Annotated in this window: 124 protein-coding genes and 7 tRNA genes (1 of these 131 cut by a window edge); 81 read left to right on the top strand and 50 right to left on the bottom strand. The window is 38.6% G+C overall.

Features of this window, described 5'->3' with window-relative positions; translation table 11 throughout:
• Positions 1-40 precede the first annotated feature (40 nt).
• The 4 genes from CCAL_RS00270 to CCAL_RS00285 are packed head-to-tail and all read right to left on the bottom strand — an operon-like array spanning position 41 to position 3418.
• Complete coding sequence (locus CCAL_RS00270; RefSeq protein ID WP_169938907.1) at positions 41-697, bottom strand: response regulator transcription factor; 657 nt, start codon at positions 695-697, stop codon at positions 41-43.
• Positions 698-702: 5 nt separating this feature from the next.
• A complete protein-coding gene (locus tag CCAL_RS00275) occupies positions 703-1389 on the bottom strand; it encodes a cytochrome c3 family protein (protein ID WP_172285158.1) in 687 nt (228 codons plus the stop codon).
• The gene (locus tag CCAL_RS00280) at positions 1386-1826 is read right to left on the bottom strand and encodes a cytochrome c3 family protein (RefSeq protein WP_172285014.1); all 441 of its coding nucleotides are present in this window, start codon (positions 1824-1826) and stop codon (positions 1386-1388) included. The genes CCAL_RS00275 and CCAL_RS00280 overlap by 4 nt, the downstream gene beginning before the upstream one ends.
• A gap of 50 nt (positions 1827-1876) precedes the next feature.
• Complete coding sequence (locus CCAL_RS00285; RefSeq protein ID WP_172285015.1) at positions 1877-3418, bottom strand: flavocytochrome c; 1542 nt, start codon at positions 3416-3418, stop codon at positions 1877-1879.
• Positions 3419-3711: 293 nt separating this feature from the next.
• Between CCAL_RS00285 and CCAL_RS00290 the strand changes: the two genes are divergently transcribed.
• The 3 genes from CCAL_RS00290 to infC all read left to right on the top strand — a co-directional run bounded on the left by CCAL_RS00290 (position 3712) and on the right by infC (position 6471).
• A tRNA-Val gene (locus tag CCAL_RS00290) sits at positions 3712-3787 on the top strand.
• Between the two features lie 348 nt (positions 3788-4135).
• The gene (thrS, locus tag CCAL_RS00295) at positions 4136-5956 is read left to right on the top strand and encodes a threonine--tRNA ligase (protein ID WP_169972319.1); all 1821 of its coding nucleotides are present in this window, start codon (positions 4136-4138) and stop codon (positions 5954-5956) included.
• Positions 5953-6471: a translation initiation factor IF-3 gene (infC, locus tag CCAL_RS00300; RefSeq protein ID WP_170015371.1), complete on the top strand. Its 519-nt coding sequence runs from the start codon at positions 5953-5955 to the stop codon at positions 6469-6471. Before thrS ends, infC begins: the two co-directional genes overlap by 4 nt.
• Positions 6472-6508: 37 nt before the next feature.
• On the opposite strand, the gene nhaA is transcribed toward infC, so the two are convergent.
• Positions 6509-7684 (bottom strand): Na+/H+ antiporter NhaA, encoded by a 1176-nt coding sequence (nhaA, locus tag CCAL_RS00305; RefSeq protein ID WP_172285016.1) that lies wholly within the window; start codon positions 7682-7684, stop codon positions 6509-6511.
• 95 nt (positions 7685-7779) lie between these two features.
• Between nhaA and proB the strand changes: the two genes are divergently transcribed.
• From proB to CCAL_RS00325, 4 genes are read left to right on the top strand one after another with little or no spacing between them, the layout of a single operon-like run.
• The gene (proB, locus tag CCAL_RS00310; RefSeq protein ID WP_170015367.1) at positions 7780-8904 is read left to right on the top strand and encodes a glutamate 5-kinase; all 1125 of its coding nucleotides are present in this window, start codon (positions 7780-7782) and stop codon (positions 8902-8904) included.
• Positions 8905-8914: 10 nt separating this feature from the next.
• Complete coding sequence (locus tag CCAL_RS00315) at positions 8915-10165, top strand: glutamate-5-semialdehyde dehydrogenase (RefSeq protein ID WP_170015365.1); 1251 nt, start codon at positions 8915-8917, stop codon at positions 10163-10165.
• A 2-nt stretch (positions 10166-10167) separates the two neighbouring features.
• Positions 10168-10953, top strand: coding sequence for a pyrroline-5-carboxylate reductase (proC, locus tag CCAL_RS00320; RefSeq protein WP_216656470.1), 786 nt, complete (start codon positions 10168-10170; stop codon positions 10951-10953).
• Positions 10953-11186: a helix-turn-helix domain-containing protein gene (locus CCAL_RS00325; RefSeq protein ID WP_169937870.1), complete on the top strand. Its 234-nt coding sequence runs from the start codon at positions 10953-10955 to the stop codon at positions 11184-11186. The genes proC and CCAL_RS00325 overlap by 1 nt, the downstream gene beginning before the upstream one ends.
• Here CCAL_RS00325 and CCAL_RS00330 read toward each other — a convergent pair.
• Genes CCAL_RS00330 through rpsT form a run of 3 tightly spaced genes read right to left on the bottom strand, consistent with a single transcriptional unit; the run spans position 11183 to position 12955 of the window.
• On the bottom strand, positions 11183-11605 hold the full coding sequence (locus CCAL_RS00330) for a TOBE domain-containing protein (protein ID WP_170015361.1): 423 nt from the start codon (positions 11603-11605) through the stop codon (positions 11183-11185). The two genes, CCAL_RS00325 and CCAL_RS00330, sit on opposite strands and share 4 nt — an antisense overlap.
• A 2-nt stretch (positions 11606-11607) precedes the next feature.
• Entirely contained in the window at positions 11608-12675 is a 1068-nt protein-coding gene (prfA, locus tag CCAL_RS00335; protein ID WP_170015359.1) for a peptide chain release factor 1, read from the bottom strand.
• A 10-nt stretch (positions 12676-12685) separates the two neighbouring features.
• Positions 12686-12955: a 30S ribosomal protein S20 gene (gene rpsT, locus CCAL_RS00340; protein ID WP_169972313.1), complete on the bottom strand. Its 270-nt coding sequence runs from the start codon at positions 12953-12955 to the stop codon at positions 12686-12688.
• Between the two features lie 266 nt (positions 12956-13221).
• Here rpsT and glmM point away from each other — a divergent pair, with 266 nt between their 5' ends.
• The 8 genes from glmM (at position 13222) to CCAL_RS00380 (ending at position 18829) form a co-directional block, all read left to right on the top strand.
• On the top strand, positions 13222-14562 hold the full coding sequence (gene glmM / locus CCAL_RS00345) for a phosphoglucosamine mutase (RefSeq protein WP_170000507.1): 1341 nt from the start codon (positions 13222-13224) through the stop codon (positions 14560-14562).
• Positions 14555-15007, top strand: a complete 453-nt coding sequence (lspA, locus tag CCAL_RS00350) for a signal peptidase II (RefSeq protein ID WP_170015357.1) — start codon at positions 14555-14557, stop codon at positions 15005-15007. The genes glmM and lspA overlap by 8 nt, the downstream gene beginning before the upstream one ends.
• A gap of 55 nt (positions 15008-15062) precedes the next feature.
• Positions 15063-15422, top strand: a complete 360-nt coding sequence (locus CCAL_RS00355; RefSeq protein WP_169937881.1) for an NINE protein — start codon at positions 15063-15065, stop codon at positions 15420-15422.
• 35 nt (positions 15423-15457) lie between these two features.
• Entirely contained in the window at positions 15458-15892 is a 435-nt protein-coding gene (gene hemJ / locus CCAL_RS00360) for a protoporphyrinogen oxidase HemJ (RefSeq protein ID WP_169938037.1), read from the top strand.
• A 128-nt stretch (positions 15893-16020) separates the two neighbouring features.
• Complete coding sequence (locus CCAL_RS00365; RefSeq protein WP_170015355.1) at positions 16021-17058, top strand: LLM class flavin-dependent oxidoreductase; 1038 nt, start codon at positions 16021-16023, stop codon at positions 17056-17058.
• Positions 17059-17127: 69 nt separating this feature from the next.
• Positions 17128-17802: a CsgG/HfaB family protein gene (locus CCAL_RS00370; RefSeq protein ID WP_169937885.1), complete on the top strand. Its 675-nt coding sequence runs from the start codon at positions 17128-17130 to the stop codon at positions 17800-17802.
• 2 nt (positions 17803-17804) lie between these two features.
• Entirely contained in the window at positions 17805-18170 is a 366-nt protein-coding gene (locus CCAL_RS00375; RefSeq protein WP_169937887.1) for a DUF4810 domain-containing protein, read from the top strand.
• Entirely contained in the window at positions 18167-18829 is a 663-nt protein-coding gene (locus CCAL_RS00380) for a DUF799 domain-containing protein (protein ID WP_169937889.1), read from the top strand. Before CCAL_RS00375 ends, CCAL_RS00380 begins: the two co-directional genes overlap by 4 nt.
• A 24-nt stretch (positions 18830-18853) precedes the next feature.
• Here CCAL_RS00380 and CCAL_RS00385 read toward each other — a convergent pair whose 3' ends face one another.
• Positions 18854-19213 (bottom strand): diacylglycerol kinase, encoded by a 360-nt coding sequence (locus CCAL_RS00385; RefSeq protein WP_170015353.1) that lies wholly within the window; start codon positions 19211-19213, stop codon positions 18854-18856.
• 123 nt (positions 19214-19336) lie between these two features.
• Between CCAL_RS00385 and CCAL_RS00390 the strand changes: the two genes are divergently transcribed.
• Positions 19337-20095: an exodeoxyribonuclease III gene (locus CCAL_RS00390; RefSeq protein WP_170015351.1), complete on the top strand. Its 759-nt coding sequence runs from the start codon at positions 19337-19339 to the stop codon at positions 20093-20095.
• Positions 20096-20120: 25 nt separating this feature from the next.
• On the opposite strand, the gene CCAL_RS00395 is transcribed toward CCAL_RS00390, so the two are convergent.
• Positions 20121-20678, bottom strand: coding sequence for a manganese efflux pump MntP (locus tag CCAL_RS00395; RefSeq protein WP_169937895.1), 558 nt, complete (start codon positions 20676-20678; stop codon positions 20121-20123).
• 80 nt (positions 20679-20758) lie between these two features.
• Between CCAL_RS00395 and CCAL_RS00400 the strand changes: the two genes are divergently transcribed.
• The 4 genes from CCAL_RS00400 to CCAL_RS09480 all read left to right on the top strand — a co-directional run bounded on the left by CCAL_RS00400 (position 20759) and on the right by CCAL_RS09480 (position 24107).
• On the top strand, positions 20759-21499 hold the full coding sequence (locus CCAL_RS00400; protein WP_170000506.1) for a DUF4197 domain-containing protein: 741 nt from the start codon (positions 20759-20761) through the stop codon (positions 21497-21499).
• A 32-nt stretch (positions 21500-21531) separates the two neighbouring features.
• Positions 21532-22434, top strand: coding sequence for a DMT family transporter (locus CCAL_RS00405; protein WP_169972322.1), 903 nt, complete (start codon positions 21532-21534; stop codon positions 22432-22434).
• Positions 22435-22567: 133 nt separating this feature from the next.
• Positions 22568-23476, top strand: coding sequence for a DMT family transporter (locus CCAL_RS00410; protein ID WP_169972307.1), 909 nt, complete (start codon positions 22568-22570; stop codon positions 23474-23476).
• A gap of 76 nt (positions 23477-23552) precedes the next feature.
• Positions 23553-24107, top strand: a complete 555-nt coding sequence (locus tag CCAL_RS09480) for a type II secretion system protein (protein ID WP_261341907.1) — start codon at positions 23553-23555, stop codon at positions 24105-24107.
• A gap of 36 nt (positions 24108-24143) precedes the next feature.
• Here CCAL_RS09480 and CCAL_RS00420 read toward each other — a convergent pair whose 3' ends face one another.
• The 4 genes from CCAL_RS00420 to CCAL_RS00435 are packed head-to-tail and all read right to left on the bottom strand — an operon-like array spanning position 24144 to position 28082.
• Positions 24144-24950 carry a metal ABC transporter permease gene (locus CCAL_RS00420; protein WP_172285017.1) on the bottom strand — a complete coding sequence of 269 codons (807 nt, stop codon included), beginning with the start codon at positions 24948-24950 and terminating at the stop codon, positions 24144-24146.
• Positions 24943-25767 (bottom strand): metal ABC transporter ATP-binding protein, encoded by an 825-nt coding sequence (locus CCAL_RS00425; RefSeq protein WP_170015347.1) that lies wholly within the window; start codon positions 25765-25767, stop codon positions 24943-24945. Before CCAL_RS00425 ends, CCAL_RS00420 begins: the two co-directional genes overlap by 8 nt.
• Positions 25764-27221 carry a HoxN/HupN/NixA family nickel/cobalt transporter gene (locus CCAL_RS00430; RefSeq protein ID WP_170015345.1) on the bottom strand — a complete coding sequence of 486 codons (1458 nt, stop codon included), beginning with the start codon at positions 27219-27221 and terminating at the stop codon, positions 25764-25766. Before CCAL_RS00430 ends, CCAL_RS00425 begins: the two co-directional genes overlap by 4 nt.
• Complete coding sequence (locus CCAL_RS00435; RefSeq protein WP_170015343.1) at positions 27222-28082, bottom strand: metal ABC transporter solute-binding protein, Zn/Mn family; 861 nt, start codon at positions 28080-28082, stop codon at positions 27222-27224.
• A 155-nt stretch (positions 28083-28237) separates the two neighbouring features.
• On the opposite strand from CCAL_RS00435, the gene CCAL_RS00440 reads away from it, so the two are divergent.
• Positions 28238-28594, top strand: a complete 357-nt coding sequence (locus CCAL_RS00440; protein ID WP_170015381.1) for a Fur family transcriptional regulator — start codon at positions 28238-28240, stop codon at positions 28592-28594.
• Here CCAL_RS00440 and CCAL_RS00445 read toward each other — a convergent pair whose 3' ends face one another.
• On the bottom strand, positions 28595-28987 hold the full coding sequence (locus CCAL_RS00445; RefSeq protein ID WP_169937909.1) for an acyl-CoA thioesterase: 393 nt from the start codon (positions 28985-28987) through the stop codon (positions 28595-28597).
• Positions 28988-29035: 48 nt separating this feature from the next.
• On the opposite strand from CCAL_RS00445, the gene CCAL_RS00450 reads away from it, so the two are divergent.
• The 3 genes from CCAL_RS00450 to CCAL_RS00460 are packed head-to-tail and all read left to right on the top strand — an operon-like array spanning position 29036 to position 33095.
• Positions 29036-29758 (top strand): class I SAM-dependent methyltransferase, encoded by a 723-nt coding sequence (locus CCAL_RS00450; protein WP_170015341.1) that lies wholly within the window; start codon positions 29036-29038, stop codon positions 29756-29758.
• 33 nt (positions 29759-29791) lie between these two features.
• Complete coding sequence (locus CCAL_RS00455) at positions 29792-30694, top strand: cytochrome-c peroxidase (protein ID WP_170015339.1); 903 nt, start codon at positions 29792-29794, stop codon at positions 30692-30694.
• Positions 30675-33095 (top strand): bifunctional diguanylate cyclase/phosphodiesterase, encoded by a 2421-nt coding sequence (locus tag CCAL_RS00460; protein WP_172285018.1) that lies wholly within the window; start codon positions 30675-30677, stop codon positions 33093-33095. The genes CCAL_RS00455 and CCAL_RS00460 overlap by 20 nt, the downstream gene beginning before the upstream one ends.
• Before the next feature lie 52 nt (positions 33096-33147).
• On the opposite strand, the gene CCAL_RS00465 is transcribed toward CCAL_RS00460, so the two are convergent.
• Positions 33148-33222: transfer RNA gene (locus CCAL_RS00465), tRNA-Glu, on the bottom strand.
• A 64-nt stretch (positions 33223-33286) separates the two neighbouring features.
• Between CCAL_RS00465 and CCAL_RS00470 the strand changes: the two genes are divergently transcribed.
• From CCAL_RS00470 to CCAL_RS00490, 5 genes are read left to right on the top strand one after another with little or no spacing between them, the layout of a single operon-like run.
• Positions 33287-33766: a hypothetical protein gene (locus CCAL_RS00470; protein ID WP_228026721.1), complete on the top strand. Its 480-nt coding sequence runs from the start codon at positions 33287-33289 to the stop codon at positions 33764-33766.
• Positions 33763-34617, top strand: a complete 855-nt coding sequence (gene nfo / locus CCAL_RS00475; RefSeq protein WP_169972302.1) for a deoxyribonuclease IV — start codon at positions 33763-33765, stop codon at positions 34615-34617. The genes CCAL_RS00470 and nfo overlap by 4 nt, the downstream gene beginning before the upstream one ends.
• A complete protein-coding gene (locus tag CCAL_RS00480) occupies positions 34610-35836 on the top strand; it encodes an OmpP1/FadL family transporter (protein ID WP_170015335.1) in 1227 nt (408 codons plus the stop codon). Before nfo ends, CCAL_RS00480 begins: the two co-directional genes overlap by 8 nt.
• 8 nt (positions 35837-35844) lie before the next feature.
• Positions 35845-37494, top strand: coding sequence for a fatty acid--CoA ligase (locus CCAL_RS00485; RefSeq protein WP_170015333.1), 1650 nt, complete (start codon positions 35845-35847; stop codon positions 37492-37494).
• Positions 37494-39224: an ATP-binding protein gene (locus CCAL_RS00490; RefSeq protein ID WP_172285019.1), complete on the top strand. Its 1731-nt coding sequence runs from the start codon at positions 37494-37496 to the stop codon at positions 39222-39224. The genes CCAL_RS00485 and CCAL_RS00490 overlap by 1 nt, the downstream gene beginning before the upstream one ends.
• A gap of 8 nt (positions 39225-39232) precedes the next feature.
• Here the strand turns inward: CCAL_RS00490 and CCAL_RS00495 are convergent, their stop codons facing one another.
• The 3 genes from CCAL_RS00495 to folE form a co-directional block, all read right to left on the bottom strand.
• Positions 39233-39718 (bottom strand): GNAT family N-acetyltransferase, encoded by a 486-nt coding sequence (locus tag CCAL_RS00495; RefSeq protein WP_169937924.1) that lies wholly within the window; start codon positions 39716-39718, stop codon positions 39233-39235.
• Positions 39719-39787: 69 nt separating this feature from the next.
• Positions 39788-41098, bottom strand: coding sequence for a flagellar protein export ATPase FliI (gene fliI, locus CCAL_RS00500; RefSeq protein ID WP_169972298.1), 1311 nt, complete (start codon positions 41096-41098; stop codon positions 39788-39790).
• Positions 41095-41667 carry a GTP cyclohydrolase I FolE gene (gene folE / locus CCAL_RS00505; RefSeq protein WP_169937928.1) on the bottom strand — a complete coding sequence of 191 codons (573 nt, stop codon included), beginning with the start codon at positions 41665-41667 and terminating at the stop codon, positions 41095-41097. Before folE ends, fliI begins: the two co-directional genes overlap by 4 nt.
• 136 nt (positions 41668-41803) lie before the next feature.
• Here folE and tig point away from each other — a divergent pair, with 136 nt between their 5' ends.
• The 16 genes from tig (at position 41804) to CCAL_RS00585 (ending at position 52738) form a co-directional block, all read left to right on the top strand.
• Positions 41804-43126, top strand: coding sequence for a trigger factor (tig, locus tag CCAL_RS00510; protein ID WP_169937930.1), 1323 nt, complete (start codon positions 41804-41806; stop codon positions 43124-43126).
• The gene (gene clpP, locus CCAL_RS00515) at positions 43126-43716 is read left to right on the top strand and encodes an ATP-dependent Clp endopeptidase proteolytic subunit ClpP (protein ID WP_169937932.1); all 591 of its coding nucleotides are present in this window, start codon (positions 43126-43128) and stop codon (positions 43714-43716) included. The genes tig and clpP overlap by 1 nt, the downstream gene beginning before the upstream one ends.
• Positions 43717-43725: 9 nt before the next feature.
• Positions 43726-44757 (top strand): GGDEF domain-containing protein, encoded by a 1032-nt coding sequence (locus CCAL_RS00520; protein WP_169937934.1) that lies wholly within the window; start codon positions 43726-43728, stop codon positions 44755-44757.
• Positions 44758-44759: 2 nt separating this feature from the next.
• Positions 44760-45320: a peptide deformylase gene (def, locus tag CCAL_RS00525; RefSeq protein ID WP_170000499.1), complete on the top strand. Its 561-nt coding sequence runs from the start codon at positions 44760-44762 to the stop codon at positions 45318-45320.
• Between the two features lie 69 nt (positions 45321-45389).
• Complete coding sequence (locus CCAL_RS00530) at positions 45390-46901, top strand: YifB family Mg chelatase-like AAA ATPase (protein ID WP_170015329.1); 1512 nt, start codon at positions 45390-45392, stop codon at positions 46899-46901.
• Between the two features lies 1 nt (position 46902).
• Entirely contained in the window at positions 46903-48363 is a 1461-nt protein-coding gene (locus tag CCAL_RS00535; protein ID WP_170015327.1) for an NAD(P)H-hydrate dehydratase, read from the top strand.
• Entirely contained in the window at positions 48345-48929 is a 585-nt protein-coding gene (purN, locus tag CCAL_RS00540; RefSeq protein WP_169972295.1) for a phosphoribosylglycinamide formyltransferase, read from the top strand. The genes CCAL_RS00535 and purN overlap by 19 nt, the downstream gene beginning before the upstream one ends.
• Positions 48930-48938: 9 nt before the next feature.
• A complete protein-coding gene (locus tag CCAL_RS00545) occupies positions 48939-49973 on the top strand; it encodes a threonine aldolase family protein (RefSeq protein WP_169937944.1) in 1035 nt (344 codons plus the stop codon).
• A gap of 54 nt (positions 49974-50027) precedes the next feature.
• Entirely contained in the window at positions 50028-50750 is a 723-nt protein-coding gene (locus CCAL_RS00550) for a TerC family protein (RefSeq protein WP_169937946.1), read from the top strand.
• Between the two features lie 43 nt (positions 50751-50793).
• Positions 50794-52128: an MATE family efflux transporter gene (locus tag CCAL_RS00555; protein ID WP_170015325.1), complete on the top strand. Its 1335-nt coding sequence runs from the start codon at positions 50794-50796 to the stop codon at positions 52126-52128.
• Positions 52129-52131: 3 nt separating this feature from the next.
• Positions 52132-52278, top strand: coding sequence for a hypothetical protein (locus tag CCAL_RS00560; RefSeq protein ID WP_169937950.1), 147 nt, complete (start codon positions 52132-52134; stop codon positions 52276-52278).
• Positions 52269-52346, top strand: a tRNA-Pro gene (locus CCAL_RS00565). The genes CCAL_RS00560 and CCAL_RS00565 overlap by 10 nt, the downstream gene beginning before the upstream one ends.
• A 10-nt stretch (positions 52347-52356) precedes the next feature.
• Positions 52357-52433: transfer RNA gene (locus CCAL_RS00570), tRNA-His, on the top strand.
• A 6-nt stretch (positions 52434-52439) separates the two neighbouring features.
• A tRNA-Arg gene (locus CCAL_RS00575) sits at positions 52440-52516 on the top strand.
• Positions 52517-52528: 12 nt separating this feature from the next.
• Positions 52529-52605 (top strand) — tRNA-Arg (locus tag CCAL_RS00580).
• A gap of 48 nt (positions 52606-52653) precedes the next feature.
• Positions 52654-52738 (top strand) — tRNA-Leu (locus CCAL_RS00585).
• A gap of 120 nt (positions 52739-52858) precedes the next feature.
• Here the strand turns inward: CCAL_RS00585 and CCAL_RS00590 are convergent.
• The 9 genes from CCAL_RS00590 to mqnP form a co-directional block, all read right to left on the bottom strand.
• Complete coding sequence (locus CCAL_RS00590; protein WP_170015323.1) at positions 52859-53512, bottom strand: 16S rRNA (uracil(1498)-N(3))-methyltransferase; 654 nt, start codon at positions 53510-53512, stop codon at positions 52859-52861.
• Positions 53513-53914, bottom strand: a complete 402-nt coding sequence (locus tag CCAL_RS00595; RefSeq protein ID WP_170015321.1) for a hypothetical protein — start codon at positions 53912-53914, stop codon at positions 53513-53515.
• Between the two features lie 10 nt (positions 53915-53924).
• On the bottom strand, positions 53925-54134 hold the full coding sequence (locus CCAL_RS00600; protein ID WP_169937956.1) for a hypothetical protein: 210 nt from the start codon (positions 54132-54134) through the stop codon (positions 53925-53927).
• Complete coding sequence (locus CCAL_RS00605) at positions 54134-54715, bottom strand: 6-pyruvoyl trahydropterin synthase family protein (protein WP_169999926.1); 582 nt, start codon at positions 54713-54715, stop codon at positions 54134-54136. Before CCAL_RS00605 ends, CCAL_RS00600 begins: the two co-directional genes overlap by 1 nt.
• Positions 54715-55476: a 7-carboxy-7-deazaguanine synthase QueE gene (locus tag CCAL_RS00610; protein ID WP_169972293.1), complete on the bottom strand. Its 762-nt coding sequence runs from the start codon at positions 55474-55476 to the stop codon at positions 54715-54717. The genes CCAL_RS00605 and CCAL_RS00610 overlap by 1 nt, the downstream gene beginning before the upstream one ends.
• The gene (gene moaA, locus CCAL_RS00615; protein WP_170015319.1) at positions 55476-56444 is read right to left on the bottom strand and encodes a GTP 3',8-cyclase MoaA; all 969 of its coding nucleotides are present in this window, start codon (positions 56442-56444) and stop codon (positions 55476-55478) included. Before moaA ends, CCAL_RS00610 begins: the two co-directional genes overlap by 1 nt.
• A gap of 150 nt (positions 56445-56594) precedes the next feature.
• Positions 56595-57101, bottom strand: a complete 507-nt coding sequence (locus CCAL_RS00620; RefSeq protein ID WP_169937964.1) for a DUF6115 domain-containing protein — start codon at positions 57099-57101, stop codon at positions 56595-56597.
• A 9-nt stretch (positions 57102-57110) separates the two neighbouring features.
• Entirely contained in the window at positions 57111-57632 is a 522-nt protein-coding gene (locus CCAL_RS00625) for a hypothetical protein (protein ID WP_169937966.1), read from the bottom strand.
• The gene (mqnP, locus tag CCAL_RS00630; RefSeq protein WP_169937968.1) at positions 57629-58498 is read right to left on the bottom strand and encodes a menaquinone biosynthesis prenyltransferase MqnP; all 870 of its coding nucleotides are present in this window, start codon (positions 58496-58498) and stop codon (positions 57629-57631) included. Before mqnP ends, CCAL_RS00625 begins: the two co-directional genes overlap by 4 nt.
• Positions 58499-58597: 99 nt before the next feature.
• On the opposite strand from mqnP, the gene miaA reads away from it, so the two are divergent.
• Positions 58598-59479, top strand: coding sequence for a tRNA (adenosine(37)-N6)-dimethylallyltransferase MiaA (gene miaA, locus CCAL_RS00635; protein WP_170015317.1), 882 nt, complete (start codon positions 58598-58600; stop codon positions 59477-59479).
• Here the strand turns inward: miaA and CCAL_RS00640 are convergent.
• From CCAL_RS00640 to CCAL_RS00650, 3 genes are read right to left on the bottom strand one after another with little or no spacing between them, the layout of a single operon-like run.
• Complete coding sequence (locus CCAL_RS00640; RefSeq protein WP_170015315.1) at positions 59471-61843, bottom strand: tetratricopeptide repeat protein; 2373 nt, start codon at positions 61841-61843, stop codon at positions 59471-59473. The two genes, miaA and CCAL_RS00640, sit on opposite strands and share 9 nt — an antisense overlap.
• Before the next feature lie 24 nt (positions 61844-61867).
• Complete coding sequence (locus CCAL_RS00645; protein WP_170015313.1) at positions 61868-62584, bottom strand: hypothetical protein; 717 nt, start codon at positions 62582-62584, stop codon at positions 61868-61870.
• A gap of 59 nt (positions 62585-62643) precedes the next feature.
• Complete coding sequence (locus CCAL_RS00650; protein ID WP_170015311.1) at positions 62644-64290, bottom strand: multidrug ABC transporter permease/ATP-binding protein; 1647 nt, start codon at positions 64288-64290, stop codon at positions 62644-62646.
• Positions 64291-64416: 126 nt separating this feature from the next.
• On the opposite strand from CCAL_RS00650, the gene CCAL_RS00655 reads away from it, so the two are divergent.
• Positions 64417-65418 (top strand): AI-2E family transporter, encoded by a 1002-nt coding sequence (locus CCAL_RS00655; protein ID WP_194239085.1) that lies wholly within the window; start codon positions 64417-64419, stop codon positions 65416-65418.
• On the opposite strand, the gene CCAL_RS00660 is transcribed toward CCAL_RS00655, so the two are convergent.
• From CCAL_RS00660 to rpsU, 7 genes are all read right to left on the bottom strand, one after another.
• On the bottom strand, positions 65419-66789 hold the full coding sequence (locus tag CCAL_RS00660; protein ID WP_170015309.1) for a coproporphyrinogen III oxidase family protein: 1371 nt from the start codon (positions 66787-66789) through the stop codon (positions 65419-65421).
• A gap of 209 nt (positions 66790-66998) precedes the next feature.
• Complete coding sequence (locus tag CCAL_RS00665) at positions 66999-67496, bottom strand: YajQ family cyclic di-GMP-binding protein (protein ID WP_170015307.1); 498 nt, start codon at positions 67494-67496, stop codon at positions 66999-67001.
• Complete coding sequence (locus tag CCAL_RS00670) at positions 67486-68427, bottom strand: D-2-hydroxyacid dehydrogenase (protein ID WP_170015305.1); 942 nt, start codon at positions 68425-68427, stop codon at positions 67486-67488. The genes CCAL_RS00665 and CCAL_RS00670 overlap by 11 nt, the downstream gene beginning before the upstream one ends.
• Before the next feature lie 2 nt (positions 68428-68429).
• Positions 68430-69611, bottom strand: coding sequence for a glutathionylspermidine synthase family protein (locus tag CCAL_RS00675; protein ID WP_172285159.1), 1182 nt, complete (start codon positions 69609-69611; stop codon positions 68430-68432).
• Between the two features lies 1 nt (position 69612).
• A complete protein-coding gene (locus CCAL_RS00680; RefSeq protein WP_169937985.1) occupies positions 69613-70230 on the bottom strand; it encodes a UPF0323 family lipoprotein in 618 nt (205 codons plus the stop codon).
• The gene (locus CCAL_RS00685; protein WP_169937987.1) at positions 70227-70865 is read right to left on the bottom strand and encodes a DNA-binding protein; all 639 of its coding nucleotides are present in this window, start codon (positions 70863-70865) and stop codon (positions 70227-70229) included. The genes CCAL_RS00680 and CCAL_RS00685 overlap by 4 nt, the downstream gene beginning before the upstream one ends.
• Before the next feature lie 105 nt (positions 70866-70970).
• Entirely contained in the window at positions 70971-71183 is a 213-nt protein-coding gene (gene rpsU / locus CCAL_RS00690; RefSeq protein WP_169937989.1) for a 30S ribosomal protein S21, read from the bottom strand.
• 151 nt (positions 71184-71334) lie between these two features.
• Between rpsU and ccoG the strand changes: the two genes are divergently transcribed.
• The 10 genes from ccoG to rplT all read left to right on the top strand — a co-directional run bounded on the left by ccoG (position 71335) and on the right by rplT (position 83823).
• Entirely contained in the window at positions 71335-72675 is a 1341-nt protein-coding gene (ccoG, locus tag CCAL_RS00695) for a cytochrome c oxidase accessory protein CcoG (protein WP_170015301.1), read from the top strand.
• A 9-nt stretch (positions 72676-72684) separates the two neighbouring features.
• Positions 72685-73305: a TetR/AcrR family transcriptional regulator gene (locus CCAL_RS00700; RefSeq protein ID WP_169937993.1), complete on the top strand. Its 621-nt coding sequence runs from the start codon at positions 72685-72687 to the stop codon at positions 73303-73305.
• A gap of 106 nt (positions 73306-73411) precedes the next feature.
• A complete protein-coding gene (locus CCAL_RS00705) occupies positions 73412-74557 on the top strand; it encodes an efflux RND transporter periplasmic adaptor subunit (RefSeq protein WP_172285020.1) in 1146 nt (381 codons plus the stop codon).
• Entirely contained in the window at positions 74557-77712 is a 3156-nt protein-coding gene (locus CCAL_RS00710; RefSeq protein ID WP_170015297.1) for an efflux RND transporter permease subunit, read from the top strand. The genes CCAL_RS00705 and CCAL_RS00710 overlap by 1 nt, the downstream gene beginning before the upstream one ends.
• Entirely contained in the window at positions 77705-79090 is a 1386-nt protein-coding gene (locus tag CCAL_RS00715) for an efflux transporter outer membrane subunit (protein ID WP_170015295.1), read from the top strand. The genes CCAL_RS00710 and CCAL_RS00715 overlap by 8 nt, the downstream gene beginning before the upstream one ends.
• A 93-nt stretch (positions 79091-79183) precedes the next feature.
• The gene (locus tag CCAL_RS00720) at positions 79184-79417 is read left to right on the top strand and encodes a hypothetical protein (RefSeq protein WP_170015293.1); all 234 of its coding nucleotides are present in this window, start codon (positions 79184-79186) and stop codon (positions 79415-79417) included.
• 255 nt (positions 79418-79672) lie between these two features.
• Positions 79673-81688, top strand: coding sequence for a TonB-dependent receptor domain-containing protein (locus tag CCAL_RS00725; protein ID WP_170015291.1), 2016 nt, complete (start codon positions 79673-79675; stop codon positions 81686-81688).
• 160 nt (positions 81689-81848) lie between these two features.
• Positions 81849-82991: a trans-sulfuration enzyme family protein gene (locus CCAL_RS00730; RefSeq protein WP_170015289.1), complete on the top strand. Its 1143-nt coding sequence runs from the start codon at positions 81849-81851 to the stop codon at positions 82989-82991.
• A 177-nt stretch (positions 82992-83168) separates the two neighbouring features.
• Positions 83169-83360: a 50S ribosomal protein L35 gene (gene rpmI, locus CCAL_RS00735; protein WP_169938007.1), complete on the top strand. Its 192-nt coding sequence runs from the start codon at positions 83169-83171 to the stop codon at positions 83358-83360.
• A gap of 106 nt (positions 83361-83466) precedes the next feature.
• On the top strand, positions 83467-83823 hold the full coding sequence (rplT, locus tag CCAL_RS00740) for a 50S ribosomal protein L20 (RefSeq protein ID WP_169938009.1): 357 nt from the start codon (positions 83467-83469) through the stop codon (positions 83821-83823).
• Positions 83824-83847: 24 nt separating this feature from the next.
• On the opposite strand, the gene dapF is transcribed toward rplT, so the two are convergent.
• Both dapF and coaE read right to left on the bottom strand, forming a co-directional pair.
• Positions 83848-84591 (bottom strand): diaminopimelate epimerase, encoded by a 744-nt coding sequence (gene dapF / locus CCAL_RS00745; protein WP_170015287.1) that lies wholly within the window; start codon positions 84589-84591, stop codon positions 83848-83850.
• Complete coding sequence (gene coaE, locus CCAL_RS00750; protein WP_170015285.1) at positions 84581-85186, bottom strand: dephospho-CoA kinase; 606 nt, start codon at positions 85184-85186, stop codon at positions 84581-84583. The genes dapF and coaE overlap by 11 nt, the downstream gene beginning before the upstream one ends.
• Before the next feature lie 70 nt (positions 85187-85256).
• Between coaE and purM the strand changes: the two genes are divergently transcribed.
• Positions 85257-86240, top strand: coding sequence for a phosphoribosylformylglycinamidine cyclo-ligase (gene purM, locus CCAL_RS00755; RefSeq protein ID WP_169938016.1), 984 nt, complete (start codon positions 85257-85259; stop codon positions 86238-86240).
• A 45-nt stretch (positions 86241-86285) separates the two neighbouring features.
• Here the strand turns inward: purM and CCAL_RS00760 are convergent, their stop codons facing one another.
• The 5 genes from CCAL_RS00760 to CCAL_RS00780 form a co-directional block, all read right to left on the bottom strand.
• Entirely contained in the window at positions 86286-87695 is a 1410-nt protein-coding gene (locus CCAL_RS00760) for an alanine/glycine:cation symporter family protein (protein WP_170015283.1), read from the bottom strand.
• A gap of 212 nt (positions 87696-87907) precedes the next feature.
• A complete protein-coding gene (locus tag CCAL_RS00765; RefSeq protein WP_170015281.1) occupies positions 87908-89083 on the bottom strand; it encodes a replication-associated recombination protein A in 1176 nt (391 codons plus the stop codon).
• A gap of 5 nt (positions 89084-89088) precedes the next feature.
• Positions 89089-91461: a ribonucleoside-diphosphate reductase subunit alpha gene (locus CCAL_RS00770; RefSeq protein WP_170015279.1), complete on the bottom strand. Its 2373-nt coding sequence runs from the start codon at positions 91459-91461 to the stop codon at positions 89089-89091.
• Between the two features lie 186 nt (positions 91462-91647).
• Positions 91648-92634 carry an iron-sulfur cluster assembly scaffold protein gene (locus CCAL_RS00775; protein ID WP_169972273.1) on the bottom strand — a complete coding sequence of 329 codons (987 nt, stop codon included), beginning with the start codon at positions 92632-92634 and terminating at the stop codon, positions 91648-91650.
• A 51-nt stretch (positions 92635-92685) separates the two neighbouring features.
• Positions 92686-93876, bottom strand: coding sequence for a NifS family cysteine desulfurase (locus tag CCAL_RS00780; protein ID WP_170015277.1), 1191 nt, complete (start codon positions 93874-93876; stop codon positions 92686-92688).
• A gap of 402 nt (positions 93877-94278) precedes the next feature.
• Here CCAL_RS00780 and rpmE point away from each other — a divergent pair, with 402 nt between their 5' ends.
• The 23 genes from rpmE to CCAL_RS00890 all read left to right on the top strand — a co-directional run bounded on the left by rpmE (position 94279) and on the right by CCAL_RS00890 (position 112032).
• Positions 94279-94479, top strand: a complete 201-nt coding sequence (gene rpmE, locus CCAL_RS00785; RefSeq protein WP_169938026.1) for a 50S ribosomal protein L31 — start codon at positions 94279-94281, stop codon at positions 94477-94479.
• Positions 94480-94482: 3 nt separating this feature from the next.
• Complete coding sequence (rsmI, locus tag CCAL_RS00790; protein WP_170015275.1) at positions 94483-95295, top strand: 16S rRNA (cytidine(1402)-2'-O)-methyltransferase; 813 nt, start codon at positions 94483-94485, stop codon at positions 95293-95295.
• A gap of 36 nt (positions 95296-95331) precedes the next feature.
• Positions 95332-96012, top strand: a complete 681-nt coding sequence (rlmB, locus tag CCAL_RS00795) for a 23S rRNA (guanosine(2251)-2'-O)-methyltransferase RlmB (protein ID WP_169972270.1) — start codon at positions 95332-95334, stop codon at positions 96010-96012.
• Positions 96005-96988, top strand: coding sequence for a phosphatidylglycerophosphate synthase (locus CCAL_RS00800; protein ID WP_169938032.1), 984 nt, complete (start codon positions 96005-96007; stop codon positions 96986-96988). Before rlmB ends, CCAL_RS00800 begins: the two co-directional genes overlap by 8 nt.
• Entirely contained in the window at positions 96985-97776 is a 792-nt protein-coding gene (locus CCAL_RS00805) for a hypothetical protein (RefSeq protein WP_170015273.1), read from the top strand. Before CCAL_RS00800 ends, CCAL_RS00805 begins: the two co-directional genes overlap by 4 nt.
• Before the next feature lie 9 nt (positions 97777-97785).
• On the top strand, positions 97786-98994 hold the full coding sequence (locus CCAL_RS00810; protein ID WP_170015271.1) for an LL-diaminopimelate aminotransferase: 1209 nt from the start codon (positions 97786-97788) through the stop codon (positions 98992-98994).
• 19 nt (positions 98995-99013) lie between these two features.
• A complete protein-coding gene (locus tag CCAL_RS00815; RefSeq protein WP_170015269.1) occupies positions 99014-100282 on the top strand; it encodes a homoserine dehydrogenase in 1269 nt (422 codons plus the stop codon).
• A gap of 132 nt (positions 100283-100414) precedes the next feature.
• Positions 100415-100564 (top strand): hypothetical protein, encoded by a 150-nt coding sequence (locus tag CCAL_RS00820; protein WP_170015267.1) that lies wholly within the window; start codon positions 100415-100417, stop codon positions 100562-100564.
• Positions 100565-100671: 107 nt separating this feature from the next.
• Complete coding sequence (locus tag CCAL_RS00825) at positions 100672-101487, top strand: substrate-binding domain-containing protein (RefSeq protein WP_236860486.1); 816 nt, start codon at positions 100672-100674, stop codon at positions 101485-101487.
• A 57-nt stretch (positions 101488-101544) separates the two neighbouring features.
• Positions 101545-102255 carry a 4Fe-4S binding protein gene (locus CCAL_RS00830; RefSeq protein ID WP_236860487.1) on the top strand — a complete coding sequence of 237 codons (711 nt, stop codon included), beginning with the start codon at positions 101545-101547 and terminating at the stop codon, positions 102253-102255.
• Entirely contained in the window at positions 102255-103025 is a 771-nt protein-coding gene (locus CCAL_RS00835) for a radical SAM protein (RefSeq protein WP_170015265.1), read from the top strand. The genes CCAL_RS00830 and CCAL_RS00835 overlap by 1 nt, the downstream gene beginning before the upstream one ends.
• Positions 103026-103361: 336 nt before the next feature.
• Positions 103362-104267: a methionine ABC transporter ATP-binding protein gene (locus CCAL_RS00840; RefSeq protein WP_257792165.1), complete on the top strand. Its 906-nt coding sequence runs from the start codon at positions 103362-103364 to the stop codon at positions 104265-104267.
• 127 nt (positions 104268-104394) lie between these two features.
• Positions 104395-104820 carry an ABC transporter permease subunit gene (locus tag CCAL_RS00845; protein ID WP_216656475.1) on the top strand — a complete coding sequence of 142 codons (426 nt, stop codon included), beginning with the start codon at positions 104395-104397 and terminating at the stop codon, positions 104818-104820.
• A gap of 103 nt (positions 104821-104923) precedes the next feature.
• Positions 104924-105742 carry a MetQ/NlpA family ABC transporter substrate-binding protein gene (locus CCAL_RS00850; RefSeq protein WP_170015263.1) on the top strand — a complete coding sequence of 273 codons (819 nt, stop codon included), beginning with the start codon at positions 104924-104926 and terminating at the stop codon, positions 105740-105742.
• Entirely contained in the window at positions 105739-106275 is a 537-nt protein-coding gene (locus CCAL_RS09250; RefSeq protein ID WP_216656477.1) for an enolase-like domain-containing protein, read from the top strand. The genes CCAL_RS00850 and CCAL_RS09250 overlap by 4 nt, the downstream gene beginning before the upstream one ends.
• 100 nt (positions 106276-106375) lie before the next feature.
• Positions 106376-106918, top strand: coding sequence for an enolase C-terminal domain-like protein (locus CCAL_RS09255; protein ID WP_394346907.1), 543 nt, complete (start codon positions 106376-106378; stop codon positions 106916-106918).
• A gap of 35 nt (positions 106919-106953) precedes the next feature.
• Positions 106954-107310: a YraN family protein gene (locus CCAL_RS00860; RefSeq protein WP_170015261.1), complete on the top strand. Its 357-nt coding sequence runs from the start codon at positions 106954-106956 to the stop codon at positions 107308-107310.
• A 70-nt stretch (positions 107311-107380) separates the two neighbouring features.
• Positions 107381-107695 carry a thioredoxin gene (gene trxA / locus CCAL_RS00865; RefSeq protein ID WP_169938830.1) on the top strand — a complete coding sequence of 105 codons (315 nt, stop codon included), beginning with the start codon at positions 107381-107383 and terminating at the stop codon, positions 107693-107695.
• The gene (locus CCAL_RS00870) at positions 107695-108147 is read left to right on the top strand and encodes a hypothetical protein (protein WP_169972551.1); all 453 of its coding nucleotides are present in this window, start codon (positions 107695-107697) and stop codon (positions 108145-108147) included. The genes trxA and CCAL_RS00870 overlap by 1 nt, the downstream gene beginning before the upstream one ends.
• Before the next feature lie 10 nt (positions 108148-108157).
• Positions 108158-109096 (top strand): NAD(P)/FAD-dependent oxidoreductase, encoded by a 939-nt coding sequence (locus CCAL_RS00875; protein WP_170015259.1) that lies wholly within the window; start codon positions 108158-108160, stop codon positions 109094-109096.
• Positions 109097-109224: 128 nt separating this feature from the next.
• Complete coding sequence (gene dapB / locus CCAL_RS00880; protein ID WP_169972549.1) at positions 109225-109992, top strand: 4-hydroxy-tetrahydrodipicolinate reductase; 768 nt, start codon at positions 109225-109227, stop codon at positions 109990-109992.
• A gap of 9 nt (positions 109993-110001) precedes the next feature.
• Entirely contained in the window at positions 110002-111339 is a 1338-nt protein-coding gene (gene purF / locus CCAL_RS00885) for an amidophosphoribosyltransferase (protein WP_170015256.1), read from the top strand.
• The gene (locus CCAL_RS00890; protein WP_170015254.1) at positions 111340-112032 is read left to right on the top strand and encodes a hypothetical protein; all 693 of its coding nucleotides are present in this window, start codon (positions 111340-111342) and stop codon (positions 112030-112032) included. It begins immediately after the preceding gene.
• A gap of 3 nt (positions 112033-112035) precedes the next feature.
• Here CCAL_RS00890 and CCAL_RS00895 read toward each other — a convergent pair whose 3' ends face one another.
• The 5 genes in view from CCAL_RS00895 to CCAL_RS00915 are tightly spaced (at most 9 nt apart) and all read right to left on the bottom strand, a layout consistent with a single transcriptional unit that may run on beyond the window.
• Positions 112036-112482, bottom strand: a complete 447-nt coding sequence (locus CCAL_RS00895; protein WP_170015252.1) for a type II secretion system GspH family protein — start codon at positions 112480-112482, stop codon at positions 112036-112038.
• A 9-nt stretch (positions 112483-112491) separates the two neighbouring features.
• Positions 112492-113043, bottom strand: coding sequence for a DUF2393 family protein (locus tag CCAL_RS00900; RefSeq protein ID WP_169938816.1), 552 nt, complete (start codon positions 113041-113043; stop codon positions 112492-112494).
• Positions 113043-113573 carry a DUF2393 family protein gene (locus tag CCAL_RS00905; protein WP_170015250.1) on the bottom strand — a complete coding sequence of 177 codons (531 nt, stop codon included), beginning with the start codon at positions 113571-113573 and terminating at the stop codon, positions 113043-113045. Before CCAL_RS00905 ends, CCAL_RS00900 begins: the two co-directional genes overlap by 1 nt.
• Entirely contained in the window at positions 113563-114282 is a 720-nt protein-coding gene (gene hisIE, locus CCAL_RS00910; RefSeq protein ID WP_172285021.1) for a bifunctional phosphoribosyl-AMP cyclohydrolase/phosphoribosyl-ATP diphosphatase HisIE, read from the bottom strand. Before hisIE ends, CCAL_RS00905 begins: the two co-directional genes overlap by 11 nt.
• Before the next feature lie 9 nt (positions 114283-114291).
• Positions 114292-114972 carry the 3' portion of a prohibitin family protein gene (locus tag CCAL_RS00915; protein WP_170015246.1) on the bottom strand. The gene runs 423 nt beyond the window's last position, so only the last 681 of its 1104 coding nucleotides appear in the window; its start codon lies beyond the right edge, outside the window — the gene reads right to left on this strand; it ends in the stop codon at positions 114292-114294.

Genomic DNA, 114972 nt, shown 5'->3' on the forward strand with positions numbered 1-114972 from the left:
CTCTAAAATTTACTTTAGATTTTGGAGATAAATTGACTATTCATAGCACAACGTCTATCTTATATCCAATACCTCTAACCGTCTTTATCTCTAAATTTGGTATCTTTTGTCTTATCTCTCTAAGAAGCGACCTTAGTCTATCTTGAGATGAACTCTCACCTTTGTATATTAGGTGGTCAAGCTCTTGATAGGTCACGACATGAGGTGCATTTTTGGCTAGAGTTTCTAGCAAAAGAGCTTCTTTTTTGCCAAGCTCGATCCTCTTGTCTTTGTCTGTTACATAAAGGGACTCTTTGTCAAAAACAAGTCCGTTAGCAAACTCAAATTTAGATCCAAGTAGCACTTTGCAGAGCTTAAATACATGAAATATAAACTCATCCGGAGGAAATGGTCTGATTATAAAGTCATCAACCCTAGCGTAATAAATTTTCTTAAATAGCGTCGGGATAGACTCATCAAGTATAAGTAGGATAGGAGTTGTGTTTTTGTTGTCACGTATAAATTTGACAAGGCTAAGATCGCCCTGTTTTGCTTTTATGTCAAAAACATATAGGTCGTATCTGTTGCCGTTGTCAAAATCATCCATCACATCTTGTTCGCTCTCAAAACGAATGATCCTAAAGTTAAACCTATAAAGAGCCGCGCTCAGACTTACGTTTAGATCAAAATCTTTTGAGAGCAAAAGTATGTGCTTCATGGATTTTATCCGTGTGAAGGGGTAGCTTTGGCGGATTTTTTCTCCAAAAACTCCCTCTCTTGTTTGGTTGGCTCATATTCATCTTTAAAGAACTCTTGCTTTGATTTTATCTTTTGTTCTAGCATTTTGTTCTCGTAAATTTTATACGAAGGCTTCCAGTATTCAAGCTGGTTTCTCATATCGTGAGCATGTCCTACTCCTACGTGGCAACTTACACATTTAAGCTCTTTGTCGCTTCCTTGAAGTTTAACGTAGTGAGCGTGCATCTTTTGAGCTTGCTGTGATGAAGCTGTTGTGTCTAAGATGTTAGTATGACAGCTCATACAGCCGTTGTCAAACACATAGTGCTCTTTATTTTTTAGATTAGCCACCCAGTTTATACTATCAGGATCGCCAAAGAAGTGGATATAGCCCTCTACTATGCCATTAACTGCTTTTTGATATACGTATTTGGCTAGGTTGTCGTGAGGTAAATGGCAATCAACACATTTAGCCTTTACGCCTATTGCCCCACTGCCTGCATGGATATCTTTTTGATATGATATAACCATAGGATCCATCTCGTGGCAGACTCCACAAAATCTATCCGTGCTGGTCTCTTCAAGCACATAATGAACCGGTAAAACAACGAAAAATCCAACAATGCCACTTATCACCACAATAAGAGCTAATAATTTCTTTGAAATTTTCATGGTGTTACTCCCATCCATTGTGGAACCTCATGCTCGTGGCATTCGCTACACATATTTATAGACGGCTTGTGCTCGAAGTGGCACTCGTCACAGTATAATGTAGGACCGTCGTGAACCGAGTTGTGTGGATTAGCTTTTAGCGTATCCATAAATTTAAGTCTTTGCGCTAGTAGCTTTTTAGTGCCGTGGCAGCTTAGACAGCCTTCATCTTTTATGTTTTTAAATTTACTAGGATCGTCACCTTGATTTGCATGACAATCTATACAGTCAAACGCCAAATGTTCATGATGAGGCTTTAGAGTGTGTTTTGCTCGTAGCTCGTCAGAAACGGTTATCTTTTGAATGTTAAGGTCTGATTTTTTCCCATTATCATTCGCAAAGATAGGCGTGAAAAAACAGCATAATAATAGTAATGCTGTTAAAGTTAGACGTTTCATTTAAGACCTTTGGATTTAAATAAGAAGAGGGCGAAGAGCCCCCTTTTGTATTACATTGCTTCGCCGGCAATCATACCAAATACGATACAATCGGTAATAGCAACTGTACCTAGACGGCTAGCACCATGTGTTCCGCCTGTAACTTCTCCTGCAGCATAAAGACCAGGGATCGGTTTGTTTGTTTTAGAAGAGATAACTTCTGCTTTCTCATTAATTTTTAGACCGCCCATTGTATGGTGTGGTTTTGGAGAAAGGCGAACTACATAGAATGGACCAGCTTCGTTGATCTCGCTTAGTGCGTTTTCTTGTTTGCCAAATTCATCTTTTTTGGCTTTTACGCCCTCGTTGTATTTTTTAACGGTTTCTTTTAAAGCTGCCGCAGGAACGCCGTATTTGCTAGCTATTTCATCTAGGCTTTTGCAAACACCAACTAGCTTGCCGCCAGCCATACCTTTTTGTATGATCTCTTCGCTAAGATCTCTAAAGCATTTGTCATCGCCAAATGTTATAGGGTATGCGCCCGGAGTTTCTCTTAAAATTTTGAACTCTGCATCAGCTCTTGTTTTTCTGTCTGCTAGTTCGTTCATGAAGCGTTTGCCGTTACGAATATCAACAGCGATACCGTATTTAAATGTTCCTTGTTGAGTAAGGATAGGGCCTGTGCCAAAGCCTTTTTCATCAGGGCTTGCCCATGGACCAAATTGGATCCAGTCGATTTGAACAGGATATGCACCGATCTCAAATGCTTTTAGTAAAGCACCAGCCGTTGCACCTGCGTGGTTTGTGCTATCAACATCATCAGGAATTCTTGGGTCTTGAAGTTTTCTAAATGCTCTATCGCGTCCAAAACCGCCAGATGCTAGAACAACACCTTTTTTAGCCTTGATAGTTTTTTTAGTTCCGCTTGTGTTTTCTAGGTCGTCGCTGTATAGGTTAGCGTCAAATTTATACTCTTCGCGGATAGTTACACCAACAACTCTATCGCCTTCCATTACGAAGTCGTCAAATTTAGCTCTTCTTCTTAGTTCGCAACCTTGATCTTTTAATGCTTCAAATTTTTCAAGCATAGGTTGGATATAGCCTGAGCCAGAGTCGTTTGTAGTTAGCATTGAGCGAGGAACCGAGTGTCCGCCGAAGTGTGCGCAGTGATCTTTAAACTGAACACCATTGTCTACTAGGAATTTGTAAGCGTCTGTTCCGCGATCAGCTAGCGTTTGAAGTAGTTCAGGGTGGTTAATACCAAGACCCGCTTTTAAGCAGTCAGCCATAAATAGCTCTTTACTATCTTTGATACCGTCTTTTGCTTGAACAGGATTCACAGGAACACTCATGCCGCCGCCGTTAATAACTGAGTTACCGCCGATACGACCCATTTTTTCAAGGATTAGAACTTTGTTTCCTTTTTTGGCTGCCACAAGACCAGCTGCTAGTCCTGAAAAGCCTGAGCCGATAATTACAACGTCCCACTCTTCATCAAATTTAACATCTTTTGCATCAACTGCAGAAGCGCTAGCATTTACGCTGCTAAGTGCAAGAGCACCAGCACCAACCATACTCATCTTAACGAAATTTCGTCTTGACATGTTTTCCATATTGTCTCCTTTTAGAAATTGGTTTTTGGTTAGTGAAATTATATATTATTTACTATGAGAAAAACATGAGAAATAATGAAAAATTAAAAATACCGTATTTTGGGCATATACAAGTATATTTTGACATAATAAATAGGTATTATGAGATTTTTTTTAAATATAAGCTTGATTTTTTTAAGAAATTATTAAATATAAGAGAAGTGACATTTTTTGATAAACTAGTGTAAATTTATAAAAAATAAATTTTTAAGCAAAGAAAAATGAAATTTTTAATATAATCCCAAAATATTTTTGGTCCCGTAGCTCAGTTGGTAGAGCACTACCTTGACATGGTAGTGGTCGATGGTTCGAGTCCATTCGGGGCCACCATTTATGCTTTATCTCCCCATAATTTTGATTTATATTTTAAATTTAAATATCTGTGCATGTTTGTATTATTGTTTGATAATAAAATGTGCGAGGTAGTCTCCCCGCACGATCCTTGGAGAAGGAGAAAATGTTTTTGAGTAATGCAAAGACAAAACATTTGTGAAAATACTAACGCCTTTTCTCTTAAAATATAATTAATTATATAGATAAAATATATTTAAATATACTATTAAAAGCTATTTAAATTTTATTAAAATATTAAGTTTAGCTTAAAGTCCATTTGGATACAATCAAAACCTAGTTCTTTTAATGTAAAAAAGACAATCCAGTAAAACAAAGGAAATCAAAATGAGCGATATAATCGCATACAAACTAAACGGCGAGATAGTCGACACTCAAAGCATCGCAGGACGTGAAAGCGAAGCTTCTCCTATATATTTCGACAACTCACCGGAAGCATTAAATGTCATTCGTCACTCCTGTGCTCACCTCATGGCACAAGCCATAAAAGAGATCTACCCTGGGGCTAAATTTTTTGTCGGACCAAATGTAGATGATGGTTTTTACTACGACTTTAAAGTAGATGAGGCAAATACCAAACTTACTGAAGATGATCTAGCGGCAATAGAAAAAAAGATGAAAGATCTTGCGGAAAAAAAGCAAGATATAGTCAAAACAAGCTCTACAAAAGCTTTTATGAGCGATAAATTTAAAAATGACGAGCTAAAACAAGAGGTGCTAAAACGCATACCAGATGGTGAAGTTAGTAGCTATACACAAGGAGAATTTGAAGACTTGTGTCGCGGACCACACCTTCCAAATACAAAATTTCTAAAATTCTTTAAGCTAACTCGCGTAGCCGGAGCTTATCTGGCAGGCGATGAAAATCGCGAGATGATAAATAGAATTTATGGCACAGCCTATGCCGATAAAGAGAGCTTAAAAGAGCATATTCGTGTTATCGAAGAGGCAAAAAAGCGCGACCATAGAAAACTTGGCGTAGAGATGAAACTCTTTAGCTTTGATGAAGAGGTTGGCGGCGGTCTTGCTCTGTGGCTACCAAACGGCGGACGCTTAAGAAGTAAGCTAGAGCAATTGCTTTATAAAGCTCACCGCGTGCGCGGATATGAGCCTGTTAGAGGTCCGGAGCTTTTAAAAGCAGATGTTTGGAAGAAGTCGGGACACTACGCAAATTATAAAGAAAATATGTATTTTACGACCATAGACGAGCAAGAGTATGGTATAAAGCCGATGAACTGCGTTGGTCACATTAAGGTATATCAAACAGATATTAGAAGCTACCGTGACCTACCACTTAAATTTTTTGAGTATGGTGTAGTGCATCGCCATGAAAAAAGCGGTGTTCTTCATGGACTTTTTAGGGTTCGCGAATTTGCTCAAGATGACTCGCATATATTTTGTATGCCAAGCCAAATAAAGGAAAACATACTTGAAATTTTAAGTTTTGCCGGCGCTATCATGAAAAGTTTTGGTTTTGAATACGAAATGGAAATTTCTACAAAACCGGCTAAAGCTATCGGTGATGATGAAATTTGGGAAACAGCGACAAAAGCACTAAAAGAGGCTCTTGACGAAAATGGTTTTAAATACGGCATAGACGAGGGTGGCGGAGCGTTTTACGGACCAAAGATCGACATAAAAATCACTGACGCATTAAGAAGAAAGTGGCAGTGTGGCACTATCCAAGTAGACTTTAACTTACCTGAGAGATTTGATCTTGGATATATAGATAGCAACAACGAACGCCAACGTCCGGTTATGTTACACCGTGCATTACTTGGAAGTTTTGAGAGATTTATAGGAATTTTACTCGAACACACAGCAGGTGAGCTACCGTTCTTTATCGCTCCAACGCAAGTTGTTGTCGTGCCGATAAATGACGCTCATCTTGAATACGCAAAACATGTTTCAAAAGAGCTTATGAAGGTAGGTGTTGATGTTGAAATTTCAAGTAAAAATGAGAGCTTAAATAAAAGAATAAGAACGGCTGAGAAACAAAGAGTGCCTATGATACTTGTGTTGGGTGATAGCGAGGTAGAAAACCAAACTGTAGCTCTACGCGATAGACAGGCTAGAACGCAAAGCGAAATGAGCTTAGCGGAATTTGTAAATTTAACAAAGGAGAAACTTAGTGAGGTGCATTTTTGAGTAAAGAACAAGAAGTATTGCTCAATGAAGATATTAGGGCGCGCGAAGTAAGATGTGTCGGAGATGACGGCACTGCTTACGGTGTTATTTCAAGAGACGAGGCTTTAAAGATAGCTGAAAAACAAGGGCTTGATTTGGTGCTTATAGCACCTGATGCAAAACCGCCTGTTTGTAAGATAATGGACTATGGAAAATTCCGTTATCAACAAGAAAAAAGGCAAAAAGAGGCTAAAAAGAAGCAAAAAGTCATTGAGGTAAAAGAGATAAAACTCTCTGTTAAAATCGCACAAAACGACATAAACTACAAAGTAAAACATGCTTTGGAGTTTTTAGAAGACGGAAAACATGTTAAATTTCGTGTATTTTTAAAAGGTCGCGAGATGAGCACGCCGGAAGCCGGCGTTATCATGTTAAATAAAGTCTGGGAGTTGGTTAAAGATGTTGCAGACCGTGACAAAGAACCACTCTTGGAAGGTCGCTATGTCAATATGCTAGTAACCCCTAAAAAAGGCTAAGAAGACTCAAAGAGTGGAGCTATCCACTCTTTTATTATTAATTCAAATTTTCTTTTCTTTCGCTACTAAATACTCTTAATATAACAAAACCTATAACCCCTGATATAACAGAGCCTATCAAGATAGCTAGCTTATCAGTGTAGGCAAAGGCATCTGTGTCGTTATAGGCTAAACCGTTTACAAAAAGACTCATTGTAAAACCAACTCCGCAAAGTATCGCTACTCCGTAAAGTTGCGCCCAATTTACGCCGTCTGGAAGTTTTGCCATCTTAAATTTTATAGCCACAAAGCTAAATCCAAATACACCAAGTTGTTTGCCTATAAAAAGACCAAGAGCGGTTCCAAGAGCAACAGGAGATAAAATTTCATTTAGTCCAACACCTTTTAAGGCAATACCCGCATTTACGAAAGCAAATATCGGAAGTATCGCAAAAGCAACCCAAGAGTGCAGGTCGTGCTCTATCTCTTTTAGCATTGATTTTGGATTATTTTTAAAGCTTAAAGGTATAAAAAATGCCGCCACAACGCCTGCAAGAGTAGCATGGACACCTGATTTTAGTACTGCAACCCACATGATAGCACCCACTAGTAGATATGCTGCCTTACTTTTTACTCCGTAGCGATTTAGTGCAAAAAGAGCTATAAGGCAAAGAGACGATATGCCAAGTGATAAGACGCTAAGCTCGCTTGTATAAAATAGTGCGATGATTATAATGGCACATAAGTCATCGATGATCGCTAACGTCATAAGAAAAATTTTAAGACTAGTTGGCACGCGTGAGCCAAGCAGGCTAAGTATGCCTAGGGCAAATGCTATGTCGGTAGCCGTTGGTATAGCCCAGCCCTTAAGTGCAAAACTATCATCTGCGGTAAAGATGTAAAAGATCAGCGCAGGAACTATAACGCCACCGGCAGCCGCGATCGCAGGAAGAGCTATTTGCGATGGGTTTCTAAGCTCACCTTCTAAGACCTCACGTTTTAGTTCAAGACCGACTAAAAAGAAAAAAACCGCCATCAAGCCATCATTTACCCATAATATAAGAGCCTTGCTGAGTCCGATATCTCCGAAGCTTATAGTGAATTTCGTCTTTAAAAATTCATTATAAAATTCGCTTAAAAATGTATTTTGGCAAACTAAAGCCAAAATAGTTGCTATCATCAACAAGACACCACCGCTAGCCTCGTGCTTTAAGAACTCTTTGATATTTGACATTTTTTTCCTTTAAAATTTTTTCTATCTTAGCAAAAAATTAAAAATATACCAAATTTTAGTTATAATCTTACGTAAAATTTTTAAGGCTACATACAATGCATCGTAATTTTAAAAACATCAAGAAAATCGTAATAAAAGTCGGCACTTCAACTCTTACAAATTCCGATGGCTCTCTTAATGAAACGCTTATAAAATCCCTAGTAGCTCAAATTTGCGATCTTAAAAATCGCGGCTTTGAAGTGATTTTAGTGAGTTCCGGTGCTGTAGGTGCAGGCATGGGGCTGCTTGGGCTTGATAAAAAACCGAGTAATATAAATGAAAAACAAGCTCTAGCGGCGGTAGGTCAAGTGGCCTTGATGCATCTTTATGAGCGAATTTTTTGGGCACATTCTAAAAATATCGCCCAACTTTTACTTACAAGAGGCGACTTTGGTGATCGCAAAAGATATTTGAGTGTTAGAAATGTTTGCTTAAAGCTTTTAAGTTTGGGTATCGTGCCTATCATAAATGAAAATGACCCGGTGGTTGCTGATGAGATCAAGGTGGGCGACAACGATACTCTAAGTGCGCTTGTAGCAGGCTTAGTTGATGCTGATTTGCTTATTATACTAAGCGATATCGATGGGCTTTATGATAAAAATCCAAATACAAATTTGGACGCAAAACTAATAAACACCGTTGAAGAAATCGACGAAAATATAGAAAAAATGGCTGACGGTGACGGGGGTAAATTTGGCACAGGGGGTATGACTACTAAGATCAGCGCAGCCAAAATGGCAAATAAGATCGGCACAAATTTAATCATTGCAAATGGCAAAATGCCAAATGTTTTGTTTAAAATTTTAAATAAAGAGAAGATAGGAACTCTCTTTTTGGCAAACCAAAAGAAGCTAAGCTCAAGGAAGTATTGGCTTGCTTACGGCGCTACGCAAAAGGGTGAGATTGTGGTTGATGATGGAGCGATAAAGGCTTTAGCGCAAGGCAAAAGCTTGCTTAGTGTCGGAATTTTAGATGTTATATCGGAGTTTGAGAGGGGTGATATGATAAACGTAAAAAGTCGTGACGGCAAGGTCGTCGCCAAAGGCATAAGCAATTACTCAAGTAGTGAAATTTCTCTTATAAAAGGTCATAAAAGTGATGAGATAGAGCAAATTTTAGGTCATAAAAGCGATAATGACGTTATACATGCAGATAATTTAGCCTCTAAAGATCAAAACTAAAAGGTATGAAATGAATGAAATTTTAGATATTGCAAAACTGGCAAAAGAGGCAACTGGCGAGCTTGTAGCATTAAAAAGTGAGACGAAAAATAAAATTTTACGAGCCGTATCTGCTGAAATTTTAGCAAAAAAAGAGCAAATAAAAGCCGCAAACGAGATAGATATAAAAAACGGAGAAGCATCAGGTCTTAGTGTTGCTTTGCTTGATCGTTTGAGACTAAGTGACGCCAGGATAGAGGCGATGGCTAACGGATTGCTTGAAGTGGCTGACTTTGCCGATCCTATTGGTGAAATTTTAGATGGATGGCGGCATAAAAATGGCATGCAAATAACAAAAACACGTGTTCCTCTGGGCGTTATAGGCATGATATATGAGTCAAGACCAAACGTTAGCATAGATGCGGCGGCACTTGCATTAAAAAGCTCGAACGCTATCATTCTTAGGGGGTCGGCAAGTGCGATAAATTCCAACAAATTTCTTGTAAATTTATTTAACGAGGCAGGATCTAAAGCAGGGCTTGTAAAAAATGCCGTGCAACTAGTGCAAAGCACGGATCGAAGTGTGGTAGAGCAGATGATAAAAATGCATGAATTTATCGACGTTTTAATCCCTCGCGGTGGTAAAAATTTAAAAGAATTTATAATCAAAAACGCAACTATCCCTGTGGTTGAGACAGGTTCTGGTGTTTGTCAAATTTTTATCGATGAAAGTACCAATATAAATGAAGCCGTAAATATCGTAAAAAACGCAAAAACACAGCGACCAAGCGTATGTAATGCGGTTGAATGTGTGCTTGTGCATGAAAATATCACGGATAAATTTATACCTGCTCTTATCAAAGAGTTAAGTGAAGTAGAGTTAAGACTAGATGATGAAATTTATACTAAATTTATGAATGAAAAAAATGTTGTAAAAGCTAAAGATACGGACTTTGGAGCAGAATTTTTAGATCTTATCTTGGTTGTTAAAAGAGTTAAAAATACAACCGATGCTATAAGATATATAAACGAACATTCAAGTGGACACTCAGACGCGATACTAAGCCAAAACTACGCCAATATAGAGCTGTTTTTAAACTCGGTAAATAGTGCCGTCGTGTATGCAAACGCTTCAACTAGATTTAGCGACGGTGGGGAATTTGGCTTTGGCGGAGAGATAGGAATTTCGACACAAAAACTTCATGCAAGAGGTCCGATGGGTGTTAGAGAGCTTACGACTTACAAATATGTCGTAAGAGGAAACGGGCAGATTAGGGGATAATGATGAAGGTTGGATTTATAGGTGTTGGAAATATGGGCGAGGCGATACTTGGCGCGGCTATAAAACAGGAATTTGTAAAAGAGCAAGAAATTTTTGCCTTTGCAAGAAGTAAAAACAGCGCGTTAAAAGATAAATTTGGCATAAATGTATGTGACAATGAGCACGAAGTGGCTAAAAATGCCGACTTGTTAATTATCGCTATTAAGCCTGCAGGATTTGAAGAGTTGCTAAAAGCAATAAAAGACGACACTAAAGACGGTGCGATAATCTTAAGCGTTGCAAGCGGGATTAGCATAAATTTCATGAGCGAAAGGCTAAATAAAAATGTCAAAATAGTTCGCAGTATGCCAAATGTCGCAGCCGCTATCTCTCAAAGTGTAACCGCCATATGTTTTGGTGAAAATTTTACACATGAGGATCGTAAAATTGTGATGAAATTTATAGAGAGTTTTGGCTCTGCTCATGAGATAGAAGAGAAGCTGTTTGCCGCCTTTGTAGCGATAGCCGGAAGTCTTCCTGCTTATGTTTTTGTTTTTATCGAGGCTTTGGCGGATGGAGCGGTTTTAGAGGGTATGCCACGCCTTAAGGCTTATGAGATCGCATCTCGCGCGGTTGCCAGCTCTGCAAATTTAATCTCACAAACCGGCAAACATCCAGCGCAACTAAAAGATGCCGTCTGCTCGCCCATGGGGACCACCATAGAAGCGATCGCGGCACTTGAGAAAAATGGTTTTAGAAATGCCGTGATAGAGGCGGTAAAGGCTTGCAGCAAGAAAGCAAAGTTGTAATGGACGCTTTTGAGCGATCTGTTTTTGCTGCGATCGTTGGCGAGAAGAAGATGGTGGTGATAAGCGAGCTTTGCAGGCTGCGTGATGAGAGAGGATTTGCTTTTGCAAGTATCGAAAAACTTTGTGAGTTGGCAAATGCAAGCAAGCCTACTGTTATAAATACGCTAAATTTATTAAAAGAAAAAGGCGTAATAGAGCGCGTAAAAAACGGTGTTTATAAATTTTGTATTTAAACTTTTACGCCTACTATTATTTGAGAAGTTTTAATTATAGCCGTTACTTTATCGCCCGTCTTTAAGGCTAGCTTCTTGCAAGAACTCTTTGTTATAAGGGCTGAAATTTGATCGTCTTTTATATCGATGATGATCTTGGAATTTGTTGCGGTGTCTATGATTTTGCTGATTGTTCCTGAAATTTGATTTGTCGCACTTAGCTTTAAATTTCCGTCTTTTGCAACGACAACATTTGAAGCTTCAAATAAAAATATCGCTTTTTTGCCGCTTTTTAACTCTAAATTTTTCTCGCTACTAACACTAATGGTTGCTTTTAAAATTTCACCACTTTTTAGTTTAGCGGTTATTAATGAATTTATAGCACCTGTTTTAACGTTTGAAATTTCAACATCAAGTCGGTTTCTAACACTAATCGACATTTTTATAAGCCGGCAGCTGTTAATGCCTCGGTTTGATAGTGGGCGATAAGCGGTTCTATGATCTCGTCAAACAACCCAGCCATCATGATAGCGTCCAAACGGTAAAGGGTCAGGTTTATGCGATGATCGCTTATACGGTTTTGCGGGAAGTTGTAAGTGCGTATACGACCGCTTCTGTCGCCGGTTCCTACTTGTGATTTACGTTCACTCATCTCTTTTTCAAGACGCTCAGCCTCTTGCATTTCGTAAAGGCGTGCTTTTAGTACTTTCATCGCAGCTTCTTTGTTTTTGTGTTGCGATTTGCCGTCTTGGTTGGTTACGACTAGACCTGTTGGGATGTGTGTGATACGGACGGCCGAGTCGGTTGTGTTTACGCTTTGTCCGCCATGTCCGGAGCTACGCATAACATCTATACGAAGGTCGTTGGGGTTTATCTGCACTTGGCTGTCTTCAACTTCCGGCATGATGGCTACAGTAACGGCTGATGTGTGCACGCGACCTTGGCTTTCGGTTTCTGGCACACGTTGAACACGGTGTGTTCCACCTTCAAATTTGAGCCTTGAGTATGCACCAGCGCCTTTGATAAGCACGATGATCTCTTTAAAACCACCCGCACTTCCCTCACTTTGACTTACTATCTCAAATTTCCATCCGTGAAGTTCGGCGTATCTTATGTATGCATTAAAAAGATCGCCGACAAACAGAGCTGCCTCATCGCCGCCTGTTCCGGCACGGATCTCTAAAAAGATATTTCTATCGTCATTAGGATCTTTCGGTAAGAGTAGAATTTTTATATCGTCCTCAAGCTTAACGATACGAGATTGAGCGTTTTTTAACTCCTCTTTGGCTAGTTCGCCAAGTTCTGGATCGTCAAGAAGGGATTTGTTTTCTTCTATATCGTTAAGTGTTTGCAGATACTCACTTGCCGCATTTTTGATATCTTCTAAAGATGACTGCTCTTTTGAGAGCTTAGTCATCTTTTCTATATCGTTGATTATGCTTGGATCGCTTAGAAGTAGAGAAATTTCATTATAGCGATCCAAAAACGGTTGGAGTTTATCGGCAAACATTAAGGGTTAATTACGCAGCTTTTAATGTATTTACAAGTTTTGCAAGACGACTAACACGGCGTGCAGCTGTCTCTTTTTTGATTACGCCCTTGCTCACAAAGCTATGAATACTTTTGTTTGCAACTTTTAAAGCCTCGTTAGCAGCGTTTAGATCTTTAGCTTCAACAGCTACGCGCACAGCTTTTGTTATGTTTTTAAGTCTTGTGCGGTAAAATCTATTTCTCTCAGTTCTTTTTATAGTTTGTCTTGCTCTTTTTTCAGCAGATTTGTGATTTGCCATAATTTACCTTTTTGATAATTTTAGTCCGTGATTATATGTAATTTTTATTTAAATATTGCTTAATTTAAGTAAAATTTAAAATTTTTTAGATCGCTGTAAATTTTATCGGCCATAAAAGCGATAACTGCCATCTTTATTATAATATTTTAGTGTTTTTGGTTTTTATATAAATTTATATTTTTTTGATAAAATAGCAAAATTTGCGTATGAATTATTTTATATGCATAAATTTACTAGGAAGTAAAGTCTTAGAATAAGGAACAATTATGAAACTATTTGGTACCGACGGAGTTCGTGGCAAAGCGGGAGAAAAACTATCCGCACAAACGGCTATGCGCCTAGCAATGGCAGCGGGAATTTATTTTAGAAAGTATTCGGTTACAAATACGATTTTGCTTGGAAAAGATACAAGAAAAAGCGGTTATATGATAGAAACGGCCATTGTTGCGGGTCTTACGGCTGTTGGCTATAATGTCTTGCAAATAGGACCTATGCCAACTCCTGCGGTAGCGTTTTTGACTGAAAATATGCGATGTGACGCTGGTATCATGATAAGTGCCTCACATAATCCTTTTTATGATAACGGCATTAAATTTTTCGACGGAAAGGGCGATAAACTTGAAGAGGATATCGAAGCCGAGATAGAAAAAATTTATTTTAACGATGAGTTGATAGCAAATGCGCAAAAGACAATGACTGAAATTGGTGCAAACAAACGTATAGATGACGTTATTGGAAGATATATCGTGCAGATAAAAAATTCTTTCCCAAAAGAGTTAACTCTTAAAAATTTACGAGTTGTTCTTGATGTGGCAAACGGTGCTGCATATAAAGTCGCTCCGACTGTTTTTAGCGAACTTGGAGCCGATGTTATCGTTATAAACGATGAGCCAAACGGCAGTAACATCAACCAAGGGTGTGGCGCGCTTCATCCTGAGGAGCTAGCAAGCGAGGTTAAGAGACTTCGTGCGGATATAGGATTTGCCTTTGACGGCGATGCAGATAGGATAGTGGTTGTTGATGAGCGTGGCGAAGTGGTGCACGGCGACGCGCTAATTGGCGTTTTAGCCACGTTTTTAAACGAGCAAAATATGCTAAAAGGCGGCGGCGTAGTTGCTACTGTTATGAGCAATGCGGCTCTTGAGGATCATTTAGCTTCACACGACTTAAAGCTCATTAGGGCTAATGTCGGTGATAAATACGTTCTTGAGCTTATGAAAAAACATGGTATAAATTTTGGCGGAGAGCAAAGCGGACATGTGATATTTAACGACTTTGCAAAGACGGGCGATGGGCTTGTAACATCCATGCAAATAGTTGCGATGATACTTAAAAAAGGTAAAAAAGTAAGTGAAATTTTTAGCGCGATAAAACCTTACCCGCAAATTTTATTAAATTTAAAGATAAGCGAGAAAAAACCTCTTGACAAGATAGATGGGCTTAAAGAGCTTGAGGCAAGTCTTAAAAAAGACGGCATAAGGGCGTTATTTCGTTACTCCGGGACAGAAAATCTCATCCGCCTTTTGCTCGAAGGTAAAAATCAAGCCTTGGTTGAAAAGCGTATGGCAGAGGTTGAAAAATTCTTCATAAAAGCCTTAAATGCATAAAATTTTATTTAAATTTTTAGTTGTTTTTGTTTTTGTATTTTTACTTGACCAGGCGATAAAACTAGCCTATGTCTCAGGATACGGTAGATATGAGGGGGAGTTTTTCTCTCTCATACTTACTTATAATTTTGGCGTGGCATTTTCTATGTTTTCTTTTTTGGGGGAGAATTTAAAATTTATTCAGCTAGCGCTTCTTGTGGCTGCTTTTATGTATCTTTTAAAAGAGAGGGAAATTTTAAGCTCAAACACAACCGCGGTCGGTCTGATCTTTGGTGCAGGATGCTCAAATATCCTTGATAGATTTGTTCATGGCGGTGTAGTGGATTATGTATTTTGGCATAAGTGGTTTGAGTTTGCGGTGTTTAATCTTGCCGACGTGATGATAGATCTTGGCGTTGTTTTAATACTTTGGCATAGTTTTTTTGCTAAAAAGAGTAAAATTTAAAATAATTTAATAATTTTTAATTTAGAATTAATATTTAAGATCAAAAGGAAGAGCAATGAATAACATATATGTAGCTTACGCGCTTTGGTTTTTCTTGGGCTGGCTTGGTGCACATAGGCTCTATCTTGGTAAATTTATAACAGGCTTTTTAATGATGGGGCTGTTTTTTATGGGGACCATGCTTCAAGTTGTGCTTGTGGGATATGTTTTTCTCTTGATCTGGGGCATTTGGTGGATAGCGGATGTATTTTTAACAGGTAAGTATGTCGATGAAAATATCCTAAAAGAGGGGCTTAAGCGAGATCTTAAAAATCAAGATATCGCAAATGACCTAAAACGTCTTTACGAGCTTTATGAAAAAGGTGAGATCAGTAAAGCCGAATTTGAAGCCAGAAAAGAAATTTTATTTAGATAACAAAACAATTCAAAGGAGATAATATGTCAGATATTTTGGCGGAGTATTATAATTACTTCAGATTTGCACACTATATATTTTTCGTATCGTGGATGGCGGTATTGTTCTATCAGCCACGACTTTATGTCTATCATGCGGAAAATATGGATAAACCAGACTATGTAAAAGTAGTTGAGGTTATGGAATACAAAATGTATCATTATATCGGCTGGATCGCGTTAATAGGCTCATTCGCAACGGGAATTTTGATCATCCTTTCGATGCCTGACTTGCTAAGATCAGGTTATATACATGTAAAGCTGACCGTGGTTGTGCTAATGGCGATATACCATCTTGATCTTGGCAGATACATGAAGTTGCTTCGCGAAAAGCGCTGTAATAAATCAGGCATGTTCTTCCGTGCTTATAACGAAGTACCGACTGTGGCTATGCTAATTATCATCTGGATGATAGTATTTAAACCGTTTTAATAACCCTCTAAAGGCGTCAAATTTTATCTAAATTTAGACGCCAAATACACTTTGTTATTATTTTTACCTTGAAATTTTGTTAATTGTTAATGGATAGAATTTATAAAATTTAAATTACAAGGATAAAAATGAAACTTTCCATACTAAATTTAGTTCCGATCCGCGAGGGACAAACTTACAAAGAAGCCGTAAATTCTATGCTAAATTTAGCCAAATTTGCTGAAAATTTAGGCATAGAGCGCTACTGGATAGCAGAGCACCACAACATGCCGCATATCGCAAGTTCGGCTACTACCTTGCTTATAGAGCATACACTTTCGCATACAAATACATTGCGAGTTGGATCCGGGGGAGTGATGCTGCCAAACCATAGCCCATATGTTGTAGCTGAACAATACGCTACCTTAGAAAGGCTTTATCCTGGTCGTGTCGAGTTAGGGCTTGGTAGAGCTCCCGGCACTGATACTCCGACGGCAAGAGCTCTAAGAAGGGGGCGTAGCGAGGTTGACTTTAGAGACGATCTTGCAGAGCTTAGAGGGTATTTTGAGGGAACAAATAACGTGCAAGCATATCCTGCAAAGGGCTTAAATTTACCATTTTATATACTCGGCTCAAGCCTGCATAGTGCGTATTTAGCGGCAGAGCTAGGGCTTACTTATGCGTTTGCGTCTCATTTTGCTCCAAGGGATTTATATGATGCGGTAGAAATTTATAGAAGAAATTTCAAGCCATCTAAATTTTTGGATAAGCCCTATGTTATCATTGGTGTGAATGCTTATGTTGGTGACAGCGATGAAGAGGCGATGAGTCTTGCTACCTCTCAAACCATGTTTTTCATAAATGTCGTAAGCGGCGGCAATCAAAATTTAATGCCTCCTGTAAAAGACGATGAGGCTGTATGGCGAAATTACCAAAAGGCAACGCAGGCTCCACATTTTGGTCCGGTTGATTTTAAAAATACAAATTTGATAAATCAAGAGCGAGCGGTAGTTAGACAAATGACCGCATGCTCTTTAATCGGCAGTAAAGAGAGTGTTAAATTTCAACTTCAAAGCTTGGCTCAAGAGGTCAAGGCAGACGAGATAATGGCTGTTAGTTATATATTTGACGAGCAAAAACAGCAACGATCTTATGCTTTATTAAAAGAGATCGTTGATGAAATTTAGCGAAAATTTTTAACACTGTTTTAGTTGTTCTTTGGTATTATTGAGATCAAATTTCATTAAGGAGAGAAGATGGACTTAAAACACATCGTTAAAATCGCAACTGTTGCAGCACTGGGCATGCTACTTGCCGGTTGTGCAAGCGAAAGTTCAAGAACGCTTGAAACGCCAAAAGTAAGGGCTGCTAGCACTGTTTATCACGGTGAAAAACATACCGTATCGGTAGGTAGATTTAACAACCAATCCTCATACCAAAACGGAATTTTTAGCGACGGCGAGGATAGACTAGGCAATCAAGCCGCAACTATACTTGTGACCAATTTACGCGATAGCGGTAGATTTAACGTGCTTGAGCGCACAAATATGAAAGCTCTTGAGCAAGAGAATAAATTTAACAAAACACAGGCAAATTTTAAAGGCGCAAGATATGTTGTTACCGGTGATGTAACGGAATTTGGCAGAAAAACTACCGGCGATCATCAGCTTTTTGGCATACTTGGTAAAGGTAAAAAACAAACCGCTTATGCAAAAGTAAATTTAAATGTCGTAGATACAAGCACTTCAGAAGTAGTATACTCGTCACAAGGTGCAGGCGAGTATGAGCTAAGCAGTAGAGAGATTATTGGATTTGGCGGTAGTTCAGGATATGATGCGACACTAAACGGCAAAGTTTTAAGTTTAGCCATAAGAGAGGCGGTAGACAACTTGGTGACAGGACTTGAAAGTGGCAGCTGGAGCATCAGATAAGCATGAGATATAAAATTTTATTAGTTGCGCTTTGCGCTTTTATATTTGCTGGTTGTGCTGGAGATAAGTCAAGCGCGCTTTACTACTGGGATGGCTCATATACAAGTGCCAACTACAAGTATCTAAGCGATGAGTATGACTTAAATGAGCAAATCTCTATGTTAAGAGATAGCGAGCAAAGAGCGTATGAGAAAGGCTTAAAAGTTCCTCCGGGGTTTTATGCTCATCTTGGTTTGCTTTATTCAAATTTGGGCAATATGCCTCAAGCTAAGGCGTATTTTCAAAAAGAAGTAGAGCTTTTCCCTGAGTCTAAAAGCTACATCGAGTTCTTGCTAACTCAAGACAAAACCACAAAGGCTAAAAAATGAAATTTTTAAATATATTATTTCTAGCGTTTATTGCGCTATTTTTTAGTGCTTGTGCTGCTTCAAAAGGTTATGACTACTCGAATTTTTTACAGACGAAGCCGCGCTCTATCTTGGTGCCTATGCCTACGAATGAAACAGCGGAGATCAAAGCTTCAGCAGCTGTTTTAGCACACTCTCTTGCGCCGTTGTCAGAGGCTGGATACTATGTATTTTCACCGGCTTTAGTAAATGACACTTTTAAGCATAACGGTATAACAGAGCCAAGTGAGATCGCTCAAATTCCTCTTAGTAAATTAAAGCAAATTTTTAACGCAGATGCGGTGCTTTACTTAAATGTATCACAATACGGCACCTCTTATCAGCTAATAAACAGCAAAACAGCCGTTGCCGTAGAGGCAAAGCTTGTTGATATAAATACAGCAAATACCCTTTGGGAAAGAACGGTTTTAGCACAACAAGACTCAGGTGGAGGTAGCGGCGGTTTGCTAGGCATACTGGTTTCGGCTGTTGTAAATCAGATAGTAAACAGTGTCGGTGACGCAGGATATGATATGTCGGCGCAAGCCATGATGATGCTTTATGCACCCGATTGTTATGATTGTTTATTGCGCGGACAATACTCTGCAAAATACATGCAAGACAAGCAGCTAACGCGCTAAGACTAAGCCGAGTTCTCGCTCGGCTTAAATTTTAGTTACCAACGCATATATAAAAAAACCACCACATAAAAAATTACATATCATAACAGCACTACTAGCGGCATCTTTTGCGCATTTTGCTAAAGGATGGATGTTTGGACTTGCAAGATCAACTACTCGTTCGATGGCTGAGTTTAAACACTCGCATACCAAAACCAAGGTCATTGAAAAGATAATGGCTAAATTTAAAATCAAGTCAAATTTCCAATAAAAAAGACTTAATCCAAGTGCCGTAAATACGACAAGCTCTAAGCGAAAGCTACTTTCGTTTGCGTAAATATCTTTAAATCCATCTATAGCATAGCTCCAGTTTTTAAAAAATTTATATTTTGGTTGATTTCTCATGCCAGGCCTCTTGTTTTATAAATAAATAAAACACAATAATACTATAAAATAAATTAAGCCCGCCGCCTGATAAGCGTTAAAAGCTAAAATTTTTTGCTATACTTCTTTTAAAAAGGATAAAATTTGAAACTTATTAGTTGGAATGTAAACGGACTTCGTGCCGTAACTGCAAAGGACGGTTTTTCGTGGCTTAACGAGCATGATCCTGATTTTCTAGGGCTTCAAGAGGTTAAGGTAAAAGAGACTGATGTACCAAAAGAGATATATGCCTTAGGCTTTAATGAGATAAATATAAACTCTGCCCAGCGTGCCGGATACTCGGGCGTGATGAGTATGTCCAAATTTGATACAAGCACTTTTAAGTCGCAATTTTTCGAAGATAGTGAGGGGCGAGTTTTGGAACATCGCCTCGGTAATTTAGTGATCTTTAATATTTACTTTCCAAACGGGCAAAAAGATGAAATCCGCCTTGCTTATAAAATGGACTTTTATAGCAAATTTTTAAAGTATATAAACGAGCTTACGGCGGCCGGATATGATGTGATATTTTTTGGCGATGTTAATACCGCACACAAAGAGATAGATCTTAAAAATCCAAAGTCAAATTCCAAAACCTCTGGCTTTTTACCTATAGAAAGAGCTTGGATAGATGAGGTTATAAAAAGCGGCTTTATCGACACTTATCGACAAATTCATGGCGATAAAGAAGGGGCTTATTCGTGGTGGAGTTATAGATTTAACGCAAGAGCTAAAAATGTCGGTTGGAGGATTGATTATTTCTTTATTTCACAAAGCCTTAAAGATAGACTAAAAGACGCTTTTATATTAAGTGATATAGTAGGCAGCGACCACTGCCCAGTTGGCATCGAGATACAAATGTAAGGTTTTAGCTACGAGCATGGACTTATTAAAAGTTAAATCCATGATCAAGTAAGTGTGTTATCAAAATTTCACAGCCTAGAAAAATAAGTATCGCTCCGCCTAGCACCAGAGCTTTTGAGTGTAGATACGAGCCTATAAATTTTCCAATATAGCAAGCTATGATACAAAGCGCAAAGCAAAATATCCCGATGATAAGACAGGCACTTAAGATGTTGGTTTGTTCAAAACTAAAAGTTACACCAACGGCTAGTGCGTCTATACTGGTTGCTATGGCACCTAAAAGTAGCTCTTTTAGGCTAAGTTTTTCTAAATTTTCATCGCACTCTTCACGGCTTTCTTTTATCATTTTTATGCCTAAAAACAGCAAAATTCCAAATGCTATAAAGTGATCTATGCCGGCGATAAAAGAGACGAAACTAAGCCCTAAAGTAAATCCTATCAAAGGCATTAATGCCTGAAATACTCCAAATACCGCAGAAATTCTAAGTATATGAGAAATGGATATTTGCGGGTTTTTGGCGCCGTTAATGATAGAAAGGGCAACAGCGTCCATAGCAAGGGCAATGGCTAGAAGAAATATCATTTTACACCTCTAAATTTAAAAGGGCTTATTGTATCTTAAAAAGCTTTTGGGTAAAATTAAAAATTTTAACAAGGACACAAATGAAAAGCAAACTTATACTCGCGCTTTGCGTTGCGCTAAACCTTAATGCGTTTGATATAACAAATGTCTTAAAACAAGGCGGAGAGATACTAAATAATTCAAATTCACAAGACTATAAAAGCCTTTTAAATGTAGCGATCTCAAAAGCTGTAGATGAGCTAAAGGGCGGTTTTATAAATAACGCTACAGCCAAGATCGACCTACCTCCGACTCTTAAAACGGCTGCAAATTTAGCTAAAAGCGTTGGCGGAGAAAAGTGGGCTAAAGATATGCAAACGAGCATAAACGAAGCCGCCACTCAAGCCGTCGCAGGTGCGGCACAGATTTTTACGGATAGTATCAAAAACATGAGCCAAGATGATGTTAAAACGCTTATACAAGGCGGAGATGACGCCATGACAGCCTATCTTGAAAAGAGCTCAAGCGCCAAATTAGAAAAAGTTTTTACTCCTATTATCGAAAAAATAATGAGTCAAAACAGCTTTGCAAACGCGTATAACGGACTAAATTCCTTCATCTCAAATACGGCTTCAAATTCTCAAACCGCAAAGGAGCTAAAAAGCTTAGCCTCAAATTTAGGAGCCGATAAATACATACCGCAAGATGGCGAAAATTTAAACGAATACATCAGCAAAAAGACGCTTGAGGGCTTGTTTGCAGTTATGCGCGAAAAAGAGAGCGCACTTAGAGCCAACCCATTAAACGGGGGTAAAAAGCTACTTGATGGACTACTAAAATAAATTAAAGGCAAAATTTGACTACCGCAAGCGCAATAAAAGCAGATAGAAGAAAGGAATTTTACGCCGATTTTACCCTTGTTATCGTGGGTATCGTGTGGGGAGTTACCTTTTTGCCAATGGCAAAGGCTCTTGATACAAACGGCGTTTTTACTATACTTTTTTGGCGATTTCTTATCGCATTTGCGTTACTTTCGCTTATATCATTAAAATTTATAAAGAGGATCGATCCAAAAAGCATAAAATACGGCGCGATAGTGGGTGTGTTTTTATTTGCGGGATTTGCCCTGCAAACCTTTGCTCTTAAATACACTCTAAGCTCCACAGTTGCCTTTATAACGGGGCTTATCGTCATATTTGTTCCGTTTTTGATGTTTGTATTTTTTAGAACCAAAATTCGAGCCTACACATATATAGGAGCTAGTTTGGCTACGGTTGGGCTTTATATGCTTTGTGACGGTGAGCTTGGATTTGGACTTGGTGAGCTTTTAAGTTTGTTTTGTGCTTTTGCTTATGCGTTTGAAATCATGCTTGCCGGATATTTTGTTAAAAAATGCGAAATTTTTGTCATGGTTGCGACGGAATTTTTAGTAGTTTGCGCCCTATCTTTGATATGCGCCGTAATTTTTGAAGATACGCCTGTGCCCGTGCTTGATAGAGAATTTGTCGTTGCTGTCGGAGTAACGGCTACTTTGGCTACGGTTTTTGCATTTTTTGCACAAAATATAGCACAACGCTATACAACACCCGTTAAAACCGTGCTTATCTTAACTCTTGAGCCGGTTGTGGCAGGCTTTGTGGGGTATTTTTTCGGTGCGGAAATTTTAAGTTCATGGCAAATTTTAGGTGCATTTGTCATACTTGTGGGTATTTTAGCTAGCGAACTTGGTTCATACATAACTCCAAAGATAAGACGCAAAAGAGGCTTTGATGAGTAGTTAAATTTGATAAATTTTATGTAAAGTTCGTCTTTATGGGCTTTTCATGCACTTGGTTAAAATATTTTAAAGCATAATTAAATTATCATTTCACCTTTACAAAAATGTGATTTTAGTGAGATTAGGAGGAGATATGCTTAGAAATTTATCTACAAAAGAGACTTACGCGGACCTTGCTCTTATTGCTACGGCTATTGTTTGGGGTGCGACGTTTTTACCTATGGCTACCGCCACGCAGACAAATGGTGTTTTCACGCTACTTTTTTGGCGCTTTTTGATAGCTTGTTTTATCATGGCGTTTATAGCCTTTAAATTTGATAAGAAATTTGACATAAATAGCATTAAATACGGACTTATCCTTGGCGTGATACTATTTTTTGGATTTGCCTCACAAACCTTTGCTTTTAAATTTGCCCAAAGTGCAAATGTAGCGTTTATTAGCGGACTAAACGTAGTCATCGTTCCATTTGTGGTTTATGCTTTTTTTCGCGAAAGGATAAGCATATATGCCTATATCGGCGTTGCTTTAGGATGTATAGGGCTTTACTTTTTGAGCGATCCTAGTGTTAGCTTTGGCAAGGGAGAGGCTTTAAGTATAGTTTGTGCGTTTGCCTGGGCTTTTCACATCGTATTTACTAGCTTTTATGCTAAAAAATGCGAACTATTTACTCTTCTTGCGACACAGTTTGGCGTCATCATCGTGTTAAGTGCGATTTTTGCATTTGCTTTTGAAGATGGTATAACGCCGAATTTAGACTATGCTTTTTACAAAGCGATGGTGATATCTATCTTGTTTGCAACCATTTTTGGCTTCATCATGCAAGCAACCATGCTAAAGCTAACGACACCTGTAAAGGCCGCTCTTATCTTTACACTTGAGCCTGTTTCTGCGGGAGTTTTGGGGTATTTTGCGGGTGGAGAGATGTTTGGTGTGTGGCAAATTTTGGGTGCGCTTATCATACTTGCAGGAATTTTAATCAGCGAGATAGGAACTATTTTACAAAAAAACTCTTGCGCTAAGACGCAAGCCGTGCACGTGTAATGGATTTATTGTTAAAATATTGTTTTTTAGATATAATCCAAACTTATGTTCAAATTAAACAAATAGGAGGAAACCGATGAAAAGAGGTTTTACTATGATCGAGTTGATCTTCGTGATCGTTATACTTGGTATATTGGCTGCGGTAGCGGTGCCAAGACTTGCTGCGACTAGAGATGATGCCGAAGTGGCAAAAAGCTTAAATGAAATTTCAATGGCTGTTGGCGATATCACACAGTATTATGTAGCTAGAGGTGCTATAAGCACAAATATATCTGACATGACAAACGTGCGTTTAACAGGTGCTTTTACTAACGATAATAATGTTCCAGGCGGCTCTGTTACTTATGATACAAGAAACGCATCTGGCACCAATTCAGCTTGTGTAACAATAGCGATAGAGGCCGTAACTGAAACAATCGCCGCAACTACTCCTGGTGGTCAGTCTACTACAAGAACTACAGGTTATGCCCTAACCTTAGCTCCTGTTACTGGTAATACAGGAACAATATGTCAAGCTATCCGTAATGCGGAGTCTTTCCAAAGGCTTGCTCATAATCAAAACAATAACGGAGCATATGATACTTCAACTAAAAAACAACACATGATAACCGGTGCAGGTGTAAAATTCTAATCCAAGCCCCTTTTGGGGCTTTCTTCTACTATTTTTCTATCCTCTAAAGCGTCTAAAAAATATACTAAATACAAAAAAACAAACCGAAGCCACAAGTATAATACTAGCTCCGCTAGTTAAATTTAACCAAAAGCTCAAAAATAGCCCTACAACGCAAAATACAGCCGAAAAGAGTGCGGAGATAAGCATCATAGAGCTAAGTCTGCTAGCAAGACCTTGCGCTATATAAGGCGGTATAGTAAGAAGAGCGATAACAAGTATAAGACCTACTACTCGTATGGTGGCTACCACGCAAAGTGCAGTCATGCAAACTAGGATATAGTAAAAAAGCTTTGTATTTACTCCGCGCAAGCTTGCAAATTCGCTATCAAAACTAACCGCCACAAACTGACGGTAAAAAAGAACGATAACGGCGGTAAAAACCACACAGATAACACTCATAAAGTAAATATCCGTATCACTTACGGCTAGTATCGAGCCAAAAAGATAACTCATCAAATCAGAGCTATATCCAGGAGTAAGGTCTATAAATATAATGCCTATCGCCATGCCAAATGCCCATATAGCCCCTATGACGGAGTCGATACGAGCCTTGTCGTTTAGAGTGATGGTTGCGATTATGAGAGCAAGTAAGAGTGAGAAAGCCCCTGCTCCTAAAAGCGGTTCAAGCGAGAAGAAAAACGCTATGCCTATACCGCCATACGCTCCATGAGCTATGCCTCCTGCGATAAAAGTCATGCGATTTATCACGATAAGAGAGCCGATAAGACCACATATAATACTTACTAAAATTCCAGCCATCAAAGCATTTTGCATAAAATTTAAATTTAATACCTCAAGCATGAAAACCGCCTAAAATTTTATTTTCTGCAGGAGTGAATTTAATAGCGCTTGCATGTAGTGGGTCTTTGCATTCGCACTCACCAAGTGCTATCTCAACATCGCAAAAATGGCTATGAGAGCTGCTTAGGTGGTTTATAAATTCTTGTTTTTTAGCGCTTTTATCGATGTCGTGGATATATAAATTTTTACTTACGTAAGCGACTTTTGTGGCAAAATTTAGCGTGATATTTAGGTCGTGGCTGATCAAAACTATGCCGGTTCCTTGGGAGTTTATGTTTTTTAATATATTATAAATTTCAGTTTGCCCTTTTGTATCGATACTTGCGGTCGGTTCGTCAAGCATTAAAATTTTAGCATTTGCGCAAAGCGCTCGCGCTATATAAGCACGTTGCCTTTGTCCCCCGCTAAGCTCTCCGATACGGCGATAGGCGAAGTCTTGCATGCCAACTTTTGCAAGGGCTTGCATGGCACTTTCTTTTTGGGCTTTTGTGTAAAAACCAAAAATTTTTTTATCGATAAGCCCCATCAAAACGACCTCTATAACACGCATCGGGAAATTCGGGTTGGATATTAAATTTTGTGGAACATAGCCGATAAGCTTGCTTACTTCATGCGGAGCTTTGCCAAAGAGCTTTATCTCGCCGCTTTGAGGCCTTAAAAGCCCTAGCATGAGTTTAAGCAGGGTGCTTTTACCTCCTCCGTTTGGCCCGATGATAGCTAAAAAGTCGTTACTGTTGTAGGTTAGGTTGATATTTTCAAGGACAACTTGATCGTCGTAGTTGAAATTTAAATTTGAAATTTCTATCGTATAGCTCAAAATACACTCACTTGTAACACCGATGTAAAAAGCATAAAAAGCCCAAGACTAAACATAAACAAAAGCGCGATGAGTTCTGGATAAATTTTAAATTTTTCCAGCTTTTTAAACGCACCTTTGTTTACGGTCGCTCCAAAAACTGCCGCTATAAATATCACCGCACTCATGCCAAGAGCCATGAAAACCCCGCTTAAAAACCCTAGAAGATAGCTTCCAAGCTCATAAGCTAGGATAAAAACAAGTATAGTCCCAGGGCAAGGAACTAGCGCAACCGCCGCCGAGATCAGCCACTCTTCGTAGGATTTTTTATCATCTTTTGCTAACGCACTGCAGACATGGCAACCGCAACCCGGCTTATGTGGACTAAATTTATAGTCGTGAGCATTTTTGCTTTTGGTGTAAAATTTGAGTTTATTATATATCATATAAAGTGAAATAGCAATGATAATAATCGCCGAAGCTATCGTAGTAAGTCGTGCGGCATCTTTGGTATATGTCGGGCTTATTTGCGAGATGCTAAAAAACATTATAAATACAAACAAAAACGCCCCAAGAACATGCATGAAGCCGATCTTTAAAGAAAATATCGCCGCTTTTGTGTAGCTACCGCCGGTTGCAGCAAAATACGAACTTGTCAGCATTTTGCCGTGTCCTGCTCCAGCCGCATGTAAAAAGCCGTAAACAAACGAGCAAAACAGCATAAAAAATAACCCCGCGTTTGTGCGTGTTTCGTTGTTGTTTTTGATAAGCTCTTTAAGTCTATCAAGATAGCTTAGTCCCGCTTTTGCGATGAAGTTAAATTTCTCTTCGTCTATACGGTCGATCTCTTCGTGTTCGTTTTGGTTTGTTACTATGGATTTTAAGGTCGGCTTGTCGTTGTGCGCTTTTGCCTCGTGTTTATTTGAGAGAGTGTAAAATGCGATGTTTGAATTTAGGTTGGGTATAACCCAAAAGCCGTCATTTATCTCGTAAGCATCGCTATCTATAAATTTAAAATGAAAATACTCCTCTTTATCTAGTATCTCAACAGATAGCACAAATCCCTCTTTAAGCGGTAGTTCACTCTTAAAAGATAGGTCAAATTTTAGCCTTCCTTCATCAAAATAAAGCTCATAATCTTTCAAATAAAGCTCAAATTTAACGGCATCAGTATCTTTTTCGTAGTATTCGACGTTTGTGAGATAGTGTCTTGGAACTAGATAGTCAAGTAAAAGCAGTCTTATCTCTCTTATCTCTTTTTCGTCGATAATTTTGTCGGAGTTTATATCAAAATTTTGTCTCATCAGCTCGGAGAAATTTTCAGAAAAACTCCATGTAAAATTTACGCCTGTGATATTTGTCGAGTTTGTATCAAATTTTGTGCTAACATGCGCAGTCGGCGAGTAAAGGGAGCAAAGAGCGCACCCAAATGCGTTAATGCTAAAAAGTATAAGCACTAAGATGCGCGTCATCATTTATAGACTTTTGGCTAAAATTTCAGCCGTTTTTTTCATCTCTTCTTCCCATTCAAGCGGTAGTTGATCGATAGAAACGACATTAGCGTTTATTTGACTTGCTATAAGCTTTGCGGCTTTTTGCGAAAATTGTGGCGCAACAAAGATAACTTTTACGTTATGCTCTTTTGCTTTCTCGATAAGTTCTGCGATCTGAGCCGGCTTTGGCTCCTTGCCCTCGATCTCTATGGCGATTTGCTCTAGGTCATATCGGTGTGCAAAGTATCCCCAAGATGGATGATAGACTATAAATTTACGGTTTTTCGTATCTTTTAAAAGGTCTGAAATTTCCTTATCAAGCGCGTCTAGCTTAGCTTGAAATTTGGCTAAATTTTGCTCGTAAAGCTCTTTGTTTTGCGGGAAAGTTTCCATTAGAACTTTTGCGATATTGCTAGCTTGCGCCTTTACAAGCACGGGATCAAGCCAGATATGCGGGTCAAGTCCGCCGTGATCGTGGTCGCAGTGTGGACCATGTTCGTGATGATGCTCATGCTCGTTTGCCATGGAGATCTTTTTGATGCCTTCATCGGTGTGGGCTATCTTTAAATTTTTAAATGTTTTAGTAAATCTTTTTAACCAAACTTCTTCAAATTCCGTTCCGACGGCAAAATAAATTTCGCTTTTTTCAAGCTCTTGCATCTGCTTTGGTTTTGGCTCGTAAGTGTGCGGATCGGCTCCTTTGCCAACCATGACATTTACTGTAACGGTATCTTGAGCGATTTGTTCGATGAAGTATTTTGTAGGTAAAATACTTGCCGTAACTATCGGTTTTGCAAACAGTGCGATTGCACTTAACATTAAGAAAGTGAAAATCTTTTTCATGTCATCTCCTAAAAAATAATTCACAAAGTCTAGCAAAATGCAACTAAGTTGCAACTTAAATGCCAAAATAGCGCGAATTTTATCCTAACTTTTGAAATTTATATTAAATTTACTCTTTTTGGCGTAATATGAAAGTAAAATTTAAAAGGCTAATCGTGCAAGCAGAAAATATTTTACAAGAACACGGAGTAAAACCGACCGCTCTTCGCGCTAGGATAGTAGAAATTTTAAAAACAAGCCAAACTCCGCTTAGCTATGATGAGATACTACAAAATTTAGACGCAAATAAAACCACTTTTTATCGCAGTATGCAACTTTTTGAAGAGCACGGGCTTATAATTAGAACTGAAAATAACCACAAAAGCTATTATGAATTAGCAGACGGTGCGAAAGCGTATTTTATATGCGATATTTGCCACAAAGTAACAAATATCGAAGTGCCTATGCCAAAAGAGGCAAGAGTGGTAAAAAGCGCCGTTATAAAGGGGATTTGTGGTGAGTGTGAGGCTTAATCACTCATAAAGTTTTAAAATCTCTTGCGGTATGGCTTTTGGACGGCTCTTTTGCGGGTCAAAATAAACAAAACAAGTCTTTGCCGTAGCAAAAATTTCGCCGTCTTTTTTAAATTCGAAAAATCTAACCGAACTTGCACGCTTTAAAGCCTGTGTCCAGGTATAAATTTCTATCTTATCGCCAAGCTTGACGGGAGCGATATATGAGGCCTCGTTTGTTGTGATAAGCCAAACCCCGTTTCGCTCTTTTTGCGCCTCTATCGTATCGCCGACCGTGTTTGAGTGTGCAAAAGCCGCCTCTTGCATAAGTATGAAATAATACGTGTTGTTCATGTGTCCGTGCATGTCGATGGCTTGCGGGGGAACTGTGGTTTTATATATAAATTCTTTCATTTTGTCGCCCTTTTTTGCTAAAATTATATCAAAAATTTGGAGTATGACATGAAAAACATGTGGGATAAAAAAGCGAATAATTATCAACGATATAATGGGAAACTCGGTGAATTTCAAGCTAAATTTTTTGAAGTTTTGCATAATTACGGTATAAATTTTACAGATAAAACACTTGTTGATATAGGTTGCGGAACGGGAGTTTATACGCTTTATCTAGCTACAAAATGTGCTCACGTAACAGGGGTTGATAACTCACGGGGTATGCTTGAAATTTTAAGAGAGGATGCGGATAAATTTGACATCAAAAACCTTAGCCTCATTTGTAAGCCTTGGAGTGAGTTTAAAAGTGATAAGATCTATGACATCGCATTTTGCACGATGAGTCCTGCGATACAAAGCGAGGCTGATTTTGCCAAATTTAACACCCTTGGTAATGAAAAAATTTATCTTGGTTGGGCAAAACCTAGAAGCTCTGATCTGCTTGAGCCGTTTTTTGAAAAATATGGAAGAAAAACCACGAATTTTATAGTTGCAAATAAGCTTAAGGCATGGCTTGAAGCACAAAATATAAAATTTAAACATGAAATTTTAAGTGAAACCAGAGTTGTAACTAGAAAATTTGATCAAGCTTTTGAAAATATCTGCTGGCATCTTGAGATAAATGAACTTGCGTATGATAAAAACGAAGTTTACGTTATGCTTGAAAAAATGTGCAAAAACGGTGAAATAAATGAAAAAATCGACTCTTTAATGAGTGTTTTTGTATTTTAAAGGTATAATGGCGGCTAACTTTTTGGAGAAAGCATGAGAAAAATTTTTTTACTAATGTTTTTTATGGTGTCTATTTTTGCAGATAGCCTATCATTTTCGCCACTTGTAAAAGTAGAATACGACAAAGAAAAAGCCATGCTTGGCAAAAAGTTATTTTTCGACAAGCGCATAAGCAGAAGCGGAACTCTGTCTTGCGAAAGTTGCCATAACCTCTACTGGGATCTAAGCGGCACGAGTAGGGAGCGTCCGCAAAAAGGCATGCTAAATCCTATAAGCGTTTTAAACGCAGCCTTTACTTATATATTTTACAGTGACGGACGAAAGCGAGATATATACGATCAAGTCGTTGAGTCTATCACTTCAAGATCAGAACTAAATTCAGATGAAGACCAGATAATGGATGTCTTAGACTCTATACCGGAGTATAGAATTTTATTTAGAAAAGTCTATAAAGATGATATAAAATTTAAATACATCGTAGACTCAATAGTCGAATTTGAAAAATCCGTCTCAAGTGTAAATTCAAGATTTGATAAATATCTGTTAGGTGATAGCAGGGCGCTTAATAGCGAAGAAAAACGGGGATTTGAGCTTTTTCAAAAGATAGGTTGCATGGCATGCCATAACGGTAAAAATTTAGGTTCAAATTTACTTCAGGATACGGATTTTCATAAACATGCTAACTCGCGTGTCATAAACGCGGATGAAAAATCAAACAAAAGACTTCATAAAGTGCCTTCTCTAAGAAATATCGCTAGAACCGCTCCGTATCTATATGACGGAAGTATAGAAGATCTGCGTGATGTTATAAGGATGGTAAGCCATCATCAACTACAATACACGATAAACAAGGAAGAGTTAGATAGTATATATAGCTTTTTGTTATCGTTGGATGGGGAAGTCCCAAGGATAATCAATGACTCCGCATCTAATTAAATTTTTAACATCTTTAATAACAATAATATTTTTAATATGCTCGTTTAACCTATATAAACTAAACCAAGTTTCTGTTGTAAATGATAAAATAAGCTCTGAAATTTTAAATTTAAAGCTTATAAATAAAGACATAGACAATGGCTTGGAGCATAATATCTTCTCGTCAAGTCTGGATAAACTAAACGACGATATCAAGAAATTTAGCACCGCACTTACAGCACTAAAAGAGATAAATACAAAAACTCTTTCAAAAGGTTTTTATGATCTTTCGGCAAAGATAGAGGGGCTTGATGAGCTTTATTTGCAAAAACAACTTTTGATAGATAAGTCAAACTATATCAGCTCAAGCATAATGTCTTTTATCTATATCGGCGAGCATGAGGCTAAAAAATACGAACTTCAAGACTTTGACTCATTGTTTTTAAAACTAAGAAGTATAATCGCATTTAATGCCGAAAAGCCAAAGTCGATAGAGGCTGATATTGATCTATTTTTTAGCATGTTCCCAAAAGATCAAAACATACTCAAAATGATAAATAGTGCCAAATACGCACTTAACCTATCTTACGAACTAGATGAAATTTTAAATAAAAACAATGAGCTAAAGCTAAATAAATTTATAGATGATTTTGAAAAAGAGCATATCGAGTGGAGACAAAGCTCGCTAGAGCGCTTTGAAAGACTTCAGGTTGTTACGTTTATAATGTTTTTTATCCTTTTGGGATTTATCATACGTCAATTAAGGCGTATCGAAAACGACGAAAGAAGTATAAGAATTTTAAAAACAACTATCGATAACGATCACAGCTCTATCGTTCATACCGACCATAACAACCGCATACTTTACGTAAATAAAACATTTGAAGATACGACCGGTTATGCCTTTAAAGAGGTTAAAGGCAAGGATCCAAATTTACTAAAATCATACATGCACACACCAGAAATTTACGACTCGATTAAAAATTCGGTCACAAAGGCACTTCCTTGGGAGACCGAAGAGCTGATAAGCAGATGTAAAGACGGTTCGCTTGTGTATGAAAAGGCTAAATTTATACCGTTTTTCTTTAAGTCTAAGCTCGAAGGTTTTATTGCTATAAAGCTTGATAGAACGCGTGAAACTAGAGTCTTAAATGAACTTACGATAAAAAATGAGCAGGTAAAGGCACAGTCTGTCGTGGATAAATTAACAGGCTTTGGTAACTATTTCGCACTAACGGAAAAACTAGAAGCAGGTAAAGACGGAATGCTCGTTTGCATCAGCGTTAGAAACTTTAAAATGCTGAGGTTTTTTTACCAAACAAAGATCATAGACGCAATGCTTAAAGCTCTTGCTAACACGCTTAAGCTTTGCGTTGATACTTCCGAGATAAACGCAGAGTTGTTCCGCTTTCAAGATGATGCGTTTTATATTTGGTACTACGGCGATACTATTGTTAGAGATATCGAGCTTATAAAGGATTATTTTGATTTTAACAAGATTGATGTCGTAGTAGACGGCAAAACCGAAACCTTGCCAGGACCAAAAATCGTCATAGGTGTTTCGCTCGCCGCCGATACGGTGCAGACAAACCGCTTGATGCAAGCCGTGCTAGCCAACCAACAAGCGCTTAATCTAGGAACTGATGTTTATTACTATCAAGAAAACGACGCGATCGAGATACAATACTATAAAAACCAGTTGATAACTCAACTTATCGAGTATGCACTCGAAAATAACATGGTTATAGTAGAGTGTCAAGGCATATATGATATATCGCAAGATGAAAAAGAGCCGAAATTTTATGAAGTCTTGGTTCGTATAGTGGATCAAAGCGGCAAAATTCGCTATCCGGGAGAGTTTTTGGAAGTTGCTATGCAGACGCAACTTTATGTGCAAATCACAAAAAAAGTTATACTCCACGCATTTTCGCTTGTCGAGCGCTACCCGGAGTATACGTTCTCCGTGAATTTATCAAGCTCGGATATCGCCGATGTATCAGTGCGCGAGCTACTTGAAGAGAAGTTAAAACTTTGCTCTAACCCTAGCCACATTTGCTTTGAGATGCTTGAGAGTGAAGAGATGAGCGACTATGCGACGGTAAATTTATTTATCAAGCACGCAAAAAGCTATGGTTGTAAAATTTCTATCGACGACTTTGGTTCAGGATACTCAAACTACTACCGAATTTTAGAGCTTGATATAGATAATATCAAAATCGACGGCTCTATCATCAAAAAACTTCCGTTTGATCAAAATGCAAGGGTTTTGGTCGAAACTATCGTGAGCTTTGCAAGCAAACAAGGCTATAAAATAGTAGCTGAATTTGTAAGCACGCCTGAAATTTTAGAACAAGTTAAATTTTTTGGCATCAAGTATGGACAGGGATTTTTCTTAGGAAAACCAAAGCCTATGGACTTTTAATTGAGATAAAGTTTTATAAAGATATTTAAAATTTGGAAGTAAAGTTAAGAAGTGGTGACCCATACGAGACTCGAACTCGTGTTACCGCCGTGAAAGGGCGATGTCCTAACCGCTAGACGAATGGGCCATCCGTCGGTTTGAAGTTGGGATTATATATCAAATTTACTTAAAATAAAATAAAAGGATTATTTTTGAATAAAATTTATTTAAAATTTCTATTTTTGTCTATTTTTTGCACCGTCTTTTTTGGCTGTGCTACCTTAAATCCGCAAAGATCGGACGCATTGCAAGTTACCATAATCTCACCCATGTTGAAGATAAATGACACAGGATTTTTGCATGCATATAAAAATAGCTTAAATTTGCAAATTTATAGTCTTGGAGTTAATAGCGCAAACATCAAAATAAACTCTCAAATTTGTGTAAATCGTGCTTGCTATGATAAGTTGGAATTTAATAGAAAATTCTTTTTGCAAGAGCATTATGAAAATTTTCTTAGTGATATCTTGCAAAAAAAGCATATTTATAATTCCAAAGGTGTAATACAGACTTCATGTGGATTTGACCAAAATATAAGCAATAATTCAATAAAATATGAAGTTTGTGACAACTATGTTAAATTTATAGATACACAAAATAAGGTAAAAATCATAATCAAAGAGTTAAAATGAGATATATCGGAGCGCATGTCAGCAGTAGCGGAGGAGTTGAAAATGCGCCTTTAAATGCAGCAAAGATCGGTGCAAACGCTTTTGCACTTTTTGTTAAAAATCAGCGCCAATGGAGTGCAAAACCACTTGAAGACAAAAGCATAAAAGCCTTTAAGCAAAATTGTATCGACGCCGGAATTTTACCCAAGCACATCCTACCTCACGATAGCTACCTTATAAATTTAGGTCATTTTGATGATACAAAAAGAGAGCAGAGTTTTAATGCCTTCATGGACGAGATCGAACGTGTCGAGCAACTTGGCCTTGAGCTTTTAAATTTTCATCCAGGCTCTCATCTAAAAGAGATAAGTGAAAACGAGTGCTTAAGTCTTATCGCAGAGTGTATGAATGAGGCTATAAGACGCAGTAAAAATGTCAAACTTGTCATAGAAAACACCGCCGGTCAGGGTTCAAATTTGGGTTATAAATTTGAACATTTGGCGTTTTTGATAGAGCGTATAAATGATAAAAGCAGGGTTGGGGTTTGTCTTGATACCTGTCACACATTTGCCGCAGGCTATGATCTAAGAACGCCCGAGGCATATAAAAAAACAATGGATGAGTTTGATAATATCGTTGGATATGATTTTTTATCAGCCATGCATTTAAACGACTCTAAATTTGACCTTGCGTGCAAAAAAGACCGCCATGAAAGCCTTGGAAAGGGCTTTTTAGGCATGAGCGCTTTTGATAATATCATAAATGATGAGCGCATAGAGGATATTCCGCTTATTCTTGAAACTATTGATGAGAGTATTTGGAAAGACGAGATAGAAATTTTAAGAAATTTACAAAAGGATAGAAATGTTTAAAAAAGGTGCGTTAGGCGTTGTTCTAGCTAGTACTTTGCTTTACGGCGGAGCATATAAAATTCCCGAGCAAAGTTCTGACTCACTTGGCCTTTTAGCTAGTAACGTTGCGATGAGTTTTGGTGCGGATGCCGCGTATTTTAACCCGGCAAATATGATGTTTTTAGACCCTAGACATAATTTTGAAAACACGGTTGGCTGGTTTCATACCGGCGAAGTAGGGCTTAATACAAACGATGGAAAATCATATCGCTCAAGAAATTTTGACTCTCTTGCAACCACTTTTAACTTCGTATCGCCGGAATATTATGAAAACTGGCGTTTTGGTTTAGCTCTTGCCGTTCCTGCGGCTCTTGGCATGGGCTGGGATGATCCTGCTACCGCATTTAGCGCGCATAGGTTTAAACTTCAAGTTGTTGAGCTAAATCCGACCGTTGCTCATCGTATAAATGATCAGTTAGCTGTTGCAGTGGGCTTAAGAGCTGTTTATAGTAAAGGCAGAGTAGCAAACGACTATGGTGCTCTTGGAAAAAGGGAGCTTACGGGCGATAGTATAGATGGTGGTTATAATGCCGCGATAACATATAGACCTATCCCGAATTTATCATTTGCCGCGACTTACCGCTCAAAAGTAGATCTTACTATAAACGGTGATGCCGACGGTAAATTTGCAAACCCTGCCGCAAATTATAATGGTTATGTAAAGGTGGAAATTCCACTGCCTGCGCAACTTGTTTTAGCTACGGCGTATAAACACGAAGACCTTACATTACTTCTAGCTCTTGAGAGGACTTATTGGTCAAGTTTTAAGGGTTATGACTTTAATTATCCCGACGGAGCCTATAAAAGTAATCCATTTTTTGCAAATTTAATGGACAGACCAAGCACAAGAAAGTATAGAGATACTAATACTTACCGCGTTGGCGTGGCTTATGACGCAACCGATAAAATAAGACTAATGTTTGGTTTTGCTCACGATCAAGATGTTGCAAAACCGCAAGAAACAGGACTTGAGCTGCCAAACACAACCTCAAGGGCGTATTCGTTTGGCATAAATTATAAAATATCAGATAACTGCGAGATAGCACTTGGCTATGTTTATCAAGATAGAAGCTCAAAAAATGTCGTAGGAGTGCCAACAGGTCTTGGAACTACGGATTCGGGTAAGATCGATAGAGCCGATGTTCAGATCGTAGGAACAAGTTTAAAATATAAATTCTAGGTGCAACCATGATGTATAAGTATCAAAATCTTTATAAAATTTTAATTGATGCCGCAAAGGATTATCCAAGAGCGGTGGCGATATTTGATGATAAGGATAAGCTAAGATACGGTGAGCTTAAAGCCTGTGTGGATAAAGTCGGAGCATATTTGCAAGCCGTAGGGATCGGTTTTGGAGATAGAGTAGCGATGTGTGTGAGCAACTCGCAAGAATTTATCATCTCGTATTTGGCTATCACTGCTATCGGTGCGGTTGCCGTGCCTATGAATACATTCTTAAAAAATGAAGAATTTAGCTATATTTTAAAAGATTGTGATGCTAAAATACTTATCGCTTCAAGTTCTTTAAGCAAAGAGCTTATCAAACTAAACGAGCTTGAAAGCCTTAAAAAGATAATTTGGATAGGCGAGATACCAAAGGCTCTGCAAAATACAAGCAGTTATGAGGGCATGGATGAGGAGCTTGGCGAGAGTGTATATCTTGATGTAAATCTCCATCCTAGCACAAGCCCTAGCCTTTACTCTAAAAGCACAAGAAATGTTAAATTTAACGATATGCTAGATCACAAATACCTCCTAAGTATACCAAGGTCCCCGACATTAAACGATATAGTCCATATCATCTACACTTCCGGAACTACTGGCAAGCCAAAGGGTGCGATGATAAATTATAGAAATATATTTTCAAATTTAGAGGGCGCCCATAGTCGTTTTGTCGTTAAGAAAAACGATAGATTTATTGTATTTTTACCGATGTTTCATAGCTTTACGCTAACAGCTACGATACTTTTACCTCTATATACCGGCGCATCTATGGTGCTTGTAAAGTCAGTTTTTCCGTTTTCAAATGTGCTTAAACAGACATTATTTAAAAGAGTTAGCGTGTTTTTGGGAATTCCTGCCATCTATACCGCCATCGGCAAGGCTAAAATCCCTTGGTATTTTCGCTGGTTTAACCGCATTCGTCTATTTGTTAGCGGAGCAGCTCCTCTTGCAAAACAAACTATCGACGACTTTAAGTTAAAATTCCCTCGCGCAACACTGGTTGAAGGATACGGTCTTAGCGAGTGTTCTCCGATAGTTGCGGCAAATTTATTTGATAAACAAAAGCCTATGAGCGTTGGTCTGCCGCTTGATGGGTATGAGGTAAAGATCGTAAATGACGAGATGATGGAGCTTCCTGTGGGCGAGATCGGCGAGATCATTGTTAGGGGTGATTGTGTTATGCAAGGATATCTTGGGTTGCCAACAGCAAATGATGAGACGATACTAAACGGCTGGTTGCGCACCGGAGATCTTGGTAAGGTTGATGACGAGGGCTTTATCTATATAGTCGATCGCAAAAAAGATCTTATCATATCAAAGGGTATAAATATCTATCCACGTGAGATCGAAGAGGTGCTTTATAAACTAGACGAAGTTGAGGCGGCAGCTGTTATAGGCGTTAGAGACACTCATGCAGATGAGGAAGTTGTGGCATTTATCCAGTTAAAAGATGGCATGGACCTTGATGAAAAAGCGGTTCGAGCGTATCTTAAAAAACACCTTGCGAATTTTAAAATACCTAAGAACATCTACTTTGCCGAAGAGCTTCCTAGAAATGCTACTGGCAAGGTGTTAAAACGCGTTTTAAAAGAGCAGATAAAGGATAAAATTTAGTGCAGTATTTGCTTGATTTTCTTAATTCCGACATTAAAAAAAGTAAAATTTATACTCTTATAAAGTGTAATATCGACGAAGCTAAAATTCTAAGACATTTAAGTAGAATTTATATAGACGGTATAGCTAGCATTAGCGTATATGACGTGCTTTGCGCTGTTTATACGTCTGAGAGTTTTAAACATCTCGAACATCTTAAAGATATAAAGTCACTACTGGATTATGGTTGGATAGCACAAAGTTATAGTATATTTAAAAGCTCGGAAAATATAACAAAAACAAATCACATAAATTTGCTATCTTTGCTTCACTGTGAAATTTCACTTTCGCCGTCGTTTTTAAAAATTTTACAAGATGGAAATATCAGCATAGAACTTCCAAGTCAAAGTGCGTATGAAGATCATTTAGAATATCTAAAAGATCAGTTCTTGCGTATAGAGCTTTATGCTAAAATTTCAATGTTTCAAAACGAAGCCAAAGATGCAAAAATCCGCATAAAACAGCAGATAGGCGAGCTTGAGATCCGTATAAAAGAGCGCATGGAACTTAGCAAAACACCTATAAAAATAGAGCAAATTTTTAAAGAAAATGCACTTGAACCAAAAGAACAGTTGATATTTTTAGCTCTTTTAAAAGAGGAGTATGCAGGGGATTTTGAAAACGGTCGCGACCTAAATACACTCATGAATCTCATAAGTGACAATGAATTTGAACGTATAAAAAACAGATCTTTGCTCGAAGAGGGCGCAAGGCTTATCGAAAACGGCTTGATAGAGTATGATGAGGTATTAAACGCCTTTGGCAATGTTAGTAGAAATTTCTTTATCAACGAAGAGATTTTGCAAAGCATAATGCACCCGCAAAGCGAAAAAGTAAGCAAAAAACTTAAGCTTGAAAGTCTTGTAAAAGAGCAAGAAATTTTTGAACTCATAGAGCCAAGCTCAAGCATAGACGATGTTGTGTTAAGTGACAATACCAAAGAGCTTCTTAATGCTATACTAAAACAACTTGATAAAAAAGTCCTTGCAAGGCTTTCTAGTTGGGGCATAAAAACTCGTCGCGGCATAGACGCTAAGATCGTATTTTACGGAGAGCCCGGCACCGGTAAAACCATGAGTGCGATGGGGCTTGCAAAAAGCCTTAAGAAGCAGATCTTAAGTTTTGACTGCTCTAAAATTTTAAGTAAATATGTTGGCGAAAGCGAACAAAATGTTAGAAAAATTTTTGACACATACAAAGAAATTTGCAAAAAAAGCAAGAGTGAGCCCGTGTTGCTTTTAAATGAGGCTGACCAGTTTTTAAGCGCACGTGTAGAAAGCGGTAGCGGAACCGAAAAAATGTATAACCAAATGCAAAATATATTTTTAGAGCAGATTGAGAGATTTGAAGGTGTTTTGATAGCTACGACAAATTTTTTGCAAAGCTTTGATAGTGCGTTTTCAAGAAGATTTGACTATAAGATAGAATTTAAAAAGCCTGATTTTAAAGCTAGACTTGCCATTTGGCGTAAAATTTTACCCGAAAATGCAAGCTTTGAAGAGAATTTTGATATAGAAAAATTAGCGGAGTTTAATTTAAGCGGCGCGCAAATCGTTCTAGTATTAAAAAACACAGCACTAAAAGTCGCAGCTAGAGATGATGGAATTTTTACCTTTAACGACTTTAAAACAACAATCGATCGTGAGCTAAGTTCGGCATTTGGCGAAGATAAAAAAGTAGGACTTTTATAGCCTTACTTTTATACTCTTTTGCCCATTATCAAAACATCGGCGATAAATTCTTGCATGTCGCAAACTTGTGGCAGTAGTCCAAATTTTTCAAAGCCAAATTTATTAAAAAGCGAGATGCTTGGTTTATTGTGAGCGAAGATAAGGGCTAAGATGGTTTTTATGCCAAGGCTTGGAGCGATATCAAGCATAAAAGCAAGTAGCTTTGAGCCAATTCCTGATTGCCTAGCATTTTTGTCAACATAAATGCTAATTTCCGCGGTTATATCATAGGCAGACCTCTTGTAAAAGTCGCTAAAGCTTCCCCACGCAACAACGCTGTTTTCAAGCTTTAGTACAAATATCGGACGAGTTTTAGAGTGCGCGTCAAACCACTCTTGGCGCGAAGCTATACTAACGGGAGTTAGGTCGGCAGTTGCATTTTTGGTGGCTATATTTTGGTTGTAAATTTCCGTTATCTTTGCCAAGTCATCTTGTGTTGCGTGCAAAATTTCCATATTTTTTCCTTTAACGGCAATTGTTTTTAGCCAAGTAAAATTTGTAAAAAGTCGAAATTTAAAGGCTTTTTAACTATTTATCTGTGCTAAAATTTCCTGTGTTTTTTCAAATTCAAAAGCCTCGTCAGAGTCTTGTTTTAAGAAATTTTCCATGTATTCTTTTTTAGATATAGCAAGGTCAAGCTCCTTGTCGCTACCTCTTTGATATGCGCCGATACGAAGCAGGACTTCATTTTCTTTTAGGAGTGAATAAAGACGTTTAAATTTCATGGCATTTTGACGATGTTCTTTGGTTATGACATCGCCCATGACGCGAGAGGCGGAGTTTTGGATATTTATTGGCGGATAAATTCCAAAGTCTGTTAGCTCGCGGCTAAGCACGATATGTCCGTCAAGTATCGAACGACTTTGATCGGCTATAGGGTCGCTCATATCATCGCCCTCAACTAGCACCGTAAAAAATGCCGTGATCGAGCCCTTGCCCTCCTCTTTGCCTGCGCGCTCCATGAGTTGAGGAAGTAGCGTAAGCGAGCTTGGTGGATATCCTTTTGAGGTCGGCGGTTCGCCAAGGCTTAGTCCGATCTCTCGTTGTGCCATGGCAAAACGGGTTACGCTATCCATGATAAAAAGCACATCGTTGCCTTGCTCTTTAAAATACTCAGCCACGCTCATTGCGCAAAATGCACCGTATTTTCGCATAAGTGAGCTATCATCGCTGGTTGCCACGACGATAACTGTTCCGCTTAGATCTCCACCTAGGTTTTTTTCTATAAATTCAGGCACTTCGCGTCCGCGCTCTCCGATAAGTGCTACTACTTTTATGGGCGCTTGAGTATTTTTTACTATCATACCCATTAGCGTGCTTTTGCCAACCCCAGAACCTGCAAAAATTCCAAGTTTTTGCCCTTTACCACATGTTAAAAGACCGTCTATACTCTTTATCCCAACACTAAAAGGTTCGTTTATAAGCCCTCGCTTCATAGCGTCTATAGGGGATTTCATTATGGGTGCAAATTCGCTCATATCAAGAGCTCCTTTGCCGTCTATGGGACGCATAAACGGATCTACTACGCGCCCAAGCAGTGCTTTGCCAACCGGGATATTCATACCCTGATCGCTGCCATAGACAAAGTCGCCTATCTTAAAACCCTCAACAAAACCAAACGGGCTGACGTAAGCCTCGCCGGTTTTTATCTGTGTAACCATGCCGATTTCGCTTTTGCTTTTATCTTTTGCAACGATACGGACGATATCTCCGATACTTGGGCGAAGTCCGGTTATTTGTATGGTTGTAGCAGTTATCTTTGTTATAACGCCAAAGGTGTTAGAAAGAGAGATATTGTCGTTTTTTAGCTTTGATTTTAGGCGTTCTAAGCTCAAAAGTGAGTTTCCCTTGGTGAGTTTATAAGCGAGAAAAATTCCCGTCTAGTGCCCTCGTTTTTGATAAAACATCCGCGAAGAGCCGACGTGGTAGTGGTTGAATTTATCTTTTGCACGCCCCTCATTTCAACACACATGTGTCTAGCCTCGACAACTACACCCACGCCTTTTGGCGCGATAACTTCCTCAAGAGCCTGAGCTATTTGCTCGGTCATTTGTTCTTGGATCTGAAGTCTTCTGGCATAGATATTTACCATGCGAGGAATTTTAGAAAGCCCCACAACCTTACCGTTTGGTATATATGCCACATGTACGCGGCCGATTATAGGAAGTAGGTGATGTTCGCAAAGGCTGTAAAATTCGATATTTCTAATAAGCACCATTTCATTGTTTGAACTTGTAAAAAGCGCATCGTTTAATACTGTTTTTGGGTCTTGTTCGTAGCCGCTGGTTAGAAATTTAAACGCCTTATAGACGCGTTCAGGGGTCTTAAGTAACCCCTCGCGATTTGTATCTTCTCCGATGATTTGTAGTATATTTTTTACTGAGTTTTCAAAACTTTCTTGCATAAAATTCTCCAAAATTTTTAAAAGATCATTTTATATAAAAACGCCTTTGTGATCTATAAAATTTAGTAATTTATACTATAAATAAGGAAAAATTTGATATATTTTAGACTAAATTTTTGTAAATAAAAGGAAATAAATGCAAATCGACTCAAAACAACTTGATAGCGTTAACGTAGAAGTAAACGCAAAAGTATCAAACGACGAAGTTAAAGCTAAGGTTGAAAAACTAGCTAAACAAGCGTCTAAAAGCATGAAAGTGGATGGTTTTAGAAAAGGACATGTTCCTACCGCTGTTGTATTAAAACGCTATGAAAAAGAACTAACAGGCGACGCTGAGCAAGAGATTTTAAGAGATATAGTAAATGAAGCAGTAAAGCAAGCTGGTAAAAAAGCAGACGATATCATCGGCGAGCCAAGTGTTTCTAAATTTGATAAAAACGACGATAGCCTTGATGTAGAGATGACTGTTTCTTTCAAACCAAATGTAGATGTAAGTGGATATGAGGAGCTTATACCTGATTTTGCAACTCCACGCGTGCTTAAAAAAGATATCGACGAGAAGAAAAACGAGCTTTTAAAGATGATGGCTCCACTTGAAAAAGTAGAAGCTGATAGAGAGCTTGCAAATGGGGATTTTGCTAAATTTGACTTTGAGGGCTTTGTTGACGGTGAAGCGTTTGACGGCGGTAAGGCCGAAGGCTACGTGCTTGAGATAGGTTCTGGTCAATTCATCCCTGGTTTTGAAGATGGCATGGTGGGTCTAAAAGTAGGACAAGAGCGCGATGTTGAGGTAAAATTCCCTGATAATTACGGTGCTGCTCATTTAGCCGGGAAACCTGCGGTGTTTAAAGTAAAACTACTTGAGATCCAAGAGCGCAAAGTGCCTGAAAATATAGATGAGCAAACACTAAAAGCTATAATGCCAAACGAGGAAAATCCAACCGAAGAGCTACTTGAAGAGCGTATAAAAGACCAAATTCGCCAAGAGAAAATTTTTAACCTTATAAGCGAAGAGTTAAAGCCTAAATTTGCAGAAGCGGTAGTTGAGAAATTCCATTTTGATATACCAAAAAATATCGTTGAGCAAGAGATAGATATGCAGTTTAGAAACGCATGGGCTGGTTTTAGCGAAGAAGAGATGAAAACATTTAGAGAAGATCGTGATGCAGTTGTTAAAAAGCGTGACGAATACCGCGAAGATGCTCAAAAAAGTGTTCGCTTGACATTTATTATTGATGAGCTAGCTCGTGTTAGAAATGTAAAAATCAGCGACCAAGAAGTTGTTCAAGCTGTGTATTTTGAAGCTTATAGAAGTGGACGTGATCCTAAACAACACCTTGAGATGTATAGAGCGCAAGGTATGCTTCCTGCTATAAAAATGTCAATGATCGAAGAGAAATTATTTAACGAAATGTTTAATAAAGAGGATAAAAAAGCCAAAAAAGAGAAGGCTGAGTAATGAGCTATTATGTTCCTGTCGTAGTTGAGAGAACAAGCAGGGGTGAGAGAAGTTATGACATCTACTCTCGCTTGTTAAAAGATAGGATCGTTATGCTAAGCGGAGAGATAGAAGACGGCATGGCTGCTTCTATCGTCGCTCAGCTTTTGTTTTTAGAAGCAGAAGATCCTGAAAAAGATATATACCTATATATAAATTCACCCGGTGGTGTTATAACTAGCGGATTTAGTATATATGATACGATGAACTATATAAAGCCTGACGTTTGCACGATTTGTATCGGTCAAGCAGCATCTATGGGTGCGTTTTTGTTAAGTTGCGGTGCTCCAGGAAAAAGATATGCTTTACCAAATTCACGTATAATGATACATCAGCCTTTAGGCGGTGCTAGAGGTCAGGCAACCGATATAGAAATTCACGCGCGTGAAATTTTACGCTTGAAAGAAATTTTAAACGATACTTTGGCTAAAAATACCGGTCAAAAGTTATCAAAAATAGCAAAAGATACCGAACGGGATCTTTTTATGAGCGCACAAGAAGCTAAAGATTATGGTCTTATCGATAAAATTTTGGAGAAAAGCTTTAAATAGGAAAAGGCTATGATAAAGATAGATAGTGCTCCCGCCCCTGAAAATAAAATGGCCATTAGAAGACCGGGGCTGAAAAAGAAAAACGATATAAACGAATTTTCAGAAAGCGTTTTGCGAGGATTAGCCGCCGATAATGTCCCCTCTATCCCAAGCAATTATCTTATATATTTTGAAAAGATGCTTGATGATCAGCCGGAAGAATTTAAAAAACATGTCGGCGAGGCTATACAGTCGCAACACGAAGGCGTAGCAAAAGATATCGAGAGTAACTTTCGCATAGAAAAAGAAGTTAGACAAAGTCTTATGCAGATAAAAGGCATGCTTCAGTCTATAGCTCTCATATATAAAAATTTAAACGTTATGAAAGGTATCATGCGTAGGCATGTCGATAGCCTTGATAATAACGTAAATTTACTTGCCGTCCAAAATGTCTTAAATGGCTTTAACTCCGATCTCTCAAAGTTAAACAACCTAATGGATAAGCATATTGAGGTTATAAAGGCTAACTACGAAGAGATCGGCAAGATGTTTAAAGTCATCGAAGAAAGATCGATACACGACATAGCCTATGATGTTTATAATAAAAAATTCTTTATATCAACGCTTCAAGATGAGATAGATGCGGTTAAAAGATACGGATATAACTCATCATTCTTATTTTTAAAGGTTAGGGACGAATTTTTAGGCCAAGTAAAAAGCCTAAAAGAGCAAAATAATATCTTTAAAACCATCGCTCAACTTTTGCTAAGAACATCAAGAAGAAGCGATATAGTGGCTCATTACGGAGATGGCTGTTTTGCTATGGTTATGAAATACACAGACGAAAACGGCGCAAAGCTTGCGTGTAGCAGGATAGCTTCTATGCTTTCAAATGTTCCTTGTAGGCTAGGTGATAGCGAGTATAAACTCGATGTTCAGATCGTGGCCAGCTTGCTTTCAAAAAACAAAACCATAGAAGAAACCGTATCAAGAGCATTAGATAAATTATACGAAAACAGCACAGATGAACAGCCTGTATTTTTAACTAACGAATCGGAGTAATTTTGATCTTAGAAATTTTATCTTATCCAAACAAAAAACTTTACGAAGTCTCTTCTGAAGTAGTTGAATTTGACGAGAAGTTACATGAGCTACTTGATGATATGTATGAAACCATGATAGCAAAAGAGGGTATAGGTCTAGCTGCTATACAAGTGGGCGTTGCAAAGCGTGTTTTGATCATAAATTTAGTAAATGAAGAGGGTATCCAGGATAAGACAGATCTGCTTGAAGTGATAAATCCCAAATTTGAGCTAAAGCAGGGCGAATGCGTCTATCAAGAGGGTTGTCTTAGCGTTCCTGGTTTTTACGAGGATGTAAAGAGAGCGGAATTTGTAAAAGTATCGTATCAAGATCGTTTTGGCAATGCTCAAAGCATCGAAGCCGACGGGCTTTTAGCGATCGCGCTTCAACACGAAAACGACCATCTTGAAGGTCATCTTTTTATCGAGAAAATAGGCTTTAATAAGCGAAAGAGATTTGATAAAGAATACAAAGAAGCGCAAAAAACTTCATCTACCAAAAATAAATCCGAGCGAAAAATTCGCCATCAAGATGACAAATAGCCTTAAAATATCTAAATTTTAGATATTAAATTTAAGGCGGACTTTGAAATTTACCAAGAAAGGAAGATGTTGAAATCTCTAAAATGCGCCGCATATAGCGACGGTCTAAAGATAATTGAAGTAGAATCAACATTTTCAAGAGGGCTTCCTGGATTTAGCATAGTGGGACTTGCGGGTGCTAGCATAAAAGAGAGTGCAGAGCGAGTTAAAGCCGCACTTCTTGCGTTAAATTTTAGCTTTCCCGCACAAAAAATCACCATAAATTTATCTCCGTCAGACCTTCCTAAGTCTGGCTCGCATTTTGACCTTGCCATCGCTCTTTTGATAGCCCTTCAAAAATCGCCAAATCTTGATAAAATTTTTGTTTTTGGAGAACTTGGACTTGACGGAAGTATTAAAAGTACCGCAAATTTATTTTCCATTTTATTGTTTTTAAGTACAAGCGTTAGCAGGGCAAAAGTGCTTGTGCCACACGAGATAGCGCAAAAAGCCTCAATGATACCAAATCTTGAAATTTACGGCGTATCAAATTTAAAAGAAGCTATAAATTTTTTTCAAGATGACGAGTTTGCAAGTAGTTGTGTTTTTAAAAACTCACATCCTCTCTTTCAAAACGTAATTGATATAAACGGCGAAAGCTATGTTCCTAATCAAAATTTTGAGCTTGATTTTAGTGATGTTTTGGGGCAAAGTAGAGCAAAGAGAGCTTGCTTGATCGCGGCAGTCGGCATGCACAACATCATCTTTGAAGGAAGCCCCGGATGTGGCAAAAGTATGTGTGCAAAACGACTTGTTTACATACTTCCACCGCAAAGTTTAAGTGAAATTTTAAACACTGCCGCATATCGTTCGTTAAGTTTACAAGATAGCGAATTTAGCGCTATTAGGGTTTTTAGAGCGCCTCATCACACAAGCACCAAAAGCTCGATATTTGGCGGAGGATCTAGTGTTGCAAAGATCGGAGAAGCAGCTCTTGCAAATGCCGGAGTGCTTTTTTTTGATGAGTTTGTTCACTTTCCAAAACAGATCATCGAAAGTCTTCGCGAACCACTAGAAGATCATAAAATTCATATCTCGCGCGTAAATTCTAAGATAACTTACGATACTAAATTTTTGTTTGCGGCTGCTCTTAATCCATGCCCTTGCGGAAATTTACTTTCACAGGAGTTAAACTGCAGATGTAGTGAAAACGAGATAAAAAACTATAAATCTAGACTCTCAGAGCCTATACTTGACCGCATGGATTTATACTTGCAAATGGAAGAAGTTAGTAAAGACGACCGCAGTGATATCACCTCAAAACAGATGAGCGATCTTGTCTTAAAGGCATTTAAATTTCAAAAAATGCGCGGGCAAGCGGAGCTAAATGGCAAACTAAGCGACGCTGATATTGCTAAGTTTTGTCTTTGCGATGATGTAGCAAAAGAGATTTTAAACACTGCTGTATCAAGATATCATCTCTCGCAACGTGCCATAAAAAAGGTTTTAAAAGTGGCTAGAAGTATTGCTGACTTAGAGCAAAGTAAACTTATACAAAAAGCACATATCTTAGAGGCTTTAAGCTTTAGAGCAAGGAGTTAGAGTGAAAAAGCTATTTGTCCAAACAAACGAACTTGATGAACGAGCGACGCTGGAGCTAGGACTTAGTGGCGAAATTTTAATGGAAAATGCCGCTAGTAAGATAGCAAATTTAATAAGAAAGAAATTTAAAAAAGGCTCTAAAATCTTAGGCGTAGCAGGTAGCGGCAATAACGGTGCCGATGTGATAGCCGCGCTTAGAATGCTTTACGGAGATTATGATACGGAAATTTTTCTTTGCAAAGAGGAGCTTGGAGAGCTAGCCAAAAAGCAATTTTTAGCCGCGCAAAAGGTCGGCGTTAAAAGAATTTACGAGATAGAAGGCTTTAAAAGCGGCACTCATTTGATAAAAGACGACAAATTTATACCGACAAAAAAGCAAAATATAAAATGCGTGATAGATGGAATATTCGGCTCGGGACTAAGCAGGGAGCTAGACGATGGGTATATTGAGATAATCAATGCTTTAAATGATATAAAATCTTATAAAATAGCCTGTGACGTGCCAAGCGGACTTGATAAAAACGGTAAAATTTTAGGGGCATGTTTTAGGGCGGATGTTACCGTAACCATGGGAGCTAGAAAGCTAGGGCTCTACTCTGATGCGGCAAAGAATTTCACCGGTAAGATCAAAGTTGCCAGGCTTGGCGTTAGTGATAAAATTTTCCAAACGCAAACACAAAATTTCTTACTTGAAAAATCCGATATGAAACTTCCATTTAGGGATGATAAAAATGTAAATAAAGGAAATTTCGGCCATATTTTTGTTATGGTAGGCGAGCATGAGGGTGCGGCTAGGATGTCGGCACTAGCCGCTAGTGCGATGGGCGCAGGGCTTGTTAGTGTGATAAGCGATGAGAAGATTTTAATGCTTGATGATAAGCTAATGCAAAGCAAGGATGTAAGCGAGAAAATGAATGTCGGAGCCGTTGGCATGGGACTTGGCAAACAAGGGATACAAAAGCTTGATTTTGAAGTGCTTAAGCGCAAGTTGCTTGTTTTAGACGCTGATATGTGCTACGAGCCTCGCACGATAGAGCTTTTAAGGGCAAACAAAAATATAGTTATCACGCCTCATCCCAAAGAGTTTAGCTCGCTTTTAAATTTGGCTGGATTTGGGGAGCTTGGGGTTGGCAAGATACAAGAGGATCGCTTTTGTTTGGCTAGGAAATTTAGCCTTGAGTTTAAATGCGTCCTCTTACTTAAAGGTGCAAATACGATAATCGCGCAAGATGGTAAAATTTACGTCATGAGATACGGCACGAGCGCACTAGCAAAGGGCGGTAGTGGAGATGTGCTTTCGGGTCTTATAGTAGGGCTTTTGGCGCAAGGCTACACTCCGCTTGATGCGGCGATAACGGCTAGCTTGGCTCATGCTTTATCTGCTCGCAAATTTAAGGCTGCCAACTACGCGCTAAGTCCAAAAGATATCATAAAGGGGGTAAAATGCTTACGAAAAAAATAGCCATACTTTTTAGTGGATCAGGGTCAAATTTAGAGGCGATTTTAAGCAAGGTTCATGGGAAAATTTTTAACGGCGTTAAGCTTGAGGTCGTGCTTACTTTATCAAATAAAGCCGACGCTTACGGCGTGCAAAGAGCAAGAAAATACGGGCTTGAAAGCGTCATTATAGAAAATAAAAATTTTAACTCTCGTGAAGAATTCGACACCGCTCTTGTAAAGGAGATTGAAAAATACGATGTTGATCTGGTTGTTTTGGCTGGATTTATGCGAATTTTAACAAGTGTTTTTACTTCTAAGATCAAAGCTATCAACCTTCACCCATCGCTTTTGCCATTATTTAAGGGTGCTCACGCCATCAAAGAGAGTTTTGAGAGCGATATGCAAGTAGGCGGTGTTAGCGTGCATTGGGTTAGCGAGGAGTTAGACGGTGGTAAGATCATCGCGCAAAGAGCCTTTGAACGCGAAAATCAAATGAGTTTTGAAGCCTGGGAGGATAAAATTCACGCTTTAGAGCATGAAATTTTACCCGAAAGTATAATAAAAATTTTATCTAAAAATGAAAAATAAAGGAAGTAGATGACGTATTTTCAGTGTGATTACGCAAGTGGAGCACATCCAAAGGTTGTAGAAAGCTTGATCGTTACAAACGAAGACCAGACGTTAGGATACGGGGATGATAAATACTGTCAAAGCGCAGCGCAAAAGATAAAAGAGGCATGCGCGCAACCAAATGCACAGGTCCATTTTTTAATCGGCGGTACGCAAACTAACTCAACCGTTATCACATCCATACTTCGCCCACATCAAGGTGTTATCTCGGCTCATAGCGGTCATATCGCGGTACATGAAACAGGGGCGATAGAGGCTGGTGGGCACAAGGTATTAACACTGGATGCGATAGATGGCAAGATCACAGCCGAGCAGGTAAAAGAGTGTTACATGCAACACAAGATCGATCCGTCAAGAGGTCACACTGTCCAGCCGGGCATGGTTTATATATCATTTCCAACTGAAAGCGGCACACTGTATACAAAAGAGGAGCTAACAAGACTTTATGAAGTTTGCAAAGAGTTAAATTTACCGCTTTTTATCGACGGAGCAAGACTTGGCTATGGTTTGATGAGCCAGTACTGTGATGTTAGCTTAAAAGATATCGCAAATTTATGCGATGTGTTTTACATAGGAGGAACTAAGTGCGGTTCGTTATTTGGCGAGGCAGTTGTTATCGTTAATGACGCTTTAAAGCGTGACTTTCGCTATATCATGAAGCAACGTGGCGCACTTTTGGCTAAAGGCAGGATGCTAGGTGTTCAGTTTGATGCGTTATTTACTGATGAACTTTATTTTAAAATTTGCAAAGATGCCGTCAAATACGCGCTTATGATAAGAAAAGCCTTTGAAGAAAAGGGTGTAGAGGTCATGGCAAATTCCACGACAAATCAGCAATTTTTCGCGATAAGCGACGAGTGGCTTGAAATTTTAAGTAAAAAATACGTCTTTGCATTTTTCTACAAATTGCCTGATGGACGAAATTTTATTAGAATTTGCACGAGTTGGGCTAGTAAAGAAGAGGAAGTTTTAAGTCTTATAGAAGACATCAGATCGCTATAAATTTACTTGTTTGATGTATAATCGTGTTTTTAAATTTAAACTATAAGGAAAAAGATGTTTGAATGGATGAGTTCACCCGAGGCGTGGATAGCGCTTTTGACGCTTACGGGGCTTGAGATAGTTTTGGGTATAGATAATATCATTTTTATAGCGATCCTTGTAGGCAAGTTGCCCGCGCATCAGCGAGATAAGGCGCGTATTATAGGTCTTGCATTTGCGATGATTACTAGAATTTTGCTTCTTCTTTCATTATTTTGGATCATGAAGCTTACAAAGCCGCTCTTTAGCGTGTTTGACTTTACGATAACGGGGCGAGACTTGGTGCTAATTATCGGCGGCTTGTTTTTAATAGCCAAATCAACCCTTGAAATTCACTCAAATGTCGTAGGTGAGCAGCATGAAGAAAAGATCGTCAAAGCGGCGGGATTTACTTTAACTATTATTGAGATTGGCATTTTGGATATTGTATTTTCTCTTGATAGTGTTATTACTGCGGTTGGCATGGCAAATCATATCGAGATCATGATCTTAGCTGTTATTATAGCTGTTGGAGTGATGATGTTTGCCTCAAAGTCTATTTCGGACTTTGTTGATAATAACCCGACTATTAAAATTTTGGCTCTAGCATTTTTGATACTTATCGGTTTTACGCTAGTTGGAGAAGGACTTGGACTTCACGTGCCAAAAGGCTATATTTATTTTGCGATGGCATTTTCGTTATCGGTTGAGCTTATTAATATATATGCCAGAAAAAAACAAGAGCAAATTAAACATTAAAATTTATAGCAAAAGGCGGTTTTCCCGCCTTTAAAATTAAACCATGAACCTCACAAAAGACCCTATAAACAAACTCATCGTATCTCTTGCTACTCCAGCGGCTTTAGCTATGCTTTTTAATACTATCTATAATGCTACCGGGACATTTTTTGCTGCTAAAATTTCAACTTCAGCTACGGCGGGGCTTTCCATGAGCTTTTTGCTCTATCTTAGCGTTGTCGGTATGGGGCTTGGTTTTGGTTCGGCATTATCGGCGCTTATCGGCAATGCACTTGGGACCAACAAGCTCTTTTTAGCTAAAATTTACGCCCAAAAAGGGGCGGTTTTTGTATTGATATTTGCTATTTTTATGGGGAGTTTGGGTTATGCGGTAGCGCCTAAATTTCTTGTATTTTTAGGAGCAAATGAGGAGTTTTTAACAGAAGCGCTTGAGTATATACGAGTGATATTTGTCGCTTCGCCGTTTTTCTTATCTATAAAGGCTTTTAACGGTATTTTGATTGCTCTTGGCGATACGAAAAGCCTTAGAAATTGGCTATTTTTTGGTGTTTTTATAAACATTGGGCTTTGTTTCATTTTTGTGAAGATGTTAAATTTGGGAGTTGCAAGTATTGCTTTTTCTACTGCGTTTGTGCAGTTTATGGGATGTATTTTTTTATTTAAGAAGACATATAAAAGTGGCATGATAAATTTTGAAAATATGAGAAATTTCTTGCCTGATATTAGAATTTATAAAAAAATTTTAAATCAAGCATTTCCTGCTTGCCTAAACTATCTTTCAATGTCGCTTGGCGGTCTTGTTTTGCTTAAATTTATAAGCTACTATGGCACTGATGCTGTTGCAGGATATGGTGTAGCACTTCGTATCGAGCAGCTTACCACTCTTCCTACTATCGGTATCGCTGCGGCAGTTTTGAGTATCGTTTCTCGTAACCACGGCGCAAGAAAGCACGATCGCGTTTTGCTTTGTTATAAAAATGCGATTAAAATTTTGCTTTTACTTTTTGTATTTGCGGCAATGTTTTTGATATTTGTCGCACCTAGGGTTATTTCATTTTTTGACATAAATGACAGCGCCACGGCAATTGCTAAGGGTTACTTGCTAATTAGCGCTTTTAGCTTTTTGGGCTATGGCGTTATGAATATCTCAGGAAGCGTTCTTCAAGCGGTTAAAAAGCCAAAAATGGTTTTTGTATTAAACGCAACAAGGCAACTGATCTTGCAAAGCGTTGCCTATAGTACGGTTATTTATGTTTTAAAAGGCACGATAGAGCATATCTGGATAGCGATGTTTATAAATGTCTATTTTACGGCCTTGTGCTTTGCTTGTATTAGTGTTTATGTGTTAAAACGTAAAATGAAAGGTGATGGCTATTGAAATTTGAGTTATAATGCTCAAAGTAGAAAATTTGATAAAAATATTTTGATTACTTTAAGCGTAAATTTATTGACATTAAAATACTTTTTAGCTAAAATAGCGCTTTTTAATGAGGTAGTGGCAAATGCTCACAACTCAGGCGGGGTGTAGCGCAGTCTGGTTAGCGCATCTGGTTTGGGACCAGAGGGCCGAAGGTTCGAATCCTTTCACCCCGACCACTTTGAAATGGTGAGTGTAGCTCAGTCGGTTAGAGCATCAGATTGTGGTCCTGAGGGTCGTGGGTTCGATTCCCATCACTCACCCCATTTTGGGCGCTCGTAGCTCAATTGGATAGAGCGACAGACTTCGGATCTGTAGGTTATGGGTTCGACTCCTATCGGGCGCGCCACGTATTTCATATGCGCTCATAGCTCAGCTGGATAGAGCAACGGCCTTCTAAGCCGTAGGCCTCAGGTTCGAATCCTGATGGGCGTACCATTTTTGGTTTATTTAAGTTTATTTTAGATAAACTACGATTTCTTTCTTGCGGATGTGGTGAAATTGGCAGACACGCCAGACTTAGGATCTGGTGCTTCACGGCGTGGAGGTTCAAGTCCTCTCATCCGCACCACTTTTATTCTATAAATATTTGCTTACAAAGTACAAGGTTTTTATTAAAACAATATGTAATGTAAAATATAGATTTATAAAATAACATAAAAACTATAATTTTTATAAATCTAACATTAACTTACACTAAAAATTTACTTGCTATACTGATGATGGCTGTTTGTGATTTTAAGATATTTTGCGTTTTAAGTGAGTATTGGTTTTGAAGTTTTAAGCTCTCTTCCGGAGCAAATCCACCTTCTGGTCCTATAAGTAGTAGCTCGTTTGAGTATTTTTCTAGACTTTTGCCGTTAAAATTTATAGCTGCAACGTTTTGATAAACATCTAAAAATTCATCCAAGCTGTTATAAATTTCAAACTCCATTAGCGTTGATCTACCGCTTTGCTCGCAAGATAGGGCGCAAATATATTCTAAACGCTCAAAATCTATTTTAAAATTTGCTTGAGAAAATTTAGTATAAACAAAGATGAGTTTGCCAACACCTAGCTCATTTAAAAATGGCAATGCCTTTTCTATCGTTTTTGGATCTACGACAGCCCAAGCGATGCTAAAGTCATACACAACTTTAGGCACGCTACTTGTAAACACAAGCTCTAAAATAGCGCTTCTTCTGTCAAACTCTATGATCTCGTATAAATAATCCTTGCCGTCTTTTAAATTTCTAAAGCTTACCCTGTCGCCTTTGATATTTCTTCGCGCTTTTAGATGTAAAAAAGTTTCATTTACAACCTTTAGTTGTTCACATCCTGCGCGCTCATCGTATAAAAATTTCATTTAAAACCCCGCAAAGATCAAGATACTAATATCGGCTATGCCCTTAAAAAGCGCAAATCGTCTAAATTTGACCAAATTTTCCTCTCTTTGGTATCGTTTAAGGCGTTTGTAGCCTATGGTGCTTAATGCTATGAGTGCAAAAATACCAAGAACCATCTTTAAAACATGCAAATTTACGATGAAATTTAAAACACTTAAAAGCACAAGCCCCGTAAAAAATATCGCTGCCAAAAATGCGTGATAAATGGGTAAAAAGTAACGAATTCTAAGCGAATAGTTTTTATTATTTATGCCAAATTGCGTAAGAAAAAGATAGATGCAAACAAGTGATAGTAAAACATGCATAAAACCTTGATGAAGCGGCAAGGTGTATGCGTAAAGCCCTAGTAAGTGTTCGTTCATGCTCTGCTCATTACTTACTTTGTGGGTTGTTTTGATTGCTTTCGATGGCAGGCTCTGGAGGCAAGGTCTCGTCTATAGTGACATTTGCGTCAAGTGCTGATATCGGCACATCGGTAGGCACGGTGTCGTTCTGTGTGGCAAATTCTACCTTCTTTTCTTCACAGCCACTAAGCCCAAACACCAAAAGTGCACAAAAGGCTAAAAATTTCATAAATTTCATCAAACATCCTTTGGATTTATGATCGGTTTTTTTAGTTTTATTTTCTCAAATAGCTCTTTATCTTCCCATTCTTCTATGATGGATGGCGAAAATACAATATCGTCTAAGCTTATATCGCCCATGCGCTCGTTATACGCGTCATCATAAAAGCACTGTGCATATCCTGTGTCGGTTTCGTGCACGATAACGCTATGAAGTTTTACTTCGCGCTCTCCGTTGCTCATGACGGTGCTTTTTAAAAGCCTATCGATGATGACGAAAAATACCCTACAAAACTGCTCTGCTGATGGATTTACCGGTATGCTTATCCAGCGTTGCGAGTGCTTTTTAAGGTCGTTTTGATACTCTAGGTCATCTTTGTCGTATATCGTTGTGGCGTGATCGAAGCTGTCTATTATAGTTTTGATGTTTTGTTTCATGAGTCCAAAGTCATAAACCATGCCAGCGTTGTCTAAGAAATTTGAGCTAAGTAAAATTTCTGCTACATAGCTATGTCCGTGTATACTGGTTCTGCAACGTTTAGAGCTGCAAAATCTAACAATATGTGCATTTTCAAATTTAAACAGTTTTCGTATTATCATTAAACACCCTCTTTTTTATCCCAAATTCTTATATGTATGCGCTCTGAGTAGTTAAACCCATGCTTAATAGCAAAATTTGCCACCGCAAGAGCATTGCGTGATAGTTCATCTTGCTCAGCGCCCATGGGCATACACCAAACTTCGTTTTTATATATATTTAAAACTTGCAAAATTTGTTCCAAGTCATCACTTGTTGGCTTATGTAAAACAAACTTATAAAAGCTGTCTTTTGCGTTTTGGCATATTGACTTTATGGCGCTTTCGTTTATGCGCTTAGCTTTGCTTATACCACTGTTTGATAGTTTTATGCCAAGTGCAAAGTAGCAACTTCTATAAACTGGAAATTTATCAAAATCAATCTCTATCGTTGCGTTGGTTTCGAAATGAACTTCAAATTCTCGCCTCAAAAATTCACTTGTTAAATTTATAAAGTTCTCATCTTTGTGATGTATAAGCGGTTCTCCGCCTGTCATGACGATGATAGGCTTAAATTTCAGATCCTTGCAGTATCTATCAACGATGGATAAAATTTCATCTTTACTAAATGTCTTAGCTTCAAAATGTCCGGTAAAAACAGCTCTTATCGTATCGCAACCGGTTAAAATTTCGCCTGTTTTTTGTGATTTGACTTTTACGTTAAAGCCCGCGCAGTTTAGGTTACAACCAAAAAATCTTAAAAATATCGCCAACCGCCCTTGAAATTTCCCTTCGCCTTGAATGCTCAAAAAGCTCTCGACAAGTCTAAGTCCACTCTGTGACATCAACCACCCGTTTGATAAAATGCGCGGCTTGAGGTTTCGTTTTGAGTTCCGACCGCCCATTTGTTTTTCTCTGGTTTGTTTTCTAAAACTTGTCTTAAAATTTCACTAGCGACTACGATGTCGCCTTTGCTTACGGCATCTTTGATACTAAGCGCATCTTCAAAATAAAGACAAGGTATAAGTAGTCCCTCCGCGCTTAGGCGTATGCGGTTGCAACTCTCGCAAAAGTCGTGTTTGTGTGGGTCTATGATACCAAATTTATAGCCGTCTTCTAGTTTGTAAATAGAGGCTGGGGAATTTGGTAGTTTTTCGTCTTTTGTGATTTTGTATTTTTCTGAGATGATGGCTAAAATTTCATCACTTTTTAGCCCTTTTAAGTCATCTTTGGCGTGAGTGTTTTCCATGTATTCGATGAAGCGAATTTGAGAGCCTCTAAATTTTGCAAACTCGAGCAAAGACACGAGCTCGTTATCGTTTATGCCTTTAAGCGCCACAGTGTTTAGCTTGACCTTTAATCCTGCGTCAAGAGCCGCTTCAAATCCCGCTAAAACTTCGTGTAAAATACCCTTTTGAGCGATAAATTTCGCCTTTTTTTCATCAAGTGTATCAAGCGACATGTTTATGCGTTTTAGCCCTGCATCTTTTAATCTTTTGGCGTAGTGGCGTAGCATAAAGCCGTTTGTCGTAAGCGCAAGATCGATGTCTGGTTTATAGTCGCTTATCATTTTTATAAATACGTCTAAGTCCTTACGCACGAGCGGTTCGCCGCCTGTTATACGTATCTTTGTTACACCTTGGTCAATGGCGACTTTGACAAATAAAAATAGTTCTTCAAATGTTAATAAATTCTCTTTTGGCATCCAGCTAAACGGGGTTGTCGGCATGCAGTATCTGCAACGAAAGTTACATCTTTGAGTTACTGATATGCGTAAATAATCAACCGTTCTGCCATACTTATCAACTAGCATAGTTTTACCTTATAAAGCCATAAAATGCTTTTTAAATTTTAATATCATCATTATAAACTAAAACTTTTAAACCAATATAAAACACAAAAGGTTGATTTTGCCGTTATTTGCGAGGCATTGCTTGGACTCAAAGACTAAAATTTATCCTACTTAGGCTAGTTGATGTAGTTTAAGCACAAATTCTACTCGCCCAACTCCAAGTCTTAGGTCCTTTGCTATCATCTCGATACTTTTGCCGGAGTTAAACATACGCACTATCTGCTCTTCTTCATTTTGCGCGCTTGGGGTGATCTTGCCTATATCGCGAGTGCGCTCTTCTAAGTTATACATCCTGTCTTTTTGTTCGCTTGCAAACTCGTCTATCACGCGCTCTATGCTCTTTATCGCTTTTATGATCGGCACTATTTTTTCATTTAGATCGTTTTCAAGCTTTTTGCTAAGCTCTGATTTTAACTCTTCGTTGTCCTTTGTGTCGTCATCTTTAGAAAGAGGTAAATTTTCAATCTGCTTTTTGAGATTAAAATTTTCTTGCATAAGTCCTTCTATGGCTCTTTCGTAGCGAGTAAAGCGCCTATTGGCTTCATTTTCTTTTATTAGGATAAATGCTATTATGATAACTAAGACAACAACCAAGCCGCCGATGATGAAAAGATCCATTGTTTTCCTTTAAGAATTTGCCCTAAGCTCTCGTATCATAACACGCTCTCTTGATGTTACGTAAGCATCCCAGTCACTAACGTCTTCTTCGTGCATATTTGTGATATAGGCGGTAGTTTTGTCAAGTGCATTTAGATACATCGCGATATTTCTTTTAGGAAATATCGGCATTAAAATTCTAGCGTAATACCGTCTTTTTGGCTCAAATTTCGGTTCACTTAGGCGTATATGTTCAAAGCCGATACCGTCTATCTTGGCGCTTTGAGCAAGGTCGATGTATTGCTTTTGTTCGTTTTTTATCACATCACTAAGCTCGTCTAATTTGCGGTGAAGCTCAACCAAAAGCGTTAGCATGACTTGGTCGCTCTCTTTTGTATCGCCACGCGACTTTACACGCTTTAGCCATGCTCCAAGCGGGTCTTCGTCGCTTGGGATTATGGAGTTAAATTCTTGCAAGAAGTCTATATTGCTAAGCTCATCAAGCTCAAATTTAATGTCTAGCGAAGCGGGTATTATGCGTATGTTGCTCATAGTGCACTCAATAAAACAAATACAAAAAACAAAATTCCAAGATAACCGTTTAGTGTGAAAAACGCACGATCTATCTTGCTAAAGTCTCGTCTTACGATACGATGTTCCATGAAAAGTATGACGCCGCTAACTACGATACCAAAAAATGCTAAAAATCCAAGCTGTGCCGCCCATGCAAAAAGTAGCCAAAGTAGTGTCGCAACGACGTGAAATATAGCCGAGATAAACATTGTGGCTTTTTCGCCATATACCGAAGGTATGCTAAAAAGTCCCATTTTTTGGTCAAATTCTATATCCTGAAGTGAGTAAAGTAGGTCAAACCCTGCAACCCAAAACACAACTCCAAGACACAAAAGCACGCTCCAAAGCGGTATCTCGCCGCTTACCGCAACCGCTCCGGCGATAGGCGCAAGACCAAGGCAAAGCCCTAAAACAAGATGAGCTAACTCGCTAAATCTCTTAAATAAAGAGTAGCCGGCTAAAATTCCAAGTATCGGAAAACTAAGCCAAAATGCGAGTGAGTTTATAAAATAAGCCGTGATGATAAAAACAGCTGCATTCGCGATGATAAAAAGCTCTAAATTTCTTCTTCCTACTCTGCCGTCTACACTTGGGCGATTTGCTGTGCGAGGGTTGAGCTTGTCGATATCTTCGTCCTTATATCGGTTGTAAGCCATAGCGAAATTTCTAGCACTTACGGCACATAAAATTCCTAAAACTAAAAGCCCAAATCCAAACCAAACACTGTCGTTTGTTTGTTTGCTAGCGACAACCATCGCCGTAAATATAAAAGGTAGAGCGAAAACCGAGTGCTTAAATACGATTAGTTCGCCGATATCTTGTAAAATTTTTATAAATTTTTTCATTTATCTTCCATTGTTAAATTTTCTCATTTTACTCTCTTTTGCTTTAAATTTAAATTTATATTGTTATAATGAAGCCATTTTAGCGCGTAAGGCAGAAAAATGTTTCACCAACTAGCCCTCATCGGCACGACTGCAAGCGGCAAGAGTTCGCTAGCTATACAAATCGCTCGTAAATTTAACGGAGTTATCTTAAGTCTTGACTCGCTTGCTTTGTATAAACAAATCGACATTGCAAGTGCCAAGCCTAGCAAGAGCGAGCTCGAGCTTGTAAAGCATTTTGGGGTCAATGAAATTTATGTAAATGAAGTCTTTAGTGTCGGGATGTTTTTTAAAATTTATCAAAATTCCTTAAAGTGGGCGCAAGATAATGGCTGCCTTTTGATAATCACCGGCGGAAGCGGCTTTTACTTAAAGGCCATGCTTAGTGGTCTTACCCCCGATGTGCCAAAATGCGAAATTCCAAGTAATGAAGAAATTTATAGTTTAGCTAGAAAGATAGATGGTGATTTTGCTATGAAATTTAGTCAAAACGATAGTTATAGACTTGAAAAATGGTATCAAATTTATAAATTTAGCAATGAAATTCCAAGCATTTGGTTAAAGAAAAATACGGGTGAACCGCTCATAAAAGAGCTTGAGATATATGAAATTTTATGGCCAACCCAAGCAATAAGAGAGCGTATAAAAGAAAGAACACATCAGATGTTCAAGCAAGGTTTGCTTGATGAGGCGAAATTTTTATTTGACACATACGGATATGAACAAAAAGCCCTTAAATCAATCGGTCTTAAAGAGTGCGCGCAGTATTTTAGGGGTGAAATTTCAAATGTCGCGGAGCTTGAAGAGCTGATAACGATACACACGACACAGCTTGCAAAACGCCAACGCACATTTAACCGCTCGCAGTTTGAAAAAGAATTTATCGGCGAACCTGACGCGGTTGAAGATGTGCTTATAAAACGTCTTGAAGGCTTAGTTTAAAATTTGAAGCTGTGCTTCGCATGAGCTTTTCCACGGGCTGTTGAAATTTGAACCAACGCACTCATTTAGATGCTCTCTTGCAAGATCATATCGCTTAAGTTTGATGTAGATTTCAGATATTAAATTTAACGCTCTAAGCCTATCTTGAGGCTCTAGCTTCATGTTTAGGATGTATTTTGCCTCATCAAGCGCTTCATTTATGCTATCTATCTTCAAAAGCGAAGTCGCATAAAGTAAATTTAGCTTTGGAGAAAAGACATTTATCTTAACTCTAGTTTGTAACTCAAGAGCCTTTTTGGCATAGACGGTAACCGTAGCATGGTTGTTTTTGCCAAAGGCGTATTCGCTAATTGCATTATATGCCTCGATGATTTTAAAGTCTTGCCCTCTAAGCTGTTCTATGGCGCTAAGCGTAGCTATGGCCTCTTCTATGCGGTTTAAATTTAACAGCGAGTAAAATCTATCAAAAAGCACCGGAGTGGGGTCTGAGTACTCAACTCCCGCACCAAGTCCCAAGGCTTCGTTTGCAACTTGAACGGTTTGCTCGTAATCTTTCATTTGGTATAAAATTTTACTCAAATTTACTAGCCACTCTACGCGGTCTTCTAGGTTTTCATCTTTTATGTGGGATTTTGAGAGATTAAGCGCGTCGTTGTATCTTGCTGTGCGGAAGTAGCACTCGTATAGTTTAAACTGAGGAAGTGAAATTTTATCGACATCGTAGTTTTCAAGTAAATTTATCACAATCTGACAGTCGTTGTTTATAAATCCAATCCTCGCAAGCTCGTATGCGGCACGGTCGAGGTAGTTTGTGGCTTCGGTTAGGTTGAGGTCTCTGGCTTTTTGAGTGTAGCTAAGCACGTCGCGGTATTTTCGCTCGTTAAAATTTAGAGCCATTTCGCTTACAAGCGCCTTTTTACCGATATCAGAGCTGTCGTATTTGTCCATCAAGCTTCTATAATGCTCGTGAAGCTTGGTTGAGTTATTTTCTTTTAACTCAAAAAAGAGCGCATCAAGGGCTTGTGTGACTTCGGCAGAGTATTCGCCGTTGTATTTAAATTCACTCTCGTAGCGTTTTAAGTAAGCATAAGCTCTATTTACGTCATTTAGTTTGGCTAAATTTATGCCTATGTTTTTTAAAGCAACTTCATAAAATGGGCTATTGCGTTCGCTGTTGTCGACTATGATCTCGTAAATTTTAGCCGCTACGTCAGGCATGTTTTTATCAACGAAAACCCCGGCTAAATTTATCGCTCGAGCAGGATCGTTCATGAAAAATTTTTCATTCGCATTTAAAATTTTAAGTATGAAATTCTTTGCGTTTTCAAATTTCTCTTTGTCTATGTTTGCGTCCACAAGAGATAGTGCCGCTCTGCTTGCGATATTGACATCGCCGGTGTTGTAAAGGACGTTTTCATAAAAGCTTATAGCCTCTTTTTGTCTGCTGTTTTTATAAAGATAATCAGCATAATCAAGCATGGTAAGCCTTGTGAATTTAGACCTTTCATGCTCGTTTATAAGTGTGTCAAGCATGTATTTAGCATCGCTTGCTATGCCGTCTTTTAAGTAGGCTCTGGCGATGATGTAAAGAACTTCGGGATAGTTTTCGTCAGCGGCAAATTTCCTCATCCATGCTCTTCCCTCAGCAACTAGCGAATTTGGAGTGGAGTCCTCAAATCTATCCTCTTTTTCAAAAATTTTATCAAGCGCGCGAAGTCTGTAGAGTAAAAATTCACTTGCAAAAAGGCTTTGCGGGTGTCTTTGTATGGCGATTTTAGTTTCTGCTACAACAACTGGATAGTTGCCGCTCTCGTAGGCTCGCTTTATGTTTATATAAAGGTCTATGTCGTTGCTATCCATGCCTTCTATCGGAGCCATGTTAAGGTCAAGCGCGCCGATGGATGGGCGCAAAAGCTCGCTAAAATCAGGAGCGAAATTTAGTCCGTTTGGTTTTAGCGGATCAAATTCTTTTAAGCTTTGATCGATGATGATACTAAAGTGTTTTGAGATGCTACTGCTCGAACTAAAGGCACGAGTGTCGTTATATAGTTCGCTTGAGATGTTTAGTAGTCTTGAGTTTGCCTTTGGCAAGATGATAACAAAGAGCTTGCCGTCTTGTTTTTTGTATTTTATGTCCATAAGAGGCAAGATAGTGTCTTCTATCTGTGGCAAAACACCGTCGTTAAGCATGCAAACATAACGCTTGGTGTCATACGCTAAAAGTTGCTCAACGCACTCGAATTCCTCTTCGTCGCTAAGCTGAAGGACGCTATATGGCTTGCCGTTTTCTATACCGCTGTTTAGGCTAAGATTAAAAGCGTAGATAAAAATAGGAAAAAATAAAACCAAAAAAGCTTTTTTCATCTTAGTGTTACAGCCGCCTTGTTTTTAAATTTGACTTACTTTAACAAGCTTGAAGTTGTATCCGACAACCTCGCTAACACCAACTAATGCAACTGTTCCTTTTAGGTTTTTATCAAGTCTAAATTTGCGAGTTAAACTAAAGTCGTCGCTACTAACAGTTATCGTGTCACCGTCTTTTATCTTGCTTGCCATGCTAAAAGTGGTAGTTCCTACTATCTCGTCGCTGCTATCGTTTTTATAAAGGTAGATAACGCTTCCGTCAAAATTTAAAAGCTCTTTTAATTCGCTTAAATTTCCGTTTGTTTCATATTCTGTGGCTTGTGTATCGGCTAAGATAACATCTAAATTTAATATTTCTAAAAGCTCAAATATCATTTTTGCATCGGGATTTGTAAAAAACGAACTGTCTATTATGACGTTTTTAGCATCTTTTAGCCATAAAACAAGCTCTTTTATCTCCTCTTCGCCGACATTGCACTCTCCGCTTAAAAGTCCATCGTCAAGCTCATCAAAATACTCCTTGTGTGCACTTGATACGTGTTTGCAAAGTAGGGCTAGAACGTAGCTTACAGAGCCTATTTCGCAACGTATTAAATTTTCGTTTCCAAGTAGCTCATCTTCAAAGCATGAGATGTATTTAAATTCACAGGTTTTAAGTTCGTTTGCCAATGCCGGATTTGAAAGACTTAGTAAATTTGCAAGACTTAATGTTTTTGCTTTTTTAAATTTATGAAATTTCATATTTGACCTTTTTGAGATTTATATATTTTATAAAATTTTCTTTTTAACTTCGTTTAAAATTAATCCCGCTCAAGTCTTTCGACTGCGTCTTTACTTGCCTTTTCGCGTTCATCGCCTGTTAATTCGCTAATTTTACCCTCTTTTACGAGTAAAATTCTATCCGCCACATCAAAATACGCATCATCATGGCTAATGGCAACTATACTTACGCCTTTTTGCTTTAAAAACGGCAAAATTTCACGGTAAAACACCCGCTTAAATATCGGATCTTGATCGGCCGCCCACTCATCAAGCACGAGTAAAGATCTTTTTTCAAGCAGTGCTATAAAAAGCCCAAGACGTTTTCTTTGCCCTTGAGATAGTGCCGTAGTGCTTAGCTTGTCATCTATAACTTTAACCTTTTTATCTATGCAAAGCATGCGTAAAAGCTCGTCCATCTCCTTTTTATCTGCAAATTCGTCCGTGTTTGAAAGTGTTTGGGAGAAGAGGTAGAAATTTGAAAGTATCGCACTTACGTTTGACTGATATGAGCGTAAATTTTGATCGTTTATGCCGACTTCATCAAGTAAAATTTCTCCATGCGTCGGAGCTAAAAGACCGCAAAGTATGTTTGAAAAGGTACTCTTTCCGCTGCCGTTTTTGCCGATGACAAATACCGTTTCACCACGTTTTATGCTTAAATTTACATCTTTAAGGCTGAAATTTTTATCAGGATAACTAAAGCCGACATTTTTAAATTCTATCTTTTTCCACTCCTTACCAAGCTCGTCATCAAAGTCAAATTTGTCCGAAGTGTATTGAGTTAAATTTAAATTTGAAATTTTATCCATGCTAACTTTTGCGCTAAGAGCCGTTGGGATAGAGCCTACCATGGCGATCAGTGAGCCACGTAAAAACAGTATCGTAAGGCTAACGGTAACTGCTGTTTGCAAACTCGCCCAGCCAAATCCTACGCATAAAAGCACACACATGCCAACCGCGCCAAGAAGCATGACGTTTGTAAAATTGTCAGAAATTGCATGAAACACATCAGCCTTTACCATGCTTTTTCGTTTTTTGTCTGAAATTTCATTTAGTTCGTTAAAGCAAATTTTGGCTCTGCTTCGATTAAGAGTAAGTTCGGCGTGTCCTTCAACGGCGTCATTGTAGCTTTGTTGAAGCTCGTCGTCATTTTTTCTTGCTATAGAAAAATGATAGTGGATTTTTCTCATTAAAAATGCGCTAATGCCAAGAGCAAAACCAAGCCAGATAAATATAAATGTAAATAATTTTGGCGATATGTAAAACATATAAATTCCGGAAGCCATGATGAAAACAGACCCTTGGATAAGTCCCGGAGCGCTCATAAATGCAAACGAGATCGTCCTTATATCACTGTTTAGACTTGCTATGAGTTTTGCTTTGCCGATGGTGTCTATTTGCGTGTTTGAAGTGTCTAATATCTGTTTAACAAGGCGCTTTCTTATCTCAAAAACAAGACCGTGGCCAAAGGTCGTAAGTGTGATATTTGCATAAACTGAAGAGAGAAAAAATAGCAATAAAAGCGATATAAACTGTACCGCTACTATCGCGTCAAAGCTTTGCGCTCCAAGTAGTCGTTCGTTGATAAAAGACAAAACTCCAATGCCAAGAGCGCTAAAAATAAGCGTTAGAAATACGATTTTCACGATAGATAGGATATTGTTTTTAATTAAGGATTTTATCATAAGCCGTCCAGAAAATTTTTTAAATTTTAGGCAAAAAAGATAAATTTAGTTTTAATTTTATATTGACAGCGAATTTTATAATATTACGATATAATTTTGCCAAAACAGCCACGACAAAGGACTATCTTGAAAGCTTCACTGATCTACATCGCAAGTTTTGTCATCATAGCATCGGGTTTAAAAGCTGCAGGAACGGTTGTTTTTCCATTTTTACTGGCGGTTTTTATAGCCATTGTTATTTCTCCTGCTATAAAAAAACTACAAGAGTTAAAACTGCCGCGAATTTTAGCTTTTATCCTAGTTATGGGTGTGATATTCTTTGCTTTAGGGTCTATAACAAACACTGTCGTAAAAACTTTAAACGGACTACTAGGATACATGCCGGAACTTCAGGCTAAATTTAAAATTTTAACTGATGAATACATTAAACTAGCCGTTAAATACGGCTTTGAGATAAATGGCGTCCTACCTAGCGGGTTTGATCCAAATAATATCTTCACAAGTGTCGGAGGCTTTTTAAAAAGCGGCACCCAAATCGCATCAAAAGCGTTTTTTATCTTTTTGCTTGTTACTTTCATGCTATTTGAAACGCAAATTTTTTATCAAAAAGTTGAGTATTTTGCTAGTAAAAATCCGCAAACAAATTTGATCGTAGATACTTTTATATCAAATTTAAAACGCTATCTTGCCATAAAGTCGATCGCCTCCGGGGCAACCGGTATAATTATCTGGTTGGGACTTGAATTTCTTGGTGTTCCTTATGCTTCGCTTTGGGGTATAGTGGCGTGTGTGTTAAATTTTATCCCGACGATAGGCTCGATAATAGCGGCATTTCCTGCGATACTGGTATCGCTTTTACTAAATGATATAAGCACCTGTTTGTGGGTTGCTACTCTTTATATTTGCGTAAATGTTGCGATAGGAAATTTTATAGAGCCTAAATTTCTAGGCAAGGGGCTTGGCATAAGCACTCTTGTGGTCTTGCTTAGCTTGCTTTTTTGGGGATTTTTGTTTGGAGTAGGCGGGATGTTTTTAGCTGTTCCTTTAACAATGAGCCTAAAAATCGCGCTTGATGCAAACCCAAGCACGAAATTTATAGCTGTTTTATTAAGCGATAAAGTTGAGTAGCTAGATCGCAGCCTTTGGTCTTGTGACCGCTTGCTCATAGCTAACCCCTGTATCTTCGCTCATAACATGTAAATTTTTAGTTCGTTTGATCTTTGCGTCATCTTTAAATAAAGCACGAACTCTATCCATGCCGGCATAAAAATCACGCATAAGCACAACACAGATATACTTACCAAAAAATGTCGGTTTAATGCAGCCGTTTTCTTCATATATGGCATTTACGAGTTTTAGTAAATTTAGCTCTACAAATAGATCTCTATGGATGTTTGCGCCATTGTTTTTATTGTATTTTGCGATGTCTACCGATCCGTCAAAAAGTTCTGTTAAAAATATATACTTTAAGCGCTCTTTTTTGGTAAATGCGCATTTTGCTATTACCGTGCTATCTTGCGCTTTGACCTTGCGACCGTAGTCAAGAAGGTTAAAAGCGTTTATAACAAGTTCTCCTTCTAAAAAGCTAAACGCACCGCTACCGATGCCGACGTATTCGTGATTTGAGCCGACGTATTCATCGCGCATATCGGCATTTTTTTGATTTGAAAACGCCCATGCGTTACTTTGACGATATCCGCCTTTGGCAAATTCATCTACGATTATCTCGTAAAATTCGCGCTCATTGTCTACGTTTGAAACACCAAGCGAACGAGCGATATTATCGCGAGTTAGTTCTGATTTCATTAACGGGTAGAGCGTGATTTGTTCAGGTGCTATGGCTTTTGAAATTTTTATATCGTTTATTAACTGCTCTTTTGTTTGATTTGGTAGATTAAAGATAAGATCAAGGCTGATAACCGGTATCATACCAACGGCTTTTTCAAGTCTTTTTTGAACTTCAGCCGAGCTACCGAATTTCTCATATCTGCCGACTTTTTTTAGTATAGAGTCATCAAAACTTTGAACGCCAACGCTTAGACGGTCGATAAGTCCGTCAAATCTAGTAAGACTTTCAGGTGAGATGTGGTTTGGATCGCTTTCTGCCGATATATCCTCTATGTTAAAAAGCTCTTTTGCAAGGCGTAGTGTTTTTTCAAGTTCAGGCTCATTTATAAGCGTTGTTCCGCCACCTACATAAAGGGAGTTAAAGTCAAAACCGGCTGCTTTTACCTGACGCATCTCTTCGCGTAAATTTTCAAAGTAGTGTTTGGCTAGCTCTTGCTCGTAGTGGTATTTGTGAAACGAGCAGTATGGGCAAAAAGTATGGCAAAAGGGCACATGCGCATATAGCATGTATTTTTTGCCTTCTTTTGGAGTTTTTGTGTATTTTTGATTTTCGTCTAAGATTTTTATATTAAATTCATTATAAAGAGAGCGCTGTATAGATTTATGTGCATAATTTACCGCAAAACTCTCTACGGTATTTTTAAAAATCATGATTAGTTACCTTTAGTAAGTATTTTTTAAATAATTTGTTAGAATATCGAAATTTTAATTAAATTTAACTTTTATAAAAGAGCGATACGTGAATTTTACGGCATTTTAGCTTATAAATTTAAAGAGAAATTAAATCGCAACAAAATTATATTAAGCTATTAAAACAACCAAGGCAACAAAAAATTGCATTGCCGCCTTGGTTGTGGGGATTATTTTAAATTTTTAAAGCTCAGAGGAAGTTCTAAATTTAGTCCTTTTACAAGACGTATACACTCTTGTAGATCATCGATCGACTTGCTTACTACTCGCACCTCTTCACCTCGGATACTAGCTGTTACTTTTAGCTTTGCATCTTTGATGGCTTTTGTGATCTTTTTGGAGTTTTCGCTGTCTAAAGTATCGTTTAGCTTTAAAATGGCCTTTATATTACCTCCGCCGGCACTTTCGCGTTTGCTCTCGCTAAGCGCCACAGGCGGGATGTTGCGTTTGATAAGCTTTGAGATAACGATATCTTTTAAGGCGTCTATCTTGTTGTCGCTTGAGCTTAAAAGGCTTATAAATTTCTCCTTTTCATTTAGCTCTATTTGGGCGGTTACACCCTTGAAATTATATCTGGCCGCAAGCTCTTTTTTTGATGTTTCAAGAGCGTTTTTAACCTCCATCATATTGACTGCACAACTTATGTCAAAACTATGTTCACTTGCCATTTTCGTCCTTTATGAATTCTTCAATGTTTTTAACTATTAAATTTATAAGCTTTTCTCTAGCTTCTAAACTAGCCCATGCTATGTGTGGAGTGATGATCAAATTCGAGCTATTTTTAATATTTAAAAGCGGATGGTTTGCACTCATAGGTTCACTTTCTAGCACATCGATACATGCTTTTAAATTTTTATCATCGATAGCTTTTGCAAGCGCTTCCTCATCAACTATCCCGCCTCTGCCAAAGTTGCATATAATCGCTCGCGGCTTCATTAGCTCAAGCTCTTTTTTGCCGATGAGCGACTTGGTTTTTTCATTTAAAGGTGCATGAATGCTTACGATATCGCAAATTTTTAGAAGCTCTTTAAGCTCTAAGCGCTCAAATTCCGTGTTGTTGTTTGCTCCGCTTGTAGAGTAGTAAAAAATTTTAGCTCCAAAGGCTTGGGCTACTTTTGCTACGTTTTTGCCTATCTCTCCAAGACCGATTATGCCGAAATTTTTGCCAGAAAGTTCGCAAATAGCTCTATCTAAATTTGTAAAAATTTCACTTTTTACCCATTCGCCGCTTTTTACATAACCATCATAAAACTCGACTTCGTTTAAAAGAGCCAAAAGTGAAGCGAAAGTCTGTTGTGTAACGCTATTTGTAGAGTATCCTGCGACATTTTTAACAGGGATATTTTTCTCTTTTGCGTATCGCATATCTACATTATTTGTTCCGGTTGCGCTAACGCAGATTAGCTTTAAATTTGTAGCGTCCATGACCTCTTTTGTTATCAAGACTTTGTTGGTGATAGCGATATCGGCATCCTTTAGTCTTTGTATGGCGTCGTCTTGTGCGGTTGTTTCATAACGCACAAATTCGCCAAATTTTTTAAATACATCTAAATTTATATCACTTCCAAGCGTTAAAGCGTCTAAACACACGATTTTCACGGCTACTCCTTTATAAAATGTCCTACGAATTTAGAGTAATTATCAAGGATTTCTTTGCCTTTTCGATATCCAAGGGCGCAACCCTCATACGCGAAAAATACCCCCGCTTGATAATTATCCCCGCGTTCATCTTTGTTAAATTCGTAAAATTCTTGGTAAACGACGCGACTTGTGTCGTATTCACCCTTGTTTTCAAAGCTTACTTCGCCGTTTGCTTCTATGATACTTACATTAGCTCCTTCTCGTCCAAAAACAGGCTTTTTAACGCATTTTTTGCCAGTTAGCGGTTCGTTTGAAGCCTCGAGTAAGAGCGGATGATTAGGATATAAATCCCATAAAATTTTAAGTATCCCTTTGCTTTGGAAAAGCAGTGTGTAGGCTGGATTTAGGATGATGGCCTTTTGGTTATTTAGGATATTTGTTAGTATTAATGCAAGTTCGCCTTCGTTTATGGCGATATCTTCCCATGGGATAAGTTTAAACCAGTATTCGTAGTTTTCTTCGCCTTTAAAGATCCCGTTCTCATCACTAAATTCCACCTCGTCCACGTAGGCAAAATCAGTCGTAAATCCAGCTTCATTTGCCGCTGCTTGAAGGAGTTTTGTGGTATTTTCATCCTCGATATTTCCGGCTATCGTGCTAAATAAAATTTTCCAGCCCTCGTAGTATTTGTTAAAGTCGTTCGTATCTCCGCCAAGGACTACAAGGCGTTTGAAATTTTCTACAAGTGCCGCGTAAAGATCGTTAAACTGGGAATTCTCATCCATTTTATTAAATTTAAGCATAGCCCATTGGATGATCGCGGTTTCAAAGACTGCAGTCGGAGTATCGGCGTTAAATTCTATAAGCTTTATCGGTTTTCCGTCAAGCCCGCCGGCTAGGTCAAACCTGCCGTATAAATGCCAGTGCACGTCGTTTTCCCAACTTTGTTTTATCGCGTCTATGAGGTTAAAAGGAATTCCCACTTCATGAAAGAGGTTGTTTTCGATGATGTGCTGTGCTGCAGCAACGAACATATCATAAAGTTCATTTGCCGCCTCGTAATACGCCTGGGCTTCATCGTTCGTAACGCCTACTATCTCATCTGCAACATAAGATGAATTATCGCTATCGGTATGCCACGCAAAACCGATTTGTTCCATAAATTCTTTATCTAAGGGTTTGATTTTTTTTAAATTTATCATATCAGCCGCCCACGCTTTGACTTGAGCTTGAAGCTGCCTTCGAGCCGGAATTTGAGCCGAAAAATCCACTCTTAGTACTTCCTTTGGCTCCGCTTGTGGCAGTGCTTTTGGCTTTGTTAAAGCTGTCAGCACTTCTTGTGTATGTGCTTGGATTTTTATAAGCGGTTTGGCGTTGATTTTGGAAATTTTGGTTACCAAAGAGCTTGCTGCCGATCCAGCTACCTATGATAGCGCCTGCTGCAGAAGCAAGTATGGTCTCGCCTAAGCTTGCTCCCCCGCTACTTAGTTGCGCGTTAGGATTTGTTAAATTTGACGTTCCGGCTTCTATTTTTGCATTTTCTTCGGCAATTAATTTATCCATCTCTTCTTTGCTTAATACACGTTCCGTGCCGTCAAGTTGCTTTAAAACCACACGAGTTTCGCTGCTTGGATACTCTTCTAAAATTTTATACGCTCCGTTTGCAGTCTCTTCTATAATCACAAAGGCTCCGGTTTTTTGTGCTACCTCTTCGAGTGAGTCGCCCTGTTCGTTACTTGTACATCCGGCAAGTCCGGCCATGACTATCGCACCAAAACCGCCGATAGCCGCGTAAGTTGCTATTTTTTTGATATGTTTCATTTTTCTCCGATCAATTCTTTTAATGTTTTATCTTTTCTAATCAAAATCACACCTTGCTTAAATTTAATAAATTTAGAGCGCCCTATGTGTTTTATGATCTTATTTTGAGCTTTTTTTTGCTTTTTTGGCTCAAATGAAAATTCTCGTAAAAATTCACTCAAGCTTATCCATTTTTGCTCGCTAATCTCCTCATCTACAACCGCTTCAACCGCTGTTTCTTCGCTTTTTACGTGCGTTAAAAACGGTCTTTCCATGGCTTTTAAAAAGACCATTAGCTTTTCGTCGCGCTCTTTGTAAATTTGTGAAATTTCATTTTTGCTTTCGATAAGCATTTGCTCTTTTTCTTTAAAGAGTCTATCTTTGTCGGCTTGTAGATTTAAATTTAATGCCTTAACTTCGTTTAGTTGCTCGATCAAATATCTAACAAATTCGCCGTTTTGCTTATTGGTTGTTTCATTGTGGCTTTGTCTTTTTTTGCTCGGTTTTTCGTCTTTTATGTCGGCGTCATCTAAAACGACAAATTTTTGCCCGTCTTTTTCGACAGACTTTAGCGAGCCACGGCGGATACGGTTATAAACCGCTTCTTTTGTGATACCTAAGACATTGGCCGCTTCATTAACAGGCAACTTTTGCATAAAAAATCCTGTATTGACTTAAAAATTTTTATGAGTAATTATAACAAATAAGGATAAAATAAGGGTTAAACCGACCAAGCTACGCCGGATCGGTTTAATGGGTTTTTAGAGTCTTGACTCGTAGCGTCTAAGCATGTAAAGGCGCTTAAGCATTTTCTTGCGAGCTGCAATCTTTTGCTTTTTGCGAATTTCAGTCATAGGCTCAAAGAAGCGTCTAGCTCTAACTTCAGTTACAACTAGGTTACGGTCAACTTGCTTTTTGAACTTTCTATAAGCTTCGTCAAAAGACTCGTTCGGATGTACCTTAATACCAGGCAACGTCCTCACCACCTTTCAATAAAAAATTAGAAATCAGATTATATCTGAAAAAATTTAAAAAAACAAATTTTTATATATAATTAACCTTATAAAGATATAATTTCACTAAATTATTTTTAAAATATTATAAATTTGTTGCAAAGGTTTTACTATGGGATGTGAAAAAAACTATACTTCAAGAAGGCATTTTGGTTTTGCCATTATCACCGCAATCGCTTTTGTGCTACCTTTTATTAAAATAAACGATAGTCATTTTTTCTTGCTTAGTTTTGATAAAAGCAAGCTTCATTTGCTATTTACGCAATTTGATATGCAAGAGCTTTATCTGATGCCGTTTTTGTTTATTATTTTATTTCTTTTTATATTTTTTCTAACAACTCTTGGAGGCCGTGTTTGGTGTGGTTGGAGCTGTCCTCAAACTATCTTTAGATCTGTTTATAGAGACCTGATACAAACTAAAATTTTAAAAATTTATAAAAATATAAAAGATAAACAAAAGCAGCAAGATGTAAGTGTCTTTAAAAGAGCTTTGAGTGTGATAATCTGGGCATGTTTATCTGTGCTTATCGCCTCAAATTTTTTGTGGTATTTTGTTCCGCCACAAGACTTTTTTGCTTATTTAAGTGACTGGACAAATCATAAGGTATTAGTAGGTTTTTTAGCCTGTATCACGCTTTGGCTTGTATTTGACGTTTGCTTTTTAAAAGAGAATTTTTGCGTATATGTTTGCCCGTATGCTAGGATACAATCAACAATGTTTGATAACGACACCATCCAAGTTCTTTATAACGAAGAGCGTGGAGGTAAAATTTATGATAAGGGCACAAAACTATGGAAGAAACCGCAGATAGAAGGTGCACAATGCACAGGCTGCGAGGCTTGTGTGAAAATTTGCCCCACACATATTGATATCAGAAAAGGTATGCAGCTTGAGTGTATCAACTGTCTTGAATGCTCCGATGCTTGCTCTAAAGTGATGGCTAAATTTAACTTTCCTTCGCTTATAGAGTGGACAAGTGAAAATGCGCAAAAAACACATCAAAAGGTCAAATATTTTCGTTTTAGAACGATCGCTTATGTGGCGATACTCTCCGTTGCTTCGGTAGTTTTGGTGTTAATGAGTGGCAAAAAAGAGCATATGCTCTTAAATATAAATAGAACAAGCGAGCTTTATAACATCACAAAAGATAAAAATGTAGAAAATTCATATACATTTTTATTTCAAAACACCGATAGCAAAAAACATACGTATTATTTTGACACAAATGACACAAATATCAAGATCGTGCGCCCAAGTGAGCCTATCGAGGTCAAGCCAAACCACAAACAGCGTGTTATCGTGATTTTAGGATCTAAAAATTTAAATTTAAATGACCAAAAAGATATGCCTATAACTATTAAGATAAATGCTTATGCGGTAGATGAAAAAGAGAAGATAAGCGTCGATAGGGAAACCGTTTTTGTCTATCCTAAAAAACAAAATTTAAACTAAAGGCAAGGCATGAATATCTCAAAAAAAGGTCAAAAACGCTACGACTCTATCATCGAGGCGGCACAAGAGCTATTTTTACAAAACGGCTATGAAAATACAAGCTTAAATCAGATAGTAACAAAAAGCGGTGGCTCACTTGCTAGCGTTTACAAATTTTTTGAAAATAAAGAAAAACTTTTTATGGCGATACTTAAGATAAAAATGGACGAGTTTAAGTGTGAATTAGATGCGCTTACCGTCTTAAAAGAGAGCAATGACCTGAGTGAATTTTTAAATGCATTCGGACTAGTGTATTTTGAAATTTTTTATAAACCAGAGAGCACAAAATTCTTTAGGATCGTTATAGCAGAAACATATAAAAGCAAGGATTTGGCACAGCTAACCGCGCAACTCATGACCGATGTTATTATAAAAACCATAGCGGACTTTTTAAGAAAACCAAATATCGCACCTTTGTTAAAATGCGGTGATGCGGAAGCTGTTGCGTTTAGTTTTTGCTCTTTGATCCGTGAGCCGTTTTTCTTTAGGACGCTTATACTTGGCGAAGAGCCGAAGCCAAAAACAAAAGAGGAAAAAATGCAGATAGTTGCAGGTATCGTGGATTCGTTTCTTAACGGTATTTGCAAATAATATTTATCATTCGTTTATCGAATTTATAGTAAAATTTCGCTTCTTTAGTAAAATGTAATTCAAATTACGAACAAAATAAAATAATAAAAATTTAAGGAGAAATTTCATGAGAAGGTATGGGGCTTTAGCCATTACTTTAGTCGTCATGATGACCTTTACGGGTTGTGATTTACTAAAAGCGTTTAATAAAAAAGAAGAGGGCAAAGCTGCTGCATCAGCCATGCAAAAGCCCCCTGCAAAAGTTGATGTCGTCGTAGCCAAAAATGGTGATTTCCCGATGACATTTAACTATCCCGCAAGAATTCAAAGCGAGCAAGATGTTGTTATAACACCAAAGGTAGCAGGGACGCTTTTAAAACAAAATTTTAAAGCGGGAGATAGTGTCAAAGAGGGACAAATTTTATTTGTCATAGACCCCGACTTATATACGGCTGCTTATGAGGTTGCACAAGCAAATATCTTGCAAGCACAAGCTACGCTTAAAAATGCAAAAAGCGACATGGATAGGATAAAAAAACTTTTTGAACAAAAGGCGACAAGTCAGAAGGACTATGATAGCGCTGTCGCTGCGCTAGAGAGTGCAACTGCAAATTTGGCTAGTGCACAAGCAAACGCAAAAACCGCAAAGCTAAATCTTGAATATTCAAATGTAAAAGCACCTTTTAGCGGTGTGGTCGGTGAGAATTTAGTAGATATAGGCACTTATGTCGCAGTAGGAAGCACGCAGCTTGTTAGATTAACCAAGATCGATCCGATAGAGGCTAGATTTTATATTTCAGATATTGATAACCTAAATAGGATTAAAAATTTAAATTCCGCTAGCTGGGAGCAACTAAATGCCGAAGCGGTATTAAATTTAAACAATGAAAACTATGTAGGTAGGGTTAAATTTATAGATGCGACAGTAGATACTTCAACGGGCAATGTTTTAGCCAAAGCCGAATTTGAAAACAAGGACGGCAAGCTACTTCCTGGCATGTTTGCTCGTATTCAGATGGATGGATTTATACAAAAAAATAGCTTCACTATACCTCAAGTAGCGATCCTTCAAGACACCGTTAGTCCGTATGTTTATTTAGTAAAAGACGGTAAAGTCGCAAAACAAAATATCAAAATCATATACCAAACAGTAACTGAAGCTTATGTTAGCGACGGCATAAACGAAGGTGACGTGATAATAACAAACAACTTTAAAAAGATAGGCGTGGGTGCACCTGTTGTGCCTGAAACTCAAGGTAAGGAGAACAAATAATGTTTTCTAGATTTTTTATAAATCGCCCTATATTTGCCGCTGTTGTTTCGATCATCATTGTTATTGGCGGATTTATGGCGATGAAAGGTCTTCCTATCGAGGAGTATCCAAAACTCACTCCGCCGCAAGTAACCGTTAGTGCTACTTATACGGGAGCAAATGCAGAGACTATCGCAAACACGGTTGCAACGTTGCTTGAGGACGAGATAAATGGTGTTGAGGGCATGATATATATGCAAAGCACTTCAAGCTCAAGTGGCTCAATGAGTATAAATGTATATTTTCAGATAGGCTATGACTCAAAACAAGCTACGATAGATGTTAATAACCGCGTTCAAGCAGCACTCTCTCGTCTGCCTGATGAGGTCCAAAGTACCGGCGTTATCGTGCGTGAAAGAAGTAGCTCGATACTTGAAGTTGTTGCCTTTACTTCAGATGACCCGAGTATGAGCAGGCTTGAACTATCAAACTACGTCTTGCTAAATATCGCCGATGAGATAAAGCGTGTTAAGGGCGTTGGTGACGTTAACGTTATCGGTAACCAAAACTACGCCATGAGGATTTGGTTAAAGCCTGATGAGCTATCTAAATTTAACCTAAGTGTTCCTGAGGTTTTAACTGCGGTTAGAACGCAAAATAGCCAATACGCAGCGGGTAAAATCGGCGAACAGCCTATGAAAGACGCCAAAAATCCTTATGTGTATACGATAAAAGCGGACGGTCGTTACTCTAGCGCGGAGCAGTTTGAAAACATTATCCTAAGATCAAATTCTGACGGCACACTGTTAAAGTTAAAAGACGTGGCAGATGTTGAGATAGGCTCAAGATCTTACTCGTTTAACGGCTTTTTAAATAACCAAGTAATGTCGCCTATGCTTATTTTCTTACAAAATGATGCAAACGCACTTGAGACGGCGCAGCTTGTTTCAAAACGCTTAGATGAACTCTCTGTTAGTTATCCTGCCGGTTTTAAGCATACAGTCTCATACGATACTACAAAATTTGTTGAAGTTTCTATAAAAGAGGTTGTTAAGACCTTTATAGAGGCGCTTGTTCTTGTTATTATCGTTATTTATTTCTTCTTAAAAAGTATCCGCGCCACCATCATACCGATGCTTGCCGTGCCGGTTTCTATCATAGGAACATTTGCCGGTTTTTATGCGATGGGATTTTCTATAAACCTTATCACGCTTTTTGCACTTATTCTTGCTATCGGTATCGTTGTAGATGATGCTATTATCGTTATAGAAAACGTTGAACGTATAATGCACGAAGATAAAGACATAAGCGTTAAAGACGCGACTATAAAAGCCATGGATGAGGTTGCCGCACCGGTTATATCTATCGTGCTAGTGCTTTCTGCAGTTTTTGTGCCGGTTGCGTTTATGGAGGGATTTGTTGGTGTTATCCAGCGTCAATTCGCCCTTACTCTTGTTGTTTCGGTCGCTCTTTCTGGCTTTGTGGCGCTTACTCTTACTCCTGCACTCGCGGCTATCATGCTTAAGCGCGGCGAGAGTGAGCCGTTTTGGATAGTTAAGAAATTTAACGATTTGTTTGACTGGAGCACAAATGTCTTTTCGGCAGGCGTTGCTAAAATTTTACGCCATGTCATACCAAGCCTTGCGGTAGTTGCTATTGTTATATTTGCAATGATAGAGCTATTTAAAGTAGTGCCAAGTAGCCTTGTGCCTTACGAGGATAAGGGCTATATGATGGCTATCTCTTCTTTACCTCCAGCTTCGGCTGCGCCTAGAACTATCAAAGAGGTAAATAAAATGAGCGAAATGCTTTTGGCTGATCCAAATATCGATCTAGTGACAGGTTTTGCTGGATACGACATGATAGCTGGCGCACTTCGTGAAAACTCTATGATCTTTTTTGTTAGAACAACTGACTGGAGTTTAAGGCAAACTCCTCAAAGTAGTATAAATGCGTTGATCGGTAAATACAACGGTGTATTTTGGCCTTCAAAAGAGAGCATGAGCTTTGTTGTAAACATACCTCCTATTACAGGCTTATCAATGACTGGTGGTTTTGAGATGTTTATACAAAACAGAAGCGGCAAGAGCTACAATGATATAGAAAAAGATGTTTTAGCGGTAGTTGCTAAGGCAAATGCTCGTCCTGAGCTAACAAGCGTAAGAACAACCCTTGAGACAAACTACCCGCAGTATGATATAAAGATAGACGACGAAAAGGCTTATCTGCTTGGCATAAGCAAGTCTGATATATTTAACGCGCTTTCGGCGACTATGGGTTCATACTACATAAATGACTTTAATATGTTCGGTAAAACATACCGCGTATATGCACAAGCTAAAGAGAAATTTAGAAATTCTCCGGAAGATATGCGTGATATATTTGTTAAAAATTCAAAAGGTGAGATGGTATCTTTGGCAACAGTTGCCACACTAACAAGAAGCATGGGACCGGATCTTGTTGATAGGTTTAATCTCTTTCCTGCAGCGAAGGTTATGGGTGATCCTGCTATCGGATATACTTCAGGTGAGGCGCTAAAAGCTATACAAGAGGTAGTTAAAGAGACCTTAAATGAAAACGAATACTCAATAGCATGGTCTGGCACGGCATATCAAGAGGTAAATTCGGCAGGCACCGGCACGCAAGCATTTATATTTGGTATGATATTTGTATTTTTAATACTTGCGGCGCAGTATGAAAGATGGCTGATCCCTCTTGCGGTTATTACCGCTGTTCCGTTTGCGGTATTTGGCTCGTTACTTGCTACATGGGCCAGGGGATTAACAAACGACGTGTATTTTGAGGTAGGCTTGTTGCTGCTCATCGGTCTTTCGGCAAAAAATGCGATCCTTATTGTGGAATTTGCTATGCAAGAGCGTGAAAACGGTAAAAGTATATTTGACGCAGCCGTTAGTGCGGCTAGACTACGTTTCCGTCCGATCGTTATGACATCTATCGCATTTACGCTAGGAGTTTTCCCGATGGTTATATCAAGCGGGGCAGGTGCAGCATCTCGCCACAGTCTTGGCACCGGTGTTGTAGGCGGTATGATAGCGGCTACAACGATAGCGATATTTTTCGTTCCGCTCTTTTACTATCTACTAGAAAATTTAAACGCTAAATTTTGGAACAAAAACAAAATAATCAAGCGAGATGGAGGAGAGGTTAATGCGTAATATAGCTGTTTTGGTATTAGCACTTTTTATGGCAGGATGTTCTTTTCGTCCTGAAATGTCTCAGGTCGAGACGAAATTTGAGTATAGGTTTGAAACCAGTGATATAAACGATCTTTGGTGGCAAAATTTTAATGACCAAAATTTAAATTTACTCGTTGAAGAGTCGCTAAAACATAACATAGACTTAAAGCTCGCCTATATAAATTTACAAAGTGCGGCACTAACGCTTAAAAACTCTCGTGCCGATCTTTTCCCTACTCTTGGCATAAACGGCGAAGCAAGTAAGGCTAGAACAAGTGGTGAGACATATAGCGGACAAGATAATGTTAAATACGATAGTTTCTCGCTAAGTGCGGTGCTTAATTATGAAGTTGATCTTTGGGGCAGGGTAAGAAATTCTATAGCTTCATCGGACGCACTTTTGCAAGCAAGTAGATATGACTATGATAACGCAAGGCTTACTATAGCTTCAAACGTCGTGCAAAATTACTTTACGCTTGTGTCTTTAAAGATGAAAGAGGATATTTTAAAAGAGACTTTAAAAAGCTATAAAGACACGATGGAGTATCGTAAAAAACAGCTTGAAGTTGGAGCTATCACGCAAATTATATACTTACAAAGCGTGGCTGCCGTGCAAAGTGCGCAAATCAACCTGACAAATGTTCAAAATTCTATGCTTAGCGCCTCAAATGCCTTGGCTATACTTTCTGGAAAAAGTAACGATGAAATTTTAAGAGATATCATCGCAACAAGCGATACCTTACCAACTCCTCCGCAAATTAGCGCGGATATAAGCTCTGACGTGCTTCTTAGAAGAAGCGATGTCGCAAGTGCTTATGAGAGCCTAAAAAGCTCAAATGCCCTTGTAGGAGTGGCTAAGGCGGCTTATTTCCCGACTTTATCATTAACCGGGATTTTTGGATTTAGCTCGGATGAGCTTGATAGGCTTTTTGTTCAAAACGCCAACACGTGGTCACTAGCCGGCTCACTTGCCCAAAGTGTATTTGACTATGGCAGACGCGCAAACAATGTCGAACTGGCAGAGCTTTCACAAAGTGCAAATGCTCTAAAATACGAGCAGGCTATAAAGGCGGCATTGGGCGAAGTTAGGGTTGCCTTGCATAATCGCAAAAGTGCAGCCGAAGTATATGATGAAACCCAGGCTTTACTAAGCTCACAAAGTAAAATTTACGACCTTGCAAGTGCTCAATACGAGACAGGCTATGCCGATCATCTGACCTTGCTTGACTCTCAAAGAAACCTCTTAAGCACTAGGCTAGTTGCCGTAGATGCGGCTTTGACTTTAAACAACAGCGTAGTTGAAATTTATAAAAGTTTCGGCGGTGGATTTAAAGTAGAGCAAAATCAAACAAAATAATTATAGGGCTTTTGCCCTTTAATTATTGATCTTCGTTAATAAATTTTTCAGTATTTTTGGCTAATATCAGGATTAAAATTTAAGGAGGGTTTCATGTGTAAAATTTGGAATTTTATATTTTCTTGGGGATTTTTCGTGTTTGCTTTGGTACTTGGCGTTGCATTATGGTTTGCGATCGATTACGCTGAGGCATATAGGCTTGAGTCCGCATTGGTTGATTGGGGTATGATAGCTATGATGGCTTGCGTGTTTGGTATCGTATTTTATGCGATTATTGCGGTATTTGCGATACCTTTAAAGGGTTGCTGCAAGTGCTCGGCTAACTAAAAACTACTACTTGGCATAAAGCAATTTTGGTTTTATGCCTCTTAAATTTCATCTGCTAGATTTACAAATCCATTCTATTTTATTTTAAAATTCGTTTTTATCGGCTTTAAATTTGAACACTATTTTCTCATAAATTCATAAATTTTGTTTTATTTTACTAAATATTTAATTTACAGATAAGTTATGTTTATGTAAAATTAGCTTCCCAAAAGTTATTAATAATAATAATCAAAATTTAATTTAAAGGAGTTATGGATGAAATTTAGACCAGATCTAAAAATTTCATTAGTTGCTGCACTTTTTACAAGTGTTGCTTTTGGCGCACAAGAAGTTGCTTTAAGTGGCGTAGAAGTAACTGCCACGGGCGGTGCGCAAGAGATAGATGCGGCAAAGGTAAATGTTAGAAATGCTGCACTTATAAATGATGTTATGCGTGATATGCCTGGCGTTTATATAGGCGGAACAAACTCACTTAATCAAAAAATTTACATTAGAGGTATAAATGACCGCGGTTTAAATATCACTATCGACGGGGCTCGTCAAAAAGGAAATGCATTTCATCATGCTGCTGACTTATACATAGATCCAGATATCATAAGAAGTGTTAATGTTGGCCTTGGAGTAAATTCTGTTGTCGGTACTTCAGGCGCGCTTGGCGGTTCTGTAGCATTTAAAACTGCAGACGCTAGTGACTTGTTAGAAGATGGAGAGGTTTTTGGAGGAAAGATAAAAAGCGGATACGCAAGCAATAATAAAGAGTGGCAAGAAAGCTTGACTTTATATGCAAAAGCATTTGAGTCACTTGAGCTTTTGGGCTACGTAGGACATAGGGGGTATGGCAGAGGCGAGAGTGGTAAAGGCGAAAAACTTGGCGGAAATAACGCTGATAATACAAACTACTTGTTTAAAGTCGGATATAACATAGCTGATTATAGTAAGATCACTTTTAGTGCCGAACGTATGCAGATGAAGGGTGATTTTCCGCTAAGAGCCGAGTGGGGAACTACAGATGATAGTTCACTGGTGGATACGAAATACTGGCGTGATACATATACGGCAAATTTCAATCTAAACCCAAATGACTATGTCGATCTTGACTTAAATGCTTATCATACAAAACACGAAGCTAAGTCATCAGTAAATGCCGGAGTAAAAACTTACGGTGCAAAAGCTATAAATAAAACAAAATTTGAGACAGGATATATCGGACATACATTAGTTTACGGTACAGAAATTTATCAAAGTAAAAGTTATAATAAAAACGACACTTCCAACACTCCTGACGACAAAGCTACAAGCTTGTCGGTGTTCTTAGAAGACCAGCTTAGAACAGGCGGATTTACATTAACGCCTGGTATTAGATATGATAACTATAAGCTTAATACGATGGGTGGCACCCAGGGCATCGCAGGAAGGGCAAACTACTCATGGCACGAGTGGTCTCCAGCTGTAAATTTAGACTATCAATTTGACATGGGTCTTGGGGTTTATGCTAGTTGGGCAAGGGTATTTAGAGGTCCTGATCCGATAGAGGCGATACGTATAAGTAGTACAAATAGCATTAACTTTACGACAAACGGCGACTTAGACCCTGAAACTGGTGACGTGTATGAGGTTGGCACAAGATATCAAACTCAACTTAGCGATAGTCAAAGTCTAAGCATTATAGCGAAATATTTTTATAACGATTATGACAATCTTATAGTAGAAATGGGAAAAGCAGGCTCTATACAAGTTGACAGAGTTAATGGTGGACGCGCAGTCGTAAAAGGCGGAGAGCTAGCCTTAAGATATAACATATCAAATTTAAGCTTATCGGCTAGTTACTCACGCGCAAGAACTGAGTATAAAGATAAAAATTCAAATGCCGGATACGGTGGTGTCCTAGCTTATAGTGATGCAGGCGATAAATACACCTTTAACGCAGAATACGCCATTGCCCCTATCGATACTTTAATAGGCTACAACCTTATAGCTTTTGATAGGATAACGGCTAAAAACGGTAGCGGAAGTGAATTTAAAAAACCGGGCTATGCCGTGAGTGACATATATGCCACTTGGTCGCCTAGCTCTGGAAAATACAAAGGACTTGAGGTAAATTTCGGTGTTTATAATCTTTTTGATAAAACATACTGGTCGCACTCTCAAAGAAGTGCAGGCTCTATGAGTTGTCCAAGAGGTCGAACTTGCCCTCCTACGCCATTAGCTCCAGGCAACATAGACTGGGAACCTGGAAGAAATATAAAAGCCAGCGTATCTTATAAATTTTAATTAAAAAGGGGGTAAATTTACTCCCTTTTATTTCATGATAGCACATTTAATATCAAAATAATTCCTTGTGATTTATATTATATTTTGTAAATTTAAAGTAAAATCAATAAGCAAATTCATCACACGATATCAAATTTATAGATGAGAGCAAGGAGTAAAAATGAAATTAGACACGCTTATAGTAAAAGGCATAAATGCCAAAGACAACCCTTATCAGTCGGTAGTTCCGCCGATATTTTTAGCCACCAGTTTTGTTCAAAATGGTCTTGATGACTTTCAAAAGTATGGGTATTCGCGAGGAGCAAATCCAACCAGAAATGCATTCGAAGAGCTTTTTGCCAAGATAGAAGGCTCAAGGTATTGCCTAGCCACCGCTTCCGGTATGGCAGCGACAACCCTTGCTTTTAGTTTGTTTAAAACCGGTGATAAAATTTTACTTAACAACAACACTTATGGCGGAACATATCGTTATGCCGATACTATTTTTAAAAACCAAGGACTTAAATACGAGCTAGTTGATGATTTTAACACGCTAAATGAGGATGAAATTTCATCCGACGTAAAAGCTATCTTTATAGAAACTCCATCAAATCCTTTATTGCGTGTCACGGATATTAAGCGTATCGTAAATATCGCGCATAAAAAGGGCATTATGGTTATAGCAGACAATACCTTTTTAACGCCGTATTATCAGCATTTGCTTGAGCTTGGAGTTGATGTTGTGGTGTATTCTGCTACAAAATACATCGGCGGGCATGCCGATGTTATCGCTGGTATTGTTACGACAAATAGCGATGAACTAGCAGCTAAGCTTGATCTGCTTAGAAATAGCTTTGGTTCGATGTTATCCCCTACCGACTCATACTATCTTATAAAGGGACTTAAGACTTTAAGCGTAAGGTTTGATCGTCAAACGCAAAACACTCATAAAATAATCGAGTTTTTAAGCAAAGAGGAGGCTGTTAGCACCGTGCACTATGCGGGCTCGTATTCTAAATTTGAAAAAGATGCACAAGAAGGCCAAGCTACCGGCATAGGGGCGCTTATATCATTTGAGATAGATCCAAAATACGACTGCAATAAATTTGTCAAATCACTTAGAATTTTTGACCTTGCCGTCAGTCTTGGCGGAGTTGAGAGCCTTGTTTGCCATCCAGCCTCTATGACTCATGATAGCTATCCAAAAGAGCTGCAAGAAAAGATCGGTATCAAACAAAATTTACTTCGTATGGCTGTCGGTGTTGAAAACTCAGATGACTTGATAGCTGATTTAAAACAGGCTTTTACAAAAGCTAAAATTTGATAAATTTCATAGTTTTGGGCTAAATTTAGCTCAAAACGCTTTGTTTTTCGCGATTAAGCATTCCTAAGCAAACTGCATTTTATAAAATTACGGTACTAAAATTTAATTTATTTAAAGAAATTTTGGATATAATCCACATCTTACGTAAAAGCGTAAAATCACACAGTAAGGATTAGCATGCCAAAGATGAAAACCGTTCGCGGTGCTGCTAAGCGTTTTAAAGTAGGCAAAAATAAAATCAAGCGCGGCTCTGCTTTTAGAAGCCACATCTTGACTAAAAAGTCTGCCGGACGCAAAAGAGACCTTCGTCAGCCACAATACGTGGATAGCACAAATGTCCCTGCAGTAAAAAGAATGCTAGGCGTATAAGCCAAGCATAGTTTAAGTTTTTGACAAAAGTCATTCAAACTCCCCTAAAATTAAAATTTATAGGGAAAGATCCATATAATGGACGCCAATTTGTGAAAGGATAAATATGGCAAGAGTAAAAACGGGCGTAGTTAGAAGAAGACGCCATAAGAAAGTTTTAAAACTTGCACGTGGTTTTTATAGTGCAAGACATAAACATTTTAGAAAAGCTAAAGAACAACTTGAAAGAAGTTTGGTATATGCTTATCGTGATCGTCGCCAGAAAAAACGTGACTTCCGCCGTCTATGGATAGTTCGTATAAATGCTGCTTGCAGACTAAACGACATAAGCTACTCAAGATTTATGAATGGTCTTAAAAAGGCTAACATAGAGCTTGATAGAAAAATTTTAGCTGATCTAGCTATGAATGACGCGGACGCATTTGCGGCGCTTGCAAGATCTGCAAAAGACGCTTTAAAATAATTATTAAGCCCCATTTGGGGCTTTTTAAATTTCAATACTCACATCAAAACAGTGTTTAACATTTCCTTTAAAATATATCTTCTCATTTTCTAGTCTTAGTTGTAGTTCCTCGCCGCTTTTAGGATATACGCTTAAAATTTTATTTGCATGTAAATTTAAAACCGCACCGTAAAAGCATGCCGCCATACCGGTTCCGCAAGCTAGCGTCTCATCTTCAACGCCACGTTCATATGTTCTTACTTTTAGCGATCCGTTTTCAAATTTGGCGAAATTTATATTTGCATTATATTTGTGTCGCAGATGTTTTGCTAAATTTAGGTCAAATTTATCCAAATTTTGTGTAAAATGCACCAAATGTGGCACTCCCGTATCGTAAAAAAACCACTCTTTATCAAATTCGTTTATACTATCTTTGCTTAGGATTTTAGGGCTTGTTAATTCGACTTCAACGCTATTTTCATCCACATCTCCGGTTATTAGCCCGGCACCGGTTAGAAGCTTGGAGCTTTTGTTTATAAGAGCGTTTTTATAAGCGTATAAAAATGCCGCTCTTGAGCCGTTGCCGCACATATTTGCACTACTTCCGTCAGAGTTGTAAAACTCCCATCTTATACCATCGTCATACGGCAAGATAACTATCAGTCCATCGGCTCCTATGCCGTTTTGTCTGTCGCAAATTTTTACAGCAAAGTCGCTTCTATCTGCCTTTAAAAACGTATGAAAGATCACAAAATCATTGCCACTTGCATTGTATTTGCTAACCAACATTTGCTTTACCTTTTAGATCGTTTAAGAATTTATTTACACTTGCCTCTAGATTTAACAAGTCTGAGCTATTGTCTATAATAAAATTTGCCATTTTTCGTTTTTCTTCGATGTCTATTTGCAGATTTACACGTGATTTTGCCGCTTTGCTATCAAGCTCGTTTCTTTTCATTACTCTTTTTATAAGCTCTTTTTTTGAAGCATAAACGACTACTACTTTTTCAAAACACTCATAAACGCCCTTGCGCTCAAAATAAAGCGGTATATCAACGAAATAAAAAATATTTTTATCTTCTAAAATTTCACACTTGGCATAAATTTCATCTCGTATCTTTGGATGTAAGAGCTCTTCAAGCCATGATAATTTGTCTTTATCTGCAAATACGATCTCGCCCAGTTTTTTTCTATCTACTTTGCCGTTTTTAACAACATCTTTAAATTTTATAGAAATTTCATCAGCCAAACTTTGTAAGACTTCGTGCGCTATTTCATCAGCGTCTATCACGCTATATCCGTGTAGTTTTAGTAGTGTGCAAACCGTGCTTTTGCCAGATCCTATCGAGCCTGTTACAACGATGCCTTTTTTAAATTTACGCATTTTTGACCTTTATTTTACTACGATTTTAGCAAATTTTGGCTAAAATCAGCCAAAATTTAAGGGGGCGAAAATGATAACATATAAAGACGCTGGTGTTGATATTGATGCAGGAAATGAGTTTGTCAATGCGATAAAACCTCATGTTAAATCAACCTTTACTCCGTTGGTTTTGGGTGGTATCGGCTCGTTTTCAGGAGCTATCAAACTACCAAGCGGCTATAAAAATCCTGCCATTTTAGGCGCAACCGATGGTGTTGGCACAAAGCTTAGGCTTGCCATAGATGCAAATCGCCTTGATAAAGTAGGTGAGGATCTAGTCGCAATGTGCGTAAACGACCTGATATGCAACTTTGCTACGCCGTTGTTTTTTCTTGATTATTACGCTACGGCAAAGCTTGATATAAATTCAGCCGAAGTCGTAGTTAAGGGTATTGCAGAAGGTTGCAAGAAGGCAAGTTGTGCTTTAATAGGCGGCGAAACGGCAGAGATGCCCTCGATGTATGAAAAAGGTGATTTTGACCTGGCCGGATTTGCTGTTGGCATGGCTGAGATAGACGAGATAGATAGAGCAAAATTTGTAAAAAAAGGCGATAAGCTTTTAGCGCTTAGCTCAAGTGGGCTTCATTCAAACGGTTACTCATTGGCAAGAAAAGTAGTTGAAAGCAAAGGGTTAAAATTTGACGATAAATTGGGAGATAAAAATTTAATCGACCTTTTACTGGAGCCAACTAGAATTTATGTGCCTGAATTTTTAAAACTAAAAGATAAACTAAACGCTCTAGCTCACATCACAGGCGGTGGTTTGGTTGAAAATTTACCTCGTGTTTTCCCTGTAGGACTTGGTGCAAAGATAAATGTAGACGCTATCAAGCGACCTGAAATTTACTCGATATTTGATGGAGTTGTAGAACAAGCAGAGCTTTATCGCACATTTAATATGGGCGTAGGCATGGTGCTTGTAGTAAGCCCTGAAAATGTGAAATTTATACTTGAGGATTCTGACGCTTATGAGATAGGCGAAGTCGTAGAAGGTAGCGGCGTAGAGCTTATCTAAATTTAAAATATCTTGCTTTGAAAATAATCAAAGCAAGATAAAGTTTTATTTTATTTTGATGTAATCTTCCGCTTTATACTCTTTTTTAGCATTATAGTCCTCTAGCAGTTTAACCACTATCGGGCTAAGTAATAAAACAGCTATAAGGTTTGGCAGTACCATAAGACCGTTAAAGAGGTCAGAAAGCTCCCAAACGAGTTTTATTTTTAGCAGGCTTCCTAAAAATACAAAAGCAACCACTAGTACTTGCAAAAATTTAACACCTTTTTTGCCAAAAAGATATCTGACGTTTATCTCTGCAAAATAATACCAACCAAGTATCGTTGTAAATGCAAAGAAAAATAGGCAAATCGCAACAAACGAATACCCGATAGTATGTCCTAGAAGATGTGATGAAAATGCCTCTTGAACAAGGGTTATACCGCTAAAAACCGGTTGACCGTTTTCAAATGCTACGACGTTTGAGCTAAGCACTACAAAGACGGTAATGTTAAGTACGATAAATGTATCCACAAAAACCGACATGATACCTAAAACACCTTGCTCTACGGGATGTTTTACTTTAGCGGCTGCATGCGCGTGAGGAGTTGAGCCCATACCAGCTTCGTTACTGAACAAACCTCTTGCTATGCCGTATCTCATGGCAGTTGCGATACTAGTACCGATAGCGCCGCCCCAAGCGGCAGAAGGGTTAAACGCTGCTTCAAATATTATGCTTACAACTGATGGAATTTCTTTAAAATTTACGCAAACTATAAGTAGACCGACGATGACATATATGATAGCCATTACAGGAACCACCTTTTCCGCAACTCTTGCGATGGCCTTAACTCCGCCTATAAAAACTACCGCACAAACTATGGCTAAAACTAAGCCTATCGCCCATTGAGGGATACCAAAAGCCCCCGAAAAGCCATCTGATATAGAGTTAGCTTGAACCATATTTCCCATAAAACCAAGTGCTAAAATAATAGCCACCGCAAAAAATCCTGCTAAAACTTTACCAAGTTTTCCGCCGATACCTTTTGAGATGTAAAATGCCGGACCGCCTATGGTGTGATCGCTATCGTCTTTTGTTTTATAAACTTGTGCCAGACAAATTTCGGCAAAATTTGTAGCCATGCCTAAAAACGCCGCGCACCACATCCAAAATATCGCACCTGGTCCGCCCATTACAAGTGCGGTTGAAGCGCCAACCAAGTTGCCGGTGCCAACTTGTGCGGCCACTGCTGTTGCTACTGACTGAAACGAACTCATACCGTCTTTGCCGGCTGCTTCGCCGTGTAAAGAGAAGTTTCCAAAAAGGCGATTCCACCCATCTTTAAACTTAAAAATCTGAACAAATTTTAGTCTAAATGTGAAAAAGAGACCGGTTCCGCATAGGAGGGTTATTAAAAAATAAGGCCCCCAAACAAAGGAATTTACCTTACTAACGAGTTCTGTGAATAGTTCCAAAACAACATCCTTTCATGATATAGATTTTAAAGTGTATTTAAAAAAAAATTAAAATTTTATAAAAATTAAATTTTTTAATATAAAATTACAATACAACCTTACTTTTTGTTATAAAATAAATTTCAAATACCCTGTTTGTCGCATTCTCTATATAAATTTAAGCTAAAATTTATATTAAAATATCACAAATAAAGTCACAAAAAATGCTATATTTATCTTTGTTTTATCTTAGCTAGCCACTCGCTAAGAGTTTTTTCAAAACCGATCCCGTCACTTTTATAAAATTTAAGTGGTTTTGTAAGGTAGTTTTGTTCGACCCAGCCCCCAAAATCATGTGGATAAAGGTAGTTCTTTACCTCGGGAGCAGTGTTGATTAGGTGTTTTGGTATTTGAAGTTTTTCTTCGCTTTTTACGTAACTAAGAGCCGAATTTATCGCTACATAGCTTGAATTTGACTTTGGTGAATGCGCTAGATAAACGGCACATTGTGCAAGGATTATGCGGGCTTCGGGATAGCCGATTTTGCTTACGGCATTTAGGGTGCTGACAGCTAAATTTAAGGCGTTTGGATTGGCGTTGCCGATATCTTCGCTAGCAAGTATAACCATACGTCTAGCGATAAAATCCGCACTCTCTCCAGCGTCAATCAACCTTGCTAGATAATAAATGGCGGCATTTTCGTCGCTACCTCTAAGGCTTTTTATGAGCGCACTTGCTAAATGATAGTGTGTGTCATCCTCGCTGATACCCTCTGAAACGGTATTTGCCCTAAGTGTTTTTAGGTTATCCAAGGTTATATTTATGTCTATGCTAAGCGCAAATTCGAGTAAATTTAATAAGCTTCTAGCGTCGCCTCCGCTGCTTTTAAACAAATACTCTTTTGCTTCTTTGTCTATATTAAATTTTACCTCTTCTTGCACACGCTTTAATAATTTGTCAAAGTCTTTTGAGCTTAATGGCTTAAACTCAAAAAGCATAGAACGACTTCTGATGCCTGAACTTAGTGTGAAGAACGGATTTTCAGTGCTTGCACCAATAATTATAGCACGGTAATTTTCCATCGGGATCAAAAGCGCTTCTTGTTGTGTTTTGCTTAGCCGATGAATCTCATCGATAAAAAACAGCGGCTTAACTAACGCGTTTTCATAGTTTTTTAAAATTTTACGAAATTCATCTATTTTTAAATTACCGCCGTCAAATTCATAAAAGTCGTATTTCATAAGACTTGCAACAGCTCTGGCAAAGCTTGTTTTACCACATCCCGCAAGCCCGTAAAACATACTATGGGGGATCTTTTCGTTTTCTATAAATTTTTTAAAAACCCTAACGATATCTTCTTGACCGCAGATCTCATCAAGGGTTTTTGGGCGAAATTTAAGGGCAAACATCGAATTTATTGACATCCCTCACACTCAACAGAGCGATCGGCTACATTATTTACCTTTTCGCTATCAGGTGATTCTGAGCGAAGGTAGTAGGTTGATTTTAGTCCAAGCTCCCATGCAAGTGTGTAAATTTCACTTAAATATCCGCCACTTGCCTTATCAAGGCTCATAAAGATATTTAGGCTTTGACCCTGGTCGATCCACTTTTGACGAACAGCTCCGGCTTTTATAAGAACTCTTTGATCAAGCTCGTAAGCAGGCGTGTAGTACTGCCAAGTATCAGGACTTAAATTTGGCACAACATTTGGTATCATGCCGCTTAGATTATGCTCAAACCATTTTCTCTTATATACAGGCTCGATAGTTTGTGTAGTGCCTACAAGTATGCTTATGCTTGAGGTAGGGGCGATTGCCATTAGATAGCCGTTGCGCATACCGTCGGTTTTAACTTTTTGGCGAAGCTTGTCCCAGTCGCAGCTTCCATCATCAAACAAGCCTCCACGATTTACCAAGGCTTTTGCATTTTCGTTTGCAACATCGATAGGCATTATGCCTTTGCTCCATTTTGAGCCCTCAAAAGTTGGATACTTGCCTTTTTCAACAGCTAAATTTGAGCTTGTATATATTGTGTGGTAGCTTATGTTTTCCATTATACTATCTATAAGTGCTAAATGCTCGTAACTTCCCCATTTTACGCCTTTTTGTGCTATCATTTGAGCTTCGCCCATTACACCAAGCCCTATAGATCTACTGCTTAAATTTGTGTATTTTACTTTTTTGTGTGGGTAGAAATTTAGATCGATTACGTTATCAAGCATCCTAACCGCTATCGGAACTACTCTTGATATATCTTCAGGCGTATTTATCTTGCTTAAATTTACGCTTGCTAGGTTACAAACTGCTGTTTTGCCTTCGGTTGCCTCTTTTTCTACGATAAAGATTTCTTTACCTTTTAGGCTATCAAGCGCACTAAGTTTCTTAGCTTTTTTTGTTATGCCGCTATCTACCGTAACATCGTCTTCTTCGTCAAATAGTTCTACTTCGCCATCTGTATAGATGATTTTGATCTTATAATAGTTTGGCTCGGTGTTTTGAAAAATTTCAGTACATAAATTCGAGCTTCTAATTATGCCTTCGTGGTCGTTTGGATTAGCTTTGTTTGCATTGTCTTTAAACGCTAAAAACGGCATGCCTGTCTCAAAATAGCTAGTTAGTATCTTTTTCCAAAGATCTTTTGCTAGCATGGTATTTTTTTGGATATTTTCGTTGTTTTCATACTCTAGGTATTTTTTCTCAAACTCATCTCCGTAAAGCTCGCAAAGATCGCTCACGTCAGCCGGGTCAAAAAGTGTCCATTTGCCGTTTTCTTGCACTCTTTTCATAAAGAGATCATTTATCCAAAGCGCAGGGAAAATTTCATGCGCCCTGCGTCTTTCTTCGCCCGAGTTTTTACGAAGGTCTAAAAAGTCGCTAACATCCATGTGCCAAGGCTCGATATAAACGGCGATAGCGCCTTTTCTAGTGCCTAGCTGATCGACTGCAACGGCTATATCGTTGGTTATCTTTAAGAAAGGTATGATACCTCCTGCTGCATTTTTATGCCCATCTATGCTACCGCCCATAGCGCGAACCTTACTCCAGTCCCAGCCGATACCTCCGCCAAATTTAGAAAGAAGAGCCATCTCTTTATAGCTATCAAAAATTCCCTCGATATTATCGGGAGTAGAGCCGATGTAGCATGAGCTTAGTTGGTGACGCTGTGTTCTTGCGTTTGATAGAGTAGGGGTTGCTAGCATAACCTCAAATTTACTTATCAGGTCGTAAAATTTCTTAGCCCAGCCTTGGCAGTCAAGTTCGTTTTGGGCAAGAAACATCGCTATGGCCATAAACATTTGCTGTGGAAGCTCTATAGGTTTTCCTTGCTTATCTTTTATCAAGTATCTGTCGTAAAGTGTTTTTATGCCAAGATATGCAAATTGCAAATCACGCTGCGGTTTTATGTAGTCATTTAGATCATCAAGGTCGTATTTTTCTTTTAATCCGGGCACTATACGACCGGCTTTTTCACCCTTTTCAAAATACTCCCTTAAGTGGCTATATCCATTATATCCTGTTACTTTATGGTATAGATCGTATAAAAATAATCTAGCAGCGACGAATGTCCAGTTTGGACGGTCGATATCTATCTTGTCTACGGCGGTTTTTATAAGCGTTTGTTGGATCTCTTCAGTTGTTATCATATCTCTAAACTGAATTTTTGCATCTACTTCGAGTTCGCTAAGGCTTACGTTATCAAGTCCGACCACCGCTTCACTCGTGTATTTTTTGATCTTACTTATATCTAACTCTTCCGTTCTTCCGTTGCGTTTTATTACTTTCATATTCTCTCTTTTGGGTGTATTTAAAAAATGGATTTTATCTTATGCTTGTTTTTAAACAGCTTAGGACGATTTTAGTCGCTTTTTATGGTGCTTTGCACGTGAAATTTGTATTTAAAAATTTTATTACTTTTAAAAAATTTGCATTTGTATGAAGGAAATTCCGCTTGAAAATCAAGCGGAAATATATCATATCGGCATTACGCGAATATTTGTGCTTAGTTTTTCTTGTAGAACGTTTTCTATAGCGTAAAGTGTGCCACCTGCACCACTAGCACAGCCTGAACATGCGCCAAGATAACGGATGTAAATATCTATGTTACCCTCTGGTGTTTTTTGTATATCAATAACCTCAAGATCCCCGCCGTCCATCATAAGCATAGGGCGAATTTCGCTATCCATTATGCCCTCAACGGCTTTTAGCTGACCCACAACACTTAGTTCATCAAAATTTAATTGATCGCCTAAAGCTTTTGCGTTAGCTTGCTTTTTAAGACGCTCTTGCTCCATCTCGGCTCTTGTGTCGCGTAAGATGTCGGTTAGGTAGTATTCACGTTTTTCGTGTCCGCCTGGTTTTATGCATGACTTACAAAATGCCCCGGCCTTTGTGTATTGAGTGATCTCTTCAACTGTTTTAAGATCGTTTAGTTTTATAACTTCTTTAATCGTTCCAAGACTAACTCTAGCGCATTCGCAAACGATGATCTCATCTTCAAAATGATCAGGATCGACACCTTTGTAGCTAGCCGCGGCAGCCTTGATAACATCATATGCCATAACCGAGCAGTGCATCTTTTGAGGTGGCACGGCAGGAGTTTCAGGTGTATCGCGCATAGCTTTTTCTACATCTATATTTGTTATTTTTACCGCTTCATCTACGGTTTTACCGATACAAAGTTCAGCCATTGTGTCAGAGCTAGCTATCGCTGTGCCACAACCAAAGCTTTTAAATTTAGCATCTATAATAGTATCTGTTGCTTCATCTACAAGCCAATAAAGACGAACCGCATCGCCGCAACTTTCCGCACCAAAGTCGGCTACGATAAGTTTTGCGCCACGCTCTTTTGCTTCATTTTCGGTTATCTCGCCCATAAATTTTGGATTATTCATTCTGTCTTGGACGACTTGAGAGTATTCATCCCAGATCGAACCGCCTATTAAACTATCTTTTGCCATATTATTCCTTTTTTTGACACACTTGGCGTCTTTTTTTAAATTTATTTAAATTTATAGTCCGCTTACGTGACCTTCTGGAGTGTAAGCAAATGTGCTTGAAATTCCTCTTAGTCTTTCTACGGCTTTTTTGATCTGCTCGATCGCATAATCTATCTCTTCTTCGGTATTAAAACGTGAAAGAGATAAGCGAAGCGCAGTGTGAGCAAGTTCTTTATCCGCTCCGATAGCTTCCATTATCGGGTTGCTTTCAAGTGTTTCGCTAGCGCAAGCAGAGCCTGTTGAAGCAGCGATACCGGCGCGGTTTAAGTCCCAAAGCATAGCTTCTCCTTCTACGCCTTTTATAGAGGCGAGGATGGTGTTTGGCACTCTGTTTTCACGTCTTCCGACAACGCTCACATCAGGCAGGCTTAAAAGCGCATCCTCAAGTTTATCGCGTAATCTTTTTACGTGAGAGTTTTCAAAACTCATAAATTTATTAGCGAGTTCAAGTGCTTTACCCATACCTACGATACCTGCAACATCAAGAGTTCCGCTTCTGCGACCGCCCATGTGTTCTCCGCCGTGAAGTAGACTGCTAAGAGCTTGGCTATCTTTTATATAAAGTCCGCCAACACCTTTTGGACCGTGAAATTTATGAGCAGAAAAACTCATGAAATCAACATCAAGATCACGAACATTTATAGGAATTTTGCCAAACGCCTGAACAGCGTCTGTGTGGAAAAGTGCGCCGTATTCGTGTGCGACCGAAGCTAATTCTTTTATAGGAAATATCATGCCAGTTTCGTTGTTTGCATACATTACCGAAACCAAAGCCACATCTTCGCCCATAACTTCACGAAGTTGATCAGGCGTTATGATGCCTTCTTCGTTTACATCAACGATGGTGATTTGGACACCAAATTGTTTTAAAAACTCACAGGTCATGCGGATAGCAGGATGTTCGACCGCGGTTGTTACTACTCTTTTACGTTTGCCATTGGCTATCTTGTCAAAATATATCCCTTTTATAACCCAGTTATTACTCTCTGTCGCACATGAAGTTACGATGATATCATCGCTGTCTTTTGCGTTTATCCCAACATATAGCTGATCTAGTGCATTGCGAAGTGCAGGGTGTGTTTCTGAGCCAAATTTATGTAAGGAATTTGGGTTGCCGTATTTTTCGCAAAAAAACGGTTTCATCGCCTCAAAAGCTTCGGGATCAACCATCGTAGTTGCGTTATTATCTAAGTAAACTCTCAAATTTTTGCCTTTAATTAGGATAGAAATTATCCTTTTTATTTTTGATGGAATATTATAGCAAATTTCATTAATTTTTGTTTAAATTTTGTATCTAGCTTTTTCAATTTAACAGCAATTATGATATTAAATTTATATTGAAATTCTTTATCAATATGTGATATATTCGGTGTCGTAGAGATGACTAGGATAAAAGAGGTAAATTTACTCCTAATATTAATTATTTTTTTAAGAAAAGTCCCAAAAATTATATGCGATATAATTTAAAATTTAAATAGCATAATATTAATGTAGAAAAAATTATGTGAAATTTGATTTTTTAATTTTTTTTTAGTATAATCACGCCTTGCTTAAACTAGAAAGACAATATCACAAAAGATAATCAAGATAATCAAAGGAAAAATTATGAAAAAAGAGATACATCCAGAGTATGTAGAATGCACCGTGACTTGCGCTTGTGGTAACACTTTTAAGACAAAGTCAAACAAAAGTGAGATCAGAATAGACATTTGCAGTGAGTGCCATCCGTTTTTTACAGGCAGTGAAAAGATCGTAGATAGCGCTGGCCGCGTTGAGAAATTCAAGAAAAAATACGCTTTAAACTAAGCCTTGCTTTACTTTGTTCCTACTCCGATAGGAAATTTAGAAGACATCTCGCTTCGTGCGCTTAGCGTCTTGCGCAGTTGCGAGATAGTCGTATGTGAAGATACAAGAGTAAGTAAATCTCTTGTTAGACTGCTTAATGAACGCTTTGACGCACATATCAATATACAAAATTTTATCCCACTTCATACGCACAACGAGAGCGAGTTTTTCGCAAATTTAACTCGCGAATTTTTTGATAAAAATATCGCATATATGAGCGATGCAGGTATGCCGGGCATTAGCGATCCAGGGGTTAGCCTTATAAGATACGCGCAAAATCACAACATAGGCTATGAGGTGTTAAGTGGTGCAAATGCTGCACTTTTAAGTATTGTTGCCAGCGGACTTTGCGAGAAAGAATTTGTGTTTTTGGGTTTTTTACCAAACACGGGTAAGGAGCGAACTCAAGCCATACAAAATGCCCTAAATTTAGCTTATCCATGCGTTATATATGAAAGTCCTAAACGAATTTTATCTCTTGTAAATGATATCGCAAAGCTTGAGCCTGAGCGAGAAATTTTTGCTATAAAAGAAGCAACTAAAAAATTTGAAACCAAATTTAAAAGTAGTGCTATAAAAATGTCTGAAATTTTAGAGAGATCAAACTTAAACGGCGAGTGGTGTGTCGTTATCTCGCAAAGCGATAATCCAAGTTTTGAAACCATAAGTATAAGCGATATAAACACCCTTGATATCGCTCCAAAAGCAAAAGCTAAACTACTAAGTAAAATAACCGGACAAGAGGTTAAGAAAATATACGGCGAGCTTACAAAATAAGTTTTCTTTTACTTGATTTTAGGTATTATCAAGCCCATGATAATATATGGAAAACAACTATTTTTACATGTTTTAGAAAAACATCCGAAGTTAATCAACGAGATATATCTCTCAAAAGAGTGTGACGCAAAACTTTTTTCACGTATCTGCAAGGTCGGTAAAAAAATAATTCGTGTCGATAACCAAAAAGCGCAGTCTTTGGCTCACGGAGGAAACCATCAAGGCTTTTTGGCTAGTGTTAATGAATACGAATTTGCCGATATAAACGAACTTAAAAAGTTAAATTTCGTAGTCGTGCTTTATGGTATCAGCGATGTTGGCAATATCGGTGCGATAGCAAGAACAGCTTATGCATTAGGCTGCGAGGCGATTATCGTTGTTGCTAAAAATATTAACATGGAAGGTGTTTTGCGTTCAAGTAGCGGAGCGGCATATGAGATACCTATCGCGCTAGTTGATGATGGACTTAGTTTGTTAAATGAACTAAAGCAGCGCGGATTTACTCTGTATGCTACCGCAAGTAACGGCAAAAATGTTCATGAGGCAAAATTTAAAGAAAAACGTGCGCTTATCATGGGTAGCGAGGGTGAAGGCATACCGCAAAAAGCTGTTGCAAAATGCGATGAGTGTATAGGCATAAAACTAAAAGAGGATTGGGACTCGTTAAATGTAAGTGCCGCCTTTGCGATAATCTGTGATAGGATGATAAATGAATGAACTTGAGAGCATAAAAGAGATCGGGATAAAAGAAGTTGCGAGAAAGACGCATATTGAGCCAATTTTTTTACAATACATAGTTGATAAAAATTTTGAAAAATTGGTGCGTTTAAATGCAAGAGGTTATATTAAAATTTTGCAACGCGAGTATAATCTTGAGCTTAGTTCGTGGCTTGAAGAGTATGAGGCATTTTTAAACGAACACAAGCCTCAAAATGTAAATTCTATAAAAATCAACCCTAAAATTCCAGCCTATACCTCAGACACCACTTCTGCTAGAAAGTCGCGAGGCTCGTTTTCATGGTTGGCTTGGCTTGTTATCTTGTTTGCTCTTGGTGGCGGGGTTTATTATTTTGAAGCTTATAAATACCTAGAAAATTTGCCAAGTCTTTTTGAGGATGAAAATCGAAGTGCGGTTTATTCTGATTCTAGTATAGTAAATGAGGTCAAGCAAAACATTAAAGAGGCAAATATAACGATAACCAAAACACAGTTTCCGCAAGATGAAAATTTGACAAAAGAAAAAGAAGCCGTAGAGAGCAACGTAGCTAAACTAGCACCAAAGATCGAGCAAAACGCAAGCACGATCGTTATAAATATAGAGCAAAATTTAGATCAAAACGTAGGCACTCAAAGCTCTGCGCTTGAGAGATTAACTACAAGCATAACTGAACCAAAAGACAAAAACGTCACCGCCCCTACAGCTGTTATCGTGCCAAAACAACGCGTTTGGATAGGAGTCATAAATCTTGAAAATGACCAAAAAATATCCAGAGACTCAAGCGAAAATTTAACGATAGATCTAAGTAAAAGACAGCTTATAGTTTGCGGCAACGGTCAGTTAGAACTAAAAGTAGGTGACAAAATAAGTAAATTTGCTCCCGGTAAGGCAGTCAGGCTTTTGGTTGAAAACGGAGAGATAAAACCTATAACTTATGATGAATTTATCATGTTAAACAAAGGTAAAACGTGGTGAAATTTCTTGCTTTTTTGCTATGTTTTGTCTGTTTTTTAGAAGCAGATGTTGCTAAAAGCGTAGTTGCTTTAAGTATAAACGAGCAAAAAGCAAGTGAAATTTCCACTAAAAATTTCATAAACGCAAACGGCGCTATTAACGTGGTGGCCATCACAAACGAACTAAAGTCGAAAAATATTTTTGATGCAAGGTCATTTTCGTCTTCAAGCTTAAATTTGGACTTTTTTACCGAGGATGAAATTTCTGCGACACTGTTTATAAAGGCTTTAAATTTTAGTATAAATTCGATGGGTGGTATCGTAGCAAATATCAATAAATTTGCAAATTCAAACGGTCTTACTTACGGAGTTACGGTTGTAAAACGAGATGGTATAGACCCGGTTTTGCTTGATGAAAATTTAAAGTTAAGCGGATTTAAGACCTTAGGTTTTGATAGAAAAGACGGTGCTTTGCTTGTTTTGCTAAATGGTAAAAATTTAAACATCCCTGCCGGAATAGCGCAAATAAATGAAAACAACGAGCTTATTTTGGAACGATTAAGTTCGGCATTCTTTTTAAATACAAATGGCGCAAATTCAGTAAGTATCACATCTTTAGCGCCAAATAGATGGATGCCAGATATTAGAATTTATGATAAAAATTTAGTTCAAATTTCGCATTTTCAAGAGTATGCCATAGCGCAAAAATACGAAATAACCCTGCCGAGTAATGCTAGTTATATGCTTTTGGGTGATAGCGTAGATATAAGTAATATCAAAAAAGAGATAGTTATTAAATTTATAAAATAGGGGAAATTTATGTTTGACGAGATTCGTTTTAACACGATAGAGAGGCTGCCAAATTATATCTTTGCTGAAGTAAATGCTATAAAAATGGCGGCACGTAGAGCCGGAGAGGATATCATAGACTTCTCGATGGGAAACCCCGAAGGTCGCACACCGCAACATATCGTAGATAAACTTTGCGAGAGTGCGCAAAAAGATAAAACGCACGGGTATTCGGCGAGTGCGGGAATTTATAAGCTTCGTCTAGCTATATGTAATTGGTATAAAAGAAAATACGATGTTAACCTTGACCCCGAAACAGAAGCCGTCGCTGTTATGGGCTCAAAAGAGGGCTTTGTTCATCTTGCTCAAGCCGTTGTAAATCCAGGCGATGTTGCCGTAGTTCCTGATCCTGCTTATCCGATACATACGCAGGCGTTTTTGTTTGCAGGTGGAAGTGTTGCTAAAATGCCACTTCATTATAATGACAAATTTGAACTTGACGAAAATAAATTTTTTGAAAATTTAGAACACACTATATACTCAAGCTCTCCAAGACCAAAGTATGTTGTTGTAAATTTCCCTCATAACCCAACGACCGTAACCGTGCAAAAGAGCTTTTATGAGCGCCTGGTTGCGATGTCTAAGAAGGAGAGATTTTATATCATTTCAGATATCGCCTATGCGGATCTAAGTTTTGACGGATATAAAGCGCCTAGTATTTTTGAAGTAGAGGGCGCAAAAGACGTGGCGGTAGAGTGCTATACTCTTTCAAAAAGCTATAATATGGCTGGCTGGAGGGTTGGCTTCATGTGTGGCAATAAACGCCTCTGTGCCGCTCTTAAAAAGATAAAATCATGGGTTGACTATGGTATGTTTACACCTATCCAGGTAGCCGCAACAGTAGCGCTTGATGGCGATCAGGGCTGCGTTGAAGAGATAAGAGCAGTTTATGAAAAACGTCGCGATATCTTGCTTGATGCGTTTGACAATGCCGGTTGGAGCATGAACAAGCCAAACTCAAGTATGTTTATCTGGGCAAAACTGCCGCCTAAATTTTCACATCTTGGAAGTCTTGAGTTTTCAAAACAGCTCTTAACAAAGGCGCAAGTGGCCGTAAGTCCTGGCATAGGTTTTGGCGAGGGAGGGAATGACTATGTTCGTTTTGCTCTTATCGAAAACGAAAATCGCATCCGCCAAGCTGCAAGAAATGTCAAACGATATTTGAAAGATTTTGAATAATAAAATTTAAAGAGTTTTAATGAGAGTAGCAATATTAGGCGTAGGAACCGTTGGCGAGCAAGTCGCTAAAATCCTAATCCAAAATCAAAAACTAATCACCGCTAGAAGCGGTAAAGAGATAACTCCTGTTATCGGTGTTGTTAAAAATTTAAATAAAAAACGCGACATTGGTATCCCGTTAACGGATGATATGGATGCTGTTTTAAAACGCGACGATATCGATGTTTATGTAGAGCTTATGGGTGGGGTGGACTATCCTTATCGTATCATAAGTGAAATTTTAAAACGTAAAAAAGCAGTAGTAACTGCTAATAAAGCCCTTCTTGCTTATCATAGATATGAGCTACAAAATATCGCGCAAGACACACCTTTTGGCTTTGAAGCAAGTGTCGCAGGCGGCATACCGATCATAAAAACCCTAAGAGAGGGGCTTAGTGCAAACCATATAAGCTCTGTAAAAGGCATAATGAACGGAACTAGCAACTACATCCTGACCTCCATGATGCAAGGCGGAGCCAGTTTCGAGCGAGCGCTTAAAAGTGCGCAAGAGTTAGGATATGCCGAGGCTGACCCGACATTTGACGTTGGCGGTTTTGACGCGGCGCACAAGCTACTCATACTTTCAAGCATAGCCTACGGTGTTTATGGAAAGCCCGAGGACATCTTGATAGAGGGTATAGAAAGCATCACAAAAGAGGACATTTTCTTCGCTCAAGACTTTGAATACATTATAAAACTCCTTGCTATCGCCAAAAAAGTGGATGACAAAGTTGAGCTTAGGGTTCATCCTGCTCTTGTAGCAAAAGATAAGATGATAGCTAAAGTCGATGGCGTAATGAACGGCATAAGTGTTGTGGGGGACGCGGTCGGTGAGACGATGTTTTATGGTCCTGGTGCTGGCGGCAGTGCGACGGCAAGTGCTGTTATAAGTGATCTTATCGATATAGCAAGAGATGTAAAATCTCCTATGTTTGGATACAAAATACCACTCGAGCTAACTCCTCTTGAGCTACTTGCGCAAGATGAAATCCGCACAAAATACTACTTTAGACTAACAGTCGATGACAAAATGGGTGTTTTGGCCAAGATAACAAATATCATGAGCGAGAACAACCTCTCTATAGATAGCTTCTTGCAAAAACCAAAGCTAAAGGGCGACGAAAACGGCGTAACGCTGTTTTTCACTACCCATACGAGCCTTGAACTCGATGTAAAGAGAGTTATTGAGATTTTAACCAAGCAAGAATTTGTTAAAGAAAAACCTTTTATGATAAGGATAGAGGGTTAAAATTTAAATCCAAAATAGGCGGATTATCAAAATTTGCCTATTTTTAGCCTTTAAGTAACTTACAAGCGCTAAAAAGTTAAAATCACACCTGCAGTTCTGCGTGGCAGAAATACCTTTGCATGGATCAAACATATGTATCTCATAAAAACTATTATAAGGCATAATCGCATAAGTGCGAATTATGCAAATTTAAGCATGAGTGAAATTTTAAAAATTTCATTTGCAAGATATTTCATCTACAATAAATTTAACACACGCTACCAAGCAAATGACTGCACTTAAATTCATCATATCGTATACCAAATCAAAAAACCAACAACAAACCAAAGAAAGGAGAAGACATATGAAATTTAAAGAAACAAACGCATCTCGTCGTAGCTTTTTAAAAGGTGCTATGGCCGATAGCTGCTGCTGCCACACCTGAAGCGATGCTTGCGGGCTACACACCGTTTAAGTCTGATTCGTTGCAGGTTTGGTCATGCGGGGGATTATCTGAACCTTTTGCACAAATAAATGCAGAGTATGAAGCCAGAACAGGTCATAACATCCAATACACCGGCGCCTTTGCAGGTGCGCTTGGAAAGTCGCTACTGGCCTTGCAAGGCAAGACGGAGGTCTTTGGTGCTCGTGTTTTGGAGTTGTCTCAAAATTTGCGCAAGGCAGGACTTAGCCTTCGTTTTAGACCGTTGTGTTTTACGGACTATGTTTTAGTTGTTCCAAAGGGAAATCCGGCCGGCATTCGTGATTTACAGGATCTAGCAGAGTCAGGTGTTAGGGTTATGTTGCCCTTAAGGTCTTCGCCTCCCGGTAGCGGACCTGTAAAAGGAATTTTGAAAAAATCCGGTCTTGCCGAGCCGGTTATGAAAAACATGGTTGCCAATGGAGCGTGTGTTATTAATATGATGTGCGATCTTGTAGACGGTAAGGGTGATGCGTCTATCATCGAAAAGCGCTTGACGACGCATGATAGATTTAAGGACAAGATCGAATACATGCCAATTGATGAGAGGCTTATCCCGCCAGGACCACTTACCTTTACGTTAAATATTATGAAGTACGTAAAAGACGAGAAGTTAGCCGAGGACTTTGCGGAATTTGTTTGTTCGCAAGATGGGCAAGAAATTTTTGATCGACACGGGTTTACGTCCATACATTCGGCAAGAGGACTTGAGCTTATAGAAAGGTTTGGTGTAAAAGATGTGTAGCAAAGTAGCTTCTAAAAAACTAAAAAAAGCTTTTATCTAACTAAGATTAGACGTTTGGTGCAGCTGATTTTTATCGGTGCGATTGGACAATGGGCGTTTTATGGAATTTTTAGGTGTCCTTTCATCGTTCCTTTTGTTAATTGTGGGTCATGCCCTGTTGTTACGTGTTGGGGGCGGATCACGGCTATATTTTTTGGCTTTTGGTTGTTTATCCCCGTGTTGGTTATTTTCTTAGGTCGTGCTTTTTGCGGTTGGCTTTGCCCTGGTGGATTTGTTAACCAAATGCTTGGTAAATTTGCCGTCTTTAAGCTTAAGATGAAAAATAACAAGAAGTTAAGATATGCACAAATCGGCATGGTTATTTCTGTTTTAATTAGTCTTGGTGTGTATTTTATATGGGGCAACCCTCGCGTTATGATCCCTATGCGCACAAGTGATGAGTATCTTAATGCTATTATCATGTCTTTTAAATTTTCTGATTGGTATTGGGCGGCTCGCACGGCTATTGTCATATCCCTTATCGTCGCATCTTTAATCATCGCAAATTTATGGTGTCGTTTTGTCTGCCCTACTGGCGGAGTGATGGAATTATTGCGTAAAATTTCTATATTTCGTGTTTACAAGACCGATGCTTGCGATCACTGTAATGCCTGTTTGCGTAAGTGCGAAATGGGCACAAGACCCGATGAGATAAACTGCACAAACTGCGGTGATTGCCTAAATGTTTGTCATGTGGATGCTATTAAATTTGGGAGAAAAAAGAGTTAATGAATTTTTATACCAATACTATTTTGGATAATCATCCTTGTTTTAACAAAAAAGCATCTGCAAACTATGGGCGTGTACATCTTCCTGTGGCGCCAAATTGCAATATCCAATGTAATTTTTGCAACCGCATGTATGACTGTGCTAATGAAAATCGCCCTGGCGTAACAGGTAGAGTGCAAAGCCCTGACGAAGCCGTAGAGTTTGTGGAAAGGTTGTTTAAATTTAGACAAGATATCTCGGTTATCGGTATCGCAGGACCGGGTGATCCTATGTGTGATGCAGATAAGACATTATCAACCTTTGAAAAATGTCGCTCTCGTTTTGCCAATACTATGCTTTGCCTATCTACAAATGGTCTAGCTTTGCCTGAGCATGTGGATGATATCGTGCGTTTAGGGGTTAGTCATGTTACTGTAACGGTCAATGCCGTAACACCTGATATTGGCAGCAAGGTTTATGCGTGGGTGCGTTATAAAAATAGGAGCTATTACGCTAAAGAAGGTGCTAGGATACTTCAGGAGTGTCAAGATGAAGGGATACGTAAATTGAAGGAAGCCGGCATGATCGTTAAGATCAATACAGTGGCAATTCCAGGTGTTAATATGGAGCATATTCCTTGGATCGCGAAAAAGGCTAAGGATTGGCAGGTTGATATCATGAACTGCATGGCTATGATCCCTGTGCATGATACACCTTTTGCAAACATTCAAACGCCATCACGCGAAGAAATTCATCATGTGCGCAAGTCTATTGGCAGCACTATAAGGTAGATGACGCATTGTGGTAGGTGTCGTGCCGATGCATGCGGCAAGCTTCATGAAAATCAAAAAGAGCTCTTTGATGACTCTTTTTAATAATTACAGCAGGCATTAAATTTTATGTTATGACAAATTTTTAATCCTTGCAACAATGATAGATAGTTGAGTATTTTAGGGGTTTGTAAGCGAAGAAAAGCTACAATCCCTATTTTTAAATGTAATCATAATTATATTTAGCTTTAGTCTCAAGGTTGAGAATACTAATAAAGCGGATCCTTAATGACAAAAATCCAAAATTTAAATAAAAAATATGGCGAGTTAGAAGTTCTAAAAGATATTTAGCTTGAGATAAAAGATGGTGAAATTTATGGGCTTGTTGAGCGAAGCGGTGCGGGCAAGAGTACTTTGCTTCGTTGCATGAACGGACTTGAGGTATTTGACGAGGGTGAGTTAAATATCGGTGGCGTGGATGTAAACAAGCTAAACAAAGAGGAGCTTAGGAAATTTCGTAAGGGCGTTGGGATGATATTTCAACAAACTTCGATATTGGAACGAAAAACTGTCTATGAAAACATCGCCTTTCCAATGCAGTGCTGGGATGTGTCAAAATCCGAACAAGATGCCAAGATACGCGAGCTTGTTAAGCTTGTGGAGCTTGAAGATAAGTTACATGTAAAAGCGCAAAATTTAAGTGGCGGGCAAAAGCAACGAGTGGCTATCGCTAGGTCGCTTACGCTTAATCCAACGATACTACTTTGCGACGAAGCTACTTCGGCACTTGATCCAAACACTACTAAAAATATCCTTGCACTACTTTCTAAGATAAACAAACAACTAAACATCACGATCGTAGTCGTTACTCACGAGATGTCTGTAGTGCGTGAAATTTGCACCAAAGTTGCAATTTTAGAGCATGGTAAAATCGTGCAAAAAGGCGATCCAAGCGATGTGTTTATGAGTGAGTCTGAAGCTTTAAATCGCTTGCTTGGAAGCACTCCTTATCTTTTAAAAGAGGCTGCTATAAATCTTGAAATAATCCTAAATTTAGGCACACAACAAGCCACTATACTGTCAAATTTGGCTAGAGATCTAAATTTAAACTACGAGATAACTGATGGCAAAGTAGAGCATTTTAGGACACGTTCGTTTACAAAGATGGTTCTTAGCTTTGATGAAGCTCGCTTAAATCAGGTAAAAAACTATCTAGACAAAAATGATATCAGCTATAAAATTTTATCTAAGGAGGAGTTATGAGGGATATTCCTTGGAGCGAGATTATCGATAGGATAATATTTCCTGCCATATTAAACACCTTGCAAATGCTCTTTTTTGTTTTATATTTTCAGCCATACTTGGTTTTGCCATTGCGGTAATGCTTTATATGTCAAAAGAGGATGGACTGCGCCCAAATAAGACGCTTTATACCGTTTTAAATGGAGGTATAAGCATCTTGCGTTCGTTTCCGTTTATGATACTTATGGTTTCTATCATCCCATTAACGCGTATTATAACAGGAAGTTCGATCGGCTGGGTATCCGCACTTGTGCTCTTAACGGTTGCTTCTACGCCGTTTATGGCGCGTATGTTTGAAAATGCGATAAAAGAGGTAAATCCTGCCCTTGTTGATGCGGCAAAATCTTTTGGCGCTTCTGATATGCAGATCATCTTTCGTGTGGTGCTAGTTGATGCACTCACGGCGTTAATAACCGGTTGCGTGCTATCTATCATACATGTATTAAATTTAACCACCGTTGCAGGCGCTATAGGTGCCGGCGGGCTAGGAGCAAGGCTATCAGTCAAACAATGATAATGTAATGTATTCTATCATTGTAGTGCTTGTTTTGATGGTTATTTCTATTCAGTTTATTGGCGATCAAATTTATAAAAAAATCAAATCCTAAGGAGAAAAAATGTTCTTTCAAAAACAAATTTTAGGCATAGTGTTAGTCGGCGCTTTATTTTTAGTTGGTTGCGGTAGCGACAAAACAAGCTCTGCAGAAAAAAAGAGCTTAACTCTAGCAGCCGCTAGTTTTAACTATGATGAGGTAAATAGCCCCGTAGCGCTTGATGCTTTAAAGGCAAAAGGCTATGATGTGAGAGTTATCGTGCTTGAAGATGCTACGACGATGAATGAAGCTGCGATGAATGGCGATATAGACGCATCGCTTCATCAGCACAAGCCGTGGATGGAGTCATATAATAAGTCTAAAAAGCGTGATATGGTTATGCTAGAACCTTATGTGCGCTACAATGTCTTTGGTTGTTATTCTATGAAATTTAAAAATATCGCCGATCTTCCCGAAGGTGCACACGTGATAATCCCTGATGACTCAAGCAACACGGCAAGGGCGTTAAATTTACTAGAACAAGAGGGGCTGGTGGATCTCAGAAAAGATGTTAGTATCCCAACAGCACTTGATATCACGGCAAATCCAAAAAATTTAAAGATAGAAACGGTGATAGGCAACCAAATTCCAAAAGCCTTGCCCGATGTGGATATGGGCTGTGTAGCCAAAATGTATCAAGTAAACAATAATATAAGCCCGGATACGCAAATCGCCGTAAGTAAGGACATGACTAAATTTGCCGTTGGTTTTGTCGTTACCGCGCAAAACAAAAACGCACCATGGGCAAAAGACCTAACAGACGCCTACACAAGCGACGCGATGCAAGATGAAATTCATAGGATTTTTAAAGATAGTTATAAAACAGGTAGGGATGTAAAATGAAAATCACAAAAATAGATGTCTTTTTGATAAATGCACTAGCCAAGGACAACCCGGCTTGGACACCGGTGGGTTGTAGAGTTTACACAGATGCCGGAATTTACGGCGACGGTGAGGCGGCGCTTGCTTACGGCTTTGCTTCAAATGCCGCTTACGGAGCGCTCATTGATCTATCTAAGATGATCATCGGGCAAGATCCGCTTGAAAACGAGGTCCTTTGGGAGAACCTTTACAAAGGCACGTTTTGGGCGCAAAACGGCGGAGCGGTAATGTTTGGTGCTATCTCCGCGCTTGACGTGGCGTTGTGGGATATAAAGGCAAAATTCTTTAATGTTCCGCTTTACAAGCTTTTAGGTGGTAAATTTCGCTCTAGTTTGCGCGCATATGCCTCTCAGCTTCAGTTTGGCTGGTGCGACAAGAAGCTAGCCTTGTCAAAACCGCAAGAGTATTACGATGTTGCAAAAAAGGCGATTAACGAGGGCTATACGGCGGTTAAGGTTGATTTTTTCACATTTGATGAGGATGGCGTAGGCTAAATCGTGAAGATATGACCAGACTTTTGCCTCACAAATACGTAGATATGGTAAAAAGTCGTGTAGCAGCCACCCGTGAAGCTGTGGGTAAGATGTAGACATCATAATGGAGTGCCACTCAAACATAGATGCCCAAGGCGCCGTTCAACTAGCAAGAGCCGTAGAGGAGTATAAAATTTTCCTTATCGAAGAGCCGAGCACGCCAACGCCAGATGTTAATAAATTTATCGCTAGCAACATAAATATCCCTGTCGCACACGGCGAGCGGATCTATACAAGGTGGCAATACAAGGCGTATTTTGAAAATCACTCCATATCCATGATACAGCCCGATATCGGTACAAATGGCGGCATAACCGAGACTAAGAAGGTTTGTGATATGGCTCACGCTTATGATGCCGGAGTGCAAATTCATGTATGCTCTAGCCCGCTTCTAACGGCTGCGGCGCTTCATCTTGAGACGGCTTTGCCAAATTTCACCATCCACGAACACCATGTATATAACCTGCACGAATACAACAAGGCGCTTTGCAAGCACGACTATCAGCCCATTAACGGCTTCATCGCGCCACCTGAAATTTCTGGTATCGGCAACGAGTGGAGTGAATTTGCCTTTCAAAATGCCCAAATAACAACTATTGGTTAAATTTGATATAATACTTCAAATTTTTGGAGGCAAATTTGGGGCTTGTTTCATATCTTTTTGGAAAAAGCAGCGAAGATCAAGCATGTGCTTATCTTTCAAAGATGAAATTTCAAATTTTAGAGCGAAATTTTCGCTCTAAATTCGGTGAGATCGATATAATTGCAATTGATAAAGAGGGTATACTTTGTTTCATAGAAGTAAAGGCTAGCTCGCTAAAATCAAACCAAATGGGGAATGATGCGATATATAGATTAACACCGAGCAAATACTCTAAAATTTTAAAGGCGGTTGATTACTATCTACTTAAAAACGGTGCAGATAGGGACTACGAAATAGATTTTATAGTTATAAATGGTAAAAATATTGAACTAATAAGAAATATTAGTTTATAAAATTTATTATTTAGATAGTATTTATAAAATTTAATGTATAATTCACCAATATTAAAAATAAGGAGAAAAAATGGGAAAATACATAGAACTTACAACTGAAAATTTTGATGTTGTTAAAGAGGGCGTTGCGCTTGTTGACTTTTGGGCTCCATGGTGTGGACCTTGTCGTATGCTAGCTCCTGTGATCGAGGAACTTGCGGAAGATTTCGACGGCAAAGCAAAAATTTGCAAAGTAAATACCGATGAGGTTCAAGACCTGGCTGTTGAGTACGGTATCCGCTCTATCCCTACTATGCTTTTCTTTAAAGACGGCGAGCTAGTTGATCAAATGGTAGGCGCTCAGTCAAAACAAAGCATAACAGACAAACTAAATTCACTTCTTTAATGGCTTTAAAAAATAGAGGAAGTCTTCTTCCTCTAACCTATATTTTCGGTTCCTTTTTTGGTGCCGCTATGATAGCCATCGTCTTTGCGTATAGCAATTACCGTTTTTCAAAATATAAATTTATAAATTTTTCAGAGCTTATTTTTTATGAAAAAAGTGAAATTTTTATACCCAAAGATGATAAATATCTACTTATAGTTTTTAGCTCTAACCAGTCAAAAATAGAAGAAATTTTAAAAGAGCAAAGGTCAAATTTGCCCGTTGTAGCCGTTGATATGTTGCAAAAACGCGGTGAGTCAAATGAAACCTTAAAAAGTGTAAGTTCGGATATAAACACCATCTTAAAGCTTATAAATACACTAAATATCACGGCAGTGCCAAGCAAAGTCGAGATAGTGCGTCAAAACGGCGAAATTTATAAGCAGGATTCGCAGATAATAAAAATAGAATAAAGGAGAAAATATGTTAGATTTAGCGATTATCGGAGGCGGACCTGCAGGATTAAGTGCGGGACTTTATGCAACAAGAGGCGGACTAAAAAACGTTGTTATGTTTGAAAAGGGCGAGCCCGGCGGTCAGATAACCGGAAGTTCCGAGATAGAAAACTACCCGGGTCAAAAAAATCCTGGCGAGAGCGGATTTGACTTTATGAGCACATGGTGGAAGCAGTGTAGTCATTTTGGCCTTACGCACACTTGGGCAAATGTAACAGGAATTCGCAAAAATGAAGACGGAAGCTTTGATATTTTGCTTGAGGGCGATAAGATAGAAAAGGCAAAGGCCGTTATCGTAGCTACAGGATCAACTCCTCGTCGCGCAGGCTTTAAAGGCGAAGATGAGTTTTTTGGCCGTGGAGTTAGCACTTGTGCTACTTGTGACGGATTTTTCTATAAAAATAAAGAAGTTGCAGTTCTAGGAGGTGGTGACACCGCGATAGAAGAGGCGATATATCTTTCAAATATAGCTTCAAAAGTATATATAATTCACCGTAGAGACGGTTTTCGTGCAGCCCCTACAACGGTAGAAAAAGCACGTAAAAACGAAAAGATAGAGTTTATAACAAATGCAACTATCAAAGAGGCTTACGGCGATAAAGCAGGCCTTAGTGGACTTATCTTAAATACGCAAAATGGCGAGCGTGACTTAAAAGTGCCTGGCGTTTTCACTTTCGTAGGACTAAATGTAAATAACGAAATTTTACGTCTTGAAGACGGTTTTTTTATCTGCGACGTAGTTGATGGCGGTCAGGTTGATGTTGATTTGAAAATGCAAACAAACGTGGCAGGCTTATTTGCTGCTGGCGATATCAGAAAAGATGCTCCAAAACAAGTCGTTGTTGCGGCAGCAGACGGCGCTGTAGCTGCTTTAAGCGCACTTAGCTATATAGAAAATCTACACTAAAATTTTTAGAAAAGCTCGGGATAAATTTCCGGGCTTTCACATCACAAATTTTTAATCCAAACTACATAATATAACCGAAATTTTATACCTTTTTTACTATAATATGCAAAAAATTTAAAGGCATATAAATGATAAAAGTCGGCATTCACGGTGCTAGCGGCAAAATGGGTCGCGAGATAATCGCTTGTTTAAAAAATAACGAGGTTGCCAAACTAAGTGTGGCTTATACGATTGAAGAGCTTGATTTTGAACTACCAAAAGATGTTTTGGTAACGGATAAATTTGAAGTTCTTTTTGAAAATAGCGACGTTATCATAGACTTTACGATAAAACAGGGAGCTTTAAATTTAATAAGCTACGCAAGAACAAATCCAAAGCCGCTAGTCATAGGCACAACGGGTCTTGCCGACGAAGGCGCTACTCTTATAGCTCAAGCGGCAAATGCTATGCCGATCTTATATGCGACAAACATGAGCCTAGGTGTTGCCGTTTTAAATAAACTAGCAGCTATCGCTTCAAAAGCTCTAAGAGAATTTGACACTGAAATAGTAGAAATGCATCATAAACACAAAAAGGACGCTCCAAGCGGAACAGCTCTAACATTAGCTAAGCATATAGCAGAGGCTAGAGGTTTAGACTTAAAAGAGGTTATGACAACCGGCAGAGATGGTCTTATAGGTGAGCGAAAAAAAGACGAGATAGCAGTCCTTGCTCTAAGAGGAGGTGATATAGTCGGTCGTCATACGGCAGGGTTTTATAATGACGGCGAGTTTATCGAGCTAAACCATACTGCAACGAGTCGCGCTACATTTGCAAAAGGTGCTATAAAAGCTGCTATCTGGTTAAGTTCTCAAAACAACGGTCAATACGATATAACAGATTGCTTGGGCATATAAAGGAAAAACATGTGTGCGATAGTCGGAGTAATAAATTCACAAGATGCAGCTAAAACCGCGTATTATGCGCTATTTTCTATGCAGCATCGTGGGCAAGAGGCGAGCGGTATAAGCGCTTGTGATAATGGCGAAATTTTAACACACAAGGGCAAAGGTCTAGTAACCGAGGTCTTTAATGAAAGCTCGCTAAAAACACTAAAGGGTGATATGGCGATAGGACACAACCGCTACGCAACAGCCGGTAAAAACTCAGGCAACGACTCCCAGCCGATAGCGGCAAACTACTCTTTGGGGCAAATTTCAGTCGTACATAACGGCAACCTTGTAAATAAAGACGAGGTTCGTGGAGCGCTTATAGACGAGGGTGCTATATTTCAGTCAAACATGGATACTGAAAACATCGTTCATCTAATAGCAAGAAACCACAGCCCACACCTGCAAGAGCGCATCACCGCAGCACTTGACAAGATACTTGGTGCGTATTGCTTGCTAGTGCAGTCGCGTCATAAAATTTTTGCTATCCGCGACAAATACGGCGTGCGTCCACTCTCACTTGGGAGATTAAAAGACGGCGGGTATATCGTTGCTAGCGAAACATGTGCGTTTGATCTTGTAGAGGCAACTTTCATAAGAGATGTACGCCCTGGTGAGATGCTAGTTTTTGAAAATGGCGAAGATGAGTTTGAGAGCATACAGCTTTTTGAGCCAGAGCCAAGAATTTGCGCGTTTGAGTATATATATTTTGCACGTCCCGATAGCGTTGTAGAGGGTAAAAGCGTCTATGATGTTCGTAAAAAGATGGGCGCGGCACTTGCTAGACAAAGTAAGATTAAGGCTGATTTTGTAGTTCCTGTACCAGATAGCGGTGTGCCTGCTGCGCTTGGATATGCAAACGAGAGCGGCATACCTTTTGAGCTTGCTATCGTGCGTAACCACTACGTCGGACGAACATTTATAGAACCCACGCAAGAGCTTAGAAATTTAAAGGTAAAACTCAAGCTTAACCCAATGAGCGAGGTTTTAAAAGGCAAAAGCGTTGTTGTGGTTGATGATAGCATAGTTCGCGGAACAACATCTAAAAAAATAGTCGAATTGCTTCGTCATGCTGGAGCTAAAGAAATTCACTTTCGCGTAGCTTGTCCGGAATTAAAATTTCCTGAAAGATACGGCATAGATACTCCAAGCTTTGCCGAACTTATCAGCGCAAACAAAACATGCGACGAGGTTTGCAAGTATATAGGCGCAGACACTCTTGAATTTTTAGAGATAGATGACCTTGTTAAAAGTATCGGCGATGAGCGTGAATACTCGCTTGTTAGCTTTGATGGAAACTACTTTATTAAGTAGATGAAATTTATAAATTTTGCCCTTTTGGGCGCACTGTTGCTATTTTACGGTTGCGCAAAAGAGGGTATAAATTTACAAAAAGAAGAACCGTTATGGACGCCTTATATAAAAGAGAACGGCGCTAAATCAGAAATTTTACTTGCATTTGATACAAAATTTATCCCAAACAATACTATACCTACCATAGGCAACGCATACACAAAAGATATAAAGTCGCAGAGCAAGGAAAAGCTGGGTCATATCTACCTTCTAGCCAGAGCTAAAGGCAACGTGATAATAAATTTAGACACAAATTCAACTCTTGATATAAATTTAGAAAAAGACAAAGCTGCCTTGCAAAATTCATCGTCATTTAAATTTTACGAATTTAGCTCAGGCTTGATCGAAAGTATTGTTTTTAAAAGCGACAAACAAGGTGTTTGCTTGAATTTTTTATCAAATAAATTTATAAATATCACCAGCGCTACAAATTATTATTTGGGAGATGATGGATTTTTCGCTACGATTTTAGAAATGAGCGTCTTAAAAGATAGAGGTGCAAAGATAAAAAATCTCTCATTTTTTTACGACTTTAACGATGATGCCAAAGAAAAAGAGGCTAGAAATTTTACCGCGAGTGAAAAATTTAAATTTCTCTTATCGCAAGATATTAAAAAACAAGCAAGAATTCTTTCTACTTTATGTGCTATTTAAATTTTAATTTTTCTGTGTGCCAAATATTAAAATTCTAGAGTCAATGGACGGTATTTCTTTTGCGGTTCCATCGATATCTTTACTTACGAGCTCTTTAAATTCTGCAAGGCTATCTATGCGCCAAAGATCGCCACATAAGTCCGCTTCCGATATGCTTAATGTTATGGAAGTCTGGGTTACGTCTGTTACGTCAAGGCAGTTGTTTGTGCCTATTTGTATGGGGAATGCTACGCTTGTCATCTTATATATGTTTTCCTTGCCATTTTCAAACCCGCCTTGCGCCATGTAACAGTGTGTTATATCGCTTACAAAAGTACTAATATTTGTCGCAGCTCTTGCTACGAAAGTATCTTCTCTTGTGCCAAATAGCTTAGGCAAAACAACAGCAGACAAGATCCCAAGAACAACGATGATAAATACAAGCTCAACGGCAGTAAATCCTTTTTTCATGCCTTTTCCTTAGTAGCAATTTAGCTTTGTAACATGCATTGTGCGCGTAAAATACGGAGGATAGGGCATATTTACCGTAAAAGAGGCACTTTTTTTCTTCTTTAGGTCTTTGGCGACTTCAAATGAGTATTCGACAGTGTTTGGATGAGTGTCTTTTTTCTCGTTTAATAGCCATGAAAATAGCGACATCCCGCTTGGTTTAAAGAGCGCTTCTCCGCTTAAGTTGTCTTTGCTTAGTGGCTGGTTGATAAGTTTGATCTTAAGAACACATTTGCTTATCGTAAATTTGCCGATATTTCTTACTTGTCCTTTAAAAACTATGCTTTCGTTTCTTAAAATTCTCTCATTTGTTACATTTTCAAGTATGCCTATTTTGGTATATTTATCCAAAACCAACATCAAAAACACGCTAAGGCTGACAGAAACTAGTATGTTTGTAAAGCATAGTGATAAAAAGAGTTTTCGTTCCGCTTTTAAAGAGAGTATAAAAAATAAAACACAAAGTAGCAAGATGATACATAAAACTATGATGTGAACGATAGTAAAGTAAGAGGCACTCATTAAAAACACTCCGCTTTTTTAGATATTTTATATTCGATAAATGAAAAATCATTGATCGTTTGTTGTATTTGTTTTGTTTCTTTTGGAACAAAAGGCTCTTTTAAAATGATAGTTTTTGTAAAAAAGGGATTGAGTGAATTTAAAAACTCTCTCGCTTCTTGTTTGGAACGCATATAAAAACCAATGTCTATCTTGCAAATTTTAAAGCTTTTATTGGACTCATTTGTTATGTTAAAGTCAGCGATTAGCGTATTTGAGTATGTTAGTTGTTTTGTCGCAACATCACTTATGACAGTTGGTCTTAAGTATGTTTTTAAACCTTGGTGAACATAAAAATTCGCCACAAAAAAGCCAATTAAACCTAGCAAGATGATTAAAAAACCTATCTGCCACCATGATTTTAAAGCAAAAAATATTCCAATAAATAAAATAAAAAGAAAAGCTATAAAAACCCAACCGTATGATAAATAATCCACCGCTTGGGAATTTGCGAGTATAAAAAGTATATCGTGCTTTAAACTATTTATCATTACGTGAGTTTTTCTCGTCTATGCCGCTCATGCCAAAGCGACGCGCGAGTTCGGTTTTGATACGATCGGGGTGTATGTTGTGTATGCTAAGCGCAACCATGGTATGAAAGTAAAGGTCTGCAGCCTCATAAACCATGTCGTTTTTGTTTTTCTCGCTAGAATTTGCCGTTGTATCTTTGCAAGCCATAACAAATTCAGTTGCCTCTTCGCCTATTTTTTTCAGTATGGAATTTTCACCTTTATGAAACAAGCTCGCGACATAGGATTTTTGTGGATCGGCGTTTAACTTTCTGTCTAGTATAATGTGATAAAGTTCGTCAGCTAGGTTGTAGGTTGGCCTATTAACTACATTTTCAGGCTTATTGGATGAGGTTAAATTTGTTAAATTTATCTCGTTAAAAAAGCACGACTTTTGCCCTGTATGACATGCTATGCCACCATTTTGCACGACTTTTAAAAGCAATGTGTCGTTATCGCAGTCAAGATGAGCGGAGATGATTTTTTGGGTATTTCCGCTCTCTTCACCTTTTTTCCAGATGCGATTTTTAGTGCGTGAGAAGTAGTGAGCAAAGCCACTTTTTAGACTTAAATTTAATGCCTCTTCATTCATGTAAGCGAGCATCAAGACATCGTTGCTGCCTTGCTCTTGGACGATAGTCGGGAGGAGGTTGTCTACTTTTTGCCAGTCTATGTTTAAATTCTCAAGCACTTTTTATCCTTATCTTGTTGTCTCAACCGCGCTTTGTCTTGCTTTGTCTTTTGTGTCAACCCAGATATTTGGCACGGCTCCGCCAGGAGTTAGGAAAATTTTAGCGTCTTTGTTTTCGCGAAGAGCTTCATTAAATTTACCCTGAGTTTCAATCTGTTTTAAATTTAGTAAGTTACTATCAAGACTTTTTGCCACCTCTTTGTTTGCATAAGCTTGTGCGTCGGCTTCGATCTTAACGGCATCGGCTTTACCTTGAGCTTCTATGATAGCAGCTTTTGCCGTACCTTCTGCGAGTGCGGCTTTTTTAAGGGCCTCTTGGTTTGCACGCTCTACTTCGTATTTAGTTCTCTCGGCTTCTTGCTTTGCGATCTGAACGCGCTCTATTTGCTCTTTTACTTTTTCAGGCAAGATGATCTCGCGAAGCTGCACTGTTAAAAGCTCTACAGGTCTATTTGGCTGAGCGTCAATATCCTTTCTTATACCTTGATCTATCTGTGTAGCTATCTCGTTTCTGCGTGTTGGAAGCTCTTCTGCGGTGTATTTACCGGCGATACTTCTAACCACGTCGCGAACAACCGGGTCTACGATCTTGTTTTCCCAGCTAAGACCCCAAGCGGCGATAGTTTGAGGTGCATTTTCAGGATTTAGACGGTATTGAACAGTTATATCTATGCTAACCGGTAAGTTTCT

Origin of the sequence: Campylobacter sp. RM6914 (genome assembly GCF_004803835.1) — a bacterium.
In the GTDB taxonomy this organism is placed as follows: domain Bacteria; phylum Campylobacterota; class Campylobacteria; order Campylobacterales; family Campylobacteraceae; genus Campylobacter_A; species Campylobacter_A californiensis.

Coding starts and splice junctions, on each gene's coding strand:
- CCAL_RS00270 (WP_169938907.1), bottom strand. CDS start 697: ATGAAGCACATACTTTTGCTCTCAAAAGATTTTGATCTAAACGTAAGT.
- CCAL_RS00275 (WP_172285158.1), bottom strand. CDS start 1,389: ATGAAAATTTCAAAGAAATTATTAGCTCTTATTGTGGTGATAAGTGGC.
- CCAL_RS00280 (WP_172285014.1), bottom strand. CDS start 1,826: ATGAAACGTCTAACTTTAACAGCATTACTATTATTATGCTGTTTTTTC.
- CCAL_RS00285 (WP_172285015.1), bottom strand. CDS start 3,418: ATGGAAAACATGTCAAGACGAAATTTCGTTAAGATGAGTATGGTTGGT.
- thrS (WP_169972319.1), top strand. CDS start 4,136: ATGAGCGATATAATCGCATACAAACTAAACGGCGAGATAGTCGACACT.
- nhaA (WP_172285016.1), bottom strand. CDS start 7,684: ATGTCAAATATCAAAGAGTTCTTAAAGCACGAGGCTAGCGGTGGTGTC.
- proB (WP_170015367.1), top strand. CDS start 7,780: ATGCATCGTAATTTTAAAAACATCAAGAAAATCGTAATAAAAGTCGGC.
- CCAL_RS00315 (WP_170015365.1), top strand. CDS start 8,915: ATGAATGAAATTTTAGATATTGCAAAACTGGCAAAAGAGGCAACTGGC.
- proC (WP_216656470.1), top strand. CDS start 10,168: ATGAAGGTTGGATTTATAGGTGTTGGAAATATGGGCGAGGCGATACTT.
- CCAL_RS00325 (WP_169937870.1), top strand. CDS start 10,953: ATGGACGCTTTTGAGCGATCTGTTTTTGCTGCGATCGTTGGCGAGAAG.
- CCAL_RS00330 (WP_170015361.1), bottom strand. CDS start 11,605: ATGTCGATTAGTGTTAGAAACCGACTTGATGTTGAAATTTCAAACGTT.
- prfA (WP_170015359.1), bottom strand. CDS start 12,675: ATGTTTGCCGATAAACTCCAACCGTTTTTGGATCGCTATAATGAAATT.
- rpsT (WP_169972313.1), bottom strand. CDS start 12,955: ATGGCAAATCACAAATCTGCTGAAAAAAGAGCAAGACAAACTATAAAA.
- glmM (WP_170000507.1), top strand. CDS start 13,222: ATGAAACTATTTGGTACCGACGGAGTTCGTGGCAAAGCGGGAGAAAAA.
- lspA (WP_170015357.1), top strand. CDS start 14,555: ATGCATAAAATTTTATTTAAATTTTTAGTTGTTTTTGTTTTTGTATTT.
- CCAL_RS00355 (WP_169937881.1), top strand. CDS start 15,063: ATGAATAACATATATGTAGCTTACGCGCTTTGGTTTTTCTTGGGCTGG.
- CCAL_RS00365 (WP_170015355.1), top strand. CDS start 16,021: ATGAAACTTTCCATACTAAATTTAGTTCCGATCCGCGAGGGACAAACT.
- CCAL_RS00370 (WP_169937885.1), top strand. CDS start 17,128: ATGGACTTAAAACACATCGTTAAAATCGCAACTGTTGCAGCACTGGGC.
- CCAL_RS00375 (WP_169937887.1), top strand. CDS start 17,805: ATGAGATATAAAATTTTATTAGTTGCGCTTTGCGCTTTTATATTTGCT.
- CCAL_RS00380 (WP_169937889.1), top strand. CDS start 18,167: ATGAAATTTTTAAATATATTATTTCTAGCGTTTATTGCGCTATTTTTT.
- CCAL_RS00385 (WP_170015353.1), bottom strand. CDS start 19,213: ATGAGAAATCAACCAAAATATAAATTTTTTAAAAACTGGAGCTATGCT.
- CCAL_RS00395 (WP_169937895.1), bottom strand. CDS start 20,678: ATGATATTTCTTCTAGCCATTGCCCTTGCTATGGACGCTGTTGCCCTT.
- CCAL_RS00400 (WP_170000506.1), top strand. CDS start 20,759: ATGAAAAGCAAACTTATACTCGCGCTTTGCGTTGCGCTAAACCTTAAT.
- CCAL_RS00410 (WP_169972307.1), top strand. CDS start 22,568: ATGCTTAGAAATTTATCTACAAAAGAGACTTACGCGGACCTTGCTCTT.
- CCAL_RS09480 (WP_261341907.1), top strand. CDS start 23,553: ATGAAAAGAGGTTTTACTATGATCGAGTTGATCTTCGTGATCGTTATA.
- CCAL_RS00420 (WP_172285017.1), bottom strand. CDS start 24,950: ATGCTTGAGGTATTAAATTTAAATTTTATGCAAAATGCTTTGATGGCT.
- CCAL_RS00430 (WP_170015345.1), bottom strand. CDS start 27,221: ATGATGACGCGCATCTTAGTGCTTATACTTTTTAGCATTAACGCATTT.
- CCAL_RS00435 (WP_170015343.1), bottom strand. CDS start 28,082: ATGAAAAAGATTTTCACTTTCTTAATGTTAAGTGCAATCGCACTGTTT.
- CCAL_RS00445 (WP_169937909.1), bottom strand. CDS start 28,987: ATGAAAGAATTTATATATAAAACCACAGTTCCCCCGCAAGCCATCGAC.
- CCAL_RS00450 (WP_170015341.1), top strand. CDS start 29,036: ATGAAAAACATGTGGGATAAAAAAGCGAATAATTATCAACGATATAAT.
- CCAL_RS00455 (WP_170015339.1), top strand. CDS start 29,792: ATGAGAAAAATTTTTTTACTAATGTTTTTTATGGTGTCTATTTTTGCA.
- CCAL_RS00460 (WP_172285018.1), top strand. CDS start 30,675: ATGACTCCGCATCTAATTAAATTTTTAACATCTTTAATAACAATAATA.
- nfo (WP_169972302.1), top strand. CDS start 33,763: ATGAGATATATCGGAGCGCATGTCAGCAGTAGCGGAGGAGTTGAAAAT.
- CCAL_RS00480 (WP_170015335.1), top strand. CDS start 34,610: ATGTTTAAAAAAGGTGCGTTAGGCGTTGTTCTAGCTAGTACTTTGCTT.
- CCAL_RS00485 (WP_170015333.1), top strand. CDS start 35,845: ATGATGTATAAGTATCAAAATCTTTATAAAATTTTAATTGATGCCGCA.
- CCAL_RS00495 (WP_169937924.1), bottom strand. CDS start 39,718: ATGGAAATTTTGCACGCAACACAAGATGACTTGGCAAAGATAACGGAA.
- folE (WP_169937928.1), bottom strand. CDS start 41,667: ATGCAAGAAAGTTTTGAAAACTCAGTAAAAAATATACTACAAATCATC.
- tig (WP_169937930.1), top strand. CDS start 41,804: ATGCAAATCGACTCAAAACAACTTGATAGCGTTAACGTAGAAGTAAAC.
- clpP (WP_169937932.1), top strand. CDS start 43,126: ATGAGCTATTATGTTCCTGTCGTAGTTGAGAGAACAAGCAGGGGTGAG.
- CCAL_RS00520 (WP_169937934.1), top strand. CDS start 43,726: ATGATAAAGATAGATAGTGCTCCCGCCCCTGAAAATAAAATGGCCATT.
- purN (WP_169972295.1), top strand. CDS start 48,345: ATGCTTACGAAAAAAATAGCCATACTTTTTAGTGGATCAGGGTCAAAT.
- CCAL_RS00545 (WP_169937944.1), top strand. CDS start 48,939: ATGACGTATTTTCAGTGTGATTACGCAAGTGGAGCACATCCAAAGGTT.
- CCAL_RS00550 (WP_169937946.1), top strand. CDS start 50,028: ATGTTTGAATGGATGAGTTCACCCGAGGCGTGGATAGCGCTTTTGACG.
- CCAL_RS00555 (WP_170015325.1), top strand. CDS start 50,794: ATGAACCTCACAAAAGACCCTATAAACAAACTCATCGTATCTCTTGCT.
- CCAL_RS00590 (WP_170015323.1), bottom strand. CDS start 53,512: ATGAAATTTTTATACGATGAGCGCGCAGGATGTGAACAACTAAAGGTT.
- CCAL_RS00595 (WP_170015321.1), bottom strand. CDS start 53,914: ATGAACGAACACTTACTAGGGCTTTACGCATACACCTTGCCGCTTCAT.
- CCAL_RS00600 (WP_169937956.1), bottom strand. CDS start 54,134: ATGAAATTTATGAAATTTTTAGCCTTTTGTGCACTTTTGGTGTTTGGG.
- CCAL_RS00605 (WP_169999926.1), bottom strand. CDS start 54,715: ATGATAATACGAAAACTGTTTAAATTTGAAAATGCACATATTGTTAGA.
- CCAL_RS00610 (WP_169972293.1), bottom strand. CDS start 55,476: ATGTCACAGAGTGGACTTAGACTTGTCGAGAGCTTTTTGAGCATTCAA.
- moaA (WP_170015319.1), bottom strand. CDS start 56,444: ATGCTAGTTGATAAGTATGGCAGAACGGTTGATTATTTACGCATATCA.
- CCAL_RS00620 (WP_169937964.1), bottom strand. CDS start 57,101: ATGGATCTTTTCATCATCGGCGGCTTGGTTGTTGTCTTAGTTATCATA.
- CCAL_RS00625 (WP_169937966.1), bottom strand. CDS start 57,632: ATGAGCAACATACGCATAATACCCGCTTCGCTAGACATTAAATTTGAG.
- mqnP (WP_169937968.1), bottom strand. CDS start 58,498: ATGAAAAAATTTATAAAAATTTTACAAGATATCGGCGAACTAATCGTA.
- miaA (WP_170015317.1), top strand. CDS start 58,598: ATGTTTCACCAACTAGCCCTCATCGGCACGACTGCAAGCGGCAAGAGT.
- CCAL_RS00640 (WP_170015315.1), bottom strand. CDS start 61,843: ATGAAAAAAGCTTTTTTGGTTTTATTTTTTCCTATTTTTATCTACGCT.
- CCAL_RS00645 (WP_170015313.1), bottom strand. CDS start 62,584: ATGAAATTTCATAAATTTAAAAAAGCAAAAACATTAAGTCTTGCAAAT.
- CCAL_RS00650 (WP_170015311.1), bottom strand. CDS start 64,290: ATGATAAAATCCTTAATTAAAAACAATATCCTATCTATCGTGAAAATC.
- CCAL_RS00660 (WP_170015309.1), bottom strand. CDS start 66,789: ATGATTTTTAAAAATACCGTAGAGAGTTTTGCGGTAAATTATGCACAT.
- CCAL_RS00665 (WP_170015307.1), bottom strand. CDS start 67,496: ATGGCAAGTGAACATAGTTTTGACATAAGTTGTGCAGTCAATATGATG.
- CCAL_RS00675 (WP_172285159.1), bottom strand. CDS start 69,611: ATGATAAATTTAAAAAAAATCAAACCCTTAGATAAAGAATTTATGGAA.
- CCAL_RS00680 (WP_169937985.1), bottom strand. CDS start 70,230: ATGAAACATATCAAAAAAATAGCAACTTACGCGGCTATCGGCGGTTTT.
- CCAL_RS00685 (WP_169937987.1), bottom strand. CDS start 70,865: ATGCAAAAGTTGCCTGTTAATGAAGCGGCCAATGTCTTAGGTATCACA.
- ccoG (WP_170015301.1), top strand. CDS start 71,335: ATGGGATGTGAAAAAAACTATACTTCAAGAAGGCATTTTGGTTTTGCC.
- CCAL_RS00700 (WP_169937993.1), top strand. CDS start 72,685: ATGAATATCTCAAAAAAAGGTCAAAAACGCTACGACTCTATCATCGAG.
- CCAL_RS00705 (WP_172285020.1), top strand. CDS start 73,412: ATGAGAAGGTATGGGGCTTTAGCCATTACTTTAGTCGTCATGATGACC.
- CCAL_RS00710 (WP_170015297.1), top strand. CDS start 74,557: ATGTTTTCTAGATTTTTTATAAATCGCCCTATATTTGCCGCTGTTGTT.
- CCAL_RS00715 (WP_170015295.1), top strand. CDS start 77,705: ATGCGTAATATAGCTGTTTTGGTATTAGCACTTTTTATGGCAGGATGT.
- CCAL_RS00720 (WP_170015293.1), top strand. CDS start 79,184: ATGTGTAAAATTTGGAATTTTATATTTTCTTGGGGATTTTTCGTGTTT.
- CCAL_RS00725 (WP_170015291.1), top strand. CDS start 79,673: ATGAAATTTAGACCAGATCTAAAAATTTCATTAGTTGCTGCACTTTTT.
- CCAL_RS00730 (WP_170015289.1), top strand. CDS start 81,849: ATGAAATTAGACACGCTTATAGTAAAAGGCATAAATGCCAAAGACAAC.
- rpmI (WP_169938007.1), top strand. CDS start 83,169: ATGCCAAAGATGAAAACCGTTCGCGGTGCTGCTAAGCGTTTTAAAGTA.
- rplT (WP_169938009.1), top strand. CDS start 83,467: ATGGCAAGAGTAAAAACGGGCGTAGTTAGAAGAAGACGCCATAAGAAA.
- dapF (WP_170015287.1), bottom strand. CDS start 84,591: ATGTTGGTTAGCAAATACAATGCAAGTGGCAATGATTTTGTGATCTTT.
- coaE (WP_170015285.1), bottom strand. CDS start 85,186: ATGCGTAAATTTAAAAAAGGCATCGTTGTAACAGGCTCGATAGGATCT.
- purM (WP_169938016.1), top strand. CDS start 85,257: ATGATAACATATAAAGACGCTGGTGTTGATATTGATGCAGGAAATGAG.
- CCAL_RS00765 (WP_170015281.1), bottom strand. CDS start 89,083: ATGTTTGCCCTTAAATTTCGCCCAAAAACCCTTGATGAGATCTGCGGT.
- CCAL_RS00770 (WP_170015279.1), bottom strand. CDS start 91,461: ATGAAAGTAATAAAACGCAACGGAAGAACGGAAGAGTTAGATATAAGT.
- CCAL_RS00775 (WP_169972273.1), bottom strand. CDS start 92,634: ATGGCAAAAGATAGTTTAATAGGCGGTTCGATCTGGGATGAATACTCT.
- rpmE (WP_169938026.1), top strand. CDS start 94,279: ATGAAAAAAGAGATACATCCAGAGTATGTAGAATGCACCGTGACTTGC.
- rlmB (WP_169972270.1), top strand. CDS start 95,332: ATGATAATATATGGAAAACAACTATTTTTACATGTTTTAGAAAAACAT.
- CCAL_RS00800 (WP_169938032.1), top strand. CDS start 96,005: ATGAATGAACTTGAGAGCATAAAAGAGATCGGGATAAAAGAAGTTGCG.
- CCAL_RS00810 (WP_170015271.1), top strand. CDS start 97,786: ATGTTTGACGAGATTCGTTTTAACACGATAGAGAGGCTGCCAAATTAT.
- CCAL_RS00815 (WP_170015269.1), top strand. CDS start 99,014: ATGAGAGTAGCAATATTAGGCGTAGGAACCGTTGGCGAGCAAGTCGCT.
- CCAL_RS00820 (WP_170015267.1), top strand. CDS start 100,415: ATGTATCTCATAAAAACTATTATAAGGCATAATCGCATAAGTGCGAAT.
- CCAL_RS00835 (WP_170015265.1), top strand. CDS start 102,255: ATGAATTTTTATACCAATACTATTTTGGATAATCATCCTTGTTTTAAC.
- CCAL_RS00845 (WP_216656475.1), top strand. CDS start 104,395: ATGTCAAAAGAGGATGGACTGCGCCCAAATAAGACGCTTTATACCGTT.
- CCAL_RS00850 (WP_170015263.1), top strand. CDS start 104,924: ATGTTCTTTCAAAAACAAATTTTAGGCATAGTGTTAGTCGGCGCTTTA.
- CCAL_RS09250 (WP_216656477.1), top strand. CDS start 105,739: ATGAAAATCACAAAAATAGATGTCTTTTTGATAAATGCACTAGCCAAG.
- trxA (WP_169938830.1), top strand. CDS start 107,381: ATGGGAAAATACATAGAACTTACAACTGAAAATTTTGATGTTGTTAAA.
- CCAL_RS00870 (WP_169972551.1), top strand. CDS start 107,695: ATGGCTTTAAAAAATAGAGGAAGTCTTCTTCCTCTAACCTATATTTTC.
- CCAL_RS00875 (WP_170015259.1), top strand. CDS start 108,158: ATGTTAGATTTAGCGATTATCGGAGGCGGACCTGCAGGATTAAGTGCG.
- dapB (WP_169972549.1), top strand. CDS start 109,225: ATGATAAAAGTCGGCATTCACGGTGCTAGCGGCAAAATGGGTCGCGAG.
- purF (WP_170015256.1), top strand. CDS start 110,002: ATGTGTGCGATAGTCGGAGTAATAAATTCACAAGATGCAGCTAAAACC.
- CCAL_RS00890 (WP_170015254.1), top strand. CDS start 111,340: ATGAAATTTATAAATTTTGCCCTTTTGGGCGCACTGTTGCTATTTTAC.
- CCAL_RS00895 (WP_170015252.1), bottom strand. CDS start 112,482: ATGAAAAAAGGATTTACTGCCGTTGAGCTTGTATTTATCATCGTTGTT.
- CCAL_RS00900 (WP_169938816.1), bottom strand. CDS start 113,043: ATGAGTGCCTCTTACTTTACTATCGTTCACATCATAGTTTTATGTATC.
- CCAL_RS00905 (WP_170015250.1), bottom strand. CDS start 113,573: ATGATAAATAGTTTAAAGCACGATATACTTTTTATACTCGCAAATTCC.